The 115,343-nt window shown below is 60.4% G+C and carries 103 protein-coding genes and 4 pseudogenes (2 of these 107 cut by a window edge); 50 read left to right on the forward strand and 57 right to left on the reverse strand.

Translation table 11 applies throughout. From position 1 onward, the window contains the following. The 3 genes and pseudogenes from KGB21_RS29505 to KGB21_RS02030 all read right to left on the reverse strand — a co-directional run. Position 1 (reverse strand): annotated as a pseudogene (locus tag KGB21_RS29505) (cache domain-containing protein) (its annotated part extends 1,073 nt beyond the left edge of the window); the annotation flags it as partial. 100 nt (positions 2-101) lie between these two features. Next, complete coding sequence (locus KGB21_RS02025) at positions 102-404, reverse strand: cell division protein ZapA (RefSeq protein WP_034148672.1); 303 nt, start codon at positions 402-404, stop codon at positions 102-104. Further along, a complete protein-coding gene (locus tag KGB21_RS02030) occupies positions 401-631 on the reverse strand; it encodes a hypothetical protein (protein WP_034148751.1) in 231 nt (76 codons plus the stop codon). Before KGB21_RS02030 ends, KGB21_RS02025 begins: the two co-directional genes overlap by 4 nt. A gap of 290 nt (positions 632-921) precedes the next feature. Here KGB21_RS02030 and KGB21_RS29510 point away from each other — a divergent pair. The 5 genes and pseudogenes from KGB21_RS29510 to selO form a co-directional block, all read left to right on the forward strand. Further along, positions 922-1,677: pseudogene (locus tag KGB21_RS29510) on the forward strand (MCP four helix bundle domain-containing protein); the annotation flags it as partial. Further along, positions 1,669-2,532, forward strand: coding sequence for a methyl-accepting chemotaxis protein (locus KGB21_RS29515; protein ID WP_411741308.1), 864 nt, complete (start codon positions 1,669-1,671; stop codon positions 2,530-2,532). The pseudogene KGB21_RS29510 and the gene KGB21_RS29515, both read left to right, overlap by 9 nt. 268 nt (positions 2,533-2,800) lie before the next feature. Further along, positions 2,801-4,543 (forward strand): potassium/proton antiporter, encoded by a 1,743-nt coding sequence (locus KGB21_RS02040; protein WP_034148670.1) that lies wholly within the window; start codon positions 2,801-2,803, stop codon positions 4,541-4,543. A gap of 34 nt (positions 4,544-4,577) precedes the next feature. Beyond that, a complete protein-coding gene (gene mscK / locus KGB21_RS02045) occupies positions 4,578-7,928 on the forward strand; it encodes a mechanosensitive channel MscK (protein WP_223503334.1) in 3,351 nt (1,116 codons plus the stop codon). 48 nt (positions 7,929-7,976) lie between these two features. Further along, entirely contained in the window at positions 7,977-9,440 is a 1,464-nt protein-coding gene (gene selO / locus KGB21_RS02050) for a protein adenylyltransferase SelO (RefSeq protein WP_223503336.1), read from the forward strand. 7 nt (positions 9,441-9,447) lie between these two features. On the opposite strand, the gene KGB21_RS02055 is transcribed toward selO, so the two are convergent. Together KGB21_RS02055 and KGB21_RS02060 are read right to left on the reverse strand one after the other, a co-directional pair. Continuing rightward, positions 9,448-9,849 (reverse strand): type II toxin-antitoxin system HigA family antitoxin, encoded by a 402-nt coding sequence (locus KGB21_RS02055; protein ID WP_223503338.1) that lies wholly within the window; start codon positions 9,847-9,849, stop codon positions 9,448-9,450. Continuing rightward, complete coding sequence (locus tag KGB21_RS02060; protein WP_223503340.1) at positions 9,846-10,142, reverse strand: type II toxin-antitoxin system HigB family toxin; 297 nt, start codon at positions 10,140-10,142, stop codon at positions 9,846-9,848. Before KGB21_RS02060 ends, KGB21_RS02055 begins: the two co-directional genes overlap by 4 nt. 194 nt (positions 10,143-10,336) lie before the next feature. Here KGB21_RS02060 and trxC point away from each other — a divergent pair, with 194 nt between their 5' ends. Then, on the forward strand, positions 10,337-10,771 hold the full coding sequence (gene trxC / locus KGB21_RS02065) for a thioredoxin TrxC (protein ID WP_168757114.1): 435 nt from the start codon (positions 10,337-10,339) through the stop codon (positions 10,769-10,771). A 130-nt stretch (positions 10,772-10,901) separates the two neighbouring features. On the opposite strand, the gene KGB21_RS02070 is transcribed toward trxC, so the two are convergent. Further along, complete coding sequence (locus tag KGB21_RS02070) at positions 10,902-11,672, reverse strand: ParA family protein (RefSeq protein ID WP_034148651.1); 771 nt, start codon at positions 11,670-11,672, stop codon at positions 10,902-10,904. A 342-nt stretch (positions 11,673-12,014) separates the two neighbouring features. Here KGB21_RS02070 and KGB21_RS02075 point away from each other — a divergent pair, with 342 nt between their 5' ends. The 19 genes from KGB21_RS02075 to KGB21_RS02165 all read left to right on the forward strand — a co-directional run bounded on the left by KGB21_RS02075 (position 12,015) and on the right by KGB21_RS02165 (position 29,539). Further along, entirely contained in the window at positions 12,015-12,740 is a 726-nt protein-coding gene (locus KGB21_RS02075) for a beta-ketoacyl synthase chain length factor (RefSeq protein WP_223503342.1), read from the forward strand. Next, positions 12,716-13,525, forward strand: a complete 810-nt coding sequence (locus KGB21_RS02080; protein WP_034148649.1) for a lysophospholipid acyltransferase family protein — start codon at positions 12,716-12,718, stop codon at positions 13,523-13,525. Before KGB21_RS02075 ends, KGB21_RS02080 begins: the two co-directional genes overlap by 25 nt. Continuing rightward, on the forward strand, positions 13,506-13,766 hold the full coding sequence (locus tag KGB21_RS02085; protein WP_034148648.1) for a phosphopantetheine-binding protein: 261 nt from the start codon (positions 13,506-13,508) through the stop codon (positions 13,764-13,766). The genes KGB21_RS02080 and KGB21_RS02085 overlap by 20 nt, the downstream gene beginning before the upstream one ends. Before the next feature lie 9 nt (positions 13,767-13,775). Then, positions 13,776-14,030, forward strand: a complete 255-nt coding sequence (locus tag KGB21_RS02090; protein ID WP_008025124.1) for an acyl carrier protein — start codon at positions 13,776-13,778, stop codon at positions 14,028-14,030. After that, entirely contained in the window at positions 14,027-14,572 is a 546-nt protein-coding gene (locus tag KGB21_RS02095; RefSeq protein WP_223503344.1) for a hypothetical protein, read from the forward strand. The genes KGB21_RS02090 and KGB21_RS02095 overlap by 4 nt, the downstream gene beginning before the upstream one ends. Beyond that, positions 14,569-16,248 carry an acyl-CoA synthetase family protein gene (locus tag KGB21_RS02100; protein WP_223503345.1) on the forward strand — a complete coding sequence of 560 codons (1,680 nt, stop codon included), beginning with the start codon at positions 14,569-14,571 and terminating at the stop codon, positions 16,246-16,248. Before KGB21_RS02095 ends, KGB21_RS02100 begins: the two co-directional genes overlap by 4 nt. Positions 16,249-16,385: 137 nt before the next feature. Next, positions 16,386-17,120: a glycosyltransferase family 2 protein gene (locus tag KGB21_RS02105; RefSeq protein WP_034148645.1), complete on the forward strand. Its 735-nt coding sequence runs from the start codon at positions 16,386-16,388 to the stop codon at positions 17,118-17,120. Then, entirely contained in the window at positions 17,117-18,058 is a 942-nt protein-coding gene (locus KGB21_RS02110) for a glycosyl transferase (RefSeq protein ID WP_034148644.1), read from the forward strand. Before KGB21_RS02105 ends, KGB21_RS02110 begins: the two co-directional genes overlap by 4 nt. Next, on the forward strand, positions 18,039-19,583 hold the full coding sequence (gene hutH / locus KGB21_RS02115) for a histidine ammonia-lyase (protein ID WP_034148643.1): 1,545 nt from the start codon (positions 18,039-18,041) through the stop codon (positions 19,581-19,583). Before KGB21_RS02110 ends, hutH (KGB21_RS02115) begins: the two co-directional genes overlap by 20 nt. Next, complete coding sequence (locus KGB21_RS02120; RefSeq protein ID WP_034148642.1) at positions 19,576-20,001, forward strand: acyl-CoA thioesterase; 426 nt, start codon at positions 19,576-19,578, stop codon at positions 19,999-20,001. Before hutH (KGB21_RS02115) ends, KGB21_RS02120 begins: the two co-directional genes overlap by 8 nt. Next, on the forward strand, positions 19,998-20,723 hold the full coding sequence (locus KGB21_RS02125) for an outer membrane lipoprotein carrier protein LolA (RefSeq protein ID WP_223503347.1): 726 nt from the start codon (positions 19,998-20,000) through the stop codon (positions 20,721-20,723). The genes KGB21_RS02120 and KGB21_RS02125 overlap by 4 nt, the downstream gene beginning before the upstream one ends. Continuing rightward, positions 20,707-23,046: an MMPL family transporter gene (locus tag KGB21_RS02130; protein ID WP_223503349.1), complete on the forward strand. Its 2,340-nt coding sequence runs from the start codon at positions 20,707-20,709 to the stop codon at positions 23,044-23,046. The genes KGB21_RS02125 and KGB21_RS02130 overlap by 17 nt, the downstream gene beginning before the upstream one ends. Then, positions 23,046-24,203 (forward strand): hypothetical protein, encoded by a 1,158-nt coding sequence (locus KGB21_RS02135; RefSeq protein WP_034148640.1) that lies wholly within the window; start codon positions 23,046-23,048, stop codon positions 24,201-24,203. The genes KGB21_RS02130 and KGB21_RS02135 overlap by 1 nt, the downstream gene beginning before the upstream one ends. Then, positions 24,190-25,437 carry an NAD(P)/FAD-dependent oxidoreductase gene (locus KGB21_RS02140; protein WP_223503351.1) on the forward strand — a complete coding sequence of 416 codons (1,248 nt, stop codon included), beginning with the start codon at positions 24,190-24,192 and terminating at the stop codon, positions 25,435-25,437. The genes KGB21_RS02135 and KGB21_RS02140 overlap by 14 nt, the downstream gene beginning before the upstream one ends. Continuing rightward, positions 25,434-25,937: a hypothetical protein gene (locus tag KGB21_RS02145; protein ID WP_034148638.1), complete on the forward strand. Its 504-nt coding sequence runs from the start codon at positions 25,434-25,436 to the stop codon at positions 25,935-25,937. The genes KGB21_RS02140 and KGB21_RS02145 overlap by 4 nt, the downstream gene beginning before the upstream one ends. Further along, on the forward strand, positions 25,934-27,130 hold the full coding sequence (locus KGB21_RS02150) for a beta-ketoacyl-[acyl-carrier-protein] synthase family protein (RefSeq protein ID WP_223503353.1): 1,197 nt from the start codon (positions 25,934-25,936) through the stop codon (positions 27,128-27,130). The genes KGB21_RS02145 and KGB21_RS02150 overlap by 4 nt, the downstream gene beginning before the upstream one ends. Next, the gene (locus KGB21_RS02155) at positions 27,127-27,585 is read left to right on the forward strand and encodes a hotdog family protein (RefSeq protein WP_223503355.1); all 459 of its coding nucleotides are present in this window, start codon (positions 27,127-27,129) and stop codon (positions 27,583-27,585) included. The genes KGB21_RS02150 and KGB21_RS02155 overlap by 4 nt, the downstream gene beginning before the upstream one ends. After that, positions 27,585-28,313, forward strand: coding sequence for a 3-oxoacyl-ACP reductase FabG (fabG, locus tag KGB21_RS02160; RefSeq protein ID WP_034148635.1), 729 nt, complete (start codon positions 27,585-27,587; stop codon positions 28,311-28,313). Before KGB21_RS02155 ends, fabG begins: the two co-directional genes overlap by 1 nt. Next, complete coding sequence (locus KGB21_RS02165; RefSeq protein ID WP_223503357.1) at positions 28,313-29,539, forward strand: beta-ketoacyl-ACP synthase; 1,227 nt, start codon at positions 28,313-28,315, stop codon at positions 29,537-29,539. The genes fabG and KGB21_RS02165 overlap by 1 nt, the downstream gene beginning before the upstream one ends. A gap of 102 nt (positions 29,540-29,641) precedes the next feature. On the opposite strand, the gene KGB21_RS02170 is transcribed toward KGB21_RS02165, so the two are convergent. Beyond that, a complete protein-coding gene (locus tag KGB21_RS02170) occupies positions 29,642-30,544 on the reverse strand; it encodes a LysR family transcriptional regulator (RefSeq protein ID WP_034148633.1) in 903 nt (300 codons plus the stop codon). A gap of 119 nt (positions 30,545-30,663) precedes the next feature. Here KGB21_RS02170 and KGB21_RS02175 point away from each other — a divergent pair, with 119 nt between their 5' ends. Further along, positions 30,664-31,944, forward strand: coding sequence for an MFS transporter (locus KGB21_RS02175; RefSeq protein ID WP_223503358.1), 1,281 nt, complete (start codon positions 30,664-30,666; stop codon positions 31,942-31,944). Here the strand turns inward: KGB21_RS02175 and gspM are convergent. The 24 genes from gspM to KGB21_RS02295 form a co-directional block, all read right to left on the reverse strand. Then, entirely contained in the window at positions 31,937-32,368 is a 432-nt protein-coding gene (gene gspM / locus KGB21_RS02180; protein WP_223503560.1) for a type II secretion system protein GspM, read from the reverse strand. The genes KGB21_RS02175 and gspM overlap by 8 nt on opposite strands. Before the next feature lie 23 nt (positions 32,369-32,391). Further along, the gene (gene gspL / locus KGB21_RS02185) at positions 32,392-33,492 is read right to left on the reverse strand and encodes a type II secretion system protein GspL (RefSeq protein ID WP_223503360.1); all 1,101 of its coding nucleotides are present in this window, start codon (positions 33,490-33,492) and stop codon (positions 32,392-32,394) included. Then, a complete protein-coding gene (locus KGB21_RS02190) occupies positions 33,489-34,319 on the reverse strand; it encodes a general secretion pathway protein GspK (protein ID WP_223503362.1) in 831 nt (276 codons plus the stop codon). Before KGB21_RS02190 ends, gspL begins: the two co-directional genes overlap by 4 nt. Continuing rightward, positions 34,316-34,846 (reverse strand): type II secretion system protein GspJ, encoded by a 531-nt coding sequence (locus KGB21_RS02195; protein WP_223503364.1) that lies wholly within the window; start codon positions 34,844-34,846, stop codon positions 34,316-34,318. The genes KGB21_RS02190 and KGB21_RS02195 overlap by 4 nt, the downstream gene beginning before the upstream one ends. Continuing rightward, positions 34,839-35,222 carry a type II secretion system minor pseudopilin GspI gene (gene gspI / locus KGB21_RS02200; RefSeq protein ID WP_034148628.1) on the reverse strand — a complete coding sequence of 128 codons (384 nt, stop codon included), beginning with the start codon at positions 35,220-35,222 and terminating at the stop codon, positions 34,839-34,841. The genes KGB21_RS02195 and gspI overlap by 8 nt, the downstream gene beginning before the upstream one ends. Next, positions 35,215-35,682 (reverse strand): type II secretion system minor pseudopilin GspH, encoded by a 468-nt coding sequence (gspH, locus tag KGB21_RS02205; protein ID WP_034148627.1) that lies wholly within the window; start codon positions 35,680-35,682, stop codon positions 35,215-35,217. Before gspH ends, gspI begins: the two co-directional genes overlap by 8 nt. A gap of 3 nt (positions 35,683-35,685) precedes the next feature. After that, positions 35,686-36,120, reverse strand: a complete 435-nt coding sequence (gene gspG, locus KGB21_RS02210) for a type II secretion system major pseudopilin GspG (RefSeq protein ID WP_223503366.1) — start codon at positions 36,118-36,120, stop codon at positions 35,686-35,688. A gap of 165 nt (positions 36,121-36,285) precedes the next feature. Continuing rightward, positions 36,286-37,491: a type II secretion system inner membrane protein GspF gene (gene gspF / locus KGB21_RS02215; RefSeq protein ID WP_034148625.1), complete on the reverse strand. Its 1,206-nt coding sequence runs from the start codon at positions 37,489-37,491 to the stop codon at positions 36,286-36,288. A gap of 3 nt (positions 37,492-37,494) precedes the next feature. Next, a complete protein-coding gene (gene gspE / locus KGB21_RS02220) occupies positions 37,495-38,976 on the reverse strand; it encodes a type II secretion system ATPase GspE (protein ID WP_223503367.1) in 1,482 nt (493 codons plus the stop codon). Beyond that, entirely contained in the window at positions 38,973-40,892 is a 1,920-nt protein-coding gene (gene gspD / locus KGB21_RS02225; protein ID WP_223503369.1) for a type II secretion system secretin GspD, read from the reverse strand. The genes gspE and gspD overlap by 4 nt, the downstream gene beginning before the upstream one ends. Positions 40,893-40,900: 8 nt before the next feature. Further along, the gene (locus KGB21_RS02230) at positions 40,901-41,440 is read right to left on the reverse strand and encodes a type II secretion system protein N (RefSeq protein ID WP_223503371.1); all 540 of its coding nucleotides are present in this window, start codon (positions 41,438-41,440) and stop codon (positions 40,901-40,903) included. 7 nt (positions 41,441-41,447) lie between these two features. Continuing rightward, positions 41,448-42,014: a cytochrome b gene (locus KGB21_RS02235; RefSeq protein ID WP_317846700.1), complete on the reverse strand. Its 567-nt coding sequence runs from the start codon at positions 42,012-42,014 to the stop codon at positions 41,448-41,450. A 54-nt stretch (positions 42,015-42,068) separates the two neighbouring features. Further along, a complete protein-coding gene (gene gbpA / locus KGB21_RS02240; RefSeq protein WP_034148622.1) occupies positions 42,069-43,535 on the reverse strand; it encodes an N-acetylglucosamine-binding protein GbpA in 1,467 nt (488 codons plus the stop codon). Between the two features lie 296 nt (positions 43,536-43,831). Then, a complete protein-coding gene (gene hemE, locus KGB21_RS02245; RefSeq protein WP_034148621.1) occupies positions 43,832-44,899 on the reverse strand; it encodes a uroporphyrinogen decarboxylase in 1,068 nt (355 codons plus the stop codon). Positions 44,900-45,147: 248 nt separating this feature from the next. After that, positions 45,148-46,566, reverse strand: coding sequence for an FAD-dependent oxidoreductase (locus KGB21_RS02250; protein WP_034148620.1), 1,419 nt, complete (start codon positions 46,564-46,566; stop codon positions 45,148-45,150). A gap of 33 nt (positions 46,567-46,599) precedes the next feature. Continuing rightward, positions 46,600-51,045 (reverse strand): glutamate synthase large subunit, encoded by a 4,446-nt coding sequence (gltB, locus tag KGB21_RS02255; protein ID WP_223503373.1) that lies wholly within the window; start codon positions 51,043-51,045, stop codon positions 46,600-46,602. A gap of 350 nt (positions 51,046-51,395) precedes the next feature. Further along, positions 51,396-52,985 (reverse strand): AAA family ATPase, encoded by a 1,590-nt coding sequence (locus KGB21_RS02260; protein WP_034148618.1) that lies wholly within the window; start codon positions 52,983-52,985, stop codon positions 51,396-51,398. A 10-nt stretch (positions 52,986-52,995) separates the two neighbouring features. Beyond that, a complete protein-coding gene (aroB, locus tag KGB21_RS02265; RefSeq protein ID WP_223503375.1) occupies positions 52,996-54,096 on the reverse strand; it encodes a 3-dehydroquinate synthase in 1,101 nt (366 codons plus the stop codon). A gap of 151 nt (positions 54,097-54,247) precedes the next feature. Continuing rightward, positions 54,248-54,766 carry a shikimate kinase AroK gene (aroK, locus tag KGB21_RS02270; protein ID WP_223503377.1) on the reverse strand — a complete coding sequence of 173 codons (519 nt, stop codon included), beginning with the start codon at positions 54,764-54,766 and terminating at the stop codon, positions 54,248-54,250. A 4-nt stretch (positions 54,767-54,770) separates the two neighbouring features. Next, positions 54,771-56,840 carry a type IV pilus secretin PilQ gene (pilQ, locus tag KGB21_RS02275; RefSeq protein ID WP_223503379.1) on the reverse strand — a complete coding sequence of 690 codons (2,070 nt, stop codon included), beginning with the start codon at positions 56,838-56,840 and terminating at the stop codon, positions 54,771-54,773. Between the two features lie 13 nt (positions 56,841-56,853). Next, positions 56,854-57,378, reverse strand: a complete 525-nt coding sequence (locus tag KGB21_RS02280) for a pilus assembly protein PilP (RefSeq protein WP_223503381.1) — start codon at positions 57,376-57,378, stop codon at positions 56,854-56,856. After that, complete coding sequence (gene pilO / locus KGB21_RS02285) at positions 57,375-57,998, reverse strand: type 4a pilus biogenesis protein PilO (protein WP_034148613.1); 624 nt, start codon at positions 57,996-57,998, stop codon at positions 57,375-57,377. Before pilO ends, KGB21_RS02280 begins: the two co-directional genes overlap by 4 nt. Continuing rightward, positions 57,995-58,561 carry a PilN domain-containing protein gene (locus KGB21_RS02290; protein ID WP_223503383.1) on the reverse strand — a complete coding sequence of 189 codons (567 nt, stop codon included), beginning with the start codon at positions 58,559-58,561 and terminating at the stop codon, positions 57,995-57,997. The genes pilO and KGB21_RS02290 overlap by 4 nt, the downstream gene beginning before the upstream one ends. Then, on the reverse strand, positions 58,561-59,622 hold the full coding sequence (locus tag KGB21_RS02295; protein ID WP_223503385.1) for a pilus assembly protein PilM: 1,062 nt from the start codon (positions 59,620-59,622) through the stop codon (positions 58,561-58,563). The genes KGB21_RS02290 and KGB21_RS02295 overlap by 1 nt, the downstream gene beginning before the upstream one ends. A 216-nt stretch (positions 59,623-59,838) precedes the next feature. Between KGB21_RS02295 and KGB21_RS02300 the strand changes: the two genes are divergently transcribed. Beyond that, positions 59,839-62,277 (forward strand): penicillin-binding protein 1A, encoded by a 2,439-nt coding sequence (locus KGB21_RS02300; RefSeq protein ID WP_411741309.1) that lies wholly within the window; start codon positions 59,839-59,841, stop codon positions 62,275-62,277. A gap of 203 nt (positions 62,278-62,480) precedes the next feature. On the opposite strand, the gene KGB21_RS02305 is transcribed toward KGB21_RS02300, so the two are convergent. The 3 genes from KGB21_RS02305 to rpmE all read right to left on the reverse strand — a co-directional run bounded on the left by KGB21_RS02305 (position 62,481) and on the right by rpmE (position 64,974). Continuing rightward, positions 62,481-63,749, reverse strand: a complete 1,269-nt coding sequence (locus tag KGB21_RS02305) for a malic enzyme-like NAD(P)-binding protein (RefSeq protein ID WP_034148609.1) — start codon at positions 63,747-63,749, stop codon at positions 62,481-62,483. Positions 63,750-63,931: 182 nt separating this feature from the next. After that, positions 63,932-64,720, reverse strand: a complete 789-nt coding sequence (locus tag KGB21_RS02310; RefSeq protein ID WP_223503389.1) for a thermonuclease family protein — start codon at positions 64,718-64,720, stop codon at positions 63,932-63,934. Positions 64,721-64,755: 35 nt separating this feature from the next. Continuing rightward, positions 64,756-64,974 carry a 50S ribosomal protein L31 gene (gene rpmE / locus KGB21_RS02315; protein ID WP_008047849.1) on the reverse strand — a complete coding sequence of 73 codons (219 nt, stop codon included), beginning with the start codon at positions 64,972-64,974 and terminating at the stop codon, positions 64,756-64,758. A gap of 302 nt (positions 64,975-65,276) precedes the next feature. Here rpmE and KGB21_RS02320 point away from each other — a divergent pair, with 302 nt between their 5' ends. The 10 genes from KGB21_RS02320 to KGB21_RS02365 all read left to right on the forward strand — a co-directional run bounded on the left by KGB21_RS02320 (position 65,277) and on the right by KGB21_RS02365 (position 78,371). Continuing rightward, positions 65,277-67,496, forward strand: coding sequence for a primosomal protein N' (locus KGB21_RS02320; protein WP_223503391.1), 2,220 nt, complete (start codon positions 65,277-65,279; stop codon positions 67,494-67,496). 235 nt (positions 67,497-67,731) lie between these two features. After that, positions 67,732-69,468 (forward strand): arginine--tRNA ligase, encoded by a 1,737-nt coding sequence (gene argS, locus KGB21_RS02325; RefSeq protein ID WP_034148606.1) that lies wholly within the window; start codon positions 67,732-67,734, stop codon positions 69,466-69,468. Between the two features lies 1 nt (position 69,469). Next, entirely contained in the window at positions 69,470-70,180 is a 711-nt protein-coding gene (locus KGB21_RS02330) for an SPOR domain-containing protein (protein WP_034148605.1), read from the forward strand. Between the two features lie 271 nt (positions 70,181-70,451). Continuing rightward, complete coding sequence (gene hslV / locus KGB21_RS02335) at positions 70,452-70,982, forward strand: ATP-dependent protease subunit HslV (RefSeq protein ID WP_007975582.1); 531 nt, start codon at positions 70,452-70,454, stop codon at positions 70,980-70,982. A gap of 54 nt (positions 70,983-71,036) precedes the next feature. Then, positions 71,037-72,374 (forward strand): HslU--HslV peptidase ATPase subunit, encoded by a 1,338-nt coding sequence (hslU, locus tag KGB21_RS02340; protein WP_034148604.1) that lies wholly within the window; start codon positions 71,037-71,039, stop codon positions 72,372-72,374. A gap of 205 nt (positions 72,375-72,579) precedes the next feature. Beyond that, on the forward strand, positions 72,580-72,960 hold the full coding sequence (locus KGB21_RS02345; RefSeq protein WP_034148603.1) for a gamma-butyrobetaine hydroxylase-like domain-containing protein: 381 nt from the start codon (positions 72,580-72,582) through the stop codon (positions 72,958-72,960). 260 nt (positions 72,961-73,220) lie between these two features. Further along, complete coding sequence (gene phaC / locus KGB21_RS02350) at positions 73,221-74,900, forward strand: class II poly(R)-hydroxyalkanoic acid synthase (RefSeq protein ID WP_223503393.1); 1,680 nt, start codon at positions 73,221-73,223, stop codon at positions 74,898-74,900. 140 nt (positions 74,901-75,040) lie between these two features. After that, complete coding sequence (gene phaZ / locus KGB21_RS02355) at positions 75,041-75,895, forward strand: poly(3-hydroxyalkanoate) depolymerase (protein WP_223503395.1); 855 nt, start codon at positions 75,041-75,043, stop codon at positions 75,893-75,895. Positions 75,896-76,008: 113 nt separating this feature from the next. Then, positions 76,009-77,691, forward strand: a complete 1,683-nt coding sequence (gene phaC / locus KGB21_RS02360) for a class II poly(R)-hydroxyalkanoic acid synthase (protein ID WP_034148600.1) — start codon at positions 76,009-76,011, stop codon at positions 77,689-77,691. A gap of 59 nt (positions 77,692-77,750) precedes the next feature. Then, positions 77,751-78,371, forward strand: a complete 621-nt coding sequence (locus KGB21_RS02365; protein ID WP_034148599.1) for a TetR/AcrR family transcriptional regulator — start codon at positions 77,751-77,753, stop codon at positions 78,369-78,371. Between the two features lie 171 nt (positions 78,372-78,542). Here the strand turns inward: KGB21_RS02365 and KGB21_RS02370 are convergent, their stop codons facing one another. From KGB21_RS02370 to KGB21_RS02380, 3 genes are all read right to left on the reverse strand, one after another. Next, positions 78,543-79,418, reverse strand: coding sequence for a phasin family protein (locus KGB21_RS02370; RefSeq protein ID WP_223503396.1), 876 nt, complete (start codon positions 79,416-79,418; stop codon positions 78,543-78,545). A 10-nt stretch (positions 79,419-79,428) separates the two neighbouring features. Further along, a complete protein-coding gene (locus KGB21_RS02375) occupies positions 79,429-79,851 on the reverse strand; it encodes a phasin family protein (RefSeq protein WP_223503398.1) in 423 nt (140 codons plus the stop codon). A 228-nt stretch (positions 79,852-80,079) separates the two neighbouring features. Next, the gene (locus tag KGB21_RS02380) at positions 80,080-80,355 is read right to left on the reverse strand and encodes a polyhydroxyalkanoic acid system family protein (protein ID WP_223503400.1); all 276 of its coding nucleotides are present in this window, start codon (positions 80,353-80,355) and stop codon (positions 80,080-80,082) included. A 153-nt stretch (positions 80,356-80,508) separates the two neighbouring features. Here KGB21_RS02380 and ubiE point away from each other — a divergent pair, with 153 nt between their 5' ends. The 11 genes and pseudogenes from ubiE (at position 80,509) to KGB21_RS29525 (ending at position 88,818) form a co-directional block, all read left to right on the forward strand. Beyond that, positions 80,509-81,279, forward strand: a complete 771-nt coding sequence (gene ubiE / locus KGB21_RS02385) for a bifunctional demethylmenaquinone methyltransferase/2-methoxy-6-polyprenyl-1,4-benzoquinol methylase UbiE (RefSeq protein ID WP_033045331.1) — start codon at positions 80,509-80,511, stop codon at positions 81,277-81,279. Beyond that, positions 81,279-81,902 carry an SCP2 domain-containing protein gene (locus tag KGB21_RS02390; RefSeq protein WP_223503402.1) on the forward strand — a complete coding sequence of 208 codons (624 nt, stop codon included), beginning with the start codon at positions 81,279-81,281 and terminating at the stop codon, positions 81,900-81,902. The genes ubiE and KGB21_RS02390 overlap by 1 nt, the downstream gene beginning before the upstream one ends. Next, complete coding sequence (ubiB, locus tag KGB21_RS02395; RefSeq protein WP_034148594.1) at positions 81,899-83,503, forward strand: ubiquinone biosynthesis regulatory protein kinase UbiB; 1,605 nt, start codon at positions 81,899-81,901, stop codon at positions 83,501-83,503. The genes KGB21_RS02390 and ubiB overlap by 4 nt, the downstream gene beginning before the upstream one ends. 168 nt (positions 83,504-83,671) lie before the next feature. Continuing rightward, a complete protein-coding gene (gene hisI, locus KGB21_RS02400; RefSeq protein WP_007989281.1) occupies positions 83,672-84,073 on the forward strand; it encodes a phosphoribosyl-AMP cyclohydrolase in 402 nt (133 codons plus the stop codon). After that, positions 84,066-84,398, forward strand: coding sequence for a phosphoribosyl-ATP diphosphatase (locus KGB21_RS02405; protein ID WP_034148593.1), 333 nt, complete (start codon positions 84,066-84,068; stop codon positions 84,396-84,398). Before hisI ends, KGB21_RS02405 begins: the two co-directional genes overlap by 8 nt. A 25-nt stretch (positions 84,399-84,423) precedes the next feature. Beyond that, positions 84,424-84,702, forward strand: coding sequence for a twin-arginine translocase TatA/TatE family subunit (locus tag KGB21_RS02410; RefSeq protein WP_034148592.1), 279 nt, complete (start codon positions 84,424-84,426; stop codon positions 84,700-84,702). Between the two features lie 10 nt (positions 84,703-84,712). After that, positions 84,713-85,156, forward strand: a complete 444-nt coding sequence (tatB, locus tag KGB21_RS02415; RefSeq protein ID WP_034148591.1) for a Sec-independent protein translocase protein TatB — start codon at positions 84,713-84,715, stop codon at positions 85,154-85,156. Then, positions 85,153-85,947 carry a twin-arginine translocase subunit TatC gene (tatC, locus tag KGB21_RS02420; protein WP_034148590.1) on the forward strand — a complete coding sequence of 265 codons (795 nt, stop codon included), beginning with the start codon at positions 85,153-85,155 and terminating at the stop codon, positions 85,945-85,947. Before tatB ends, tatC begins: the two co-directional genes overlap by 4 nt. Further along, entirely contained in the window at positions 85,944-86,651 is a 708-nt protein-coding gene (locus KGB21_RS02425; protein WP_034148589.1) for a 16S rRNA (uracil(1498)-N(3))-methyltransferase, read from the forward strand. The genes tatC and KGB21_RS02425 overlap by 4 nt, the downstream gene beginning before the upstream one ends. A 250-nt stretch (positions 86,652-86,901) precedes the next feature. Continuing rightward, positions 86,902-87,963: pseudogene (locus KGB21_RS29520) on the forward strand (methyl-accepting chemotaxis protein); the annotation flags it as partial. Between the two features lie 141 nt (positions 87,964-88,104). After that, positions 88,105-88,818, forward strand: coding sequence for a methyl-accepting chemotaxis protein (locus KGB21_RS29525; protein ID WP_411741310.1), 714 nt, complete (start codon positions 88,105-88,107; stop codon positions 88,816-88,818). Between the two features lie 155 nt (positions 88,819-88,973). Here the strand turns inward: KGB21_RS29525 and KGB21_RS02435 are convergent, their stop codons facing one another. The 18 genes from KGB21_RS02435 to hutC all read right to left on the reverse strand — a co-directional run bounded on the left by KGB21_RS02435 (position 88,974) and on the right by hutC (position 111,601). After that, positions 88,974-89,708, reverse strand: coding sequence for an amino acid ABC transporter ATP-binding protein (locus KGB21_RS02435; protein WP_034148587.1), 735 nt, complete (start codon positions 89,706-89,708; stop codon positions 88,974-88,976). Next, positions 89,701-90,660, reverse strand: coding sequence for an amino acid ABC transporter permease (locus tag KGB21_RS02440; protein ID WP_223503406.1), 960 nt, complete (start codon positions 90,658-90,660; stop codon positions 89,701-89,703). The genes KGB21_RS02435 and KGB21_RS02440 overlap by 8 nt, the downstream gene beginning before the upstream one ends. 182 nt (positions 90,661-90,842) lie before the next feature. Next, a complete protein-coding gene (locus tag KGB21_RS02445) occupies positions 90,843-91,640 on the reverse strand; it encodes a transporter substrate-binding domain-containing protein (RefSeq protein WP_223503407.1) in 798 nt (265 codons plus the stop codon). Positions 91,641-91,919: 279 nt separating this feature from the next. Beyond that, positions 91,920-94,490: a glucans biosynthesis glucosyltransferase MdoH gene (gene mdoH, locus KGB21_RS02450; protein WP_223503409.1), complete on the reverse strand. Its 2,571-nt coding sequence runs from the start codon at positions 94,488-94,490 to the stop codon at positions 91,920-91,922. Then, complete coding sequence (locus tag KGB21_RS02455) at positions 94,483-96,267, reverse strand: glucan biosynthesis protein G (RefSeq protein WP_172668671.1); 1,785 nt, start codon at positions 96,265-96,267, stop codon at positions 94,483-94,485. Before KGB21_RS02455 ends, mdoH begins: the two co-directional genes overlap by 8 nt. 351 nt (positions 96,268-96,618) lie before the next feature. Beyond that, entirely contained in the window at positions 96,619-97,056 is a 438-nt protein-coding gene (dtd, locus tag KGB21_RS02460; RefSeq protein WP_034148582.1) for a D-aminoacyl-tRNA deacylase, read from the reverse strand. Beyond that, complete coding sequence (pip, locus tag KGB21_RS02465; RefSeq protein ID WP_223503411.1) at positions 97,053-98,024, reverse strand: prolyl aminopeptidase; 972 nt, start codon at positions 98,022-98,024, stop codon at positions 97,053-97,055. Before pip ends, dtd begins: the two co-directional genes overlap by 4 nt. A 195-nt stretch (positions 98,025-98,219) precedes the next feature. Further along, positions 98,220-99,023, reverse strand: coding sequence for an N-formylglutamate deformylase (gene hutG, locus KGB21_RS02470; RefSeq protein WP_223503413.1), 804 nt, complete (start codon positions 99,021-99,023; stop codon positions 98,220-98,222). A 10-nt stretch (positions 99,024-99,033) separates the two neighbouring features. Beyond that, positions 99,034-100,239, reverse strand: a complete 1,206-nt coding sequence (gene hutI / locus KGB21_RS02475) for an imidazolonepropionase (protein WP_223503415.1) — start codon at positions 100,237-100,239, stop codon at positions 99,034-99,036. Positions 100,240-100,365: 126 nt separating this feature from the next. Beyond that, positions 100,366-101,904 (reverse strand): histidine ammonia-lyase, encoded by a 1,539-nt coding sequence (hutH, locus tag KGB21_RS02480; protein ID WP_223503417.1) that lies wholly within the window; start codon positions 101,902-101,904, stop codon positions 100,366-100,368. A gap of 110 nt (positions 101,905-102,014) precedes the next feature. Continuing rightward, on the reverse strand, positions 102,015-103,538 hold the full coding sequence (gene hutH, locus KGB21_RS02485) for a histidine ammonia-lyase (protein WP_223503419.1): 1,524 nt from the start codon (positions 103,536-103,538) through the stop codon (positions 102,015-102,017). A 153-nt stretch (positions 103,539-103,691) separates the two neighbouring features. Further along, positions 103,692-104,522, reverse strand: coding sequence for a glycine betaine/L-proline ABC transporter ATP-binding protein (locus tag KGB21_RS02490; RefSeq protein ID WP_223503421.1), 831 nt, complete (start codon positions 104,520-104,522; stop codon positions 103,692-103,694). Then, positions 104,519-105,370, reverse strand: coding sequence for an ABC transporter permease (locus KGB21_RS02495; protein ID WP_034148578.1), 852 nt, complete (start codon positions 105,368-105,370; stop codon positions 104,519-104,521). Before KGB21_RS02495 ends, KGB21_RS02490 begins: the two co-directional genes overlap by 4 nt. A 191-nt stretch (positions 105,371-105,561) precedes the next feature. After that, positions 105,562-106,530, reverse strand: coding sequence for an ABC transporter substrate-binding protein (locus KGB21_RS02500; RefSeq protein ID WP_034148577.1), 969 nt, complete (start codon positions 106,528-106,530; stop codon positions 105,562-105,564). A 69-nt stretch (positions 106,531-106,599) separates the two neighbouring features. Continuing rightward, a complete protein-coding gene (locus KGB21_RS02505) occupies positions 106,600-108,072 on the reverse strand; it encodes a purine-cytosine permease family protein (protein ID WP_034148576.1) in 1,473 nt (490 codons plus the stop codon). Between the two features lie 140 nt (positions 108,073-108,212). After that, the gene (gene hutU / locus KGB21_RS02510; RefSeq protein WP_223503422.1) at positions 108,213-109,895 is read right to left on the reverse strand and encodes a urocanate hydratase; all 1,683 of its coding nucleotides are present in this window, start codon (positions 109,893-109,895) and stop codon (positions 108,213-108,215) included. A 471-nt stretch (positions 109,896-110,366) separates the two neighbouring features. Beyond that, positions 110,367-110,936: a HutD family protein gene (locus tag KGB21_RS02515; RefSeq protein ID WP_223503424.1), complete on the reverse strand. Its 570-nt coding sequence runs from the start codon at positions 110,934-110,936 to the stop codon at positions 110,367-110,369. Further along, positions 110,933-111,601: a histidine utilization repressor gene (gene hutC / locus KGB21_RS02520; RefSeq protein ID WP_263386106.1), complete on the reverse strand. Its 669-nt coding sequence runs from the start codon at positions 111,599-111,601 to the stop codon at positions 110,933-110,935. Before hutC ends, KGB21_RS02515 begins: the two co-directional genes overlap by 4 nt. Positions 111,602-111,789: 188 nt before the next feature. On the opposite strand from hutC, the gene KGB21_RS02525 reads away from it, so the two are divergent. Next, complete coding sequence (locus KGB21_RS02525) at positions 111,790-113,154, forward strand: formimidoylglutamate deiminase (protein WP_034148572.1); 1,365 nt, start codon at positions 111,790-111,792, stop codon at positions 113,152-113,154. A gap of 102 nt (positions 113,155-113,256) precedes the next feature. Here KGB21_RS02525 and KGB21_RS02530 read toward each other — a convergent pair whose 3' ends face one another. Then, entirely contained in the window at positions 113,257-113,826 is a 570-nt protein-coding gene (locus tag KGB21_RS02530; RefSeq protein WP_034148571.1) for a lipocalin family protein, read from the reverse strand. 30 nt (positions 113,827-113,856) lie between these two features. Beyond that, positions 113,857-114,111, reverse strand: coding sequence for a lipoprotein (locus KGB21_RS02535; protein WP_034148570.1), 255 nt, complete (start codon positions 114,109-114,111; stop codon positions 113,857-113,859). Positions 114,112-114,404: 293 nt separating this feature from the next. On the opposite strand from KGB21_RS02535, the pseudogene KGB21_RS29530 reads away from it, so the two are divergent. Next, positions 114,405-115,343, forward strand: a pseudogene (locus KGB21_RS29530) (cache domain-containing protein) (its annotated part continues 84 nt past the right edge of the window); the annotation flags it as partial.

A 115,343-nucleotide genomic window follows, 5' to 3' on the forward strand; every position in this document is an offset into this window, starting at 1 on the left:
TGGAGCACCCCCAAAGAATAAGAGGCTGAAACACTGCAACAGCCGTGCCGATTGTATACAACGCAACCGACAATTTATTCTTTGGTTGTGCGCAAAGCCGATCAGGCCTGATTGATCGTCTTGGAGATCACTTCAACCGTGGCGCTGACTTGCTCTTGGTAACGGTCGAGTTCGAGCTTGTGTTGCTTCTGCATTTCGATCTGCTGGGAGCACAGATTCATCGCGGCCAGTACCAGCAGGCGATCACCGATCAGCGTCGGGTACTTCCGTTTGGTGTCGGCCAGGGCAGCTTTCAACATTAATGCAGCGTCCAGCAGGGTTTGTTCTTCCCCGGCCGGCGCCTTGATCGAATAGTCCTCTCCGAGGATCGAGACGACTTTTACCCCTGCGGCGTTGTAACTCATGCGCTGACAGGGCCAGCGCTGACGCGCTCAACCAGGGCCTGAATGCGTGCGGCGGTAGCGCCTTGCTTCTCTTCCTGTTCCATCAGGCTCAGTTGCAGGCTTTCGTTTTCATCCTTGGCCTGGGCCAGTTCGGCGCTCAGGGTCTGGTTGGTGCTGACCAAAGTCTGGTTCTGTTGCACCAGGTCGCTGACCAGTTGTTCCAATTGGCTTAGGGATGTTTCCAACATTTTGATTTTCCAGGCATTTTCAAAGGGCGCGTACGATAAAGAAAAGTCACCACGGATGCCAGGGTTATCCAGGCGCAAAGCCTTGATTTTCCTGAGGGGTGACCTCCCTCGCGAACTTTAAAGACTGTGATTGGCGATTCTGGTTCCTGCACTTCGTCGCCACAGTGTTTGTGCGGCAAAACCGCGCAGGGGCTCAAGACTTTAGTCGTACGACCGATAAGGCATTCATACGTCAGCCTCGGCACCGCTCAGGTGCGCTCTTTTCGGTAATCCCAATGTCCCTTCGTAATATGAATATCGCCCCGCGAGCGTTCCTCGGCTTTGCCCTGATTGGCGGCTTGATGCTGCTGCTGGGCGTGTTTGCCCTGAACCAGATGAGCAAGATCCGCGACGCCGCTGAAGACATCACCGTGACCAGCGTGCCGAGCATCAAGAGCCTCGACGAGTTCACCCAACTGACCCTGCGTTTGCGAGTGCTGTCCTACCGCTTGCTGGTGAATCGCGAACCAGACGTGCAGCAGAAAACCATGGAGCTGCTGGATATGCGCAACCAGCAGATTCGCAGCGCCCAGGCCACCTACGAAAAACTGATCAGCAGCCCGCAGGAACGCGCGGCCTACGACCAATACGTGCAGTTGCTCGGGCAGTACCGCCAAATCGAAGACCGCATGAAGACCCTGTCGCGCAACAATCAGGTCGACGAACTGCGCAGCCTGCTCAACGCCGATCTGCTGAGCAACTCCGAAGCGGTCAACGCGGTATTGAACAAGCTGCTGGAGATCAACACCCAGCAGACCCTCGACACCAACCAGCAAGCCGCCGACCAATATGAATCGGCCTTTAACCTGGTAATCACCCTGCTGGTCATCGCCACCGGCCTGACCATGCTGTTCGCCTGGTTGCTGACCAACAGCATCACCAAGCCCATCGCCAACGCCCTGGACGCCGCTGAACAGATCGCCGAAGGCAACCTGACGCGTCCGATCACCGTCGATGGCGAAGACGAGGCCGGTCGCCTGTTGCTGGCGATGTCGAAGATGCAGGAAAAACTGCGTGACACCCTGCAACGAATTTCCGGCTCGGCCACGCAACTGGCGTCGGCTGCGGAAGAGCTCAACAGCGTCACCGACGAAAGCGCCCGTGGCCTGACCCAGCAGAACAACGAAATCGAGCAAGCCGCCACTGCGGTCAATGAAATGACCAGCGCCGTGGAAGAAGTCGCGCGCAACGCCGTCAGCACGTCCGAAGCGTCGAAAAACGCCACCACTTCCGCCGGTGACGGTCGCGATCTGGTGCAGGAAACCGTCAGCGCCATCGAACGCATGAGCGCTGATGTGCAGAGCACTGCGTCCTTGATTGGCGACCTGGCCAATGAGTCCCGCGATATCGGCAAGGTACTGGATGTGATTCGTGGCCTGGCCGATCAGACCAACCTGCTGGCCTTGAACGCGGCCATTGAAGCGGCGCGGGCCGGTGAAGCCGGGCGCGGCTTTGCCGTGGTGGCGGACGAGGTTCGCGCGTTGGCGCATCGCACCCAGCAGTCGACCAGCGAAATCGAACGCATGATCGGCAGCATCCAGAGCGGTACCGAGCACGCCGTGGATTCGATGCGCAACAGCACCGAGCGCGCCGAGTCGACGCTGAACATCGCCCGTGGCGCCGGGATGTCGCTGGACACGATCAACAGTGCGATTGTCGAAATCAACGAACGCAACCTGGTGATCGCCAGCGCCGCCGAAGAACAGGCGCAAGTGGCCCGGGAAGTGGACCGCAATCTGGTGAACATTCGTGATTTGTCGGTGCAATCGGCGACCGGTGCCAACCAGACGAGTGCGGCGAGTAGCGAGTTGTCGCGTCTGGCGGTGGACCTGAACACGATGGTTGGCCGGTTTAGCCTGTAACTGGACCCCACAACCCCTGTGGCGAGGGAGCTTGCTCCCGCTCGACTGCGCAGCAGTCGCAATCGATCTTGCAAAATCTGTCTGAAACAACTCGGGGGGTCGCTACGCGGCCCAACGGGAGCAAGCTCCCTCGCCACAGGTTTCGCGCGCGGCGCGTCAAACCGTCAAAAGCTTTTTGACAGCATCACATTTCAACAGGTTAGAATCGCTGGCACGCAGACTGCATGGTCAGTTTGTGCCCGCCTTTCAGCTTTCTGGAGTACTGCCTTTGAATGCGACGACCATCAACAGCCTGTTCTTGATCGGCGCGTTGCTGGTAGGTGCGAGCATTCTGGTGAGTTCACTATCGTCCCGCCTCGGTATCCCGATTCTGGTGATTATCCTGGCCGTGGGCATGGCCGCTGGCGTCGACGGCGGCGGCATTATCTTCGACAACTACCCCACGGCTTATCTGGTCGGCAACCTTGCATTGGCGGTGATCCTGCTCGATGGCGGGTTGCGCACCCGGGTGTCGAGTTTCCGTGTCGCATTATGGCCCGCGCTGTCGCTGGCGACGGTCGGGGTGCTGATTACCACCGGGCTGACCGGCATGGCCGCCGCCTGGCTGTTCGACCTCAATATGATTCAAGGCCTGCTGATCGGCGCCATCGTCGGTTCCACCGATGCCGCGGCAGTATTCTCGCTGCTGGGCGGCAAAGGCCTGAACGAACGGGTGACCGCCAGCCTCGAAATCGAATCCGGCAGCAACGACCCGATGGCGGTGTTTCTCACCGTGACCCTCATCGATATGCTCGCCAGCGGCCAGACCGGCCTGCACTGGAGCCTTCTGACGCACCTGCTGCGCGAGTTCGGCATCGGTGGTGTGATTGGTCTGGGCGGCGGCTGGCTGATGTTGCAACTGGTCAACCGCATCAACCTGGCCACCGGCCTCTATCCAATCCTGGTCATCGCCGGCGGTCTGGTGGTGTTCGCGCTGACCAACGCCCTGCACGGCAGCGGTTTCCTGGCGGTTTACTTGTGCGGTCTGGTGATCGGCAACCGCCCGGTGCGCAGCCGCCACGGCATTCTGCACATGCTCGACGGCATGGCCTGGCTGGCACAGATCGGCATGTTCCTGGTGCTGGGCCTGCTCGTCACGCCCCACGACTTGCTGCCGATTGCCCTGCCGGCCCTCGCCCTAGCGCTGTGGATGATCCTGTTCGCCCGGCCGCTGTCGGTGGTGGTCGGACTGTTACCGTTCAAGGCGTTCCACGGACGCGAAAAGGCCTTCATTTCCTGGGTCGGCTTGCGTGGCGCGGTCCCGATCATTCTGGCGGTGTTCCCGCTGATGGCTGGCCTGCCGAACGCCCAACTCTACTTCAACCTCGCCTTCTTTATCGTGCTGGTGTCGCTGCTGGTGCAGGGCACGAGCCTGCCGTGGGTGGCGAAGCTTTTGAAAGTGACCGTTCCGCCAGAGCCTGCGCCGATCTCTCGTTCCGCCCTTGAAGTACATGTCACCAGCGAGTGGGAGTTGTTCGTTTATCGCCTCGGCGCCGAAAAATGGTGCATCGGCTCCCCCCTGCGCGAGCTGAAAATGCCCGAAGGCACCCGCATCGCGGCGCTGTTTCGTGGCCAGCAACTGCTCCATCCGTCGGGTAGTACGGTGCTGGAAGTCGATGATTTACTGTGTGTAATCGGCCATGAACACAACCTTGCAGCCCTCGGAAAACTCTTCAGCCAGGCGCCGCAACGGGGCCTCGATTTGCGCTTCTTCGGCGACTTCGTACTCGAAGGAGACGCCCAGCTGGCCGCGGTTGCTGCCCTGTACGGGTTGAAGGTCGAAGGCATCGATCCGGAGATGTCCCTGGGCAAGTTCATTGCCCAGAAAGTGGGCGGTGCGCCAGTAGTTGGCGACCAGGTGGAATGGAACAACACCATCTGGACCGTCGCGGTCATGGACGGGAACAGAATCGGCAAAGTGGGCGTCAGATTCCCCGAAGGAAGTCGCCCGGGTCCGGGCTTGTTCCTCTAAACTCCACTCTTCGCCTCGTATTTGATCGGTCTCTATGTCAAGCCTGCGCACCTTTTTCGTCATGGTCCTTTTGGGCCTGAGTCTCTCTGTCGGTACGTTACAAGCCGCCGAACCACCCACCCGCGAATCCGTGCAGGCGAGCCTGGACAAGATCGCCGACCGCAAACTGCCGGAGGCCGATCAAAAGGCCCTGCAATCGGTCCTGCAAAGCACGCTGACTCAGCTCAGCAACCAGAGCGATTACGAGCAGAAACTGGTCGCCCTCAAGCAACAACTGGCGACTGCGCCCAAACAGACCATCGAAAACCAGCGTGAGCTGACCCGTCTCAAGGCCAGCAGCGTAGTACCGGTGGCGCAACGCTTTGCCAAGGAGTCGATTCAGCAGCTCGAGCAAATGCTCACCGAGCGTTCGACCCAGCAAAGCGATCTGCAAAAGGCCTTGGGCGACGCCAATAGCTTGATCATTACCGCCCAGACTCGCCCCGAACGCGCCCAGGCGGAAATTTCCGCCAGCCAGACGCGCATCCAACAGATCAACAACATCCTCAAGGCCGGCAAAGACGCCGGCAAGACCTTGAGTGCCGAGCAACGCGACCAGCTGAATGCCGAGCTCATGGCCCTGAACGCCCTGATCCCGCTGCGCCGCCAGGAATTGGCCGGCAACAACCAGCTGCAAGACCTGGGCAACAGCCAGCATGACCTGCTATCGGAAAAGTCCGATCGCCTGGATCAGGAAATTCAAGAGCTGCAAAACCTGATCAATGAGAAGCGCCTCGCGCAGTCTCAAGAAACGGTGACCCAGCAATCGATCGAAGCGCAGAAGGCCGGCGGCAGCAGCCTGTTGGCTACCGAAAGCACGGCCAACCTGAAGCTTTCGGATTACTTGCTCAAAAGTACCGACCGCCTCAACGTGGTCACCCAGAAAAACCTGCAAACCAAGCAACAACTGGACAGCCTGACCCAGAGCGATTCCGCCCTGGATGAACAGATCAACGTCCTCAAGGGCAGCCTGCTGCTCTCCAAGATTCTCTACAAGCAGAAACAGGCCTTGCCGCGACTGCGGGTCGACCGCGACCTGGCGGACCAGATCGCCGACATTCGTCTGTATCAATTCGAAGTCAGCCAGCAACGCGAACTGCTCAGCAACCCGGCCACCTACGTCGACAACCTGCTGGCGGCTCAACCGCCGGAACAGGTCACCCCGCAGCTGCGCAAAAGCCTGCTGGAACTGGCCACGACCCGCGCCGATCTGCTGGAACGCCTGAACCGCGAACTAAGCGCGGTACTCAACGAATCCATCACCCTGCAACTGAACCAGAAGCAACTGCTCAGCACTGCGCAAAGCCTGCGGGCGACCCTCGATGAGCAGATGTTCTGGATTCCCAGCAACAAGCCACTGGATCTGGAGTGGATGCATGCGGTGCCGGAACGCCTGAAACGTCAGGTCGATACCCTGCCCTGGGCCTCGAGCCTGAGTGAATTGGTCGACGGCCTGACCCAGCGCCCCCTGTTGTTCCTGCCGCTGGCATTACTGATTGGCGCACTGTTGTGGCGACGCAAGCAGCTGTATGCGCGCCTGAACAAGGTTCACCAGGACATCGGCCACTTCAAGCGTGACAGCCAGTTGCACACACCGCAGGCCATTTTGATCAACATTCTGCTGGCGATGCCGGTGTCGCTGGGCCTCGCCCTATGTGCCCTGGCCCTGCAAATCGACGCCCGCGGGCAAAACGCGAGCATGGGTGCAGCATTGCTGCAAATGGCCGGGGCCTGGCTGGTGTTCTACACCGCGTACCGGATTCTGGCGCCGGGCGGCGTGGCGGAATTGCATTTCCGCTGGGAAAAACCCCAGGTCGAATTCCTCCGCGGCTGGGTCCGTCGCCTTGGCATGGTGGTGATGGCTCTGGTTACCGTGGTGGCGGTTGCGGAACTGCAACCGGCGGCACTGGCCGATGACGTGCTCGGCATGCCCGTGGTGCTGATCTGCTACGCCTTGATGACCTGGTTGCTCAGCCGCTTGCTGATCAGCAGCCCGACCCACGAAAACGCCTCGCTGTTCCGCAAGGTTCTGGGCATTCTGTTCACCGCGCTGCCCATCGCGTTGTTCGTGGCCGTGTGCTTCGGCTACTACTACACCGCGCTCAAACTCAGCGACCGGTTGATTAACACCCTTTACCTGCTGATGTTCTGGCTGGTGATCGAAGCGACTTTCGTGCGCGGCCTGAGCGTCGCGGCACGGCGCCTGGCTTACCAACGCGCCCTGGCCAAACGTCAGGCGGCGAAAGAGGCCGGCGACGGCGAAGCGGTCATCGAAGAACCGACGCTGGACATCGAGAAGGTTAACGAGCAATCCCTGCGCCTGATCCGCCTGGCGCTGCTGGGCGGCTTCATCGCCGCGCTGTACTGGGTCTGGTCGGACTTGATTTCGGTGTTCTCGTACCTGGACAACATCACCCTCTACGAATACACCAGCGGCACCGGCGCCAACATGAGCATGGTGCCGATCAGCATCGGCGACATGCTCGGCGCGCTGATCATCATCGGCATCACCTTTGCCCTGGCGCGCAACCTGCCCGGTCTGCTGGAAGTGTTCGTGCTGTCAAAGCTGAACCTCGCCCAAGGCAGCGCCTATGCCACCACCACGTTGCTGTCGTATGTGATCGCCGGCATCGGTTTTGTCTCGACCTTATCCACGCTCGGCGTGAGTTGGGACAAGCTGCAATGGCTGGTCGCAGCGCTCTCGGTCGGCCTCGGCTTCGGCATGCAGGAGATCTTCGCCAACTTCATCTCCGGCATCATGATCCTGTTCGAACGCCCGGTGCGGATCGGCGACACCATCACCATCGGCAACCTGTCGGGCACGGTGAGCAAGATCCGCATCCGCGCAACGACCATCACCGACTTCGACCGCAAGGACATCATCGTCCCGAACAAGACGTTCATTACCGGGCAACTGATCAACTGGTCCCTGACCGACACCATCACACGGGTGACGCTCAAGCTCGGGGTCGATTACGGCTCGGACCTGGACCTGGTGAAAGAACTGCTGCTGAAAGCTGCGCGGGAAAACCCACGGGTACTCAAAGAACCCGAGCCGCACGTGTATTTCCTGAATTTTGGCGAAAGCACCCTCGACCACGAGTTGCGCATGCACGTGCGCGACCTCGGCGACCGAAACCCGGTGCTCGATGAGGTCAACCGCTTCATCAATCGCGAGTTCAAGAAGCAGCACATCAACATCTCGTTCCGGCAGATGGAGGTCTACCTCAAGAATCTCCACGGCCAGGAATACAAGATGGTGCCGATCGAGCCGGAAGCGAAAACCATCGTGCCGCTGGTCGACGGCAAGCCGGTGCAAGAGCCGCCGCCCGCCAAACTCGACTAACCGGTCTTTCCCCAGCAGAATGCTCGGACATTCTGCTGGAGCCGGCCCTTGAAAGCCCTCGACGAACTGACCTTCGATAATCGCTTCGACCGCCTGGGCGATGCGTTTTCCGCCCACGTGCTGCCCGAGCCCATCGACAACCCGCGCCTCGTAGTCGCCAGCCCCGCCGCCATGGCGTTGCTGGATCTCGACCCGACTGTGGCCGAAACGCCGGAGTTCGCCGAGTTATTCAGCGGCCACAAGCTCTGGGCCGATGCGATTCCCCGGGCGATGGTCTATTCCGGCCATCAGTTCGGCTCGTACAACCCGCAACTGGGCGACGGTCGCGGCCTGTTGCTGGGCGAGGTGTACAACGAGGCGGGCGAGCACTGGGACCTGCACCTCAAGGGCGCCGGCCAGACACCGTTTTCACGCATGGGCGATGGCCGCGCGGTGTTGCGCTCGTCGATCCGCGAATTCCTCGCCTCCGAAGCGCTGCATGCCCTGAACATCCCGACCACCCGGGCGCTGTGCGTGATCGGTTCCGACACGCCGGTGTGGCGCGAGAAACAGGAACGCGCAGCCATGGTGCTGCGCCTGGCGCCGAGCCACGTGCGCTTCGGGCATTTCGAATATTTCTACTACACCAAACGCCCGGAGAAGCAGAAAGAACTGGGCGAACACGTGCTGGCCATGCACTTTCCCGAGTGCCTGGAGCAACCAGAACCGTATCTGGCGATGTTCCGCGAAATCGTCGAGCGCAACGCCGAACTGATTGCCAAGTGGCAAGCCTACGGCTTCTGCCACGGCGTGATGAACACCGACAACATGTCGATCCTCGGCATCACCTTCGACTTCGGCCCGTTCGCCTTCCTCGACGATTTTGACGCCAACTTCATCTGCAACCACTCCGACGATCAGGGCCGCTATTCCTTCAGCAACCAAGTGCCCATCGGTCAGTGGAACCTCAGCGCATTGGCTCAAGCGCTGACACCGTTCATCAGCGTCGAGGCCCTGCGCGAGACCCTCGGCCTATACCTGCCGCTGTTCCAGGCCCATTACCTGGACCTGATGCGCCGCCGCCTCGGCCTCACCACCGCCGAAGACGACGATCAAAAGCTTCTGGAACAACTGCTGCGACTGATGCAAAACAGCGGCGTCGATTACAGCCTGTTCTTCCGTCGCCTGGGTGAAGAATCACCGGCAGCAGCCGTCACCCGCTTGCGCAACGATTTCGTCGACCTCAAGGGCTTCGATGCCTGGGGTGAGCTGTACGTTGCCCGAGTTGCCCGGGAAGGCGAACTGGATCAGGAACAACGCCGCCAACGCATGCACACGGTCAACCCGCTGTACATCCTGCGTAATTACCTGGCGCAAAAAGCGATCGATGCGGCGGAAAATGGCGACTATTCGGAAGTTCGACGACTGCACGCCGTGCTGAGCAAGCCGTTCGAGGAGCAACCGGGGATGGAAAGCTATGCCGAACGGCCGCCGGAGTGGGGCAAGCATTTGGAGATCAGTTGTTCTTCCTGAACCCCCATCAGATAAAGGTTTCCACCGACACACCAAAGCGCTCGGCCAACCAGCGGATCTGCCGCAGGTTGAGCTGACGCTTGCCACTCAGAATCTCGGATACGACCGATTGGGTGCCGACACCTGGCAGGTCACTCTGCGTGAGGCCGTGTTCGCGCATCAAGTAGCCGAGGACGTCGGCACCGCTAGGCTTCGGCATTGGGTGATGCTTGTTATCCCATTCCTCAATCCAGTCACCGATGATATCCACCAGGCTCATCAGCGGATGGGTCTCATCATCGCCAGTCATCTCGAGCAACTCGTCGAGCGCCCGTACCAGCATGTCATAGTCGTCTTCGTTTTTTGGTTTGCGCAACACAGGGGCGACGAACTCCCAATGTTCGGCCGCTCTTTTGATCAGAACACTCATACTCTTCCCTCCTTCCATTTGCCGCGGTCGTATTCGCGGTGATCCAGCAAATGCTTGATATAAAGCTTTTGGGACCGATACCTGACGAAAGCGATCAGTCGCAATTTGTTGCCACCGATATCGAAAACGTGAAATTCGCCCACCTTGTCGATAGCAGGGAATAAGGCCTTCATCGTCGCGAAATCCGCCGGCGTACTTCCTTTAGCCAATTGATACCAGTGATCCAAAGCGTTGGCTGCCTGTGGCCATTTTTCCTTTGCTTCACGTATTCGTTTTTCGGTGATGACATGCATGCAACATCCTTATCGCATTCTGCTATGGGGAGTTAATCACAGATCAAAAATATCGCAATATGCGATAATCCCAAACAGACCAATGGTCTCGCCAGGTACGTTTCAGCCTAGTTTTATCGACTGGCATCGCACGATTGAAAATATGAGCAAACGTCTCCAAATAGGAGTGATCGGCTTCTTAACAGGATCAACCCATGACCGACCCTCTCCTCATCCCCTGCCCCCACTGCAACGGCCTCAACCGCATCCCCGCCGAGCGCCTGGGAGACCATCCCAAATGCGGCCGCTGCAAGGCTGAGGTTTTGCTGAACAAGCCTTTTGAATTGAAGCAAGGCGATTACGCCAGCCAGATCAAGGGCGACCTGCCGCTACTGGTAGATGTGTGGGCGGACTGGTGCGGGCCGTGCAAGTCGTTTGCGCCGGTGTTCGAGCAGGCGGCGGGGCAATTGGCGGGCAAGTGTCGGCTGGCCAAGTTGGACAGCGAGGCGAACCAGCAGTTGTCGGCGCAGTTGGGGATTCGCTCGATTCCAAGCCTGATTCTGTTCAAGAACGGTCGGGAGGTTGCGCGCCAGAGCGGGGCGCTCCCGTTGCCGCAGCTGATGAGCTGGTTGCGTAGTCAGGGAATCTGAAGATACACGGAACCAATGTGGGAGCGAGCCTGCTCGCGATGGCGGCGGATCAGTCAACAGAGATGTTGAATGTAAAGCCCTCATCGCGAGCAGGCTCGCTCCCACAGTGTTTATGTGCGATTAGCAAAGATCAGCTTTTTTCCAGCAAGTTATGTAACTCGACAAACTGCTGTGTCAGCTTGTGCCGCGGATCGAGATGGATCAGCGGTGTGTTGGCCTGATGGGATTCGCGCATGCGCACCGAACTGCCCAAATACACCGGCAGTACCGGCAAGCCCTCGGCAATCAGCTCGTCAAGGATCTGCTGGGGCAGACTGGCACGTGCCTGGAACTGGTTGACCACGATGCCTTCGACCTCCAACCCTTCGTTGTGATCATCTTTCAGTTCTTCTATTTCCGCCAATAACCCGTAAAGCGCCTGACGCGAAAAACTGTCGCAATCGAAGGGAATCAGCACACGATCAGCGGCGATCAACGCTGATACTGCGTAGAAATTTAGCGCTGGCGGCGTATCCAGATAGATCCGGTCGTAATCCTCATCAAGCTCTTCGAGCAACTTACGCAGCTTGTTGATCTTGTGCTTGGCCTCAAGCTTGGGCTGCAGGTCGGCCAGCTCGGCGGTGGCGGTGATGACGTGAAGGTTGTCGAACGGGGTTTCGTAGATATCGACCTGGTTTTTCTTGGAGAAAGGCCCGGAAGACAAGGTCTGCTTGAAGAAATCGGCAATCCCCATCGGAATGTCGTTACCGGTGAGTCCCGTCAGGTACTGAGTGGAATTGGCCTGGGCATCGAGATCCACCAACAAGGTGCGATAACCCTCGCTGGCGCTGACCGCCGCCAGATTGCAGGCAATACTGGACTTGCCCACGCCACCTTTCTGATTGAACACCACGCGCCGCATGTCAAAACCTCCGTGTATCAAAGAATGACCGAGTGTAGTGGCCCTCGGTGTTGCTTATCTACCTCCCCGGCAGAAGGACTGCTCGGTCATTGGTCATCTCAAGTAAAAAAAGCACCATGGCCCGAGTCTGAACCGACAAACGGGCGCGTAGTAACCAGAATAATTGTCAAATATTCAGTTTTTTTGAACCATTCGGGACATAACACTGAGCAAAATGTAACCACTATTTGCTACACGTCCGCCGCACCCGGATAATGCGCGCCACTCGGCGCAATCGCCACGTAGGTGAGTCGTGGTTGTCGGCCACTCATCGCGTCAACGATGCCTGCAAGGGCGGGATGAATGTCTGTGATCAATTTCAACATCGCCCAGTGGCGCGCATGGGCCCCAGGGCTCGAAAGCGTGGACGATTGGCAAGCCTGGAGCCGACAACCGGTTGTGCTGCCGGGCAGCGATGCCGCCCCGGATGTCTCGTTTCTGCCGGCCATGCAGCGCCGGCGACTCAGCCGTCTGGCGCGGATGGCGTTCTGCGTCGGCTGGCCATTGGCCGAGGGTCGCCAGGACTTGCCGTTGGTCTTCGTATCCCGTCACGGCGAAACCCCGCGCACGTTCGACATTCTCAGCGAACTGGCGGTTGATCAGCCGCTGTCGCCCACCCAGTTCAGCCTCTCGGTGCACAACGCGATCATCGGCCTCTGGTCGATCCTGCGCGGCGAAACCAGCGAAATGACTGCCCTCGCGGCGGCCGGCGATGGTCTGGAACACGGCATGCTGGAGGCTGCAGCCCTGTTGAACGAAGGCGCGCCCGCGGTATTGCTTGTGGTCACTGAAGAACAACCGCCCGAGGCTTACTCGACCTGGATCGACGATGTGCCGTTCCCCTATGCCGTCGGTCTGTTGATAACCCCCGGCAATGACTGGCAGCTGTCCCTGAACAGCCCCACGGATGCGTTGTCCAAATCCCGCTGGCCCCACGCGCTGAATCTGTTGCAAATCCTGCTAGGCCAGCAAACCACCTGCCAACATGCCTGGAAAAATCGTGTATGGACCTGGCAACGCAACCCATGACTGAAAAGCACCGCGACGCCTATTACTGGCGCCTGCTGGCCACTGCCGCGAGCTTCGCACTGTTCGGGTTGGGCGGTCTGTGCCTGCGTCTGTTGGTTTTCCCGTTGCTGAGCTGCCTGCCGGGCGATGCCCAGACGCACCGGTTACGCGCGCGGCACACGGTCAGTCGCTGTTTCTGGTTTTTCATCCGTTTCATGGCCCGCGCCGGGGTACTGACCTACGACATCCAGGGCGCAGAAAAACTCGGGAGACCGGGGCAGATGATCATGGCCAATCACCCGTCGTTGATCGACGTGGTGTTCCTGATCGGCCTGGTGCGCCACGCCAATTGCGTGGTCAAGCAAAGCCTCTGGGAAAACCCCTTCACCCGCAGTCCGCTGCGCCGCACCGAATACATCAGTAACGACGGCAGCATGGACATGCTCGATGCCGCCGCCGACGCGCTGAAAAACGGCCAGACCCTGATCATCTTTCCCGAAGGCACCCGCACCCAACCGGGCCAGGCGCCGGCCTTTCATCGGGGGGGTGCGGCGATTGCCCTGCGGGGTGCGAAAATCCTGACTCCGGTGATCATCAAGGTCAGCCCGACCACATTGTCCAAGGCCGAGCCCTGGTATCGGATCCCAAAGCGCCGCGTGCACTTCAGTTTCCGGGTCGGGGCCGATATAGATCCACAGGCCTTCGCCGCGCTGGGCCCTGCGCCGCAGGCTTCGCGCAAGCTCAACGATTATCTACATTCTTACTTTATTAAGGAGCTCGCCGAAGATGAGCGATCTGCACCGTGATATCAAAATGCTTATCATCGATGCCCTCGGCCTCGAAGACATCAGCGCCGAAGACATCGGCGACGACCAGACTTTGTTCGGCGAAGGCCTGGGCCTGGACTCGGTAGACGCCCTGGAACTCGGCCTGGCCATCCAGAAAAAATACGGCATCAAAATCGACGCCGACGCCAAGGACACGCGCAATCACTTCAGTAACGTGGCGAGCCTTGCGGCGTTCGTCACTGCAAAACAGGCAGCTTGAGACCGGACCATGCAAACTCGTGACGACATTTTCAACACCTTGCGCGATGCCTTGGTCGAGCTGTTCGAACTGGACCCCGAGCGCGTGAGCCTCGATTCGAACCTGTACCAGGACCTGGAAATCGACAGCATCGATGCGGTCGACCTGATCGATCACATCAAACGTCAGACCGGCAAGAAAATCGCGGCCGAGGAATTCAAATCGGTGCGTACCGTCAGCGACGTGGTCGAGGCGGTCTACCGTCTGGTTCAACCGGCCGCATGAGCCGACTGATCGGCCTCGGCCTGCTGCTGGCGGGCTTGCTGTACCCCTTTGCGGTTTATTTCGGCATGCAGCATTTCGCGCCGTGGCAGTTCGGCCTGCTGCTGGGCAGCCTGTGGCTGGCCCGCGCACTGACCGGCAAGCGCCGTCCAGGCAGCCTGTGGATGGCCATTGTGGCCATCGTCTTCTGCCTTTTACTGGCGCTGTTCGACAGCCCGGTGCTGTTGCGCTGGTATCCGGTACTGATCAGCGGATTCATGCTGGGCCTGTTCGGACTGAGCCTGGTTTACGGCCCGCCAATGGTCGAACGCCTGGCCCGTCTGCGTGAACCGCACCTGCCGGCCAAGGGCATTCGCTATACCCGCCAGGTGACCATCGCCTGGAGCGTATTTTTTCTTTGCAACGGTTTGTGCGCCGCCGCCCTGACGCTGTGGGCGCCGCTGAGCTGGTGGATGTTGTACACCGGCCTGATTTCCTACGGATTGATAGGCCTGATGTTTGCCATTGAATGGCTGATACGACAACGGGTACGAGGCCACCCATGAATTGGATAAAACTTGAGCACCTGCTGCTCAAGGCGCAAGCGGCACGTGCCGTAACGGCCGAACCGCTGCTCAACCACGCACAACTGTACGAACAGGCCCTGAGCCTGGCCGCCGGCCTGCAAGCCCAAGGTGTGCAGCGCATCGCCGTGCATCTTGAAGACGCTGCCGACCTGGCGATTGCCTTGCTCGGTGCCTGGCGTGCCGGGGTCAGCGTGTTGCTGCCGGCCGACCTGCAACCCCAGACCCGCCAACGCTGGTCAGGCGAAGTGGATTTGTGGCTGACCGATCAGGCCGATGACGCGCACCTGCGCGATTTCAACCATCCGCCACTCAGCGCTGCGGCACTCGACCTGGATCGCTGTTCGCTGAGCCTGTGCACCTCCGGGTCCAGCGGTGAACCCAAGCGCATCGACAAAACCCTGCGCCAATTGGTCAATGAAGTCGAAGCCCTGGAACAACTGTGGGGCGCCGAACTGGGCCCGGCATGCATCATCGGCAGCGTCGCGACCCAACACATTTATGGCCTGCTGTTCCGCGTGCTGTGGCCGCTGTGCGCCGGTCGCCCGTTCGTGCGCAAGCAACTGGCCTTCCCGGAAGATTTGCAGCGCGCCAGCCGCGAACATCCGGCGTTCGCCTGGGTTGCCAGCCCGGCGCTGCTCAAGCGTATGGGTGATAACCTCGATTGGCCGGCGCTGAGTGCGGTGCGTCGGGTGTTTTCTTCCGGTGGCGCGCTGCCGGCCGAAGCTGCGCAAAGTCTGCATCATCGTCTGCAGCAATGGCCGACGGAAATCTTCGGCAGCTCCGAAACCGGTGGCATTGCCTGGCGTCAGGGTCATGACCTGTGGCAGCCCTTCGCCGATGTAGCACTGAGCCAGGACGATGACGGCGCGCTGCTGATCGCCTCGCCCTACTTGCCGGCCGGCCATGTCGAACACACCGCCGATGCTGCGCGAATCGCCGCCGATGGCCGATTCGAACTGCTCGGGCGGCTGGACCGGATCGTCAAACTGGAAGAAAAACGTATCTCGCTGCCGATGCTTGAAAAGGCGCTGATGGCCCATGAGTGGGTCGCCGAAGCGCGCCTCGGCGTCGTTCAGGAAAACCGTGCATCGCTCGGGGCTTTGCTGGTGCTGACCGAAGCGGGATTGCACGCCTTGCGCAACCAGGGTCGACGCACCCTGACCGAAGAACTGCGCCAACACCTGAGCCAGCATTGCGAAGCCCTGGCCTTGCCACGGCGCTGGCGTTTGCTGCGACAACTGCCGCTGAACACTCAGGGCAAACTGCCCCAGGCCGACGTCGAAGCCCTGCTGCTGGCCCCACGCCCCAAGGCGCCGGAAGTGCTGGAGCAAGTCGTAGTCGACGGCGAATGGAGCCTGCAACTGGCGGTGCCGCCGGATCTGGCCTACTTCAGCGGCCATTTTCCTCGGGCACCGGTGTTGCCCGGTGTGGTGCAAGTGGAGTGGGCGCTGAACCTGGGTCAGCAACTGATGAACCTGCCGGAAAAGTTCGCTGGCATGGAAGTGCTGAAATTCCAGCAGCTGGTGCGTCCGGGCGATGAAGTTCAGTTACACCTGCGCTTCGATCCGGCACGCGGCAAGCTGTATTTCGCCTACCGCAACGAAACCGCCACCTGTTCCAGCGGACGGATTTTGCTGGAGGCGGCGCATGCGTAACCAACGGAGCTTCCTGACTCAGGACTACCCTTTGTGGCGAGGGAGCTTGCTCCCGCTGGGCTGCGAAGCGGCCCCGATTTTGGCGAGCGCTTCGCACTCGAGCGGGAGCAGGCTCCCTCGCCACAAGGTTTGCGGTCATGCATAACCCCTGCGCAGTCATCCCGGTCTACAACCACGAAACCGCCATCACCACGGTCGTCGAGGCGCTGCTCGCCAGCGATCTACCGTGCATTCTGGTAGACGACGCGAGCAGTCCATCGTGCGCAAAAGTGCTCGATCAACTGGCCCGGCGTGACAACATTCACCTGATCCGCCTCGCCGCCAATCAGGGCAAGGGCGCAGCGGTAATGACCGGTCTGCGTGAAGCCTCACGCCTGGGTTTCAGCCACGCTTTGCAGGTAGATGCCGACGGCCAGCACGACCTGCAAGACGTCAAACGTTTCATAGAGCACTCTCGCGCCCATCCCGAGGCGGTGATCTGCGGCTATCCGCAATATGACGACAGCGTGCCAAAGGGGCGTTTGTACGCGCGCTACCTGACCCACGTCATGGTCTGGATCAACACTTTGTCGTTGCAGATACGCGATTCCATGTGCGGCTTTCGGGTCTACCCATTGCCACCGACGCTGACGCTGATCGACTCGGCGAAGATCGGCAAACGCATGGATTTCGACTCGGACATTCTGGTGCGCCTGGCCTGGCGCAATCAGCCGATGCAATGGCTGCAAACCCGAGTCCATTACCCGCTGGACGGTGTTTCGCATTTCCGCATGTTCCACGACAACGTACTGATTTCGAGCATGCACACCCGGCTGTTCTTCGGCATGTTGTTGCGCTCGCCCGTGATCCTCTGGCGACGGTGGCGAGCATGAGCACTGAAAAACAACACTGGGCCGACCGCGAAGAGCGCGGCAGTTTCTGGCTGATGAAATTCACTGCGGTCGCCGCCAAAGTACTTGGCCGTCGACTGCTGAGCCCGTTGCTGTACGGCATCGTCCTGTATTTTTTCCTGTTCGGTCGCAGCGCCCGTCACAGCGCCTGGCAATATCAGCAACGCCTGGCCGACTGGAGCGGTCGTGACGACTTGCGCCCGAGCCATTGGCGGGTGTTTGGCCAGTTCATGGCCTTCGCCGATTCCATGCTCGACAAGCTCGACGTGTGGAATGGCAAGCTGAGCATCGAGCAGATCGAAATCATCGACCCGGCACTGTTGCGCAACCAATTGCGCGGAACTCGCGGGCAGATGCTGGTGGGCGCGCATCTGGGTAATCTCGAAGTGTGCCGCGCCCTCGCGGAGATCGGCGAAAGGGTCACCATGAACGTGCTGGTGCACACCAAACACGCCGAGCAGTTCAACCGCTTGCTCGGCGAGGCCGGCGCGACCAATTTGCGCCTGATTCAGGTCAGCGAGCTGGACCCGGTGATCATGCTGCAACTGCACGAGCGCCTGGAGCGTGGCGAGTGGCTGGCGATTGCCGGTGACCGCGTACCGCTGCATGGCGGGCGCAGCGTAACCGTGGACTTCCTCGGCCACCCGGCGAAATTCCCGCAAGGGCCGTGGTTGTTGGCCGGGTTGCTGAAATGCCCGATCAACCTGTTGATGTGCCTGAAGAAGCCCGACGGCGATTATCGGCTGACGATCGAGCCGTTCGCCGAAGCGATCATCTGGAAGCGCAGCGACCGCGAGCAGGTCATTCATCAGTGGGCCTCCCGCTATGCCGCGCGCCTGAGTCACTATTGCCTCGACGCGCCTCAACAATGGTTCAACTTTTACCCTTTCTGGAAGACCGATGACGACGCCAACGCTTGAGCCGGTAACTTTCGGCGAACTCCCTTTGCGCATCGAAGACGTGCTGGCCCTGGCCAACCGTCAGGCGCCGACGCAGTTGCAAGGCGATTCCGAGTTTCGCCGGCGCATCGCCAAGGGCGCGCAGTTCCTCGATTCCCTGCTGGACAAGGAAGGCGTGATCTACGGCGTGACCACCGGTTACGGCGATTCCTGCGTGGTGGCGGTGCCGCTGCATCACGTCGAGGCGCTGCCGCGTCATCTGTATACCTTCCATGGCTGCGGACTGGGCAAGCTGCTCGACGCCCAAGCCACCCGCGCAGTGCTGGCGGCGCGTTTGCAGTCCCTGTGCCACGGTGTATCCGGGGTGCGCGTGGAACTGCTGGAGCGCCTGCAAGCGTTTCTCGAACACGACATCCTGCCGCTGATTCCGGAAGAAGGCTCGGTGGGCGCCAGCGGTGATTTGACGCCGCTGTCCTATGTCGCGGCGACCCTGTCCGGCGAGCGCGAAGTGATGTTCCGCGGCGAACGCCGTCAGGCCGCCGATGTGCATCGCGAACTCGGTTGGCAGCCACTGGTGCTGCGCCCGAAAGAGGCGCTGGCGTTGATGAACGGCACCGCCGTCATGACCGGCCTCGCTTGCCTGGCCTACGCCCGCGCCGATTACCTGCTGCAACTGGCGACGCGTATCACCGCGCTGAACGTGGTCGCGCTGCAAGGCAACCCCGAGCATTTCGACGAGCGCCTGTTCGCCGCCAAGCCGCATCCGGGGCAGATGCAGGTGGCCGCATGGCTGCGCAAAGACCTGGCGATCGACGCGCCGACCGCGCCGCTTCATCGCCTGCAAGACCGCTATTCCCTGCGTTGCGCGCCCCACGTCCTCGGCGTATTGGCCGACAGCCTGAATTGGCTGCGTTCGTTCATAGAAATCGAGCTCAACAGCGCCAACGACAACCCGATCATCGACGCCGAAGCCGAGCGCGTACTGCACGGCGGACACTTCTACGGCGGCCACATCGCGTTCGCCATGGACAGTCTGAAAAACCTCGTGGCCAACGTCGCCGACTTGTTGGATCGGCAACTCGCGCTGCTGGTGGACGAACGCTACAACCACGGTTTGCCAAGCAACCTGTCCGGCGCCAGCGCCGAGCGCGCCATGCTCAATCACGGCTTCAAGGCCGTGCAGATCGGCACCAGCGCATGGACCGCCGAAGCGCTGAAAAACACCATGCCGGCCAGCGTGTTCTCGCGTTCCACCGAATGCCATAACCAGGACAAGGTGAGCATGGGCACCATCGCCGCCCGCGATGCGATTCGTGTGCTGGAGCTGACCGAACAGGTCGCCGCCGCCACTCTGCTCGCCGCCAATCAGGGCGTGTGGCTGCGCGGTCAGGCCGAAGATGCGCGGCCATTGCCGCCATCCCTCGCCGCCATGCACGAAGAACTGGCCAAGGACTTCCCACCGGTCATCGAAGACCGCGCATTGGAAGGCGAATTGCGCCTGTGCCTGCAACGTATCGCTGAACAACACTGGAGGCTGCATGCGTAGCAAGGGAGTGCTTCACACCGATACGGAAATCCTCGTGCCGTTCTTTGACGTCGACAGCATGCACGTCGTCTGGCACGGCCATTACATCAAGTACCTGGAAGTCGCCCGTTGCGCGTTGCTGGACAAGATTGGCCACAACTACAGCGCCATGTCCGAATCGGGCTACGCCTGGCCAGTGATCGACCTGCAACTGCGCTACGTACGCGCTGCGGTGTTCGGTCAGAAGCTGAATGTGCGGGCCAACCTGGTGGAATGGGAGAACCGTCTGAAGATCAACTACCTGATCAGCGATGTGGAAACCGGCGAACGCCTGACCCGCGCCGTTTCCGTGCAGGTCGCCGTCGACATGAACAACCGCGAAATGCAGCTGGCCTCGCCAAAGGTGTTCACCGATGCTGTCGAAAGGATGCTGGCATGAACCCACAAATCGATGGCCGCCGAACTCCTTGTGGCGAGCGAGCTTGCTCGCGCTTGAGTGCGCAGCACTCACACCTGCCGTATTGGGGCCGCTTCGCAGCCCAGCGCGAGCAAGCTCGCTCGCCACGTGTGTTCCAGTGCCTTGCTGCGCTGGTGCTTCTTGGTTTGTCGTCGCTCACTCACGCCTTCGATCTGCAACAACTGAGCGATCAACTGGCCAAACCCGACGTGATCCACGGCAGCTTCATCCAGGAAAAACACCTGCGCGCCCTGCCCCAGCCGCTGACCAGCAAAGGCACGTTCGTCCTGGCAAAAAACCACGGTTTGCTGTGGTTGCTGAAAACACCGTTGCAGCAGGATTACCGCATCACCGCCAAAGGCATTGCCCGGCGCGACGCCAATGGTTGGCAGATGTTGCCGGGCAAGAGCGCCGGGGCCGAGCAGAACCGCTTGTTCCTCGCCGTGTTGCAAGGCGACAGCAGCGGTCTGCAACGGGATTTCGAGCTATCGCTGAATGGCGATGCGCAGAACTGGAAGCTGACACTGCTGCCGCGTTCGATGCTGCTCAAGCAAGTGTTCAACCAGATCAACATCACCGGCGGCGAGCTGGTGCACAGCATCGAACTGCTGGAAACCCAGGGCGACAGCACTTTGCTGCGCATGCAAGACAGCACCAGCACCCAACCGTTGAGCGACGCGGAGCAACATGACTTTGCCGAGTGAACGCATGCTGCCACGGCTGTTCCTGATCCTGCTGCTGGCGGTGCTCGCGCTCGCCGGTTGGCAATGGCGTGACGGCGCCCCGCTATCGGCCAACCTGATGGAACTGGTGCCCGGCACCGCGCCGGATGCCCTGGAACTGCGCGCTGAACAACGCATGCAAGAACCGTTGAACCGCGAAATGCTGGTGCTGGTCGGTCACGCTGATCGCCAGCAAGCCGTCGCCATGGCACAAAAACTCGGCGATCAGTGGCAAGCCAGCGGCCTGTTCGAAAAGGTCCAGTGGAACCTGCAAGCCGACTTGCCCGCCCTGCGCACGCAACTGCTGCAAGGCCGATTGGCGATGCTTTCGGCGGACGATCGCCAGCAGTTGATCGAACACCCCGACGCCTTTATCCAGCAACGGGTGCAGGCGTTGTTCGATCCCTTCACCGGCTTCAGCCTGGTACCGAGCCAGGACGACTGGCTGGGCCTGACCGGGCGTATCCAGAACAGCCAGCCGCAACACGGTTCGGTGCAACTGGACATCGGCAGCGGCGCCTTGATCGCTGACGCCGACGGCAAAAGCTGGGTGCTGCTGCGCGCACGAACCACGGGCAATGCCTTCGACATGAACCTGCCGCTGCAAGTGGCAGACCTGCTCCAGCACAGCCGCGAACAAGCCGCCCAGTCCGACGTGCAATTGCTCGCCGCCAGCGGCTTGCTGTACGCGGCCAACGGTCAACGGCAAGCCACCCGCGAGATGACCTGGGTTGGCGGCGGCGCCACGGTGGGGATTTTGCTCCTCTTGCTGCTGGCCTTCCGCCGCTGGCGCGTGTTGCTGGCCTTCGTTCCGGTGTTGGTGGGCATGCTGTTCGGTGCAGTGACTTGCGTGGCGCTGTTCGGCCACATGCACGTGATGACGCTGGTGCTCGGTTCGAGCCTGATCGGCGTCGCCGTCGATTACCCGCTGCATTACCTGTCCAAGAGCTGGAGCCTGAAACCCTGGCACAGCTGGCCGGCCCTGCGCCTGACGTTGCCGGGGCTGACGCTGAGCCTGATCACCAGCGCCATCGGCTACCTCGCCTTGGCCTGGACGCCCTTCCCGGCGCTGACCCAGATCGCGGTGTTCTCCGCCGCCGGTTTGCTCGGTGCTTACCTGTCTGCCGTGTGCCTGCTGCCGGCGTTGCTCAAGGGTGTGGATTTGCGACCTGCGAAGTGGCCGTTGCGGGTTTCCGAGTTTTTGCTGGGTCGCCGCGAAGCGCTGCTCAAACACCTGAGCACGCCGGTGTTGCTGGCGCTGCTGATTGCGTTTTGCGCCGGTGGCCTGTTGCAGCTCCAGGCTAAAAATGACATCCGCCAGTGGGTCGGCGCACCGCAGCAATTGACCGATGAAGCGCAGACCATCGCGCGGATTACCGGCTATCAACCCACCAGCCAGTTCTTCCTGGTGCAGGCGGCCGATCAACAACAATTGCTCGAACGCCTGAGCGCCCTGAGCGACCGCTTGGATCAACTGGTCAACCTGGAAAAACTCCAAGGCTACCTGTCGCTCAATCAACTGGTCAGCCCGCCCAGCGAACAGCAGCAAGCGCGTGAAGCGTTGAGCAAACTGCCGCAGTTCTGGCAACCGTTGCTCGATGTCGGTGTGCCGGTCGAGGCGCTGCAAACCGAGTTGGCGAAGTTGCAAGCGTTGCCCGCCGAAGACATCGACGCGGCGCTGACCGGCCCCTTGTCCGAGCCTTACCGGACGCTGTGGCTTGGGCCGACCGAGAATGGCGTAGCGGCGATGGTCAGCCTGCAAGGCTTGAACAATCCGTCCCTGTTGCGGGTCCAGGCCGAGGACTTGCAGGGCGTAGTGCTGGTGGATCGCTTGGGTGAGTTGAACGAGGTCTTCGCCGCCACGCAGATCAGCGCCGCCGAATTGAAACTCGCCTCATGCGTGCTGATCGTTTTGGTATTGATCCTGCCGTTCGGTTTCGGTGGTGCGCTGCGCATCGTGTCCCTGCCACTGCTCGCGGCGCTGTGCAGCCTCGCAAGCCTCGGTTGGCTGGGCCAGCCGTTGACTCTGTTCAGCCTGTTCGGCCTGCTGCTGGTGACGGCGATCAGCGTCGACTACGCGATCCTCATGCGCGAACAGGTCGGCGGCGCCGCCGTCAGCCTGTTGGGCACCTTGCTGGCGGCGTTGACCACCTGGCTATCGTTCGGTCTGCTGGCGGTGTCGAGCACACCGGCGGTGAGCAACTTCGGGCTGTCAGTCAGCCTGGGCCTGATCTTCAGTTTCATGCTCGCGCCCTGGGCGGGGCGACATCTGCATGCAGCCCACGTCGCGGAGCCAGCAGCGTGATGGTCGTGCTGTTTTGGGCGATGGCCCTGGCGCTGTTTGCCGTGGCGACTCGCGCCGGGCGCCACCTTGGCTTGATCCCGATCGTCAGTCAGTTACTGTTCGCAACGGTCGGCCTTCCGCTGTTGATGTACTTCTGGATCGAACCCCATTGGCAATTGAGCGGCGCCGCGCTGGTGTCGCCGATCTGGCTGAAAAACCTCTACAGCCTGAGTTTCGCGCTGCTGCTCGGTTACATCCTCAGCGATGTGATCGACCTGCAACTGGATCGCCAGAGCCTGAAAATTGCCCTGCCGAGCTTCTGCGTTCCGTTCACCTGTGGCATTGCCACGGCGATCTGGCTGTTGCCGCCGCAACCGTGGATCAGTTCGCTGGCAATCGGGCTGTTGTTCGCCATTACCGCGATTCCGGTGTTGTACCTGTACCTGCGACACATCGACTACCCGCCCGCCGCTACCCGGCGACTGGTGCAAACCGCCATCCTCATCGACCTGACGTGCTGGACCCTGTTCGCCATCGCCCAAGGCACGCTGCACCTGAGCAGTCTGCTACTACCGCTGGCCGGCGCCTGCCTGCCGGTGCTGTTGCGTTTGCTGGGTCTGCGTCAGGCGTGGCTGTACAGCGGCTGTTTTTTCGCGCTACTGGTGGTCGCCGAACATTACAAACTGAACGCGCTGATTTTCGGCATCGGTTATCTGTTGCTCATGGCCGCGTTGAAAGCGCCGCTGATATTGCCGTTCCCGGTGCGCTGGATGATTCGCTTGCAAACGTACATCGCTATCCCGCTGATCCTCACGTTCGGCATCGTGCAGATCAACGTGCACAGCGCGATGGACAGCCTCGGCTGGGTGCAACTTGCGGCGCTGCTACTGTTACCGATAATCAGCAAACTGCTGGGCAACTGGCTCGGCCTCGGCTGGGCCGGCGCCTCGTTCCACGGCGCCAGCCGCTGGCGGGAAAGTGTGCTGTTGAACATTCGTGGCTTGAGCGAGATCGTCTTTCTCAACCTGCTGCTGCAACAACAACTCATCAGCCCGCCGCTGTACTTTGCGCTGATGCTGATGGGCTTGATCGCCACACTGCTGCCGGCACTGGCCGGTATGCACCGGATTCCCCTGAAAGCTGCCGCCCCGGCAAGGAGCCCCCATGCCAACCGTTGAAATCGAACGTCGTCAGATCGTGGTTATTGGTGCAGGCCCGTCAGGCGCCATCGCCGCTGCACTACTCAAGCGCAAGGGTCACGACGTATTGGTGATCGAGCGACAGCATTTCCCACGGTTCTCCATCGGCGAAAGCCTGCTGTCGCACTGCCTGGATTTCGTCGAAGAAGCGGGCATGCTCGATGCCGTCAACGCCGCCGGTTTCCAGTTGAAAACCGGCGCCGCGTTCGCATGGGGTGAGCGCTATAGCGCTTTTGATTTCGGTGACACGTTCACCCACGGCAAGCCGACGACATTCCAGGTGCAACGGGCCGATTTCGACAAGCTGCTGGCCGATCAGGCCGCGTTGCAAGGCGTGGAAATCCGCTACGGCGAAACCATCGTCAGCGTTGATATCAATCAGTCCAAACCGCAGCTTGGCGTACGCCGTGAGGATGGCAGCGAGTACCGCATCGAGGCCGGGTTCATGCTCGACGCCAGCGGTTACGGCCGAGTCCTGCCGCGCTTGCTCGACCTTGAGGCACCGTCGAATTTCCCGGTGCGCCAAGCCGTGTTCACCCACGTCGAAGATCACATCGATCACCCGGATTTCGACCGTACCAAGATCCTCATCACCACTCATCCGACGAAGCGTGATGTGTGGTTCTGGACCATCCCGTTCAGCAACGGGCGCTGCTCGATCGGCGTGGTCGCCGCACAGGAACATTTCGACGGTCGCACCGACAATCTGGACGATTGCCTGCGTGGGTTCATCCATGAAACCCCGAGCCTGGCCGGTGTGCTGGGCAACGCCGTGTGGGACACCCCGGCGCGTACCATCGGCGGTTACTCGGCTAACGTCAAAACCCTGCACGGGCCGGGCTTCGCCTTGCTCGGCAATGCCGCGGAATTCCTCGACCCGGTATTTTCCTCCGGCGTGACCATCGCCATGCGCTCGGCGAGCATGGCCGCCGCCGTGCTGCACCGCCAGTTGCAAGGCGAACCGGTCGACTGGCAGAGCGAGTTTGCCGCACCGCTCAAACGCGGGGTCGACACGTTCCGCTGCTACGTCGAAGGTTGGTACAACGGGACCTTCCAGGACGTGATTTACCATGAAGGCGGCTCACCGGAGATCCGCCGCATGATCAGCTCGATTCTTGCCGGCTATGCCTGGGACGAACGCAACCCGTTCGTCAGCGAAGCCAAGCGCCGTCTGAAAATGATTTCGGAACTCTGCGCAAAGGATGGAACATGAGCCACCTGAGCAACACCTGCGCTCGTTTCCTGCTGCTTGGTTGCATCCTGCTGCTGAGTGCTTGCGCCAGCCAGGCACCGCTGCCCGAGAAAACCCCGGACCTGCCGTTGCCGATGCAGCTGCACATCCAGCGTCTGCAAGCGGAACAACGTCAGGACTGGGTGCTGGTGATCCAGCGTGAAGGCCCGGCCATACGCTGGTCCATGATGGACCTGCTGGGCATTCCGCAGGCACGCCAGAAACTGGCTGACGGATCGTGGCACGCCGATGGCTTGCTGCCGCCCAACCCGGAAGCCCGGGAGTTGTTCGCGGCGCTGCTGTTTGCGCTGACCCCGAAAGATGAGTTGCAGGGCAACTATCCCGGCGCTTGGCAACATGGCGCACAACGCTCCTTGCCGGAGCGCTGGGATGTCCGTTATTCACAACCGATGAGCTTTGAATTGAACCTGCCCAAAGGCCCGAAATATCTAGTCACGCCCTTGAGTGGTGATGCGCCATGACGGCCTATCTGAACGCCCTCGGGGTGATCTGCTCCCTGGGCCGCAACAAGGACGAAGTTGCCCGCCATCTGTTTGCCGGCGATTGCTCTGGCATGCGCAGCGAAGCTGGCTGGGTGCCGGAGCGCTCGTTGCCGGTGGGCGCGGTCCGTGGCGAACTGGTGGCAATTCCCGCTGAGCTGGCCCGTCAACACACACGCAACAATCAACTGCTGCTGGAAGCCGCGCTGCAAATTCGCCAGGACATCGATCAAGCGATCCAGACCTACGGTCGCGACCGCATCGGTATCGTGCTGGGCACCAGCACTTCGGGCATCGAAGAAGCCAGCCAGGGCCTGACCCATTACATCCGCGAGCAACAGTTCCCGCCGCAATACGACTATCAGCAACAGGAACTCGGTGCGCCGGCGACTTTTCTCGCCGACTGGCTGCAATTGAGCGGGCCGGCCTATGTGATTTCAACGGCTTGCACGTCCAGCGCCCGCGCGCTGATGAGCGCCCAGCGTCTGCTGGATCTGGGTGTTTGCGACGCGGTGCTGTGCGGCGGCGTCGACAGTCTGTGCAAGCTGACCCTCAACGGTTTTTCGGCGCTGGAAGCGGTATCCGAACAGCGCTGCAATCCGTTCTCGGTCAACCGTAACGGCATCAACATCGGCGAAGCGGCGGCACTGTTCCTGATGACTAAACGTGCAGGAGAAAAACCGTCGGTTGCCCTGCTCGGCAGCGGCGCCAGTTCCGATGCGCACCATATTTCAGCCCCGGAACCCAGCGGCCGTGGCGCCCTGCAAGCCATGCGCAAGGCCCTGAGCCGGGCGAGCCTGCAACCGCAACAAATCGCCTACCTGAACCTGCACGGCACCGCCACGCAACACAACGACGCCATGGAAAGCCAGGCCGTAGCGACACTGTTCCCGGCCGGCGTGCCCTGCTCGTCGACCAAACCCATGACCGGCCACACCCTCGGCGCGGCCGGCGCGCTGGAAGCAGCGTTCTGCTGGCTGAGCCTGAACACGGACAATCGCGAGCATGCCCTGCCGCCGCATGTCTGGGATGGCCAACCGGATCCCGATCTGCCTGCCCTGAAATGGGTGACCCCGGCCGATCGCCTGGCGTCCACTGGTCCCCGCTACTTGATGAGCAATTCCTTTGCCTTCGGTGGCAACAACGTCAGCCTGATTATCGGAGACGCCCCATGATTGACTGGCCGCTCGCCGAACTGCTGCCCCACGCTGGCGACATGATCCTCATCGAACAGATCCTCGCGTTCGATGAAGAACAGATTCACACACGCCTCACCGTCAAGCCCGATGGCCTGTTCAACCTTCCTGACGGCAGCTTGCCGGCCTGGGTCGGTATCGAGTTGATGGCGCAGAGCGTGGCGGCCTACGCCGGTTGCCATGCGCGCCAGCGCGGCGATGCGGTGGCACTCGGCTTCCTGCTCGGCAGCCGTAAGTTCGAATGCAATGTCGAAAGTTTTCCGGCCGGCACCGAGTTGACCATCCACGGCCTCCGCTCGCTGGAAGACGATAACGGCATGGGCGTATTCGAATGCCACATCAATGCGCCCGGCATTCACGCCACCGCGCGGTTGAATGTGTATCGCCCGCCCCAGCCCACTCAATATCTCCATGAACCCGAAGGAGTCCAGTAATGACTGAATCCGTACTGGTCACCGGTTCCAGCCGTGGTATCGGCCGCGCCATCGCCCTGCGCCTGGCCCAGGCCGGGCATGACATCGTGTTGCATTGCCGCAGCGGCCTGGCCGATGCGCAGGCAGTGCTGGCCGAAATCGAAGCCTTGGGGCGCAACGCGCGCATCCTGCAATTCGACGTATCTGACCGCGCCAGTTGCAAAGCCATTCTCGAAGCCGACGTGGAAACCCATGGTGCCTATTACGGCGTGGTGCTCAACGCCGGCCTGACGCGTGACGGTGCTTTTCCGGCGCTGAGCGAGGATGATTGGGATGTAGTGATGCGCACCAACCTCGACGGCTTCTACAACGTGCTGCACCCGGTGATGATGCCGATGATTCGTCGTCGCGCCGCTGGGCGGATTGTCTGCATCACCTCGGTGTCCGGGTTGATCGGTAACCGTGGCCAGGTCAACTACAGTGCCTCGAAGGCTGGGTTGATCGGCGCGGCGAAGGCGTTGGCGATCGAGCTGGGCAAGCGCAAAATCACCGTCAACTGTGTCGCACCCGGCCTGATCGACACCGCCATGCTCGACGAGAATGTGCCCGTGGAAGAACTGATGAAAATGATCCCCGCACAACGCATGGGCACCCCGGAAGATGTGGCCGGCGCGGTGAATTTCCTGATGTCGGCGGAAGCGTCGTACATCACCCGGCAGGTTCTGGCCGTCAATGGAGGCCTGTGCTGATGAAACGCGTGGTTGTCACCGGCATGGCCGGCATTACTTCCCTGGGCAACGATTGGGACACCATCGCCGGCCACTTCGCGGCCAACCGCAGCGGCATCCGGCGGATGGACGAGTGGGATCGCTTCACCGAACTCAACACTCGCCTGGCCGGACCGATTGATGACTTCAAGGTGCCGAGCCACTGGACCCGCAAGCAACTGCGCAGCATGGGCCGGGTTTCGCGGCTTGCCGTGGGTGCGGCGGAGATGGCGTTGGCCGACGCCGGGTTGCTGGGCGATGAATCGATCAAGGACGGACGCATGGGCGTCGCCTGCGGCTCGTCTACCGGTAGCACCGACGAGATCAAGGCGTTCGGCAACATGCTGCTCAACTCGGTGGCCGAGGGCCTGAACGCCAATTCCTACGTGCGCATGATGCCGCACACCACGGCGGCGAACATCAGCATCTTCTTCGGCCTCACTGGCCGCCTGATCCCGACCTCCAGCGCCTGCACCAGCGGCAGCCAGGGCATCGGCTACGCCTACGAGGCCATCAAGTTCGGTCGCCTGCCGCTGATGCTCGCCGGCGGCGCCGAAGAACTGTGCCCGACCGAAGCCATGGTCTTCGATGCGCTGTACGCCACCAGCCTGAAAAACAACGCCCCGCAATCCACCCCACGCCCGTACGACAAGGGCCGCGACGGTCTGGTGATCGGTGAAGGCGGCGGCATGCTGGTGCTGGAAGAGCTGGAACACGCGCTCGCTCGCGGTGCGCACATCCACGCCGAGATCGTCGGTTTCGGCAGCAACGCCGACGGCCAGCACACCACTCGCCCCGAGCAAGTCACCATGCGTCGAGCCATGGAACTGGCGCTGGAAGATGCCGGGCTCAAACCGTCGGACATCGGCTACGTCAACGGCCACGGCACCGCGACCGAACAGGGCGACATCGCCGAAACCATGGCCACCAGCAGCTTGTTCGGCGAACACATGCCCATCAGCTCGCAAAAGAGCTTCCTCGGCCACACCCTCGGCGCCTGCGGTGCACTGGAGTCCTGGTTCAGCATCGAAATGATGAACCGCGACCTCTACGCCCACACCTTCAACCTCGACGACGTTGACCCGCATTGCGGCAAGCTGGATTACCTGCGCGGCGAGTTTCGGCAGATGAGCAACCGGTACGTGATGAACAACAATTTCGCGTTTGGCGGGGTGAATACTTCGTTGATTTTCAAGCGTTGGGCGTAAGCAAAATCCTGTAGGAGCCGGCTTGCTGGCGATAGCGGCGGGTGTGTCGACATCAATGTTGCCTGACAGACCGCCATCGCCAGCAAGCCGACTCCTACAGTGTCACGATTGCAGGGGCTCGACCTTGCGCGTCAACAACTCCACGAACGCCCTCGCCATCGGCGATTTCTGATCTTTGCGCTGCACCAGCCACACGGCGGATATGGCCGCTGGATCGAGCAATGGCCGATAGACCACGCCATCAATGCGCATCCGCTGATAAGACGCGGGCAACACCGAAACCCCCAACCCCGCAGCGACCAACCCGATGATGGTCATCGCCTCACCCGCCTCCTGGGCAAAGTGCGGACTGAAGCCGGCATCCCGAGCCAGGCTGAGCAATTGCGCGTACAGACCACTGCCGTAGCTGCGTGGAAAAAAGACGAAGGGTTCGAGGGCCAATGCCGACAGGAACAAGCCCTCTTCACTGTCCTTGACCAACGGGTGCTTGGAGCTGAGCACGGCGACCAGTGGCTCGCGCATCAACTCAACCACGCTGAGCGAGTCGGGTAGCCCGAGCGGACGCATGATCCCGACCTCGATCGACTCGTCCACCAACGCATCGGCCACTTGAGTGCTGCTCATTTCCCGCAAATTCAGGTGCACCGCCGGGAAGCGCTGGCGAAACGAGAATATCGCTTGGGGGATGGTCGAGTTGAACGGTGCTGATGAGGTGAAGCCGATCTTCAGCTCACCCAATTCACCCAATTGCGCCCGCCGGGCCACATCCGCCGCTTTGTCGACCTGCGCCAACACCAGTCGCGCCTCTTCGAGGAACAGCCGACCGGCCTCGCTTAGCTCCACCCGACGATTGGTACGTTCGAACAACCGCGCGCCGACCTCCTGCTCCAGCGCCTGAATCTGCTGGCTCAGCGGCGGCTGCGAGATGCCCAGCACCTGTGCGGCGCGGCCGAAGTGCAGTTCTTCGGCGACGGCGATGAAGTAGCGCAGATGACGCAATTCCATGTGATTTCCATTAGGTCGTAAAAGCTATCAAACAGGTCGAACAATATATTGGATTGAATCATTAGCCAGCTATATGCTTTTTTCATTGCCTGACCGGCTGCACCCTTTTGAGGTTCAACGTGAAAACTGCTGTCGCTCCACTTGCCCATGAAGTTCCACCTGCCGTGCAGGACGATGTCGTCGCTGAACTCAAGGAGATCTACATCGAAAAAGGCACGCCGGCGTTCATGCGTACGGTGCTGGCGCTGTTCTGCGGCGGCTTCGCGACCTTCGCCCTGCTCTATTGCGTGCAGCCGATGATGCCGCTGTTGTCCCACGAATATTCGATCAACGCGGCACAGAGCAGCCTTATCCTCTCGGTGGCTACCGGGATGCTCGCCATCGGCCTGCTGATCACCGGCCCGATCTCAGATCGCGTCGGGCGCAAACCGGTAATGGTCGCGGCGCTGTTTGCCGCCGCACTGTGCACCATGGCCAGCGCGATGATGCCGAGCTGGCAGGGGGTGCTGGTGATGCGCGCGCTGATCGGCTTGTCGCTGAGTGGTCTGGCCGCGGTCGCCATGACTTATTTGAGCGAAGAAATTCATCCGCAACACATCGGCCTGGCGATGGGCCTGTACATCGGCGGCAACGCCATCGGCGGGATGAGCGGGCGGTTGATTACCGGGGTGTTGATCGACTTCGTCAGCTGGCACACGGCAATGCTGGTGATCGGCGGCCTGGCCCTGATTGCAGCGGCGGTGTTCTGGAAAATCCTCCCCGAATCGCGCAACTTCCGCGCCCGCTCGCTGCACCCGCGCAGCCTGATCGACGGTTTCACCATGCACTTTCGCGATGCCGGTCTGCCGTTGTTGTTCCTCGAAGCCTTTGTGCTGATGGGCGCGTTCGTCACCCTGTTCAACTACATCGGCTATCGCTTGCTGGCCGAGCCGTACCACATGGAGCAGGCCTTCGTCGGCTTGCTGTCGGTGGTGTACCTGTCGGGCATCTACAGCTCGGCAAAAATCGGCTCGCTGGCCGACAAGCTCGGTCGGCGCAAAGTGCTTTGGAGCACCATCGTGTTGATGCTCGGCGGTCTGGCCCTGACGATGTTTACCCCGCTGCCGCTGGTGATCATCGGCATGCTGATCTTCACCTTCGGCTTCTTTGGTGCCCACTCGGTAGCCAGCAGCTGGATCGGTCGCCGCGCCACCAAGGCCAAGGGCCAGGCATCGTCGCTGTACCTGTTCAGTTACTACGCCGGCTCGAGCATCGCCGGCACCGCGGGCGGTGTGTTCTGGCACGTGGGTGGCTGGAACGGCATCGGTTTGTTCATCGGTGCGCTGCTGGTGATCGCGCTGCTGATCGCGTTGAAGCTGGCGAAGTTGCCGCCGTTGCCGGGCAGCGGCGCAACTATCTGAGCACCATCCGCGCCTCCAGCACGGCATCACGTTTTTCCAGCGTCAGCGATTGCAACGCAACACCGTCGCGCTCGATGCGATCCAGCCAGGGCAGCAATGCCATGGCGTCGCCGCTGAGGGTCAGGCGCAACAGTTCGTTGTCGCTGTCCATCTGATGCAGCTCAAGCCCGGCCGCGGAGGCGCTTTCGCTGATACGCAAGGACAGGGGTTGATCGACGGATTGGGGAACATGACTGCGGGGGCGCGCCTGTTGCAGCTGCGCCGCCAGCGCCAGTTGTTGCTGATACTGACGCTCCGCTGCTGCAAGCCGCTGTTGCGTCGGTTGCCACACCAGACTGAATGCCGCGACACTCAGGACAAACACGCTCAGCCCGAATATCAGGCGTTGTTCGCACAGGGACAGACGCTGCCAGCGCTGCAACATCAGCGTTCTAAACTGTTTTGGATTCATGCCTCTTGCTCCACGGTCAACGTCGCTTGCACCCGGTCGCGGTCCTTGCTCGCACTGTCGATCCGCACCGGCAAGCCTTGTTGTCGCCCACGTTCGCGCAGCAACTCCAGCTCGGCAAAGCTGTTGGCGGTCAGCTGGATTTTCCAGCCATCGCCCTCGCGAAACTCGATGCGCTGCACTTCGACATTGCTCGCGCCGATCACTTGCTCGACCATTTCGACAAGGCCGGTGGTTCGACTGGCTTTTGGTTGGGCACCCTGGTTTTGCAGGGCTTTGAGCTGCGCCGCGAGGTCGACGATGCGAGTCTGCTCCGGATACAGCGTTTTGAACTGTTGCTCGCTGCGGCTGTAGAGCTCGCGGCTTTCGTTTTCGAGATGGTGGATTCGCGCCTCACTAGCGCCCCAATTCAGTAGCAACAACATCAATATTGCCAAACCGCCGAGACGCCAAGGCAGACGCTTTTCACCCAGCGCGAAATCACCGTGCAGCAGGTTGATCGCCTGCCCATGACCGCCGCTCAACCACTGATCAACATTCTCCCGGCGCTCGTCGCGCCATTGAATATCCGAGGGCAAGACCGGCCTGAGCAGCGCCAAACCTTCATCCGCCAACGTCATGCGAGCCGGCAGCCCGCCGCCCAGTATCCAGCGCCCGAACCACCACACACCCAGCGGCTGATCTTGTGGCAACAGATCGGCATCGACGAAAACCGAGCGTACTTCAACGCCCATTTCAGCCAACAACGCGAGCACGGCGGCAAGGCGTTCCCGATCGATCACCATCACCGGATAACGCCCTTGCGAATCGCGAGTGCCGACGCTCAGGTGCAGTTTCTCCAGCGACTCACTCAGCTGTTCTTCAACGGCGAAGGCAATGGCTTGTGCGTCGGGCCGGCGCCTGGAGGGCCACGGATCACTGCGCAACCAACTGCACAATTCCATCGGCAACATCAGATCGACTGCCTGCCCTTTGAGAATCTGCGCCGCCTGATTCAAAGGCATGAGCTGTCGTTGACCGGCCGACGACCACACGCAGCACGGCCAGTCGACCGACGGCGAGGCCAACCCCTCCGCTGTCAGGTAAAGCCAGGATTTCATTGGGTTATCTCATGGGTATTGGACGGCAGAATTCGCCGTTGCAGGATTTTCAGTTGTCGCGTCTTGGGCTCGCGTTCGACATCGGTGGCCAGGCGCAAACGGCTCTGCCCTTGATTCACCTCAACCGTGATCCGGTACCAGCGGCTTTCGATGCCCAGGCCGTGACTGCTCAAGCCCAACCCGTCGAGCAGCGGATCCTGCGTGAACGCCTGAACGCTCGGCCATGGCGCCGTGGAGCGCTGGCTCAACAGCGCATCCGCCTGCGTGGCGTCGATGCCATTGAGTGTGCGTAGCACCAGCTCCGGGGCGGTGTTGATGTTCAATGCAGCGTCCGTGTGCAACAGGGCAACCCAAGGCTCAAGTTGACGCAAGAGCTCGCCGTCGACACCCGGTAACAGGCGTAGCTGACTCAACTCTCGTAACGCGCCTACTTGCTCCAGTTGCAAAGCAGGCAGTTGCAGCAACTCCAGCAATCGCGCCCAACGATTGAGCGTGACCTGATCAATCTGCCCCTGAATCAACAGGGCATTGAGATTGAAGCGCCCGGCCAGGTCTTCGATGTCTACGCGGATCTGAGCGTCTTCAATATCAAAAACGGTTGCCGGGTCAGGGAGAACATCACTGTTCTTTTGCTGAGCCTGGAGCTGCGCCACCGCCCAGGTTTCCCCGGCCAAACCGAGCTGGCGCAAGTGCATCTGCTGCAACTGCTGAGCGCTGCTTTGCAACAACAAACGATGACTGCGCAGCACGCTACCGATGATCAACAACGCCAGGCTCATCACCAGCAAAACGCTAATCAACGCCACGCCACGTTGATGTGCCTTCATGGCAATGCAGCCGGTAATGACAGCACGCGACGTATCGTCTCGAAACGCCCCGCCGACACCTGCATCTCAAGCGCCAGCGGCGCCTTGCTGCTCTGATCATTGCGCCAGCCTGTCTGGCCATCAAACAGTCGCCAGCTCAGGTGCCGAACGTCATCGAGCAGTTTCTGTTGTTGCACAATCAACGTGCCTTCGCCTTGGCTGTCGCGCCACAGCGCCCCGTTGTCGAGACGGTAGGTCAGCGCCTGGCGTTCGCTGCGCGGTTGGTCCAGCGGATTGCGCCAGTTGCTGCGCTGCAACTGCAGCCGGGCTTGCTCAAGCACGATGGGTTGCTCAGTGATGTGCAAGAGATCGCGTTCGATCACGGCCACAGCGCGTTGCAAACTTCTGAATTCACGCTCGTGGGCCGTGGTGGCCTGCTGAACGCGTACGACACCGTCGAACAGCGTCCAACTGGCCAGCCCCAGCAGCGCGAAGATCGCCAGGGCGATCACCAGCTCAAGCAAGGTGAACCCGGCCTGCTTATTCATGGCGATTGGCAATCGAGCTGCTGACGCGGTGCAAAATCTGGTCGCGACCGACAAGGCCGACCTCGATGTCGACCGTGAACAGCCGTGAGTCGCTCGCGGTTTGAATGCGCTGACGCACGACCCAGTCGCGGCGGTCCATGCGCACCAACCCTTGCGACTGCCCGATAGCGAGGCCAGGTTGCAGGCGCAGTTCGTTCAATCGGTTATCAGCCACCCACGCTGCCAGCAGACGTTGTTCGACGGCAGCCGCTTGCTTGAGCACATATTGGCTGGCGGACAACACGGCCGTCGCCAGCGTCGCGAAAATCGCCAGGGCAACCATGATTTCCAGCAGGGTGAACCCGTCCGCGCGCGATATGATCGACGGCCTAGCCATCAATCACCACCTCGCCGACGCCATCGCTGGACAGGCTAAACCAGCTCCGGTTTTTGGTCTCGAATGTCAGCGTGAACGGGCTGGTTTCGTCGCTGCTGAGCATCAGCAATTGCGGCGGACCTTCGTCTGCGCCCAGGTTCACGGAGTAACCATAGTGCGTCAGGCGCAGGCGCAAATTGTCGGGCCAGAAAAAAAGCGCCGATACCGGTTCCCAGCCTCGAAGACCTAGCCGCATCGCACGGTAGCCGCCGACACTCAACCGCACACCGTACTCCCGACTTTCGAGCACCGCCCGTTCGCGCAAATGGCGAATTACGCCTGCCAGCCCATCAGCCTCTTGCCTGGCCAGGCGCGCCGGATCGACGACGGTGGCAAAACTCACCACGCCCACCAACACACCGATCAACACGATCACGATCATCAGTTCCAACAAGGTAAACCCCCGAGAGCGACGCAGCATGAATCAACCACCCCAGTTGCCAATGTCGGCCGCATGACCTTCGCCACCCACCGCCCCATTGGAACCAAGGGAGTACAGGTCATAGGTGCCATCGACCGATTTCACGCCAGGATTGAGGTATTGATAAGGCGTGCCCCACGGGTCAACGGGCAGCGACTTCAGATAACCCTGAGGGTTCCAGTTGCGCGCCGCCGGCAGCCCGGAAGGACGTTTGTTCAAGGCTTCCAGACCCTGTTGCGTCGAGGGGTACTGGAGGTTGTCGAGGCGATACATTTCCAGGGCGGTAGAGATGGCCTGGATATCGGTTTTGGCGGCCGTGACTTTGGCTTGATCGGGTCGGCTCATGAACTGCGGCACCACAATGGCTCCGAGAATGCCGATGATGACCACCACCACCATGATTTCGATCAGGGTAAAGCCGCGCTGGAAACGCGACACTGAACCCGTGGCGAGGGAGCTTGCTCCCGCTGGACTGCGCAGCAGTCCCCCTCTATCGGGTGATGAGGGTCCGCTTCGCGGCCCAGCGGGAGCAAGCTCCCTCGCCACAGGACTTTGTTCATCTTGAGAGTGCTTAACGTCATCGCTGCGTAGGGATTGCATGGATCAATTCACCAATTGGTTGAGGCTCAGAATAGGGAGCAGGATGGCCAGGACGATCAGCAGCACGACGCCGCCCATCAGCACGAGCATGGCCGGTTCGAACAGGCTCACCACCAGGGCAATGCGCGCGGCCAGGCTGCTTTCCTGCTGCTCGGCGGCGCGGGCCAGCATGCGGTCGAGTTCACCGGCGCGTTCGCCGCTGGCGATCATGTGCAGCATCATCGGCGGGATGTCGCCGCTCAGTTCCAGGCCACGGGTCAAGGTGCCGCCTTCGCGCACTGAGCGGGCGACATCGGCCATGCGGGTTCGAATGGTCAGGTTGCCGATCACGGCGGCGGCGATTTCCAGTGCATCCACCAAGGGCACCGCACTTTTGCCGAGGATCGCCAGGGTGCTGGCGAAGCGCGCCGCTTCCATCGCCCGCAGCACTTCGCCAATGACCGGCAGATTCAACGCCAGGCGATGCCAACGCAGTCGCCATATCGGCTGGCGCAGGCTCCAGCGCCAAAGAGCGATCAGCGTTGCTAAACCGCCAATCAACAGCAGGCCATGGTTGCGCAGCCCGTCACTGGTGCTGATCAACGCGCGGGTCAGTAAGGGCAGCGCCTGACCGCTGTCGACGAAAATTTTCACCACATCCGGCACCACGAAACCGAGCAGAAAACCGACGATCACCACGCTGACCAGCATCAGGATCAACGGATACACCAACGCCATCTGGATTTTCTGCCGCGAGGCCTGGCGGGCTTGGGTGTACGCCGCCAGTTGCTCCAGCACATGGCCCAGATGCCCGGAGCGTTCACCGGCGGCCACGGTGGCGCGGAACAATTCAGGGAAGGCCTTGGGGAACTGACCCAACGCCGTGGCCAGCGCATGGCCTTCCATCACCCGGCTTCTGACCGCCGACAACAGACCGGCGACCCGGCGTTTGGCACTCTGCTTTGCAACGGCGTCGAGGGCTTCTTCCAACGGCAGACCGGCCTGCACCAGCGTGGACAATTGCAACGTCAACAACGCCAGATCCGCAGCACTCAACCTCCCTGCACCACGCGGCGTATGCGAACCCGCTACCTGGATCTCGCTCACGGCGTGCGGCCACATGCCGCGCTCACGCAACAGTTGCCGCGCATGACGCGGGTTGTCCGCCTCCAGCCGTCCCTTGCAGCGCTGGCCCTTGGTGTCGTCGGCGCGGTAATCGAAAGTCGGCATGCCTCAGTCCTCCCGCGTCACGCGCAATAGTTCGTCAAGGCTGGTCAGGCCATTGATGACCCGTTGTCGGCCATCCTGAAACAGGCTGTGCGAAGCCTTGCGCGTCTCGTCGGACAAGGCCTGCTCGCTGGCGCCTTGGTGGATAAGGGTCGACAGGGCAGGCGTCACACTGATCAGTTCGTAGATGCCGATGCGCCCGCGATAACCGTGTTGACACTGCGCACAGCCGACGGCTCTGAACAGCTGCAATGGGGCCGCACCGTCAAGCCCCAAGCGTTGGCAGGCCGTCGCATCAGCGCTATACGGCGCCTTGCAATGCGGGCACAGCGTGCGCAACAAGCGCTGGGCCAGAACGCCCACCAGCGACGACGCCAGCAGGTAAGCATCGACGCCCATGTCCACCAGCCGTGTCACCGCGCCGACCGCGCTGTTGGTGTGCAATGTCGACAACACCAGATGCCCGGTCAACGAAGCCTGGACGGCGATTTCAGCCGTCTCGCGGTCGCGGATTTCGCCGACCATCACCACGTCCGGGTCCTGGCGCAGGATTGCCCGCAAACCTCGGGCAAAGGTCATGTCGACTTTCGGATTGACCGGCATTTGCCCGACACCCGGCAGGTGATATTCGATGGGGTCTTCGACGGTGAGGATGTTGCGGGTCTGGTCGTTCAGACTGCTCAGTGCGGCATACAGGCTGGTGGTTTTTCCGGAGCCCGTCGGCCCCGTTACCAGCAGGATGCCGTGGGGTTTGCCGAGCAACTGGCGCAGGGCTGCGAGGGTGTCGCCGGGCATGCCCAAGCGCTGCAACTCAAGGCGTCCGGCCTGTTTGTCGAGCAGGCGCAACACCACTCGCTCGCCGTGGGCCGAGGGCAAGGTCGAGACGCGCACATCGACTTCATGCCCGGCCAGCCGCAGGGCCATGCGACCATCCTGGGGCACACGTTTTTCCGCGATATCGAGTCGCGCCATAACCTTGATCCGCGAGACCAGCAGCGTCGCCAGTTCACGCTTGGGCCGGAGCATTTCGCGCAATTGCCCGTCGACGCGCATACGCACCGACAGGTACTGCTCGAAGGTTTCCAGATGCACATCCGAAGCCTGCTCGCGCACCGCTTCGCTGAGCAGCGCGTTGATCAAACGGATGATCGGCGCATCGCCCTGCTGTTCCAGCAAGTCGGCAGTTTGCGGCACCTGATCCACCAGGCTGAGCAGGTCCAGTTCTTCATCCAGACCTTGGGCGACCTGCTCTGCAGCGCTTTGCCCTTCGCGGTAAGCAGCGGCCAGGCGTGTTGCAAACACCTCCGGTGGCAGCAATCGCAGCGGCAGCTCACGACCACAAACACGGCGCGCTTCCGCCAAAGCGGTAAGTGGCGTATCAGCACGTATGGCCAGGCTGCATTCAGCGCCTTCACGTTCCAGCAACACACCGAAACGCCGGGCGAAACCGAAGGGCAACGCCTCGCAAAAACCGGAAGCGCGGCTCATGGAGCGGACTTGCGCAGATCGAACACCGGCGCCTCGGAATCGGGCTCGAACAATTGCCGCGCATCCGCCGGTAGCAGCAACGAGTTGTTCTGCCCCGCGCCCCGCTGGCTCAAATCGTGGAGCGCGTTGTAGCGCTGGCGGCTGACCTCGACCAGATCTTCCTTGCTGCGCACGATGGTGGGCCGCAGAAACACCATCAGATTGCTCTTGGTCTGGGTGTCTCGGTTCCAGCGAAACAGTGCGCCGAGGTAAGGAATGTCACGCAGCAGCGGCACACCGCTTTTCTGCGTGCGCACGCTGTCGCGGATCAGCCCACCGATCACAATGATTTCGCCGTCGTCGGCCAGAATGGTGCTTTTGAGCGCGCGTTTGTTGGTGATCAGATCCGAAGAGTCGATGCCCGACACTGAGGGCGCGATGTCCGAGACTTCCTGCGCGACTTCCAGGCGCAGAGTCGAGCCTTCGTTGATGTAAGGCTTGATCTTCAGGCTGATGCCGACGTCTTTGCGTTCGACCGTGGTGAACGGATTGTCCGCGCCGCTGCTGTTGGTGGCGTAGGAACCGGTTTTGAACGGCACGTTCTGGCCGACGATGATTTCCGCTTCCTGATTGTCCAGCGTCAGCAGGCTCGGCGTGGACAACAAGTTGCTCCGCGTATTGCTGGCCAACGCCGAAATCAATGCACCGAAGCGGTCGCTGCCGAGACGCAGAATCGCGCCTTCGGGCGCCGATTTTTTTTCGTCGAACGTCAGGCCACCAACGATCGGGATGTCGGTGCCGGGGAAGTTGATGAAGCCTTTCGCATCACCTGTATTGATGCCCCACTGCACGCCTACCGCTTCGGCGATGTCTCCGGAAATCTCGACGATGGCGGCATGGATCAGCACTTGCGCCCGCGGCTGATCCAGCTGGCGCACGATACTTTCGATGGTCCTGACCTGCGCCGGCTCGGCGATCAGCACCAGCGCATTCTGGCTTTCGTCGGCCTTGATCATGAACGTCGAGCCGGTCGCAGTTTCCTTGCCACCACCCACGATCGGCAGCGCTTTTCGGCCCTGCCCCATGGTTTCCAGTATCTCGGCCAGTTGTTTGGCATCGCTGTGGCGCAAGCGGATCACCCGCGCGTTATCAGGCAGTGCCGTGGCGGGGATATCCAAGCTGCGCGCCAGATCGGCCAAGCGTTGGCGAACGGCGGGCGGGCCAATGAGGATCAGGCGATTGGTACGGGGATCGGCCAGCACCTGGATCGTAGTATCGGCATTGCGCTTGCCCAAAGCGGCTTCCATCATCGGCGCCACGTCGCTGGCCTGGGCGTGACGCAGCTGAACCACCGCGTGCAGGGTGCCCTGCCCCGAGTCGAGTTGCCGGACCACCTGGGCAATTCGTTGGGCATTGGCTGCTGTGTCGGTCACCACCAACGCATTGGCCGACACCGATGGCCCGACGTATCCATTGACCGACACCAAGGGCCGGACCAGCCCGGCAATGTCGGCGGCGCTGCTGGTGTTGAGCTCGATGACCCGGGTGACAAACTGCGAGGCCGTGGCGTTTTTTGCGGCTCCGCTGCCAGCGCGGGTTTTCGCCTCGGTCACGGGGGTAATCAGAATCCGGTCGCCCTCGTCGATCACCGTGAAGTTATGGGCATCCAGCACCGAGTAAAACAACCGGCGCACGCCCTCACGATCAAGGGCCTGATGGGACATCACCGTGATGCGCCCGGTGACTCTGGGATCCAGCACCACGGTGGTCCCGAGGATGGACGAGATTTCTTCGACGATGTCGCGCAACTCGGCGTTGTTCATCGCCAACTGCCATTGTTCTTCCGCGGCTTGCAGCGCGTGCGGCAAGGTGGCCGTCGTCAAAGCGACAAGAAAAAGCAGGGAGCGCAAGGCATGCGCGCCGTTGAAACTGTTCATGGGTTTGTTCACTCTGACGGCCCGGAAAGCGGGCGTAGATAACGCGTAGAAACGGCGGGGGTTTGTGTGTCGGCTGGCGACTCAAGCCGGCGCAGGAAACGCTCGGCAGACGGCTGCAGCGTTAATCGCTCTTCGCGACCCTTGTTCCACAGCACCACTTGATTGGCCTCGACGCGTCGCAGAACACTGCCACCCGGCAAACGCTCGCCGACTTGATACATGCGTGGGCCTTGCGCATCGGCCAGCAGCGCTTTGGACACACCGTTGCTGACGACGAAGCTCGCCTGTAGCGTCAGCGGTTCGGCACTGGCAAGCAGCGTGGATGGCGTGGCCAAGCCAAGCACCGTTGCCACTGCCGAGGCATTCAGCGGCACAAGCGCAGGCGTCGGGATTGGCGTGGCCACCGTCGATGACGGGCGAGCCAGATGCTCGCGAAATTGCCACTCCTGCCATACCGCAAAAACGCCGTAACCCACCGGCGAGGCGAGCAGGCAAACAGTGCCCGCACGCAAACCGAAGCGCGCCACAAACTTCAGTGAAAGCTTCATGAGCGGCTCACTCGAGCTGCTCATTCGAACGCTTTTCGCACAGACGCAAAGACATTCGCCGCAAGATCCGATGGCCGCACAACTCGTGCACCAGCACTGCGCCAACATGCAGAGCAATCAACCCCGAGAGAACCACGCACGCCCATACGTGAATCTTGACGAACAGTGCAACAAGCACCGGATCACTGAGCGGTTGCGCAATTTTGATTACCCCGAATACGTCGATGGGCCGATCCATCATCAACACGCCGGTCACCAGCACGACACTCACCATGAGGTAGATCAGCGCGTGAGCGAGCCACACCAACTTTTCCTCAATCGATAACAGGCTCACGCGCATGCAACGGGCGTGAGCCATAAAAAAACAGAACCGCCAGACAAAAAAGGGAATGAACACCGTGGTCAGCGACACATTGAAAAATGCGACCCAGTGTTTCGTTTTTTCGGACACATCATTACCGGCGACATAAAACCCGGATATCAAAGTCCACACGATGACTGCCGCTGAGATCCAGTGCAGTAGCACGCGTTTTTTGCAGTAACCCGAAACCGTCATTTCCAGCTCAACTTTCAACAAAAGGCTGCCTTCAGGCGACCCTTTACAGGTCGCCTGAAGAACTACGGGGACTTAGAGCTTGTTCCAGGCCATGTGCCAGTGCCCACCGACGCCAGGCTCAAAGCCGTTGGCGGTCGGGCTGTATTGCTTGCAATAGCCCGACTCGGGGAACGGCTTGCATTCAAAGACTTCGTTGGTCTTTGGCTGCAGCACTTTGGTACCGGCCTTGTACTCGCTGATGCCTTCGGGGAATACGAACTCATAGTCGGCACCGGCGCCCTCACCGGTCACGTTGACCGATTGGGTGTCCTGACGAGTGGTCCGGCCATCCAGGGTGGTGCCGACCAGTGTCAGGGTATGTGCCCCTGGATTGCTGCGGATATCAATGGCCAGCCACGCGGAACCACTGTCCACCTGTGCCGAGGTAGAACCGACCGGCTTGTTGCTCTCGTCGAACAAGGTGGCTTCAACGTTCATTTTGCGATTGGAAATGATGCTGAAATCGACCTTGGCCTGGCCCTTTTCCAGCACGTATTGCTCTTGCTTCGCAGCGACCGAGAGACGTGCTGCCGCATCTTCCTGCATGTTCAGCTGGACTTCGTAACGGGTGACGCCGCTTTCTTTTTGCGCATACAGGCTGTTGCTGCCCTTGACCGGCTCAATCGCGCCGTTTTCATCGCGAAGGCCCGCACGGATCAATGTATGAGCCTTGTTGATGGCTTCTGCGAGCTTGAACGACCAATTCTGCGGCGAACCTTCCTCTGCAGTATCGATGGAAATTTCGACGCTGTAATTCGGGCTCTCGCCATTGGCGGAAAATGCTCGAGCCTTGACCTTGTCGCCGATCAGCAACTGGGCTGAAGGGGCGATGCTGCCCACGGAGGACCAACCGCCTGGCAACTCTGGCTCCGCAAGGATGTTCACGTCTGCCGCGTTGTAAAACGCCGCATCCGTATCACCTACCGTCCAGATGGCCAGGACCACGTGCTGACCGGTTTTGTCCGTCGGGATGGTGCAGTTGTGTTTGTCGCTGTTGGACGGTCTCTGATTGCCGCCATCAACCGTGCAGAACGGCGTGCTTTCGAAGGTCGCGCGTTTCAGCGATTCGTTCGGATTCCAGCCGTTGCGGGTAATGAAATACTCATGCTTGGTGGCCGGGTGCACGGCCGTGTAGGTCCATTGGAAATCGATGTTGCGATCCTTGATTTCCGTCAGGTGCCAACGGGTAGCCGACTGGGCATCCATGGCGGAGAACAACGCGTGACCGCCACTCGCGATCTTGCCGTCCACCGGACCCTGCATCGGTGCACCACCGACGCCGGCCGGAAAGCCTTTGAAGGTTTCACCGACACTTTGTGGCTCGTATTGCGCGCCACCACAGTTGGTGTTCAGCCCTTGCTTGCAAGCCAGTGCTCGCGAAGGTGGCACTTCCAGATAGCCGTGAGCGGAAGCACTTTGAGACGCCAGCATTGCCGATAACAGGATCATTGAGGAAGTGCAGGCGGCTAACGCACTTCCTTTGTAAGAAGTATTTTTCATCTAATGAATTCCAGACTACTTATCGAAGATTAACGCGCGCAGGACGCGCGCCGTTGTTTGCGATATTGCTCAGCGTTGGGCTGAGCAAGGGTCCGAAACCTTACTTGGACAAAACCGTTTTCTATGTAGGGAAAGTCTCTGATCAAAGCAGGATCAGTCTCTCTAATCACTTTTCTGACAAAGGACGAAAAATTTCTTACATGTAGTAACACCCCAACCAAAACATGAAGTTTAAAGACATAAAAAAACCTGTCTGGCGCCAGGCCGGACAGGCTTTTTAACAACTTCCAAATGAGTTATTCGTGATACTGCGCCGACAACTCATGCACCGCGCGCAGGAAGGCGCCGGCGTGTTCCGGGTCGACTTCCGGCGTGATGCCGTGACCCAGGTTGAACACGTGACCACTGCCCTTGCCGTAACTGGCGAGAATACGGCCGACTTCGGTGCGGATCGCTTCCGGTTTTGCATACAGCACGGTCGGGTCCATGTTGCCTTGCAGCGCGACTTTGCTGCCGACACGCTCACGGGCGTTGCCGATGTCGCAGGTCCAGTCCAGACCCAGCGCGTCGGCGCCAGCGTCGGCGATGCTTTCCAGCCAAAGGCCGCCGTTCTTGGTGAACAGGATCACCGGCACCTTGCGACCTTCGTGCTCGCGGATCAGGCCGCTGACGATTTTCTTCATGTAGGCCAGGGAGAATTCCTGATACGCCGCCGCCGACAGGTTGCCACCCCAGGTGTCGAAGATCTGCACCGCTTGAGCACCGGCCATGATCTGGCCATTGAGGTAGCTGGTGACCGACTGCGCGAGCTTGTCCAGCAGCAGGTGCATGGCTTGCGGATTGTCGTAGAGCATGGCTTTGGTCTTGCGGAAGTCTTTCGACGAGCCGCCTTCGACCATGTAAGTTGCGAGGGTCCATGGGCTGCCGGAGAAACCGATCAGCGGCACGCGGCCGTTCAGTTCACGGCGGATGGTGCTGACCGCGTCCATCACGTAGCCCAGGTCTTTCTGCGGATCAGGAATCGGCAGGGCTTCGATATCGGCCAGGGTGCTGACGACTTTCTTGAAGCGCGGACCTTCACCGGTTTCGAAGTAAAGGCCTTGGCCCATGGCATCGGGGATGGTCAGGATGTCGGAAAAGAGGATCGCCGCGTCTAGTTGTGGATAGCGGTCGAGCGGCTGCATCGTGACTTCGCAAGCGAATTCCGGATTCATGCACAGGCTCATGAAATCGCCGGCCTTGGCACGGCTGGCGCGGTATTCCGGCAGGTAGCGACCGGCCTGACGCATCATCCATACGGGCGTGACGTCTACGGGTTGCTTGAGCAGGGCGCGGAGGAAACGGTCGTTCTTCAGGGCAGTCATGTCGGCATCCGGAAAAAAAGTGCGGGCATTTTCTCAGAGCGCGACGCAAAAGGCACGGCAAGCGCCGCACCTTTTGTCTATCGGGTCAATTTGTCGCAATGAATACAGGTTTGCTAACACCACAAAACACTGTGGGAGCTGGCTTGCCAGCGATGCAGGCACCTCGGTTCGTCAGATAGACCGAGGTGATTGCTATCGCTGGCAAGCCAGCTCCCACAGGTATTGCATTTCAATCTGTTGAAAAGTGATCAGACGCCCAGGTAATCCAGAATCCCTTCAGCCGCATTGCGGCCTTCGAAGATCGCCGTCACCACCAGGTCGGAACCGCGCACCATGTCGCCACCGGCAAAGATTTTCGGATTGCTGGTCTGGTGCTTGTACTGACCTTGCTCAGGCGCAACGACGCGGCCCTGGCTGTCGGTCTGGATCTCGAACTGTTCGAACCACGGCGCCGGGCTTGGGCGGAAACCGAAGGCGATGACCACGGCGTCGGCCGGGATGATCTCTTCGGAGCCCGGAATCGGCTCGGGGCTGCGACGGCCACGGGCGTCCGGCTCGCCGAGACGGGTCTCGACCACTTTCACGCCTTCGACCTTGTCTTCACCGACAATGGCAATCGGCTGGCGGTTGTAGAGGAATTTCACGCCTTCTTCCTTGGCGTTCTTCACCTCTTTGCGCGAGCCCGGCATGTTCGCTTCGTCACGACGATAAGCACAGGTCACCGACTTGGCACCCTGGCGGATCGACGTACGGTTGCAGTCCATCGCCGTGTCACCACCACCGAGCACCACGACCTTCTTGCCTTTCATGTCGACGAAATCTTCCGGCGACTTTTCAAAGCCCAGGTTGCGGTTGACGTTGGCAATCAGGAAGTCCAGCGCGTCATACACGCCTGGCAGGTCCTCACCGGCAAAGCCGCCCTTCATGTAGGTGTAGGTGCCCATGCCCATGAATACTGCATCGTATTCTTCGAGCAGTTGCTCCATGGTCACGTCCTTGCCCACCTCGGTGTTGAGGCGGAACTGGATGCCCATGCCGCTGAAGACTTCGCGGCGATTGCTCAGCACGGTCTTTTCCAGCTTGAACTCAGGGATACCGAAGGTCAGCAGACCGCCGATTTCCGGGTTCTTGTCGAACACCACCGGGGTCACGCCACCGCGCACCAGCACGTCGGCACAGCCCAGGCCCGCCGGGCCCGCGCCGATGATCGCGACACGCTTGCCGGTCGGCTTGACCTTGGACATGTCCGGGCGCCACCCCATGGCGAACGCGGTGTCGGTGATGTACTTCTCCACCGAACCGATGGTCACCGCGCCGAAGCCGTCGTTGAGGGTGCAGGCACCCTCGCACAGACGATCCTGCGGGCACACCCGGCCGCAGACTTCCGGCAGGGTGTTGGTCTGGTGCGACAGCTCGGCGGCCTGGAGGATGTTGCCCTCCGCCACCAGCTTCAGCCAGTTTGGAATGAAGTTGTGCACCGGGCACTTCCATTCGCAATACGGGTTACCGCAACCCAGGCAGCGGTGGGCCTGGTCGGCCGACTGCTGGGGTTTGAACGGTTCGTAGATTTCCACGAACTCTTTCTTGCGTTGACGCAACAGTTTCTTCTTCGGATCCTTGCGCCCGACCTCGATGAACTGGAAGTCATTATTCAGACGTTCAGCCATTGTTAAAACCTCATCAAACTCTTCAGGCGCATATCACTGCGGGTTGGCACGGGTGCTGGAAAGCAACGACTTCAGGTTGGCAGCCTTGGGCTTGACCAGCCAGAAACGACGCACGTAATCATCGAGGTTTTCGGCGAGTTCACGACCCCACTCGCTGTCGGTTTCCTCGACGTACTCATTCAGCACGCGTTGCAAATGGCTACGGTAGGCTTCCATCGCCTCGCCGCTGATCCGCTGGATTTCCACCAGTTCGTGATTGACCCGGTCAACGAAGGTGTTGTCCTGGTCGAGCACGTAGGCGAAACCGCCGGTCATGCCAGAGCCGAAGTTGTAACCGGTCTTGCCCAGTACGCAGACGAAACCACCGGTCATGTACTCGCAGCAGTGATCGCCAGTGCCTTCCACGACGGTGTGGGCACCGGAGTTACGCACGGCGAAACGCTCGCCTGCAGTGCCGGCGGCGAACAACTTGCCGCCAGTGGCGCCGTACAGGCAGGTGTTGCCGATGATGGCACTGTCCTGAGTCTTGTAGACGCTGCCCTTCGGCGGAACGATGACCAGTTTGCCGCCAGTCATGCCTTTGCCGACGTAGTCGTTGGCGTCGCCTTCCAGGTACATGTTCAGGCCGCCGGCGTTCCACACGCCGAAGCTCTGACCAGCCGTGCCCTTGAAGCGGAAGGTGATTGGCGCGTTGGCCATGCCCTGGTTGCCATGCTTACGGGCGATTTCACCGGAGATCCGCGCGCCGATCGAACGGTCGCAGTTGCAGATATCCAGGGCGAAATCGGCCCCGCTCTTGTCGTTGATCGCCGAGGCGGCCATGTCGACCATTTTCTCGGCCAGCAGGCCTTTGTCGAACGGCGGGTTGCGTTCCACACCGCAGAACTGTGGCTTGTCCGCCGGCACGTGGTCGCTGCCCAGCAGCGGGGTCAGGTCCAGGTGATGCTGCTTAGCGGTCTGGCCTTCGAGAACTTCCAGCAGATCGGTACGGCCGATCAGCTCTTCGAGGGAGCGTACGCCCAGCTTGGCCAGCCACTCACGGGTTTCTTCGGCGACGTAGGTGAAGAAATTCACCACCATGTCGACGGTACCGATGTAGTGATCCTTGCGCAGCTTCTCGTTCTGAGTCGCCACGCCGGTGGCGCAGTTGTTCAGGTGGCAGATACGCAGGTATTTGCAACCCAGGGCGATCATTGGCGCGGTGCCGAAGCCGAAGCTTTCAGCGCCGAGGATGGCCGCCTTGATCACGTCGAGGCCGGTTTTCAGACCGCCGTCGGTCTGTACCCGGACTTTGCCGCGCAGGTCGTTGCCGCGCAGGGTCTGGTGGGTTTCGGCCAGGCCGAGTTCCCACGGAGCGCCCGCGTATTTGATCGAGGTCAGCGGCGATGCGCCGGTACCGCCGTCGTAGCCGGAGATGGTGATCAAGTCCGCATAGGCCTTGGCCACACCGGCGGCGATGGTGCCGACGCCTGCTTCTGCTACCAGCTTCACCGAGACCAGCGCTTTCGGGTTGACTTGTTTCAGGTCGAAAATCAGCTGCGACAAGTCTTCGATCGAGTAGATGTCGTGGTGCGGCGGTGGCGAAATCAGGGTCACACCCGGCACCGCGTAACGCAGCTTGGCGATCAGACCGTTGACCTTGCCCCCTGGCAGCTGACCACCCTCGCCCGGCTTGGCGCCTTGGGCAACCTTGATCTGCAGCACTTCAGCGTTGACCAGGTATTCCGGAGTAACACCGAAACGGCCAGTCGCCACTTGCTTGATTTTCGAGCTCTTGATCGTGCCGTAACGTGCCGGGTCTTCGCCGCCTTCACCGGAGTTGGAACGCGCACCGAGGCGGTTCATGGCTTCGGCCAGGGCTTCGTGAGCTTCCGGCGACAAGGCGCCCAGGGAGATGCCGGCGGAGTCGAAGCGCTTGAGCACCGATTCCAGTGGTTCGATCTCGCTGATGTCCAGCGGCGTGTCGAGGGTTTTGACTTTCAGCAGGTCGCGGATCATCGACACCGGGCGGTTGTCCACCAGCGACGTGTATTCCTTGAACTTGCTGTAGTCGCCCTGCTGCACGGCGGCTTGCAGGGTGTTGACCACGTCCGGGTTGTACGCGTGATATTCGCCACCGTGGACAAACTTCAACAGGCCGCCTTGCTGGATCGGCTTGCGCGGGCTCCAGGCTTCGGTAGCGAGTGCTTTCTGTTCGGCTTCGATGTCGACGAAACGCGCACCTTTGATACGGCTTGGAACGCCACGGAAGCTCAGGTTGCAGACTTCCTCGGACAGGCCGATGGCTTCGAACAACTGCGCACCACGGTACGAAGTAATGGTCGAGATACCCATCTTCGACAGGATCTTGAGCAGGCCTTTGGTGATGCCTTTACGGTAGTTCTTGAACACCTCATAGAGGTCGCCCAGCACTTCACCGGTACGGATCAGGTCGCCCAGCACTTCGTAAGCCAGGAACGGATAAACGGCAGAGGCGCCGAAACCGATCAACACGGCGAAGTGGTGCGGATCGCGAGCGGTCGCGGTTTCCACCAGGATGTTGGAGTCGCAACGCAGGCCTTTTTCGGTCAGGCGGTGATGCACCGCGCCGGTAGCCAGGGAAGCGTGGATCGGCAGCTTGCCCGGAGCGATATGACGGTCACTCAGCACGACCTGGGTACGACCGGCGCGCACGGCTTCTTCAGCCTGATCAGCGACGTTGCGGATCGCCGCTTCGAGGCCGACGCTTTCGTCGTAGTTGAGGTCGATGATCGCGCGCTCGAAGCCCGGACGATCGAGGTTCATCAGCGAACGCCACTTGGCCGGGGAAATGACCGGCGAGCTGAGGATCACGCGCGAGGCGTGTTCCGGCGATTCCTGGAAGATGTTGCGCTCGGCACCGAGGCAGATCTCCAGCGACATGACGATGGCTTCACGCAGCGGGTCGATCGGCGGGTTGGTGACCTGCGCGAACTGCTGGCGGAAATAGTCGTACGGCGTGCGCACACGCTGGGACAGCACGGCCATCGGCGTATCGTCGCCCATCGAGCCCACGGCTTCGTAGCCCTGTTCGCCGAGCGGACGCAGCACCTGGTCGCGCTCTTCGAACGTGACCTGGTACATCTTCATGTATTGCTTGAGTTGATCGACGTCGTAGAACGCCGAGCCATGGTCGTTATCTTCCATGGTCGCCTGGATGCGCAGGGCATTCTTGCGCAGCCATTGCTTGTACGGATGACGGGACTTCAGACGGTTGTCGATGGCGTCGGTGTCGAGGATCTGACCGGTTTCGGTGTCCACGGCAAAAATCTGGCCCGGGCCAACGCGACCCTTGGCGAGCACGTCTTCAGGCTGGTAGTTCCAGACACCGATTTCGGACGCCAGGGTGATGAAGCCGTTCTTGGTGGTGACCCAACGCGCCGGACGCAGACCGTTACGGTCGAGCAGGCACACCGCGTAGCGACCGTCGGTCATAACCACGCCGGCCGGGCCGTCCCACGGTTCCATGTGCATCGAATTGTATTCGTAGAACGCACGCAGGTCCGGGTCCATGGTTTCGACGTTCTGCCACGCAGGCGGAATGATCATCCGCACGCCACGGAACAGGTCGATGCCACCGGTGACCATCAGCTCCAGCATGTTGTCCATGCTTGAGGAGTCGGAACCCACGCGGTTGACCAGCGGGCCGAGCTCCTCCAGGTCCATCAGATCGTTGGTGAACTTGGTGCGACGGGCCACAGCCCAGTTGCGGTTGCCGGTTATGGTGTTGATCTCGCCGTTGTGCGCCAGGAAGCGGAACGGTTGAGCCAGCGGCCATTTCGGCAGGGTGTTGGTGGAGAAGCGCTGGTGGAACACGCAAATCGAGGTTTGCAGGCGCTCATCGCTCAGGTCTGGATAGAAGGCGGTCAAATCCGCCGGCATCATCAGGCCTTTATAAATGATGGTTTTGTGCGAAAAGCTGCAGACGTAGTGGTCGGTGTCGGCGGCGTTGGCCACGGACGAGCGACGACGGGAGGTGAACAGCTTGACGGCCATGTCCTGATCGCTCAGGCCTTCACCGCCGATGAACACTTGCTCGATCTGCGGCAGACGCTCAAGGGCCAGACGGCCGAGGACGCTGGTATCGATCGGCACTTTGCGCCAGCCGACCAGTTGCAGGCCGGCGGCCATGATCTCGCGGTTCATGTTCTCGCGAGCGGCTTCGGCTTTGACCGGGTCCTGGTTGAAGAAGACCATGCCCACGGCATATTGCTTGGACAGTTCGACGCCGAACGTTTCCTGGGCGATGGCTCGCAGGAACACGTCCGGCTTTTGAATCAGCAGACCGCAACCGTCACCGGTCTTGCCGTCGGCATTAATCCCACCGCGGTGGGTCATGCAGGTCAGGGCCTCGATGGCCGTTTGCAAAAGGGTATGACTGGGCTCGCCCTGCATATGGGCTATCAGGCCGAAACCGCAGTTATCCTTGAATTCATCTGGTTGGTACAGACCTGCTTTCATAGACACTTTCTCACCAGGCTGCCTCTTGTCGAGGCAAATTTCTTTTCAATTCAACCACTTACCAACCGCGCCGAACGTACGCCAGCTTTGCGGGGGCAAAAGGGAGGTCATTGTACACACCGACACAGAGGCTCACAAATTTGACGACGAGATGTCGCAAATCTATGTCGCATTTGTGAAAGGTTTAAAGCGATATGCTGTGCTAGTCAAAACTTTTTTAATTCTGACCGCAACGACTCAAAGACTACTGTGACGCAGACACCACAAGGCACGCGGTCTGTAGAGACGGCGCGCACTTGCAGAAATTTTGAGGTGCTTGGAGAGGCGGCCTGGGTAAGGCCGCCGAATCTTCAGCGAGCTGTTGCCAGTTCCTGTTGGACGCTGGCGACAGAGCGTGGCCAAGGTTTACCAGCCTGAACCTTCGCTGGCAAGGCCTTGATGGCGGAAACGGCTGCATCGCGGTTGCTGAAACTGCCGTAGGTGATGACGTAAAGCGGCTTGCCGTTCAGTACTTTCTTGAAATAACGGTATTCGCCACCCTGCTCCTTGACGAAGTTCTGGGCGGTCGCTTCGGAGCTGGTGCCGAGAATTTGCACCACGTAGTTACCCGGTGCCTGACCGGCGTACCAGGTGCCGCCAGCAGCCTTGGCCACGGTAGCTGGCTTCTCGGCCGGCTTGGCTGCTGGGGCTGCTTTAGCCACCGAAGCAGGTGCTGGCGCCGGTTTGGCGGCCGGAGCAGGGGCTGGCTTGGCGGTAGCAACTTGAGTTGGCGCTGGAGTTGGTTTGGCCGCCGTAGTCGGCGCCGGACCGGCTTCAACGCCCGTAGGTGGTGCGATCGTGGTCACGGTCGGTGGCGTAGCGCTGGAACCTTCGACTGGCACGCCATCGTCGCCCTCGGTGATGCCACCGGCGGCTTCGGCCAGCGGGCCACGCATGACCGGCTGAGAATTACCGACCAACGGCAACGGCATCGGCTGCGTATTGCCAGCGAATTCGACGGACGGAGCCCCGCCAGATTGTGGCTGTCCCTGACCGAGCGGAAGTTGCGCCTGCTCGTTGGCCGGTGCACCTGTAGTCGGTGCTTTGCTGCGACCCGGCATCAACCAGGCGGCGGCTACCGCGACCACAACGACGGCGGAAATCGCCAATACGTGTTTCTTCGGCATATTGAACCCCATACTTGGACGCTTGACCGCTGAGCGGCTGGCAATCATGGCTTCGATCATTGCATCGCGGGCGACCTGGTTGATGGTGCCAGGCCAGCCGTCGGAGCTTTCGTGAATATCAGAGATCTGATCCGCGGTGAAAAGTTCGATACCCCGGCCGGCCCCTTCGAGGCGCTGTTCGAGATATTCGCGGGTTTCCTCTTCGGTGTAAGGCTGCAATTCGATGACGTGGAAGCGCTCTTCCTCGAGGTGCAAAGCCTCAAGCTGAGCAATCAGCGACGACTCGCCGAACAGGAATACATGCGGGCGACCTTCCGGTGCACCGGCTGCCAGCCCCATCAAGGCTTCAAGCGCGGACTCGTCGAGTTGCTCGGCGTCATCCACCAGCAAATAGACTTCCTGCCCGGTGAGCGCCAGTTGCACAACCTGAGCCAGAATTGCACCGATCTCGGCCTGAGCAACGTCCAGCGCCTGAGCGACTTGACGCAAGATGCCAGCCGAATCGCCGGCGCCACGGGCGGAAACCACCACGCTCTGCACCGACTGCTTGTTGGTGCTGGCCACAAGTGCCTGACGCAACAGAGTCTTGCCACTGCCATGGGGGCCTGTGACCACCAACAGCAATTGGCTATAGCGCGCCAGGTGATGCAGCTGCCCCAGCACGGGTTTGCGCTGGGCCGGGAAAAACTTGAAGCCAGGTACCCGTGGAGCAAAAGGGTCATGACTCAACTGGTAATGGCCGAGGAAAGCCTCGTCGGCATGCAAACTAGTCATCGCGATCTTATTAACCTTTAAGCTGAGCCAGAGCGCGGTAATCCGCTCCCAGCGTGGCCTGTAAAACCTCTTTCGGATAATCGTCGGTCACCACTGCTTCGCCCATGTGGCGCAGCAGCACCAGGCGCAAACGACCGTCGATCACTTTTTTATCTATTGCCATGTGTTCAAGGAAATCGGCTTCGGTCATCTCTTCAGGAGGGATAACCGGCAGGCCAGCGCGCTGGAACAGACGAATGCCGCGATCACGTTCCTGTTCGCTGATCCAGCCCAGGCGCGCGGACATTTCCAGAGCCATTACGGTGCCGGCAGCGACCGCCTCGCCATGTAGCCAGACACCATACCCCATGTGGGTTTCGATGGCGTGACCGAAGGTATGCCCCAGGTTGAGCGTGGCACGCACACCGGTCTCTTTTTCGTCGGCACCGACCACCGCAGCCTTGGCCGCGCAGGAGCGTTCGATGGCGTAGGTCAGCGCTTGCTGATCCAGATTACGCAGGCGATCAACGTTGTCTTCGAGCCAGGTCAGGAACGGCTCGTCGCAGATCAACCCGTACTTGATGACTTCAGCCAGTCCGGCGGACAACTCGCGGGCCGGCAGGGTATTGAGGGAGGCAGTGTCGATCAGCACGACGTTCGGCTGATAGAAGGCGCCGACCATATTCTTGCCCAGCGGGTGATTGATCCCGGTCTTGCCGCCCACAGACGAGTCGACTTGCGACAGCAGCGTGGTCGGCACCTGGATGAAATCCACGCCGCGCTGGTAGCAGGCGGCAGCAAAACCGGCCATGTCACCAATCACACCGCCGCCGAGAGCGATTACGGTCGTGCGGCGGTCGTGCCGCGCAGTCAGCAGACCGTCGAAAATCAGTTGCAAGGTTTCCCAGGTCTTGAAGGCTTCGCCGTCAGGCAGCACCACGGAAATCACCGAGAACTGCTCGAGGCTGCGGGTCAGACGTTCGAGATAGAGCGGCGCAACGGTCTCGTTGGAGATAATCGCCACTTGCCGTCCGCGAATATGCGGGGCCAGCAGCTCAGGCTGATCCAACAAACCTTCGCCAATATGAATCGGGTAGCTGCGCTCGCCTAGATCGACCTTGAGTGTCTGCATGTGTCCCCACAGTGAAGATGGAATCAGGCGTCCTGCCTTGAGTTAACGAATGTCCACGGCGTTTGCTGGTGTGACGCCGTTCGGTAGCCGCTCGCCACAACCTTGGGCGGTCGTGGCAGGACGCCGAGGATAGCGCATTTCGCGCTGCGCATTAACGGGGAGGCAGTTGCTGCAAGCGTTCGAGAATATCGAGCACAACCATTCGCGGCGGCCGCTCATCGGTTTCGACCACCAGATCGGCGATTTCCCGATAAAGCGGATCGCGAATCGTCAGCAGATCCCGAAGGGTCTTGGCCGGATCGGCGGTACGCAACAAGGGACGATTGCGGTCGCGGGACGTACGGCCGACCTGCTGCTCGACGGAAGCATGCAGATAAACCACGCGCCCGCCGGCATGCAATGCCCGACGGTTGGCTTCGCGCATGACCGCGCCGCCACCGGTCGCCAGCACCACGCCGTCGTAATCGCACAGCTCGGCAATCATTGCTTGCTCGCGATCACGAAAGCCTGGTTCGCCTTCTTTATCGAAGATCCATGGGATATTGGCGCCCGTGCGTAATTCAATTTCCTTATCGGAATCTTTGAATGGCAAGCGCAGCTCTTTGGCCAGCAACCGGCCGATGGTGCTTTTTCCAGCCCCCATCGGTCCTACAAGAATCAAATTTCGCACAGAATCAACGACTCACAGCAATCGCCTGGTTATTCATGATACGCGGAGTGAGAAACACCAACAGCTCGGATTTTTTCTCCGAAACCACGTCACGCCGGAAAAGGCGGCCAAGATACGGCACATCGCCAAGAAATGGCACCTTATCTACAACCTTGCTTTGAGTATTTGAGAAAACACCGCCAATGACGATGGTCTCGCCATCGTTGACCAGGACCTTGGCATTGACCTCGTTTTTCTTGATGGGCGGCACGTCCTGGACCTTGTTCAGGTAGTCCGGTTCGTCCTTGGTGACCTTCACCTCCATGATGATCCGGTTGTCCGGGGTGATCTGCGGTGTCACTTCCAGCGAAAGCGAGGCCTCCTTGAAAGACACCGATGTAGCGCCGCTGGAGCTGGCTTCCTGATACGGAATCTCGGTGCCCTTGAGGATTTTTGCGGTCTCTTTGTCGGACGTAACGACCTTGGGCTGAGAGACGATTTCGCCGTTGCCGGTCTTCTCCATGGCAGTCAATTCCAGATCGAGCAAAACGTTATCGGTGATGAACGCGATGCCGATTCCGGAGGTGTTGTTGACAGCCCCTAAGTCGACGAACGGCGCGTTGGTACTGGTGCTTCCCGGCGTGCCGATGGTCGATGACGCATTGGCGCCATTGCTGACCCCGGAAGTATTCCAGTTGCCCTTGTTCTGGATCGAGCCGCCCCAGCGCACCCCGAGACTCTTGTCATAATCCACATTGGCTTCGACGATTCGTGCCTCGATCATCACCTGCCGCACCGGTATATCCAGCTGCGCCACGATTCGCCGCAACTCGTCGAGTCGATCCTGAGTCTGGTAGGCAATGATGTTGTTGGTGCGCTCATCGACGGTGATCGAGCCCCGTTCGTCGACTTTCGTCTCGGCACTGGTTACCGACTGGAACAGCTTGGCGATGTCAGCAGCTTTGGCGTAGTTGACCTGCAACAGCTCCCGCCGCAGCGGCGCCAGATCGGCGATCTGCTTCTGCGATTCCAGCTCCTGACGCTCTCGGGCGGCAATTTCATCGGCCGGCGCCACCAGCAGGACGTTACCGATCTTGCGCTTGTCCAGCCCTTTGGTTTTCAACACCAAGTCCAACGCCTGATCCCACGGAACATTCTGCAAGCGCAGGGTGATGCCGCCCTGCACCGTGTCGCTGGCCACCAGGTTGAGATTGGTGAAATCGGCGATCAATTGCAGTACCGAGCGCACATCGATGTCCTGGAAGTTCAGCGAAAGCTTTTCACCGCTGTAGGCGTACCGATCCGCATTGCGTTTCTGCAAGTCGTCGACGGTCATCGGGCGCACGCTGACGGTCAGCTTGTTGTCGGTCTGGTAGGTCGAATAATCGAAAGTGCCGCTAGGCTCGATGCTGATCGTAGCCCGATCACCGGTGGCGCTGGCATTGACGAACTGCACTGGCGTGGCGAAATCCTTGACGTCCAGGCGTACGCGCAACGGTTCCGGCAATTGGGTCCTGGCAAAAGCGACAATGATCTTGCCGTCGCGCTCCTGAATGTCCGGCGCAATGGACGGATCCGACAGATCGATCACCACATTGCCTTCGCCCTGGGTACCACGCTGGAAATCCACGCCGCGAATGGCCTTGATCGACGCTGCACGCGCACGCGCCGGGGCTGGTTTTGCGACAGCGGCCGGGCTGGATGCCGGGCTTTCGGCTGCCTGCCCGACCACAACAAACAGGTTGTTGCCTTCGACCCGCGTGTCATAGGGACTCAACTGGGTCAGATTGATGATCAGCCGCGTACGGTCCTTGGCCTCAACCACCGTGGCACTGCGGGCGTTACCGCTCCCGAGATCGCGACTCTTGCTCGCCAGTTGACTGACCACGCCGGGCAAATCCAGCGCGATACGTGCAGGCGATTCCGTGGTGTAACCGTTGGGCGACGGCGGTGGTTCATCGAACGCCAACTTCAACTCGACGCGATCTCCCGGCAACGCTGCGACATCCAGCGCCTTGAGGTTGGCCGCTTGTACCATCGGCGACAGCAGCGCTATCCATAGCGACACTCCGAGGGTGGAGAAAATCCTGTTCATTTTTCGAGTTCCACTATGAGTGCTCTTTCAAAGGAATGGTCCTTGGCCGTTCCAGCCAGGCGCCCTGACCATCGGGGACGATTTCGACCACATCGACTTGCGAGCCGCTGATGGCGACGATTCGCCCGTCGTTACGCCCCAGGTAATCACCGACCTTCAGCCGATGCACCCCGCCAGCTCCCCGCAACAGCGCAAAGGAGCCCGCTGCATTGGAGATCGTGCCAACCATTTCAAACTGCTCGATATTGAAACCCTCGAGGTATTGCTTGACCCGATTGGGGTCGGGCTTGACGTTGCGTGAGCCGTGTTTCTGCCCCGTCAGGTCGATCCTGACCTGCGGGGAAAACGGGCTTCGAAGGTTGGCGGCGTTGTAGGTGAATGTCGGGTAAGACCGGAATGTCGGCGTTGGTTCAATTTTGCCCGGTGCCCGCAGGCGCATTTCGTTCATGTAAGCGTCCAGGTCACTGAAGTCATCGCCGCCACAGCCGGACAGCGCGGTCACTATCACAACCATCGAAAAACAACGTAGCGGGCTCATTGATGCAGCCCCTTGTCGTTGTAGCGATAAGTCTTGGCGAGGATGCTCATGCGCAGCTTCGCGCCACCTTCGGGGTCGGCGGGTGCCAGGTCGAAATCATGCAGGGTGACGATGCGCGGCAGGCCTGCCACACCACTGACGAAGGTGGCGAGGTCGTGATAAGCACCGGTTACGGTGATCTGGATCGGCAGTTCGATGTAGAACGGTTGGGTGACTTCGGGTAGCAGCTTGATCTCTTCAAACTCCAGGCCGCTGCCCAATCCTGTGCGGGTAATGTCTTCGAGCAGGCCCGGCACCTCGGTATCACTCGGCAGTTGCCGCAACAGCACGCCAAAGGAGTTCTCCATTTCCTTCATTTGCTGGGTGTAGAGCTCCAGATTCGCCGCCATGTGGGACTTGGTCGCGAATTGCTCCTTGAGGGTCGACTCTTCCTCTCGCTTGAGTTCGAGCTGGCTTTCAAGCTCGCTTGTGGAAAAGCTGTAGCCCAGCGAAAGAACCAGGATCATGACCAGCACACCCACCAAAACCTTGATAGCGGGCGGCCAGGAACCAATGTTGTTGGTATCCAGATCGTTGATGTCGATCTTGCGCAGGTTTTCAAACCATTCGGACGGAGTCATTTCCCGTCCTCCACGGCAACAGGCTGGGTCTGACGAACGGTCAACTGAAAGACATTCGCCTGGTCCACCTGGCCGGCGGTGGTGGCTTTGACTTCTGTCAGGCTCGGCGCATCGAACCAGTCTGATGCATCAAGATTGCGCATCAGGTCGGAAACGCGATTGTTGGATTCTGCTGCACCGGAAATGGACAAGGTCTTGCCGTCCATTTTGACCTCGGTGAAATACACCCCGTCAGGCAGCGTCCGCGCCAGCTGATCGAAAATTCGCCCGCTGATCGGCCGGTTGCCTTGCAGGTCCTGGATGATGCGCATGCGCTCCACCAGTTGCTGGCGCCGGGCCTTGAGATCGCTGATCTGTTTGATCCGCTCGTCGACGACCACGATCTGTTTGCCGATGTAATCGTTGCGCGCGACCTGTCGCTCGATAGCAGCGTTAATGACCTGATTCGCGATCAGCACCGCGCCAGTCGAACCCACCAGCACGCCGACCAGAATCAACAAGAAACGCTTGCGACGCTCTTCGCGCCGTTCTTCGCGCCAGGGTAAAAGATTGATCCGCGCCATCAGTCGAAACTCCTGAGGGCCAGCCCGCAAGCGATCATCATCGCCGGCGCATCGCTGGCCAGCACGGCGGCGTTGACCTTGCTACTGAGGGTCATGTCGGCAAACGGGTTGGCCACCTGGGTCGGAGTGCCGAGCTTCAGTTCAATCAATCGATCCAGCCCGGAGATCGACGCAGTCCCGCCAGCCAGCAAAATGTGATCGACCGAGTGGTACTGGCCCGAGGCAAAGAAAAACTGCAACGAACGCGACACCTGCTGCACCAGTGCCTCGCGAAACGGCTGCAACACTTCACTGACGTAATCGTCCGGCAAACCGCCCTGCTTTTTCGCCAAGCCTGCCTGCTCGATTGTCAGGCCGTATCGACGCTGGATTTCTTCCGTCAGCTGACGTCCGCCGAACAATTGTTCGCGGGTGTAGATGATCCGCCCGTTGTGCAGCACGCTCAGGGTGGTCATGGTTGCGCCGATATCAACCACGGCGACCAGATGCTCCCTGGAGGTCGCCAACTGATTGGCCAGCAAACCAAAGGATCGCTCCAGCGCGTAGGCCTCGACATCGACCACGCGGGCGGTGAGGCCCGCCAGAGTCAGCGCGGCTTCGCGAACTTCGACGTTTTCCTTGCGACACGCCGCGAGCAGCACGTTGACTCGCTCAGGGTTGCGCGTGGAAGCGCCCTGGACTTCAAAGTCGATCGCGACTTCGTCCAATGGATAGGGGATGTACTGATCAGCCTCGATCTTCAGCTGGTTTTCCATCTCGTCGTCGGAAAGACCGGCATCCATTTCGATGGTCTTGGTGATGACCGCTGAACCGGCCACCGCAACGGCCGCGTTTTTCAGACTGGTCCTGGCTTTGATCAGCACACGCGAAAGAGCCTGGCCCACACCTTCGGGCTCGGCGATATTCTTTTCGATTACAGCGTTGGCGGGCAGCGGTTCAACTGCGTAGGCCTCGACCCGATAACCGTTGCCCTGGCGGCTGAGTTCCAGAAGCTTCACCGACGTGGAGCTGATGTCGATGCCTAAAAGCGTATTGGCCTTTTTGTTGAAGAGTCCTAGCACTACCAATTCCCTATGACTATCCGTGAGTTACGGACTCTGCAATGTCCATTGCGTTCAATCCACCCGTCTTGACAGCAGCGCAAATGACGCCCTCGACGGAAAAATGCTTATAATGCCCCTCGTTTTTTTCCGCTTTTTCGCAAGCGCGGGTCGTTCTCCTTTAGCCTGAACCCTGATGCCTAATTCATTTTTTGCCCTGGATATCCAAAAGCCTTGATTCGTCTGCTGAAGTTTTTCGGTTGGTCCATCGTCGCGATTTTCTGCGGACTGCTTTTGGGTCTGAGCGGGGCGTTTCTTTACCTTAGTCCCGGATTGCCGTCCGTGGAGGCGCTACGAAGCATCCAGTTGCAGATTCCTTTGCGGGTCTACAGCAGCGACAACAAGTTGATCGCAGAATTTGGCGAAATGCGCCGTACCCCGATCCGTTTCGCCGACATTCCCCCCAATTTCATTAATGCGTTACTAAGTGCTGAAGACGACAACTTCGCCAATCACTACGGCGTCGACCCTAGCAGCCTGATGCGTGCCGCCACCCAATTGGTAAAAAGCGGACACATCCAGTCCGGCGGCAGCACCATCACCATGCAGGTGGCGAAGAACTTCTTCCTGACCAGCGAACGCAGCTTCTCGCGCAAAACCACGGAAATCCTGCTGGCCCTGCAAATCGAACGGCAACTGACCAAGGACGAGATCCTTGAGCTGTACGTCAACAAGATCTATCTGGGTAACCGCGCCTACGGCATCGAGGCGGCGGCGCAGGTTTATTACGGCAAATCGATTCGTGACGTCAGCCTGGCGCAGATGGCGATGATTGCCGGCCTGCCGAAAGCTCCGTCGCGCTTCAACCCGCTGGCCAACCCGGCCCGCAGCAAGGAGCGTCGCGACTGGATCCTGGGGCGCATGTACAAGCTGGGCAAAATTACCGAAGCCGACTACACCGCCGCCATCAACGAACCGCTGAACGCCAGCTATCACGTACCGACACCGGAAGTGAACGCGCCGTACATCGCCGAGATGGCCCGCGCGGAAATGGTCGGCCGTTATGGCAGCGACGCGTACACCGAAGGTTTTCGCGTCACCACCACAGTACCGAGCAATCTCCAGGAAATGGCCAACACGGCCCTCCACGAAGGCTTGATGACCTACGACCAGCGTCACGGCTATCGTGGCCCCGAGTCGCGCCTGCCAGGCAAGACGCGCGAAGCCTGGGCGACTGAACTGACCAAGCAACGCACCATCAGCAGCCTTGAACCAGCCATCGTCACCCAGGTCGACAAGGGCGGGTTGCAAGTGCTGACGCGCACCGGTAGCGAGCAAGTGAGCTGGGACAGCATGAAATGGGCTCGCCCGTTCCTGAACACCAACAGCATGGGCGCCAACCCCAAGCAGCCGTCGGACGTGGCTCAGGTCGGTGACCTGATTCGCGTGCAGCGTCAGCCGGACAACTCGCTGAAATTCAGCCAGATCCCGCAGGCTCAGGGCGCGCTGGTTTCCCTTGATCCGCAGAATGGCGCCATTCGTTCGCTGGTCGGCGGTTTCGCCTTTGAGCAGAGCAATTACAACCGCGCCCTTCAGGCCAAGCGCCAGCCGGGTTCGAGCTTCAAGCCGTTCGTCTACAGCGCCGCGCTGGATAGCGGCTACACCGCCTCCAGCCTGGTGAACGATGCGCCGATCGTGTTCGTCGACGAGTACCTGGACAAGGTCTGGCGCCCGAAAAACGATACCAACACCTTCCTCGGCCCGATCCGCCTGCGTGAGGCGCTCTACAAGTCGCGCAACCTGGTGTCGATCCGCCTGCTGCAAGCGATGGGCGTTGGCAAAACCATCGACTACATCACCCGCTTTGGCTTCAACAAGCAGGATCTGCCGCCGAACCTGTCCCTGGCGCTGGGCACCGCGACCCTGACGCCGATGGAAATCGCCACCGGCTGGAGCACCTTCGCCAACGGCGGCTACAAGATCACCCCTTACATCATCGACAAGATCGAAAGTCGCAATGGCGATACGCTATTCGTCGCCAACCCGCCGAGCGTTCCGAAGGGTGGCGCTGCTACCGACGGCATCGCCGCGCCCGCCGCCGAGACCTTCACAGTCAACGCTTCGCCAGAAGCAGCACTGAGTGCCCAACCGGCGACACAAGCGCCGGCCGTGGCGGAGCGCATCGTCGATGGCCGTACCACTTACATCCTCAACAGCATGCTCCAGGACGTGATCAAGCTTGGCACCGGCCGTCGCGCACTGGCCTTGGGCCGCAGCGACATCGCCGGCAAAACCGGTACTACCAACGAGTCCAAGGACGCCTGGTTCTCCGGCTACAACGCCGATTATGTCACCACCGTCTGGACCGGCTTCGACCAGCCTGAAAGCCTGGGTCGCAAGGAGTTCGGCGGCACCGTCGCGCTGCCGATATGGATGAACTACATGGGCGCCGCGCTCAAAGGCCTGCCACCTCATACGCAGCCTGAGCCGGAAGGCATTCTTAGCCTTCGCGTGGACCCGATCAGCGGCCGTGCGGCCACGCCGGGCACGCCTGGGGCCTACTTCGAGCTGTTCAAGGCCGAAGACACGCCGCCATCGGTGAATGAACTGGGCAACGGCAATGCGCCGGGCAGCCCGTTGCCGGCGGATGAAGCGGCGCCGATCGATTTGTTCTGATTGTGAAACGCAACCCAAAAGCCCCGCCTTCGAGAGAAGAGCGGGGCTTTTTATTGCAAGGCAAGATCAAGAGATCGCAGCCTTCGGCAGCTCCTACAGGGAGAATGCGTTCCCCCTCTAGGAGCTGCCGAAGGTTGCGATCTCTTGATCGTCCGCCCATAAAAAAACCCGGCCAATGGCCGGGTTTTTTATAACGTAGCTACTTAGCCGTTGAACACGTCATCCACGCTTTTCAGCGGGTAGTTCTTCGGATACGGCAGGGTCGCAACACCGGTCTCGATGGCGGCTTTAGCCACGGCATCGGAGATCAGGGTGATCAGGCGGGCGTCCATTGGCTTCGGAATGATGTACTCACGACCAAATTCCAGCTTGATGCCGCCGTAGGCGTCGCACACTTCCTGAGGCACTGGCAGTTTGGCCAGTTCGCGCAGGGCGTTGGCTGCGGCCACTTTCATTTCCTCGTTGATGCGCTTGGCGCGAACGTCCAGGGCGCCACGGAAGATGAACGGGAAACCCAGTACGTTGTTGACCTGGTTCGGGTAGTCCGAACGGCCGGTGGCCATGATCACGTCGTTACGGGTGGCGTGCGCCAGCTCCGGGGAGATTTCCGGATCAGGGTTCGAGCACGCGAACACGATCGGGTTAGGCGCCATGGACAGCAGGCCTTCAGCGCTCAGCAGGTTCGGACCGGACAGGCCGACGAACACGTCAGCACCTTGCAGAGCGTCTGCCAGGGTACGTTTTTCGGTCGCGTGAGCGAAAACAGCCTTGTACTGGTTCAGGTCGTCACGGCCGGAGTGGATCACGCCGGTACGGTCGATCATGTAGATGTTTTCGATGTTGGCGCCCATGCTCACCAGCAATTTCATGCAGGAGATGGCGGCAGCACCGGCACCCAGGCAGACGATCTTGGCTTCTGGCAGGGTTTTGCCAGCGATTTCCAGGGCGTTGATCATGCCGGCGGCGGTAACGATGGCGGTGCCGTGCTGGTCATCGTGGAATACCGGGATGTCGCACTGCTCGATCAGAGCGCGCTCGATCTCAAAGCACTCAGGTGCCTTGATGTCTTCCAGGTTGATGCCACCGAAGGTGATGGAGATGCGCTTGACGGTGTCGATGAAGGCTTGCGGGCTTTCGGAATCGACTTCGATGTCGAAAACGTCGATGCCGGCGAAGCGCTTGAACAGCACGCCTTTACCTTCCATCACTGGCTTGGAAGCCAATGGGCCGAGGTTACCCAGGCCGAGAATCGCGGTGCCATCAGAAATGACTGCAACCAGGTTGCCTTTGCCGGTGTATTTGTACGCCAGCTCAGGATCGCGGGCGATTTCGCGTACTGGTTCGGCTACGCCGGGGCTGTAGGCCAGCGACAGGTCGCGGGCGGTAGCGGTGGCCTTGGTGAGCTCGACACTCAGCTTACCTGGACGAGGATGGGCGTGATATTCGAGAGCGGCAGTTTTCAAATCAGACATGGGGGCATTCCGCTTTTACTGTTGGACAGACTGGTCAGCGAGGATACGCGCCTCACAAAATCCCCACAAGACTGACCGGTCACCCCTGTCAAGCGCCCTGCCCTACGACTTTGGCCCAAGAGTCGCGGAACATAAGGGATAGACTGTTCACAATCGACAGAAAAAATGTCTACAATTTTTTCTTACTTAGCCACCTGAACCATGGCCGGGTCCGTCAATGGCAACATCCAGCGCGGTTGCCCTTCCTTGAGTCCGCCACGGCGCGATCGATCCAGCACCCAACCGCGAGCCTCTACTTCTCTGCCTTTGAGGCTTTCAAGGGAACCGACGTCAAAGTGGCCCAATAAATTGGGCGCAACGCGCAATACAACTGAATCCTGCAATTCAATCCAAACCCCGCCCCGATTGCGTTGAACCTTGATCACACGACCGCTGAGCACAGCAAAACCAGACGCACTGATCTGCTCCGCTTTCAGTACAGGTGACTGGCGCCATACGCCGAGCCCGGCTTGGCGCGCACTCTGTTCGGCAGCCTGCTGACACGCGACCAGATCGACATTGGGTGCGACCGCCACCTGAAAACCAAGGCCTTCTGCGAGCATTTGCGCTTCGAGGTTGGCGCCATCGGCACCGTAGACATGAGCCAGGGTACGGCCATAGTGATCTTTGCTTTCTTTGCCGGGCAGCAAACCGACACGCCCATCACTCGCGGCAACCAGGGCTTCGAGGTGCTTATGCGCCGCCACGGCGAAAGGCTCGTCGGAGCGACCTTTCTTGCCCAGCTCCGGCGTATTCAGGCCGATCATGCGCACACTGCGGCCATCACTCAGGCGCAGTGTGTCGCCATCCACCACCCGCTGCACCGCGACGGAAGTCAGCCCGGCAGGCGTCGGGCAGAAGGCCTGGGCGCCGGAGAGCCAAATCGCGGACACAAAAAAGGCGCCCGCAAGGGACGCCTTTTTCATCAGCATGGAAAAACCGGAACGGCTTCCCAAGTTGAGTGGCCTTAGGCCTTTTTCGCGCCGAAAGCACCGAAACGGTCTGCGAAGCGCTGAACGCGGCCGCCAGTGTCCAGAGTCTTTTGCTTACCGGTGTAGAACGGGTGGCATTCGTTGCAAACGTCGATCGCCAAGGCTTTGCCGAAGGTCGAACGGGTTTCGAACTTGTTGCCGCAGCTGCAGGTAACAGCAACTGCTGGGTATTCTGGATGGATATCAGCTTTCATGGTGTCTTCCTCAGGCTAGCGTGCCGCCACCCAACACTATTGTTGAATACCGCACGTAATTAGGCCGCGGATTCTACCAGACAATGCCAATCACGCAAGCTGTCGCTCAAACCGGTCGTCTGCTAGGCTCCCGACCCAAACGCTGATCATCTGCAAACAAACCTGTGGGAGCGGGCTTGCCCGCGAAAGCGTCCTGTCAGCCGATGAAGATGCCGCCTGAAAAGGCCTCTTCGCGGGCAAGCCCGCTCCCACAGGGGTCGCGCTCAGCCTTTCTTTCTGCCCGCTTAAAGAGATCCCCCCGCGTGCCCGACGCCATTCTGCGCCTCGCCTTGCCTTCACCGCTGCGCCGCCTGTTCGACTATCGCGCGCCGGCCGGTGTATTGCGCGCCCAGTTGCACCCCGGCATGCGCCTGCGGGTACCGTTCGGCCGACGCGAGATGATCGGGATTCTGGTGGAAATCGCCGACACCAGCGAAGTCCCGGCGGAAAAACTCAAACCCGCCCTGGCCCTGCTCGATGCCACGCCGCCATTGCCACCCGCACTGTTCAAGCTGTGCCTGTGGACTTCCCAGTATTACCAGCACAGCCTCGGCGACACCTTGAGCTGGGCGTTGCCGGTACTGCTGCGCCAAGGCGAACTGGCGGAAGCGCGCCAGGAACGCTTCTGGTCCGCCGCCCCCGGCGCCAGCCTCGATGACCCGCGCATCGCCCGCGCACCGCGTCAGCGTGAAGCGTTGGCGACATTGGCCCAGCATCCCCATGGTGTCGCCCATCAGTTGCTGAGTAAATTGATGCTGAGCAAGGACAGCCTCGATCTGTTGCTGGCCAAGGATCTGGTGCAGGTCGAGATCCGCAAGCACGCCCCCGGCGCGCGCCACGAACACTGGCTGGCGCAACCGGAGCTGCCACTCAACCCGGAGCAGCGGGCGGCTTACGAAGCAATTCGCGCCGGGTTCGATAGCTATCACGCATTCCTGCTGGCCGGCGTCACCGGCAGCGGCAAGACCGAAGTCTATTTGCAACTGATCCGCGAAACCCTTGAGGCCGGCAAACAAGCCCTGGTGCTGATCCCGGAAATCAACCTCGGTCCGCAGACCCTGGCGCGCTTCGAGCAGCGTTTCAATGCGCGCATCGCGCTGATCCACTCCGCGGTCAATGATCGCGAACGCCTCGAAGCCTGGCTCGCCGCCCGCGATGGCGAGGCCGACATTATTATCGGCACCCGCTCGGCGCTGTTCACTCCGATGAAGAACCCTGGCCTGATCATCATCGACGAAGAGCACGACGGCTCCTATAAACAGCAGGAAGGCCTGCGCTATCACGCCCGCGACCTGGCCCTGGTGCGCGCCCGGCAGGAAAACATTCCGATTGTGCTCGGCTCCGCCACGCCTTCACTGGAAAGCCTGCACAACGCCTACACCGGACGTTATGGCCTCCTACGCTTGAACGAGCGTGCCGGTGGCGCCAAGCAACCCCGCTTCCTGCGCCTGGATGTAAAAAGTCGTCCGCTGGACAGCGGTATTTCCGGGCCGATGCAGCAAGCCATCGGGCAGACGCTCGCGGCCGGGCAACAAGTGTTGGTATTTCTCAATCGCCGTGGTTTCGCGCCGACGCTGCTTTGTCACGACTGCGGCTGGATGTCCGAATGCCAGCGCTGCGATGCTCGGATGACCGTGCACCAGCGCTATGGCGAACTGCGTTGCCACCACTGCGGCTATGTTGAACGCGTGCCGCGCCAGTGCCCGAAGTGCAACAAGGTCGATCTGCGCCCGGTGGGGGCCGGCACTGAACGGGCCGAAGAGCGCCTGCAGATTCTGTTCCCGGATTTCCCGGTGTTGCGGGTCGACCGCGACAGCACGTCACGCAAAGACGCGATGAATCAATTATTCGCGACCATTCAAAAGGGTCAGCCGTGCATCCTGATCGGCACGCAAATGCTTGCCAAAGGACATCACTTTCCACGGGTGACACTGGTATCGATTCTCGATGCCGACGGCGGGCTGTTCTCCGGCGACTTCCGCGCCAGCGAGCGCATGGCGCAGTTGATTGTCCAGGTCGCCGGGCGCGCGGGGCGTGCGGAAGAACCGGGCAAAGTGATCATCCAGACGCACCTGGCCGACCATCCGCTGCTGGTGCAATTGACCGAACAGGGCTACTTCGCGTTTGCCGAACAGGCCTTGAGTGAGCGTCGCGCAGCGGGCCTGCCGCCGTTCGCGCATCTGGCGTTGCTGCGGGCCGAAGCGCACAAACCGGGGCAGGCAGAAGGATTTCTTGATGAAGCGTGCAGCGAGGCTGAGCGTTTGCTGATTGAACAAAATCTGACCGGCATTGAACTGCTGGGTCCGGTGCCAGCGCCGATGGAGCGCAGGGCCGGACGTTATCGGGCGCAGTTGTTATTGCAGGCGACCGCCCGGGCGCCGCTGCATCGGTTGCTTGCCAGCTGGTTGCTGGTGCTGGAGCAGATGCCGAGCGGGCGGGCGGTGCGATGGTCTTTGGATGTGGACCCGGTCGATTTGTATTGATAGTGGGGCCGCCATCGCTGGCAAGCCAGCTCCCACAGGGTTTTTTGAAGGGCACATAATTGTGAACACCCAGGATCCCTGTGGGAGCGGGCTTGCCCGCGATAGCGGTTGATTTGTCACCACACATCCACAACCTGCCTGCTAAGGTTGGCAAGCCCGCTCTGGGAACGGATAATGCCCAGTTTTTCCACCAGCGCATGATGCGCCGCCGCGCCTGCGGTCGAAAGAGAAGACCATGAAAGACACCATTCGCCAGCTGATCCAACAAGCCATCACCCAACTCGTCAACGAAGGTGTGTTGCCTGAAGGCCTGTCGCCGGCGATCCAGGTGGAAAACTCCCGCGACAAGAAGAACGGCGACTTCGCCAGCAACATTGCCATGATGCTGGCCAAGCCTGCGGGCATGAAGCCGCGCGATCTAGCGGAAAAAATCATCGCCGCGCTGCCGGCTGACGAAAATGTCAGCAAGGCCGAAATCGCCGGCCCTGGCTTCCTCAACTTCTTCCAGAACACCCAAGCCCTGGCTACGCGCCTGGACGCTGCGTTGGCTGACGAGCATATCGGCGTACGCAAGGCCGGTCCGGCGCAGCGCACCGTGGTCGACCTCTCGGCCCCGAACCTGGCCAAAGAGATGCACGTCGGCCACTTGCGCTCGACCATCATCGGCGACGGCGTGGCCCGCGTGCTGGAGTTCCTCGGCGACGAAGTGATCCGTCAGAACCATGTCGGCGACTGGGGTACCCAGTTCGGCATGCTGATGGCCTACTTGCAGGAAAACCCGATCACCAGCGACGAGCTGTCGGACCTGGAAAACTTCTACCGTGCCGCCAAAGGGCGCTTCGACGAATCCGAAGAGTTCGCCGACCGCGCTCGCGGGCTGGTGGTCAAGCTGCAAGCCGGCGACCCGGACTGCCTGGCGCTGTGGACCAAGTTCAAGGACATCTCGCTGTCGCACTGCCAGAAAATCTACGAACTGCTCAACGTCAAACTGACCATGGCCGACGTGATGGGTGAAAGCGCTTACAACGACGACTTGATCAACGTGGTCAACGATCTGAAAGCGGCAGGCATGCTGGTCGAGAGCAACGGCGCCCAGTGCGTGTTCCTCGACGAATTCAAGAATGCCGATGGCGACCCGCTGCCAGTGATCATCGTCAAGGCTGACGGTGGCTACCTCTACGCCACCACCGACCTGGCGGCCGTGCGTTACCGCAGCGGCAAGCTCAAGGCTGACCGCGCGCTGTACTTCGTCGACCAGCGTCAGGCCCTGCACTTCCAGCAAGTGTTCGCCGTGGCGCGCAAGGCCGGTTTCGTGACCCATCCGATGGAAATGGAACACATGGGCTTCGGCACCATGAACGGCGCTGACGGCCGTCCGTTCAAGACTCGTGATGGCGGCACCGTGAAGCTGATCGACCTGCTGACCGAAGCCCAGGAACGTGCCTATAACCTGGTCAAAGAGAAAAACCCGGAGCTGGCCGAGGACGAGTTGCGCAACATCGCCAAGGTCGTTGGCATCGGCGCAGTAAAATACGCCGACCTGTCCAAACACCGCACCAGCGACTACAGCTTCAACTTCGACCTGATGCTGAACTTCGAAGGCAACACCGCGCCGTACCTGCTGTACGCCTACACCCGTGTGGCCGGTGTGTTCCGCAAACTCGGCAAGGACTTCAGCGAAGTCGAAGGCCAGATCGTGTTGGAAGCCGCGCATGAACACGAGCTGGCGGCGAAACTCGCACAGTTCGGCGAGATCCTGAACAACGTGTCCGAGAAAGGCACGCCGCACATTCTCTGCACCTACCTGTACGACGTCGCCGGCCTGTTCTCCAGCTTCTACGAGAACTGCCCGATCCTCGCCGCCGAGACCCCGGCACAAATGCAGAGCCGCCTGCGCCTCGCCGCGCTGACCGGACGTACTCTCAAGCAAGGCCTGGAACTCTTGGGCCTGGAAACACTGGAGCGCATGTAAGTTGGCTGCCAAGAAAAAACCTGCACCCAAGCGTGGCGCCAGCCGTTACCAAGCTCCAGCGAAGCAGCCGATCCCGGGTTGGCTGTGGATGGCCATCGGCCTGACGGTCGGCGCGTTCATCGTGTTCCTGATGAAACTGGAACCGGGCAAGGGCAGCGACACGGTCAAGCGCGAGAAGATCGAGCAACAGCAGAAAGCTACCAAGATCGCCGAGGCCAACAAAACCCCGCCGAGCCCGACTCAACCGGTGAAGCCGAAGTACGACTTCTACACGTTGCTGCCGGAATCGGAAGTCATCGTGCCGCCGGATGCCGTGCCGGAAAAAACCCTGCCGACGCCGCAAGTGCCGGCCATTCCGACCACGCCGGTGACCCCGGCCGAAGCGGCGAAGATCGACACCGCTCGCGCTCAGGCAGCTCTGGCCGGAATTACGCCGCCGCCAGCGCCGCCCGTGACCAAGGCCGCGCCGGTGACCAAGTTCTTCCTGCAGGCCGGTTCGTTCCGCAAGGAGGCTGATGCGGACAAGGTGCGGGCGCAGATCATCCTGCTGGGCCAGGCCGTGGCGGTTGAATCCGGCACGGTGAAGGACGAAACCTGGTATCGCGTTCTCGTCGGACCGTTCAGCAACCGCGAACAACTGACCACCGCGCAGAAACAACTGGCTGGCGCCGGATTCAGCAACCTGTTGTTACAACAACGCCAAAGCCGCTGACCGCCTTGTGGCGAGGGAGCTTGCTCCCGCTGGAGTGCGCAGCACTCCCAAAACCTGTAACTGCGGTCCATCAGACAGACCGATCAGACCGGGTTTGTGGCTGCTTCGTAGCCAAGCGGGAGCAAGCTCCCTCGCCACAATTGTTTCAGCGTCGATCACCATTGCCTCGCACCGCTCGTCCCCCGCCGCATCCCACAGTTGAAATCCACTCCACCACCCCCATATGAATGGGCATAAGGCATTTTCGCCCCGCTGCGTGGAGACTCTTCCCTTGACCACCATCGTTTCAGTTCGCCGCCACGGCAAAGTCGTCATGGGCGGCGACGGCCAGGTTTCCCTTGGCAATACCGTGATGAAAGGCAACGCGAAAAAAGTTCGCCGCCTGTACCACGGTCAGGTCATTGCCGGTTTTGCCGGCGCCACCGCTGACGCCTTTACCCTCTTCGAACGCTTCGAAGGCCAGCTTGAAAAGCATCAGGGCCATCTGGTTCGCGCCGCCGTCGAACTCGCCAAAGAATGGCGTACTGATCGCTCCCTGAGCCGCCTCGAAGCCATGCTCGCCGTCGCCAACAAAGACGCTTCCCTGATCATCACCGGCAACGGTGACGTGGTTGAGCCGGAAGACGGCTTGATCGCCATGGGCTCCGGTGGCGCCTATGCCCAGGCTGCCGCCAGCGCCCTGCTGAAGAAAACCGACCTGTCGGCCCGCGAAATCGTCGAAACCGCCCTTGGTATCGCCGGCGACATCTGTGTATTCACCAACCACACCCAGACCATTGAGGAGCAGGACTGCGCCGAGTAAGCCTGATTCGGCCCCGTGCCACGGCTCATTCTTGCTTGAGGTCCTTTAAATACTATGTCCATGACTCCCCGTGAAATCGTCCACGAACTCAATCGCCATATCATCGGCCAGGACGATGCCAAGCGCGCCGTCGCCATCGCCCTGCGCAATCGCTGGCGCCGCATGCAGCTACCTGAAGAGCTGCGCGTTGAAGTAACGCCAAAGAACATCCTGATGATCGGCCCGACCGGTGTCGGTAAAACCGAGATCGCCCGTCGCCTGGCCAAACTGGCCAATGCGCCGTTCATCAAGGTCGAAGCGACCAAGTTCACTGAAGTCGGCTACGTTGGCCGCGATGTTGAATCGATCATTCGTGACCTGGCCGATGCCGCGATCAAGCTGCTGCGCGAACAGGAAATCGTCAAGGTTCGCCACCGCGCCGAAGACGCCGCCGAAGAGCGCATCCTCGACGCGCTGCTGCCACCGCCGCGCATGGGTTTCAGCAACGACGACACCCCGACCGCGGACTCCAACACCCGTCAGCTGTTCCGCAAGCGCCTGCGCGAAGGTCAGCTGGATGACAAGGAGATTGAAATCGAAGTCGCCGAAATGGCCGGCGTCGATATCTCCGCGCCACCGGGCATGGAAGAAATGACTAACCAGCTGCAAAGCCTTTTCGCCAACATGGGCAAGGGCAAAAAGAAAGCTCGCAAGCTCAAGGTCAAGGAAGCGCTGAAACTGGTGCGCGATGAAGAAGCCGGCCGCCTGGTCAACGATGAAGAGTTGAAGGCCAAGGCCCTGGAAGCCGTCGAGCAACACGGCATCGTGTTCATCGACGAAATCGACAAGGTCGCCAAGCGCGGTAATTCCGGTGGCGTCGATGTATCCCGCGAAGGCGTGCAGCGCGACTTGCTGCCACTGATCGAAGGCTGCACCGTCAACACCAAACTGGGCATGGTCAAGACCGACCACATTCTGTTCATTGCTTCCGGTGCGTTCCACTTGAGCAAGCCGAGCGACCTGGTGCCGGAGCTGCAAGGTCGCCTACCGATTCGTGTTGAGCTCAAAGCGCTGTCGCCGGAAGACTTCGAACGCATCCTCAGCGAGCCGCATGCATCGCTCACCGAGCAATATTGCGCACTGCTGAAAACCGAAGGCCTGGGCATCGAGTTCCAGCCGAGCGGCATCAAGCGCATCGCCGAGATCGCCTGGCAGGTCAACGAAAAAACCGAGAACATCGGCGCCCGTCGTCTGCACACCCTGCTTGAGCGCCTGCTGGAAGAGGTGTCGTTCAGTGCCGGCGACCTGGCCAGCAGCCATGACGGCAAGGTCATCCAGATCGACGCCGACTACGTCAACAGCCACCTCGGCGAATTGGCGCAGAACGAAGACCTGTCCCGTTATATCCTGTAGGTCACATTCTGTGTGAGCGGGCTTCCGTGGCGAGGGAGCTTGCTCCCGCTGGGTCGCGAAGCGGCCCCGAAACCGGCGAATGCGGTTCATCAAACAGACCGCATTCTCCGGCTTTACGACTGCTGCGCAGCCGAGCGGGAGCAAGCTCCCTCGCCACAGGATCACCCGCCGACACAGGGCCTCCATACGACGGAAGATCGGCCCCATGACGACCCAAATCCCCACCGACATCAAGCTGCACAAAGCCTCGAAAACCCTGTCGCTGAAATACGCGTCCGGTGAGGAATACACCCTGCCCGCCGAATTCCTGCGCGTGCATTCTCCTTCCGCCGAGGTCCAGGGCCACGGCAAACCTATCCTGCAATTTGGCAAGATCAACGTAGGACTGACCAAGATAGAACCGGCCGGTCAGTACGCACTGAAACTGACCTTCGACGACGGCCACGACAGCGGCCTGTTCACCTGGGAATACCTCTACGAGCTGGGGCGACGTTATGACGCACTCTGGGAGGATTATCTTGCCGAGCTCAAAGCGGCCGGAAAAACCCGCGACCCGAACGAATCCGTCGTCAAGCTAATGCTCTAGCCTGAGCCTCTTGCTCTTTAGAAGGCATTTTCTAATTTCATCTGTTTGAATGCTTGGCCGCGAGGTCAGTCATTGGCCTGCTTGCGAAAAAAATTAAACTCGGGTAACCAATGGAGCTGGCAAGTTCCCTGCAGTGCTCTCTGCGAACGAAAAAGCAGCGATGCAGAATTAACGGTCACCCGAGCAGTAGTACCTGGCATTGGCTGTGTGACTGCACAGCAGGACCCCGGTACTCGTCTCAGGACAATGGAGCGTCGTAGATGAGTAACAAGAATAACGATGACTTGAAGTATCAGGCCTCGGAAAACACCTTGGGACTGAATCCTGTCGTTGGGCTGCGTGGAAAGGATCTACTGGCTTCTGCTCGCATGGTTCTCAGGCAGGCCATCAAACAACCGGTGCACAGCGCCAAGCATGTCGCGCATTTCGGCCTTGAGCTCAAGAACGTTTTGTTCGGCAAATCAGCCCTGCAACCGACCAGTGATGATCGACGTTTTGCCGATCCGGCCTGGAGCCAGAACCCGCTCTACAAACGTTATCTGCAAACTTACCTGGCGTGGCGCAAGGAACTCCACGACTGGATCGACCACAGCAACCTCACACCCAATGACGCGGCTCGCGGCCACTTCGTGATCAACCTCATGACCGAAGCCATGGCCCCGACCAACAGCGCGGCCAACCCGGCGGCAGTCAAACGCTTTTTCGAAACCGGCGGCAAGAGCCTGCTCGACGGCCTCTCGCATCTGGCCAAGGACATGGTGCACAACGGCGGCATGCCGAGCCAGGTCAACATGGGCGCCTTCGAAGTCGGCAAGAGCCTGGGCGTGACCGAAGGCGCGGTGGTGTTCCGCAACGATGTGCTGGAGCTGATCCAGTACAAGCCGATCACCGAGCAGGTCCACGAGCGTCCACTGCTGGTGGTACCGCCGCAGATCAACAAGTTCTATGTTTTCGACCTCAGCCCGGACAAGAGCCTGGCACGGTTCTGCCTGCGCAATAACGTGCAGACCTTCATCGTCAGCTGGCGCAACCCGACCAAGGAGCAGCGCGAGTGGGGCCTGTCGACTTACATCGAGGCGCTCAAGGAAGCGGTCGACGTGGTCACTGCGATCACCGGCAGCAAAGACGTGAACATGCTCGGCGCCTGCTCAGGCGGCATCACTTGCACCGCCCTGCTGGGCCACTACGCCGCGACCGGCGAGAACAAGGTCAACGCCCTGACCCTGCTGGTGAGCGTGCTCGATACCACCCTGGACAGCGACGTCGCCCTGTTCGTCAACGAACAAACGCTGGAAGCCGCCAAGCGTCACTCGTACCAGGCTGGCGTGCTGGAAGGTCGCGACATGGCGAAAGTCTTCGCCTGGATGCGTCCCAACGATCTGATCTGGAACTATTGGGTCAACAATTACCTGTTGGGCAACGAGCCACCGGTTTTCGACATCCTGTTCTGGAACAACGACACCACACGGTTGCCCGCAGCGTTCCACGGCGACCTGATCGAACTGTTCAAAAACAACCCACTGATTCGCCCGAATGCACTGGAAGTGTGCGGCACCGCCATCGACCTCAAGCAAGTGACAGCCGACATCTTTTCCCTGGCGGGCACCAACGACCACATCACCCCGTGGAGGTCTTGCTACAAGTCGTCGCAACTGTTCGGCGGCAACGTTGAATTCGTGCTGTCCAGCAGCGGCCATATCCAAAGCATTCTGAACCCGCCGGGCAATCCGAAGTCCCGTTACATGACCAGCACCGAAAAGGCGTCGAATGCCGATGAGTGGCAAGAAAACGCCACCAAGCACACCGACTCCTGGTGGCTGCACTGGCAGGCCTGGCAGGCTCAACGTTCAGGCGAACTGAAAAAGGCCCCGGCGAAACTGGGCAACAAGGCCTACCCGGCAGGCGAGGCGGCGCCAGGCACTTACGTACACGAGCGCTAGACCCACAGACCTGTAGGAGCCGGCTTGCTGGCGATTGCATCACCACTTGAAACTGGAAAACGGTGTTGCACGCATCGCCAGCAAGCCGGCTCCTACAGGATGTGTGTCAGGAACCACGATCCACCCACAGGGCCAGAAGCATGCCGCAACCGTTCATATTCCGTACCGTCGACCTGGATGGCCAGACCCTCCGCACGGCGGTACGCCCCGGCAAGCCTCACTTGACGCCCTTGCTGATTTTCAACGGCATTGGCGCCAACCTGGAGCTGGTGTTTCCGTTCGTCGCGGCGCTGGACCCGGACCTGGAAGTCATCGCTTTCGACGTCCCCGGTGTCGGCGGTTCGTCGACGCCGAGCCGGCCGTATCGCTTTCCCGGCCTGGCCAAACTGACGGCGCGGATGCTCGATTATCTCGACTACGGGAAGGTCAACGTGATCGGTGTGTCTTGGGGTGGCGCCCTCGCCCAGCAGTTCGCTTTTGACTATCCGGAGCGCTGCAAGAAACTGGTGCTCGCGGCGACGGCAGCGGGCGCGGTGATGGTCCCGGGCAAACCAAAGGTGCTGTGGATGATGGCCAGCCCGCGGCGCTACATCCAGCCGTCCCACGTGATTCGCATTGCACCGATGATCTACGGCGGCTCATTCCGTCGCGACCCGACCCTGGCTGCAAACCACGCGGCGAAAGTGCGTTCGGCGGGCAAGCTCGGTTACTACTGGCAGCTGTTCGCCGGTTTTGGCTGGACCAGCATCCACTGGCTGCACAAGATCAATCAGCCAACCCTGGTACTGGCCGGCGACGACGATCCGCTGATCCCGTTGATCAACATGCGTTTGCTGGCCTGGCGAATTCCCAACGCTCAACTGCACATCATCGATGACGGTCATCTGTTCCTGATTACCCGTGCCGAAGCGGTGGCACCGATCATCATGAAATTCCTCGAAGAGGAGCGACAACGCGCCGTGATGCATCCGCATCCGGCACCACTGGGCGGTTAACCGACTCATTGTCGGTCGGCAGGATGCCGCGCCGCGCAACAACCCGTTACAGCGTCTATGGTGTTCTGGTTCGGTTGTTTGTTTTTGGCCTGAAGACGAAGGAGTGTTGACTCATGCGTGACAAACCAGCGAGGGAATCTGTGCCCACTCCCGCCGCGTTCATCAACGCACAGAGTGCGATTACCGGCCTGCGCGGCCGCGATCTGATTTCGACCCTGCGCAGCGTTGCTGCCCATGGCTTGCGCAACCCGGTGCACAGCGCCCGACATGCGCTGAAACTGGGCGGGCAACTCGGCCGCATTTTGCTGGGTGAAACCCTGCACCCGACCAATCCCCAGGACAGTCGTTTTGCCGACCCGTCATGGAGCCTCAACCCTTTTTATCGGCGCAGCTTGCAGGCCTACCTGAGCTGGCAGAAACAGGTCAAAAGCTGGATCGACGAAAGCAACATGAGCCCGGACGACCGCGCCCGCGCGCACTTCGCTTTTTCCTTGCTCAACGATGCCGTATCGCCGTCCAACAGCCTGCTCAACCCCCTGGCGATCAAAGAGATTTTCAACTCCGGCGGCAATAGCCTGGTGCGCGGGATCGGCCACCTGTTCGATGACTTCCTGCACAATGACGGCCTGCCCCGGCAAGTCACCAAACACGCCTTCGAAGTCGGCAAGACCGTCGCCACCACCACCGGCTCCGTGGTGTTTCGCAACGAGCTGCTGGAGTTGATCCAGTACAAGCCGATGAGCGAAAAACAGTATTCCAAACCGCTGCTGGTGGTGCCGCCGCAGATCAACAAGTTCTACATTTTCGACCTCAGCCCGCAAAATAGCTTCGTTCAGTACGCGCTCAAGAACGGCCTGCAAACCTTCATGATCAGTTGGCGCAATCCGGATGTGCGTCATCGTGAATGGGGCCTGTCGACTTACGTCGAGGCGGTCGAGGAAGCCATGAATGTGTGCCGGGCGATCACTGGCGCGCGTGAAGTCAATCTGATGGGCGCCTGCGCCGGCGGGCTGACGATTGCCGCGTTGCAAGGTCACCTGCAAGCCAAGCGACAGCTGCGGCGGGTCTCCAGCGCGACGTACCTGGTGAGCCTGCTCGACAGCTCCCTGGACTCGCCAGCCACCCTGTTTGCCGACGAACAAACCCTGGAAGCCGCCAAGCGCCGCTCCTATCAGAAAGGCGTGCTCGACGGCCGGGACATGGCCAAGGTCTTCGCCTGGATGCGCCCCAACGATTTGATCTGGAGCTATTTCGTCAACAACTACCTGCTGGGCAAGGAGCCGCCGGCGTTCGACATCCTCTACTGGAACAACGACAACACGCGCCTGCCCGCAGCCCTGCATGGCGACTTGCTGGATTTCTTCAAGCACAACCCGCTGAGCCATCCCGGTGGCCTCGAAGTGTGCGGCACGCCGATCGATTTGCAAAAGGTCACGGTCGACAGCTTCAGCGTCGCCGGCATCAACGACCACATCACGCCGTGGGACGCGGTGTATCGCTCGACCCTGCTGCTGGGGGGCGAGCGTCGCTTCGTATTGTCCAACAGCGGCCACATACAAAGCATTCTCAACCCGCCGAACAATCCGAAAGCCAACTACATCGAGAATGGCAAACTGAGCAGTGACCCACGGGCTTGGTATTACGATGGCAAGCACGTGGACGGCAGCTGGTGGACCCAGTGGCTGAGCTGGATTCAGGAACGCTCGGGCGCGCAAAAAGAAACCCACATGGCCCTCGGCAACCAGAACTATCCACCGATGGAGGCGGCACCCGGCACCTACGTGCGCGTGCGCTGACGTTCAACGACCCACGGCCGAAGCCGGCCGTGGCATGACCCGATCACTAAGAAGACTGGATGAAAACCCGCGACCGCATCCTCGAATGTGCCCTGCAGTTGTTCAATCAGAAGGGCGAACCGAACGTCTCCACCATGGAAGTTGCCAATGAAATGGGCATCAGCCCGGGCAACCTCTACTACCACTTCCACGGCAAGGAGCCATTGATTCTCGGGCTGTTCGAACGCTTCCAGAGCGAACTCGCGCCGCTGCTCGACCCGCCGTCCGATGTCGAGTTGTCCCCGGATGATTACTGGCTGTTTTTGCACCTGATCGTCGAGCGCCTGGCCCACTACCGCTTCCTCTTTCAGGACCTGTCGAACCTGGCCGGGCGCCTGCCGAAACTGGCCAAGGGCATCCGCAATCTGCTCAATGCACTCAAACGCACGCTGGCTTCGCTGCTGGCGCGATTGAAGGCGCAAGGACAGTTGGTCAGCGATACTCAGGCGTTGGGGCAACTGGTGGAACAGATCACCATGACGTTGCTGTTCTCGCTGGACTACCAGCGGATACTCGATCGTGAAGGTGAAGTGCGATTGGTGGTTTACCAGATCATGATGCTGGTGGCACCGCATCTGTTGCCGCCAATCAAAGTGGCGACGGAGCAACTGGCCCTTCAATACTTGGAAGTACACGAGTAACAGCTGTAGGAGCAAGCTTGCTCGCGATACAGGCACCTCGGTATTTCAATCACACCGTGCTGATGCCATCGCGAGCAAGCTTGCTCCTACAAGGGAAAGCCGTCACAAGACCGTACACAAACAAAAACGCCCGACCTTGGCAGGCCGGGCGTTTTTTTGAGCCCTGAAAAATCAGGACTGACTGGTTGGCGTCGATGGAGCTGGCGCGACAGTCGGGGTTACAGCAGGGGTCGGCGCGGTAGCGGAGTTCGATGCGCTGACCGGGGCTGCCGGAGTTGCCGGTTTGGCAGCAGCCACTGCTGGCTTCGGCGCGGCGGCTTTTGGAGCTGCCGGCTTTTTCACTGCTGGCTTCTTCGCGGCGGCAGGTTTTGCCGCTGGTTTGGCTGCAGGTTTTGCTGCTGCGGTTTTAGCGGCAGGCTTGGCTGCCGGTTTGGCAACTGGCTTGGCAGCGGCTTTCGCGGCAACCGGTTTAGCGGCTGGCTTGGCCGCAGCAGGTTTAGCTGCGGCAGTTTTGGCAGCTGGCTTGGCAGCAGGTTTAGCCGCCGCTTTAGCCAGTGGCTTGGCAGCGGTTTTGGCTGCTGGTTTAGCCGCGGCCGGTTTGGCTGCCGCGGTTTTTGCCGCAACAGGCGCAACCTTGGCACCGGTGAGTTTTTCGATTTGCTTGGTCAGGGTATCGACCTTGCTGTGCAACGCTTTGACTTCGTTGCGGCTCGGTACACCCAGACGCGAAATGGCGCTGTTCAGACGCTTGTCGAAAGCGCCTTCCAGTTCATCCCACTTGCCCAGTGCACGGTCTTTCACACCGCTGATGCGCGACTTGGCAGAAGTAGCGGAGTCCTTGGCGGCATCGACAGTTTTGCCAACAGCGCTCTTGGTCAGCTTCTCGGCTTTCTCGCCGTCTTTAACCAATGCATCGAAGAGTTTGCTGCCGTCAGTGTCGATCTTCGAGTACACGCCTAAACCAGCCAGCCAGATTTTACGGGAGTAATCTTCTACCTTCCCGATCCACGAGCTGCCTTCTTTTTCGGTGTTCTTTTTACCAGCCATCCCGTTCTCCTTAAGATTTACGCGCGACGCGTTCGAGCAATGCCGTCAGCTCATCGAGCTTAGCAGAGAGTGTCTCAACGTCATGTTTAGACGGAATGCCGATACGATTCAAGGCACTTGCGACACGCGAGTCAAAAGCCTTCTCGACTTTGTCGAGTTGAACTTCGACCTTGCCTTTGAAAGAGCTCACTTCAGTCTTGGCTTCAACAATCTCGGCATTCGCTGCTTCGAGTTTCTCGGCAACTACTTTTTTGCCTTTGGTTTCAACAGTTTGACCAGCCTTGATCAACTCTTGAAAGTAATCGCTGCCCTCTTGGCCGACCTTGGTGTAGGCACCCAGGCCTGCCAGCCAGATCTTGCGGGCATAGGATTTGACGTCGCCCAGAGCAGTAGTCGATGCGTCGATTTTTTTCTTCAAAATAACTTTGGCCATGGTGCACCTCACGCGCAGAAGGTTTGAGGAACTGCCCGCGATAGCGTCGGGCTCAGGCACAAAGTAGGGAGAAAAATTAGAAACGGCACCCTAACAACTGACATAAACAGGTGGTCGCCTCACCATTCCTGTAGGAGCAAGCTTGCTCGCGATGCAGGCACCTCGGTATTGCGGTTACACCGAGTAGATGCCATCGCGAGCAAGCTTGCTCCCACAAGATCGCGTGTCTTATGCCAACGCTTTATCCAGTGCCTTTTCGATTTCCGCTTTGATCATGCCGCTCATGGCCGACATCATCAGGCCCAACTCCACATCGACCTTGATCGAATCGTCACTGACATGCACCGCGCCCTTCACGCCGGAGCGCTTGAGATTCAAGGTATCGCCCGACCACTGCGGCTCCAGGCCATATTGATCGGAAAGTTTCTGCGCCAGCTTGTTGGCCTTCTCGCGCGCCGCTTCCTTACCCAGGCCGTGGGCACGTTCAACACTAATATGGGCCATCAAATGACTCCTGCTTTATGGATGCTTTCACAAGGCATCTTGACCTCTGCTGCGTCAAAACGTCCCGATGGTTGCCCATCTTACCTTCAGCCTTGCCAAGACAAAGCATGCCTTGGGGATTAGAATGTCGCGCATTCTCTTTTGGTGAGCGATATGACTGATCAGCGCAAAGGCAACGATGCCGAACCCACCACTCACTTCGGCTTCAAAAACGTTCCGGAAAGCCAGAAAGCGGAAAAAGTCGCTGAGGTTTTCCACTCGGTAGCCGCCAAGTACGACCTGATGAACGACCTCCTGTCGGGCGGCATGCACCGGCTGTGGAAGCGTTTCGCGATCGAACTGTCCGGCGTGCGCACCGGCAACCGCGTGCTGGACATCGCTGGCGGTACTGGCGACCTGACCCGCAAGTTCTCGCACCTCGTTGGCCCGACTGGCCAGGTGGTTCTGGCCGACATCAACGAGTCCATGCTCAAGGTCGGTCGTGACCGCCTGCTGGACCTGGGTGTGGCCGGCAACGTCGAGTTCGTCCAGGCCGACGCGGAAAAACTGCCGTTCCCGGACAACCATTTCGACTGCGTGACCATCGCCTTCGGTCTGCGCAACGTTACGCACAAGGAAGATGCCCTGCGCTCGATGCTGCGCGTGCTCAAGCCTGGCGGCCGCTTGCTGGTGCTGGAGTTCTCCAAACCGACCAACGCGCTGATGTCCAAGGCGTACGACGCCTACTCGTTCGCCTTCATGCCGTTGATGGGCAAGCTGATCACCAACGACTCGGAAAGCTATCGCTACCTGGCCGAATCGATCCGCATGCACCCGAATCAGGAAACCCTGAAGTCGATGATGGTCGAGGCCGGTTTTGACCGCGTGACCTATCACAACATGACTGCAGGCATTGTCGCCCTGCACCGCGGCATCAAGCCCTGATGTTGCTCGCCGGGCTGCTCGCCAGCGTTGAACTCGGCCTGAACCGGGTGCTGCGTCTCGACAGCACGGCGCTGCCACGGCTCGCGCATTTGACCGGCAAAGTGATTGCCGTCGATTGCCGCAGCCCGGCGCTGCAAGTGTTCATCCTGCCCAGCGATGAAGGCCTGATGCTCGCTTCCCAGTGGGAAACCGGCGCCGATTGCACCTTGCGTGCACCGGCCTCAAGCCTGTTGAAACTGGCGATGAGCAAGGACAAGACCGCTGTCCTGCACGCCCCTGAAGTGGAACTCGACGGCGACAGCGGCGTACTGCTGGAACTGGCCGCGATCCTTCAGGACCTGGAGCTGGACTGGGAGTACGAACTCTCGCGCTGGCTCGGCCCGGTCGCCACGCAACTGGTCGGCGGTCACCTGCGCAGCCGCGCCCGCTGGTATCAGCAAGGCTTTGCCAGCCTCGGCCAGAACCTGGGCGAATACCTGGCCGAAGAATCGCGCACCCTCGTCGGTCAGCGCGAAGCCGAAGCCCGATTCAGTGAACTGGACCAGATCAAGCTCGATCTGGAACGTCTCGAGGCGCGTTTCGAGCGCCTTTCCCGATCCCTCGACCCAAGCGATAACGCATGAAGCTGCTTGCCGTCCGCCGTCTGTTGCGCATCCAGCGCGTCGTGATCCGCTACCGCCTCGATGACCTGCTGTTCGCCCTGCCGCTGCCCTGGTTCCTGCGGGCGCTGCGTTATGCCTTGCCGTGGCGCTGGTTCCCGCGCAAGACCCTGGACCTGAGCCGTGGTGCGCGTTTGCGCCTGGCGTTGCAGGACCTCGGGCCGATTTTCATCAAGTTCGGGCAAATCCTGTCCACCCGCCGCGACCTGCTACCGGAAGACATCGCCGATGAATTGATGATGTTGCAGGACCGCGTGCCGCCGTTCGACTCGCAAGTGTCGGTCAAGCTGATCGAAGAGCAGCTCGGCAAGAAAATCAGCGAAGTGTTCAGCCGTTTCGATGTCGAACCGCTCGCCTCGGCTTCGGTGGCGCAGGTGCACGCCGCGCAACTGAAAACCGGCGAAGAAGTCGTGGTCAAAGTGATCCGTCCGGGCCTCAAGCCGGTGATTGCCCAGGACCTGGCGTGGTTGTTCATCCTTGCCCGCGCCGCCGAAAAACTCTCGGCCGATGCCCGCCTGTTGCACCCGGTGGACGTGGTTCAAGACTACGAAAAAACCATCTACGACGAACTCGACCTGCTGCGCGAGGCGGCCAACGCCAGCCAGTTGAAGCGCAATTTCGAAGGTTCGCCGCTGCTCTACGTGCCACAAGTCTATTGGGACTGGTGCCGCCCGAAAGTGCTGGTAATGGAGCGCATCTACGGCATTCAGGTCACCGATCTGGCGACCCTGGCCGATCAGCGCACCGACATGAAAATGCTCGCCGAACGCGGTGTGGAGATCTTCTTCACGCAGGTGTTCCGCGACAGCTTCTTCCACGCCGACATGCACCCCGGCAACATTTTCGTCAGCACCGTGAGCCCATGGAGCCCGCAATACATCGCGATCGACTGCGGCATCGTCGGCAGCCTGACGCCGGAAGACCAGGATTACCTGGCACGCAACCTGTTCGCGTTTTTCAAGCGTGATTACCGGCGTGTGGCGCAGTTGCACATCGATTCGGGCTGGGTGCCGGCGGAGACCAAACTCAACGAATTCGAAGCGGCAATCCGTACGGTTTGCGAGCCGATCTTCGAAAAACCGTTAAAAGATATTTCCTTCGGTCAGGTGCTGATGCGCCTGTTCCAGACCGCGCGTCGCTTCAACATGGAAGTGCAGCCGCAGCTGGTGTTGTTACAGAAAACCCTGCTGAACATCGAAGGTCTGGGCCGCCAGTTGTACCCGGATCTCGACCTGTGGAACACCGCGCAGCCATTCCTGGAGCGCTGGATGCGCGAGCGGGTCAGTCCCAAGGCCCTGCTCGGCAACGTGCAGAGCCAGTTCGAACAACTGCCGCACCTGGCCAACATGGCCCGCGACCTGCTCGAACGCATGTCCCAGCCCCACGCCTACGACCCGCCGCCACCGTGGCACCGACGCCGTGACGACTGGTTCCTGCGCCTGCTCGGCACCGCACATCTGGCTGGCGGCGCGATACTCGCCGCCGGCGGGCCGTTGAATCAGTTGGCTTACTGGCCAGCAGGAATCATGATGGCCGTCGGTTTGTATCTGGTCGTGCGTCGATAGCACGAATCGGCTGCAAGTTATAAGCTGCAAGCTTCAAGCGATGTTATTAGCACTCATGTTTAATTCACGCCGGTAGCCAGGCGTTGCACAATACGAAAGACCGAAACGCACTGGCTTTTACTTGCGGCTTGAAGCTCGAAGCTTGTAGCTGCTTTTCAGGAACCGAAGATGAAAAACTGGCTGGACGAGATCAAGTGGGACGCAGATGGCCTAGTGCCGGCGATTGCCCAGGATCACAAGACCGGGCGCGTCCTGATGATGGCCTGGATGAACCGCGAAGCGCTGGAACTGACCGCTGCCGAGAACCGCGCCATTTACTGGTCGCGCTCCCGTGGCAAGCTGTGGCGCAAGGGTGAAGAGTCCGGTCACGTGCAGACCCTGCATGAGATGCGCCTGGACTGTGACGCCGACGTGATCATCCTGATGGTCGAGCAGATCGGCGACATCGCCTGCCACACCGGTCGCCAGAGCTGCTTCTACCGCGTCTACGAGAACGGCGACTGGACAACTGTCGACCCGGTCCTGAAAGATCCGCACGCCATCTATTCCGCAGGACACAAACATGAGTGACACTCTCACCCGCCTCGCCGAGGTACTGGAAGAGCGCAAAGGCGCCGCTGCCGACAGCTCGTATGTCGCCAGCCTGTACCACAAGGGTTTGAACAAGATTCTGGAAAAAGTCGGCGAAGAGTCGGTCGAAACCATCATCGCCGCCAAGGACGCCGCCATCAGCGGTGACTGCAGCGATGTGATCTACGAAACCGCCGATCTGTGGTTCCACAGCATGGTCATGCTTGCCCAACTGGGGCAGCATCCACAGTCTGTACTCGATGAACTGGACCGTCGCTTCGGTCTGTCCGGACACGCCGAGAAAGCCTCGCGCCCGTCCGCCTGAATAACGATTAGAGAGGAGCAGCAACATGGGCATTTTTGACTGGAAACACTGGATCGTCATCCTGGTTGTTGTCGTGCTGGTGTTCGGCACCAAGAAACTGAAAAACCTCGGCACCGACGTCGGCGAGTCGATCAAGGGCTTCCGCAAAGCGATGAACGACGACGAGAAACCGGCCGATCCGACAGTGACCCCGGCCCAACCGGTGCCACCTGCTCAGCCACAGACCACCCAGTCCGTGAACCAGCCGCACACCATTGACGTGCAGGCGCAGAAAGTCGAAGAGCCGATCCGCAAAGACGTGTGAGCACTGACTAATGTTTGGTATCAGCTTCTCTGAACTGCTGCTCGTCGGCCTCGTCGCCCTGCTGGTGCTGGGCCCCGAGCGTCTGCCGGGCGCTGCGCGCACCGCCGGCCTGTGGGTCGGGCGCCTGAAGCGCAGCTTCAACGCGATCAAACAGGAAGTTGAGCGTGAAATCGGTGCCGACGAGATTCGTCGGCAACTGCACAACGAACATATCCTGTCGCTTGAGCAGGAGGCGCGGAAGATTTTCACGCCGACCCAGCAGGAGCCAGCTCCGGTTGAGCATGTGGGAGAGCAGACGATTCACGCGCCCGCCGCTGCAACGCCTGCACCCGCCGTAGCGACTGCCGATACCGCGCCCGTTGTTGCAGCGCCCGTGGTCGAACCCGTTGCTCCAGTCGCCGCGCCAGTCGCGCCGGCTCCTCATGACCCAACACTGCCGCCGCGAGCCCCATGAGCGATCTCCCTGAAAACGACCAGCACATGCCGCTGGTTTCGCACCTCACCGAACTGCGTACCCGCCTGCTGCGCTGCGTAGCGGCGATCTTCATCATCTTCGCCGGGTTGTTCGCCTTCACCCAGCAGATCTACACCTTCGTCTCCACGCCGCTGCGCGCCTACCTGCCGGCGGGCGCGACGATGATCGCCACCGACGTGTCGTCGCCGTTCCTCACGCCGCTGAAACTGACGATGATGGTCTCGCTGTTCCTGGCGATCCCGGTGATCCTGCATCAGATCTGGGGTTTCATCGCACCGGGCCTGTACAAGCATGAAAAACGCATCGCCGTGCCCTTGCTGGTATCGAGCATCATCCTGTTCTACGCCGGCATGGCCTTCGCCTATTTCCTGGTGTTCCCACTGATCTTCAAATTCTTCGCCGCGGCCACTCCGGCCGGCGTGGAAATGATGACCGACATCACCAGTTACCTCGATTTCGTCATGACGCTGTTCTTCGCCTTTGGCGTGGCGTTCGAAATCCCGGTGGCCGTGGTGCTGCTGGTGTGGATCGGTGTGGTCGACGTCAAATACCTGAAGAAAATCCGCCCCTACGTGATCATCGGCTGCTTCGTGGTCGGCATGATCCTGACGCCGCCGGACATCTTCTCGCAGACGCTGCTGGCCGTGCCGATGTGGATGCTGTTCGAGGTCGGCATCCTGTTTAGCGGCCTGATCAGCAAACGTGGCGAGCATCCGGACGATCAACCGGTCGACGATCACAACGACCAGCCGCCAGCGACCCAGCCGTGAACCTGCTGCTCCTCGAAGAGGCCGATTTCATTGCGGCCGACCGGGCGATCCTGCGTGATCGCCGGCTGACCCACATGCAGGAAGTTCACCGCTGCGAGGTGGGCGACAGCATGCGCGTCGGGCGCATCGGCGGGTTGATGGGCTCTGCCGAAGTGCTGCGCCTGGACGCCGATGAAGCCGAGTTGCGCATTACTCTCGATCAACCACCACCGGCCAAGCTGCCGCTGACCCTGGTGCTGGCCCTGCCACGCCCCAAAATGCTGCGCAGGGTGTTCCAGACCGTGGCGGCCATGGGTGTGCCGCGCATCGTGCTGGTGAACAGCTATCGCGTCGAGAAGAGCTTCTGGCAGACGCCGTTCCTGGAGCCTGAAGCGATTCGCGAGCAGTTGATCCTCGGCCTCGAACAGGCCCGAGACACTGTGTTGCCAGAGATCGTCATCGAGAAGCGCTTCAAGCCGTTTGTCGAAGACCGCCTCCCGGCAATCACCGAGGGCACCCTCGGCCTGGTCGGTCATCCCGGCAACTACCCGCCCTGCCCTCGCGCACTGAGCGAACCGGTGACCCTGGCGATCGGCCCGGAAGGCGGCTGGATTCCTTACGAAATCGATTTGCTCAGCAAGTCCGGCCTGCAGCCGGTTCAACTGGGCGAGCGCATCCTGCGCGTCGAAACCGCCGTTACTGCCCTGCTGGCACGTCTCTTCTAACACTGCGTAGTCTTCTGTGGCGAGGGAGCTTGCTCCCGCTTGGGCGCGAAGCGACCATCGCTTAGACCGCATCGCCCGGTTTTACGCCCCATGTAGGAGCTGCCGCAGGCTGCGATCTTTTGATCTTAAAAAAAACAAAATCAAAAGATCGTCCGAACGCGGCCCGAGCCTTCGGCAGCTCCTACAGCTTTAGGCAGTCCTGCCGATAAAGCTTCCATAAAACCAATGTTTGGTTCGAGGGAGTAGCAGCATGTACCAATGGGCGGCCGATAAGCTGGGAAACGTAGGCGTTAATCGCAAACTGGGCGTCGGCTTCGGTCTGGTGCTGCTGCTGACGCTGCTGATTACCGTCACAGGCTGGAACGGCCTGAGCGGCGTCATGAGCCGTGGCGACACGCTGGGGTTCATCTCTGATATCAACGGCATGACCAAAGACCTGCGAATCGCCCGCCTGGACTACGAGATGCGTCGCGGCGAACAAGGTCCTGGCGCCGTCCATGATCTGCTGGGCAAGCTGGATACCGGCCTGCAAGCGGCTCGCCAGATGATCGAGCAGCCCGCCGACATCGCCATGATCGACCAGCAACTGGCTGCCGTCAGCCAGTACAAGCAAGCCTTCGCCGCCATGACCCAGGCTGGCGCCAACCGCGAAGACGCCCGCAGCAAGCTCGGTGCTACCGCCGACAACGCCGTGGCCAAAGTCGCAGAAGTCGAAAAATCCATGCTTCAAGGCGACAGCGTTGTTCAATTCAACAGCGTGATCGACCTGAGCAAGCTGCTTCAGCAAGCACGCTTCCAGGTGCGCGGCTACACCTACAGCGGCAAAACCGAGGCGGAACAACCGGCGCTGGACGCCATCGACAATGCCCTGAAGTACCTGGAAAGCCTGCCGTCCAAACTCCCCGAAGAACACATCGCCAACCTGCAACAAGCCACCGATTCGCTCAAAGCCTACCGGGCTGCGGTCAGTCAGTTCCGCGATTCCCAAGTGGCCAGCGCCGACGCACTCAAGCACATGGCCGCCCAGGGCGAGATCCTGCTCGACGTCAGCACCAAGCTGACGATTTCGCAAACCGTGGTGCGTGATACCGATGTGGCGCACGCCAAGAACATGTTGCTGCTGGCCACCGCGCTGGCGCTGGTCTTCGGTATTTTTGCCGCCTGGGCCATCACTCGCCAGATCGTGATTCCGTTGAATCAAACCCTGAAGGTGGCCGAGCGCATCGCTGCCGGCGATCTGACGCAGAACCTGGTCTCCCAGCGCCGCGATGAACTCGGTCAGCTGCAACGCGCGATTCAAAGCATGACCCAAGGCCTGCGCGAACTGATCGGCGGTATCAGCGACGGCGTCACGCAAATCGCCAGCGCCGCCGAAGAGCTGTCAGCGGTCACCGAGCAGACCAGCGCCGGGGTCAATAGCCAGAAGGTCGAGACCGACCAGGTTGCCACCGCCATGAACGAAATGACCGCCACCGTGCAGGAAGTCGCGCGCAACGCCGAGGAAGCTTCCGAAGCCGCCGTCGCCGCTGACCAGCAGGCCCGCGAGGGTGACAAGGTGGTTGGCGAAGCCATCGCCCAGATCGAACGCCTGGCTCTTGAAGTCGGCAACTCGACAGTCGCCATGGGTGACCTCAAGCGCGAAAGCGACAAGATCGGCAGCGTGCTCGACGTGATCAAGTCCGTGGCCCAGCAAACCAACTTGCTCGCCCTCAACGCCGCCATCGAGGCCGCCCGCGCCGGTGAAGCCGGACGCGGCTTTGCCGTGGTCGCCGACGAAGTGCGCAGCCTGGCGCAACGCACCCAGAAGTCCACCGAAGAGATCGAAGAGCTGATCGTCGGCCTGCAAAACGGCACACAGCAAGTGGCGACCATCATGGACAACAGCCGCGCCCTGACTGACAGCAGCGTTGAACTGACCCGTCGTGCGGGTGGTTCGCTGGAAAGCATCACTCGTACGGTGTCGGCGATTCAGGCGATGAACCAGCAGATCGCTGCCGCCGCCGAGCAGCAAAGCGCCGTAGCCGAAGAGATCAACCGTAGCGTGCTGAACGTGCGTGATGTGTCGGATCAGACGTCGGCGGCGAGTGAAGAGACTGCGGCGTCCAGCGTTGAGCTGGCGCGGTTGGGGACGCATTTGCAGATGCTGGTGGGGCGGTTCAAGGTCTGAGGTGATTTATTGGCCTCGGTTCGCTCTATACCGGGGTGATGCTATCGCTGGCAAGCCACCTCCCACAGGTTTGCAGGCGATCACAAAGTTTGTGTTCAACCCCATTCACTGTAGGAGCTGGCTTGCCAGCGATGGCGTCCGAGAGGACGCCGCAGTTACAGGACTTGTCGCAAAAACGCCTGTGCCCGCGGATCCTTCGGCGCATCGAAGAACTCCGCCGGCGAGGCGTCTTCCAGCAACTTGCCGTGATCGAAGAACAACACCCGATCTGCCACTTCCCGAGCGAAGCCCATTTCGTGGGTGACGCAGACCATGGTCATGCCTTCGACGGCCAGGTTTTTCATTACGTCCAGCACTTCGCCGACCATTTCCGGGTCCAGCGCCGAGGTTGGCTCATCGAACAGCATGACCTTCGGTTCCATCGCCAGCGCGCGGGCGATCGCCACGCGTTGTTGCTGGCCGCCGGACAGGCGTGACGGAAACTCGTTGGCCTTCTGCGCAATACCGACCTTTTCCAGCAGCGCCATGGCCTTGGCCTCGCGCTCTTTCTTGCCGCGCTTGCGCACGACTTTTTGCGCCAGGCAGAGGTTTTCCAGCACGGTCATGTGCGGGAACAGGTTGAAGTGCTGGAACACCATGCCGACTTCGCGGCGGTAGGCGTTTACATCGGTTTTCGGGTCGGCCAGTTGCAGACCGTCGATGCTCACCGAGCCGGAGTCGAACTCTTCAAGGCCATTGAGGCAACGCAGGAAGGTCGATTTTCCGGAGCCGGACGGACCGATGACGACCAGCACTTCGCCCTTGGCGACATTCGTGCTGACGTTATCCACCGCGCGTACCACCTGGCCACGGGTGTCGAAGACTTTTACCAGATCGCGGACTTCAATCACTTTGCGCGAGCCTCCGCTCAAGCCGACTGGCGATTTTCGACAGCGGCAGGTTGATCAACAGGTACAGACCGGCGACGCAGAACAGGATTTCGAACGGTGAGAACGAAGTGGTGATGACTTCACGACCACTTTTCAGCAGCTCGGTAATCGCGATCACCGACACCAACGAAGTGTCTTTCACCAGGCTGATGAACTGCCCGGCCAACGGTGGCAGTACGCGCTTGAACGCTTGCGGCAGCACCACGTGACGCATCGACTGGCCAGCGCTCAAACCCAGGGAGCGTGCGGCTTCGTTCTGGCCACGGGCGATCGACTGCACACCGGAGCGGATGATCTCCGCCACGTAGGCGCCGGTGAACAGCGACAGCGCGGCAATCCCGGCGAATTCCCGAGACAGGTTCATCACCGTGCCGATGAAGAAGTAGAAAATGAAGATCTGCACCAGCAGCGGCGTGCCGCGTACCAGTTCGACATAAATCGTCGAAAGGTCGCGCAGGGTCGGGTTGTTCGATAGCCGACACAGACCGGTGGCGAGACCGATCAACAGGCCAAGCACGCCGGAAACAACGGACAGCCATAAGGTGGTCCAGAGGCCCCACATCAGCGGCCCTGCGGCCCAATGACGGGTGACGCCGATCACGTCGCCCTCAGCCACATCATCGCCCTGGGCAACTTGCAGACTGTTTTCATCGACGGTCAGGTGCTGCTCATCGCCAGCGTCATTGCGCAGGGTGACTTCAGCCTTGTCGCCCTTGCGCACCAGTTCACTGACGGTCGAGATGTCGGCGGCGCGCTGGGACTCTTCCGCGTGGTAGGCGAAGTATTGCGGCACGCGGTTCCAGCGCCATTCGTAGGACATCAGCGAGGTGGCGTAATACAAGGCACTGGCCAGGCCGATCAGCACCACCACGGTCAGCACGTGCCAGGGCCATTGGGCTTTTTTCTGTTTCATTTAAGGATAAATCCATAACGATCAGGGTGCTCGCTCCCTCTGTGGCGAGGGAGCTTGCTCCCGCTGGGGTGCGAAGCAGCCCTGAAATCAGCTACCGCGCAACGTCGGGTAGAACGAGTCATCCGGTTTGCGACTGCTTCGCAGCCGAGCGGGAGCAAGCTCCCTCGCCACAGAGACAGGCCTTATTCCATGTCCTTGAGCCACTCGGTGCTCTTGAACCACTTGTCATGGATGCGATCGTAGGTGCCGTCTTCGTGGATCTGGTGCAGGAAGTTGTTGATGAAGTTGATGCTGTCGTAATCACCCTTCTTCAGGCCGAAGGCCAGGGGCTCGTAGGTGAACGGCTTGTCGAGGAACACCAGTTTGCCGTTGCCGACCTTGTTCACCGCCACGACGTTGTAAGGCGCATCGTAGATGAAGGCGTCGGCCTTGCCGTTGACCACGTCGAGCACGGCTTCCTGCTCGTTGTCGTAGCCGTGGTACTTGGCTTTGGAGATCAGCTTCTTGGCCACCATTTCACCGGTAGTGCCGAGCTTGGAGGTGATGCGGTAGTCGGCGGTGTTCAGGTCTTTGTAGGACTTGATGGTGCCTTCCAGCTCCTTGCGGATCAGCAGGGTCTGGCCGACCACGATGAACGGTTCGCTGAAGTTCAGGCGCAGGTTGCGTTCCTGGGTCAGCGTCATGCCGCTGCCGATCATGTCGAACTTGTCAGTGAGCAGGGCCGGGATGATGCCGTCGTAACCGGTCGAAACCAGCTCCAGTTTGACGCCCATGGCCTTCGACATGGCTTTGAGGATGTCGACTTCGAAACCGATGATCTCGCCGCGTTTGTTGGTCATTTCGAACGGCATGTAGGTCGGGTCCATGCCGACTTTCAAGGTGCCGCGCTTGACCGCGTCATCAATCGCACCAGCCTGCGCCGTGTTGATTGCAACCAATGCCGTGACGCCGACCAGCAGCATCGACAGATACTTCTTCATCTTCAAGTCCCCAAAACCATTGCGTTTGCGGCGCGAAATCGACAGTTTTCCAGTGAAAACAGGCAGATACGGACAAAAAAAGGTCCGGGCGCACCAATTCGGGGACGGATGCTATCGCACTCGCTCGATTGCACAAGGGTTTAGGCGGGAATTGTTGGTAGGCGGGGGATCTTGAAAGCAAAAGATCGCAGCCTCCGGCAGCGCCTACAGGGGCCGGGTTGAACCACATTTTTGTGGTCAACCGGATCACCGTAGGAGCAGCCGAAGGCTGCGATCTTTTTACGCCAACTGAGGCTGAACGCTCAGCGGCTTGAGCGGCAGCAACGGTGCATGGGGATCGGCCTTGACCGACTTGCGCCATGCGCCCAGCCACTCGGGGTGACCTTCGTTCCACACCTGCTCATGCAGGCGAGCCAAAGCGACCGGGTCGCTCAGCAGTTGCACCTTCTCGTTGTTGGTCAGGCCTTCAGGCCCAACCTTCATCGCGTGCCGCACACGTTCGATCCGCAGCCATTCGATCGGCTCAGCCTTATTGTGTCGGGAAGTTGCCAGCGAGCACGCCAGGGCGTTCTGCTGCGGGTCGACCACCGAACGGACGAAGCCGTCGTTGAGCGCATGCCAGCGGTTTTCGTGGGTGTATTGGTCGGTGGCGAGCAACGCTTGTGGCGGATTGTATTCCTCAGGGATCAGGAACAGGCTCTCGTCACGGGATTTGAGGCCCAGGCCAACACGGCTGGAGATCACGGAAACCGGGATCGACAGCATCAACGAACCGACGATCGGCACCAGCCACCAGAGGAAGCTCGGGTTCAGCCAGATCACCAGCAAGGCCCATAAGAAGCCGAGCAAGGTTTGCGGACCGTGGCGTTTTACCGCTTCGCTCCACGGCGTGGAGTCGTCGTCACGCTGCGGCGAGTTCCAGGTCGCGGCCCAGCCGAGGAATGCGGCCAGTACGAAACGGGTGTGGAAAATCATCCGCACCGGCGCCAGCAGCATGGAGAACAGCATCTCCAGCAGCATCGACAGGGTCACCTTGAACTTGCCACCGAACTCCTTCGCGCCCTTGGCCCAGATCAGGATGATGCTCAACAGCTTCGGCAGGAACAGCAGCACGATAGTGGTCGAGAACAACGCAATTGCCTTGTCCGGGTGCCATTGTGGCCACAGCGGATAGAGCTGGCGCGGTTCGAGGAAGTACTGCGGCTCCATCAGCGTGTTGACCGCCAGCAGCGCCGTCGACAGCACGAGGAAGAAGAACCACAACGGTGCCGACAGGTAAGACATCACGCCGGTCAGGAATACCGCACGGTGTACCGGGTGCATGCCTTTTACCAGGAACAGGCGGAAGTTCATCAGGTTACCGTGGCACCAGCGACGGTCACGCTTGAGTTCATCCAGCAGGTTCGGCGGCAGTTCTTCGTAGCTGCCCGGCAAGTCGTAGGCAATCCACACACCCCAACCGGCACGGCGCATCAGCGCGGCTTCAACGAAGTCGTGGGACAGGATCGCACCGGCGAACGCGCCTTTACCAGGCAACGGCGCCAGGGCGCAGTGCTCGATGAACGGCTTCATGCGGATGATCGCGTTGTGGCCCCAGTAGTGCGATTCGCCCAACTGCCAGAAGTGCAGGCCGGCGGTGAACAACGGGCCATACACGCGGGTCGCAAATTGCTGCATGCGCGCATAAAGGGTGTCCATGCCCGACGCCCGCGGCGCGGTCTGGATGATCCCGGCGTCGGGGGTGGCTTCCATCAAGCGCACCAGACTGGTCAGGCACTCACCGCTCATGACCGAGTCGGCGTCGAGAACGACCATGTATTTGTAGTCACCGCCCCAGCGACGGCAGAAGTCATCGAGGTTGCCGCTTTTACGTTTTACGCGACGGCGACGGCGGCGGTAGAAGATCTTGCCGAAGCCACCCGCCTCGCGGCAGACGTCCAGCCAGGCCTGCTGCTCGGCAACACAGATGTCGGCGTCGTTACTGTCGCTGAGGACGAAGAAGTCGAAACGATCCAGGTCACCCGTGGCCGCGACCGACTCGAACGTCGCGCGCAGACCGGCGAATACCCGCGGCACGTCTTCGTTGCAGATCGGCATCACCAGCGCGGTGCGTGCGTCCTTCGGGATCGGCTCGTTGCCGGCGCTTTTGCCGGAAATGCGGTATTTATCGTGACCGGTGAGCAACTCAAGGAAGCCCATCAACGCGGTCCAGAAACCGGCGGAGACCCAGCAAAACAGAATTCCGAAAAGGATCAGGATGCTGGTCTGCAACGCATAGGGCAGTACTTGTGTGGCGGTCTGCAGCAACGGTTGGTGCAGGACTTCTTCGAGGTCGACAAACGACCAGCCCTGGTATGGCATGAGGCCTTTCATGAACCAGCCGGCGACGATGGTCTGACCGATCATCAGTACCAACAGAATGTAGCGGCGGATCGAACCGACAGTGCGCCAGCGCGCCGCCGGCAGAACGTTCTCATCCTTCGGCGGCTTCGGCGGGTTGGTGCGACCGGTCAGACGCCTCCAGCCACGCACCAGGATATTGGTACGCCAGGGCTCCGGCACGACCTTGGTCCGACGAATCGGCGGGGTCGCCTTGAGGACGACCCGACCACTGGCGTCGAGCGCCAGCATTTCGGCGTCCTGCAATTCTTCGGCGGTGCTCAGGGTAAGGCGCTTGCCGACCGATGCCTGGGCGGCCTCGGTCGGGGCGTCGAATGTCGAAGACGACAGACGTTCGTGCAACTCGCTGAAAGACTTGCAACCCGCGAGTTCCGCGCGCTGCTGGTCGGTCATCGGCAGGTGAGCCAGGTACTCGGAAAGCGACTCTGGCTGTACTTGGGAATTACTCATCGGCAGGCAACTGATAGCTCCAGGTCTCGGTCAGGACTTCTTCAGTCGGTGCCGATTCCGGTGTGGCTGGGACCGCGTCGGCAGCTGCAGGCTGCTTGGCGTCGGTGTTGGCCTTTTCCTTGGCATCTGCAACTGGCTTGGCGTCGGCCTGCTTGGCCTCGGCGGCCTTGGCTTCCTTGTCGGCTTTTTCCGCCTGCTTGGCGGCAACCTTGTCAGCCTTGGCAACGGACGAAGTGGACGCCGGAACGGAAGACTTCGCGAGATCGGCAGGCACGATGTTCTGGACCAGTGCGGCGCGCATCTCGGTGGCCTTGCTCGGGTCCTTGATCTTCATGCGCAGGGTCAGGCGCCAGCCCTTGGTTTCAGGGTTATAACGCACGCTGTTCTCTACCAGCTCGGCGTTATCGCCGACGCTGACCTGGCTGCGAACATCCGTTTCCGGAGGCAGTGCCGCCAGGGACGGACCTTCGAAGTCCACCAGATACGCAACGCTACCGTCCGGCTGACGAATCAGGTTGGACTGTTTAACGTCGCCGGTAGAACGCAGGGTCTGCTTGACCCAGGCGCTGTCCGGGGCATGGATCGCTGCTTCGTCCATGGTCCAGTGCATACGATATGCGACATCGAGCGGCTGGCCAGGTTCAGGCAACTTTTCCGGGCTCCAGAAGGCCACGATATTGTCGTTGGTCTCGTCGGCGGTCGGAATCTCTACCAGATCGACGGAGCCTTTGCCCCAATCGCCTTTCGGTTCGATCCAGGCGCTTGGGCGCTTGTCATAACGGTCGTCGAGGTCTTCGTAGTGGCTGAAGTCGCGGCCACGTTGCAGCAAGCCGAAACCGCGCGGGTTCTCGACCGAGAAGTTGCTGACGGCCAGGTGTTTCGGATTGTTCAACGGACGCCAGATCCACTCGCCGTTGCCGGCATGGATCGACAGACCGCTGGAGTCATGCAGTTCGCGACGATAGTTCAGCACTTTCGAAGGCTGGTTGGCGCCGAACAGGTACATGCTGGTCAGCGGCGCAACGCCAAGCTTGGTGACTTTGTCACGCAGGAACATCTGTGCCTTGACGTCGACAATGGTGTCGCTGCCCGGACGCAGGGTCAGGCGATAGGCACCGGTCGCGCGAGGCGAATCCAGCAACGCGAAGATCACCAGGTGCTTGTCGCCCGGCTTCGGTTGTTGAATCCAGAACTCGCGGAAACGCGGGAATTCTTCGCCGGACGGCAATGCGGTGTCGATCGCCATGCCGCGAGCAGACAAGCCATAAACGTGACCCTTGCCGACAACGCGGAAGTAACTCGCGCCGAGCATGGTCATGATTTCGTCTTGTTTGTCGGCCTTGTTGATCGGGTACAGCACACGGAAACCGGCGTAGCCCAGTTGTTCGGTGGCTTTTGGATCGAATTTCACATCGCCGAAATCGAAACGACTTGGGTCGTATTTGATCTCTTCGACGGTGTTAGCCGTGATTTCGTTGATTTTCACCGGCGTATCGAAGTGCATGCCCTGGTGATAGAACGACAGCTTGAACGGGGTCTTCTGGTCCGCCCACTCAGCCTTTTCAGTCAGGAAACGAATTTTCTGATAGTCCGCGAATTTCATTTCACGGAATTCAGTCGGCAGGTTACTGCGCGGAGCTTCGTACTTCTGCCCGGCCAGCTCTTTTGCCTTGACCGACACATCATCCAGATTGAATGCCCAAAGCTGACCGGCGCTGAGCAGGCAGAGCAGTGCAGAGCCCGCTACCAGAGCGCTACGTAACCGTTTGGCAGACATTTTTGGTGCGTTACAGGGACTAACAATCACGAGCAACCCTCGCCGAAAACAGATCAAAAAACCAACGGCCAGTTAAAGGATCCGCACGGTGTCCGGTAGAAAAAAACCGGCCTTGCAGACCACTCTTGCCAAGTTGGCGAGCATTGTTCCGACTCCGCTGGGTCAAAATGATTCCCCAATCGGATCCGGACAAGTCTCTACCTAAGTCAAAATGGACCAACGAACGCTGATCCCCGTAGCGCGCGATTATCTAGTAGGCCGCGTTACAACGCATCAGGGGTAACAAAGTATTTATCGGTAAAAACGCCTGTTTTCAGTCGAAAAGCGCTTAAAAAGATGTTTCAAGCGCTTTCAGGTCTGTAACAGAAAGGTGACAGGGCCATCATTGACCAGGTGCACCTGCATATCCGCGCCGAATCTACCTGATGCCACAGTGCCATGCACCTGTTTCGCTTTGCCTAATAGATAGTCGAAAAGCTCCTCGCCCAGGGCCGGAGGCGCCGCGGTAGAGAAACTCGGGCGCAACCCGCTCTTTGTGTCGGCGGCCAGGGTGAACTGCGAGACCAGCAGCAACCCGCCGCCCACATCCGCCAAGGACAGATTCATCTTGCCCTCGGCGTCGCTGAACACTCGATAGTTAAGCAGCTTATTGAGAAGTTTGTCGGCGCTGGCCCGAGTGTCCTCGGGCTCGACCGCCACCAGCACCAGCAACCCCTGATCGACTGCGCCCACCACCTCGCCCGCTACCTCGACTCGCGCGCCACGCACGCGCTGCAACAGGCCCTTCATGCTTCGTCGGGGGCCAGGTCGAGCAGGCGTCGGGCCATCCGATCGGCAGCGCGCACCAAGGCATCGGTAATCCCCGGTTCGGCGGCCGCATGGCCGGCGTCACGGATAATTTGCAGCTCGCTGTTCGGCCAGGCTTGATGCAATTCCCAGGCGTTATCCAGCGGACAGATCACGTCGTAGCGGCCATGGATGATCACGCCGGGCAAATGGGCGATCTTGCCCATGTCGCGGATCAACTGGTTCGGCTCAAGGAAGGCATTGTTTGTGAAGTAGTGGCACTCGATGCGGGCGATGGACAGCGCACGTTGCGGCTCGGAGAAACGGTCGACCACCAGCGGGTTCGGGCGCAGGGTCGCGGTCCGGCCTTCCCAGGTGGACCAGGCTTTGGCCGCGTGCATTTGGGCGATCTGATCGTTGCCGGTCAGGCGCTTGTGGAAAGCCGTGAGCAAGTCGCCGCGCTCATCCAGTGGAATCGGCGCGATGTAGTCCTGCCAGTAATCGGGGAACAGACGGCTGGCGCCGGCCTGATAGAACCACTCGATTTCCTGCGGACGGCAGAGAAAAATCCCGCGCAGGATCAGACCGTGCACACGCTCCGGATGGGTTTGCGCGTAAGCCAGCGCCAGGGTCGAACCCCAGGAACCGCCGAACAGCACCCATTTGTCGATGCCCAGGTGTTTACGGATGCGCTCAAGGTCGGCAACCAGATCCCAGGTGGTGTTGTTTTCCAGGCTGGCGTGCGGCGTGGAGCGACCGCAACCACGCTGGTCGAAGGTAACAATGCGATACAGATTGGGATCGAAGTAGCACCGACTCTGGGCATCACACCCGGCACCCGGGCCACCGTGAATGAACACCACCGGCAAACCTTCCGGCGATCCGCTTTCGTCAACATACAGCGTGTGGGTTTCGTCGACGGCCAGATCGTGCCGGGCGTGGGGTTTGATCTGCGGGTACAAAGTCTGCATTGCGCGCTCCGTAAGGGGTCGAGGTCATCCCTGGGGGGACTTCTATTATTCTGCCGTTGGGCATCATAAACCCGAATTACGCCAATGAGCATGTCCCCTGTAGGAGCTGCCGCAGGCTGCGATCTTTTGATCTTGAAAATCAGAATCAAAAGATCGCAGCCTGCGGCAGCTCCTACAAGGGAATCGCGTTGGGATTCAGCGTTTGTAGAGTTCCTTACCCCACGTGAGCAAACCTTGTAACAACTCTTTCAATACCACCCGAGTCGGCTCGGCCAGATCCGGCCGATAACGGAACGGCTCGAACTCTTCCATATACGTGCACTGCCCCAACTCCAGTTGCACGGCATGGATGTTTTCCGCCGGGTTGCCGTAATGCCGGGTGATGTGGCCACCCTTGAAGCGCCCGTTGAGCACATGGCTGTAGTCCGGGTGCCCGGCGCAGATCGCTTCCAGTTGCGTCGCCAGCTGTGGATCGCAACTTGCGCCATTGAAGGTGCCGAGGTTGAAGTCCGGCAGTTTGCCGTCAAACAGGTGCGGAATGATCGAGCGGATCGAGTGCGCGTCGAACAGCAATGCGTAGCCGAACTCGGCTTTCAGTCGCGCCAGCTCGTTCTGCAAGGTGCCGTGATACGGCGTCCAGATCTGTTCCAGGTAGGTCGCGCGTTCTTCTTTCGAAGGCTCCATTCCTTCACGGAACAAAGGAATGCCGTCGAACAATGTCGCCGGATACAGACCGGTGGTAGCGCCGACATATAAAGGCTTGTCGTCGGACGGACGGTTCAGGTCAATGACGAACCGCGAGTACTCGGCGGCCAGGGTGCTGGCGCCCAGTTCGGCGGCGAAATCGTAAAGCTGCGGGATGTGCCAGTCGGTGTCCGGCAGGCTTTTCGCGTCGGGGATCAGCCCGGCCTCGACTGCCGGCGTCAGGCGCACACCGGCGTGGGGCATGCTGATCAGCAGCGGTACGCGGCCTTGTTTGAAGTTCAGAACCTTATCCACAACTGTTCTCCTAAACGCTCGTTTCGACGCCGTGACGCACGACGCGTTTTTCCAGATCGCCGCCCAGCCAGTACGACAGGTCGGCCGGACGATCGATTTGCCAGGCAACAAAATCCGCGACCTTGCCGGCCTCAAGGGAACCGTGAGTGTCGGCCATGCCCAACGCGGTGGCAGCATGGATCGTCGCGCCGGCCAAGGCTTCTTCCGGGGTCATGCGAAAACAGGTGCAGGCCATGTTCAGCATCAGGCGCAGCGACAATCCCGGCGAGGTGCCCGGGTTGAGGTCGCTGGCGATGGCGATTTTCACGCCGTGCTTGCGCAGGGCTTCCATCGGCGGCAGCTGGGTTTCGCGCAGAAAATAGAACGCGCCGGGCAGCAAAACCGCGACGGTGCCGGACTGGGCCATGGCGATGGCGTCGTCTTCGGTCATGAATTCCAGATGATCGGCGGACAGTGCGTGGTAACGCGCCGCCAGTGTCGAGCCGTGCAGGGACGACAACTGTTCAGCGTGCAGCTTTACCGGCAGGCCCAGTTCTTGCGCGGTGATGAACACGCGTTCGACCTGCGCTGGCGAAAACGCCAGGTATTCGCAGAACGCATCGACCGCATCCACCAACCCTTCGGTGGCCAGGGCCGGGAGCATTTCAGCGCAAATGTGATCGATATAATCGTCAGCGCGATCCTTGTATTCCGGGGGCAAGGCGTGAGCGGCCAGGCAAGTGGCGCGCACGCTGACCGGCAGTTCGGCGCCGAGGCGACGGGCTACACGCAGCATCTTGCGCTCGTTGGCCAGGTCGAGGCCGTAACCGGATTTGATCTCGATGCTGGTCACGCCGTCGCGCATCAGGCTTTTCAAGCGCTTGGCGGCGCTGGCGAACAGCTCGTCTTCGCTGGCCGCGCGCGTGGCGCGCACGGTGCTGGCGATGCCGCCGCCGCTTGCGGCGATTTCCGCGTAGCTGACGCCTTGCAGACGCTGCTCGAATTCGCCGCTGCGGTTACCGCCGAACACCGTGTGGGTGTGGCAATCGATCAGGCCCGGCGTGACCCAGGCCCCTTTCAAGTCGTTGACGGCCGGGTACTCGCCCGCCGGCAGTTCAGCGCGCGGGCCAACCCATTCAATGAGCGCACCGGACGTCACGATGGCCGCGTCCTCGATGATCGAGTAGACGCCTTGCGCCATGGTTGCGACGTGGCAGTGTTGCCAGAGGGTTTTCATCCCGGGTTCCTCGTCTTGTTCAAAATCGAATCGCTGGCAAGCCAGCTCCCACAGTGACCCGGGTGTCTGTAATTTTTGTGTTCACACCAGATCCCTGTGGGAGCGGGCTTGCCCGCGATGGGGCCCTTAGAGGCTAGGAAGCAACTTGGCCGAAACCAGCTCGTTCAAGCACCGCGACGCCAGCAGCTCGCTCGCCGCATTGATGTCCGGCGCAAAGAACCGGTCCTTCTCATAAAACGGCACTTCGTTGCGCAGAATCGCCCGCGCCTTTTCCAGTTTCGGCGAGGTCTTCAGGCCGTTGCGCAAGTCCAGACCCTGAACCGCCGCCAACCATTCCACCGCCAGAATCCCGCGAGTGTTCTCGGCCATTTCCCACAGACGCTTGCCCGCCGCCGGAGCCATGGACACGTGGTCTTCCTGGTTGGCGGAGGTTGGCAGGCTGTCCACCGAATGCGGATGGGACAGCGCCTTGTTCTCGCTGGCCAGTGCGGCAGCGGTCACTTGGGCGATCATGAAGCCGGAGTTCACGCCACCGTTGGCCACCAGGAACGGCGGCAGTTGCGACATGTGCTTGTCCATCATCAACGAGATGCGGCGCTCGCTCAGGGAGCCGATTTCAGCGATGGCCAGGGCCATGTTGTCAGCGGCCATGGCCACTGGCTCGGCGTGGAAGTTGCCGCCGGAGATCACGTCGCCTTCAGCCGCGAAAACCAACGGGTTGTCGGAGACCGCGTTGGCCTCGACGGCCAGCACTTCGGCCGCCTGACGGAATTGAGTCAGGCAGGCGCCCATAACTTGCGGCTGGCAGCGCAGGGAGTACGGGTCCTGCACTTTTTCGCAGTTTTCGTGGGAGTCAGAGACTTCACTGCGCTCACCCAGCAGATCGCGATACGCGGCAGCGGCGTCGATCTGGCCTTTCTGGCCACGAGCCGCGTGGATGCGGGCGTCGAATGGCGAGCGCGAGCCGAGTACGGCTTCAACGGTCAAGCCACCGAGCGCCAGGGCTCCGGCGAACAGGTCTTCACCTTCGAACAGGCCACGCAGGGCAAATGCGGTGGACACCTGAGTACCGTTAAGCAGCGCCAGGCCTTCTTTTGCGGCCAGGGTCAGCGGCGTCAGTCCGGCGACTTTCAGCGCTTCGGTGGCTTCCATCCACTCGCCTTTGTAGCGCGCCTTGCCTTCACCCAACAGCACCAGCGACATGTGAGCCAGAGGCGCCAGGTCGCCGGATGCACCAACCGAGCCTTTCAGCGGAATGTGTGGGTAAACCTCGGCGTTGATCAGGGCGATCAGCGCGTCGATCACAACGCGGCGGATGCCGGAAAAACCACGGCTCAGGCTGTTGACCTTGAGCACCATGATCAAGCGCACCAGATCGTCGCTGATCGGCTGGCCGACACCGGCGGCGTGGGACAGCACCAGCGAGCGTTGCAGGTTTTCCAGGTCTTCGCTGGCGATACGGGTAGAGGCCAGCAGGCCGAAACCGGTGTTGATGCCGTAGGCGGTGCGGTTCTCGGCGAGGATCTGTTCCACGCAGGCGACACTGGCTTCGATCTGGGCCGAGGCGCTGTTGTCGAGGGTCAGTTTCACCGGTTGCTGATACACCTCACGCAGTTGGGCGAGGGTCAGTTGGCCAGGGATCAAATTAAGCGCAGTCACATTCATTCTCCTTTTGAGAGTTTTATTAACTAACCAGACGCTCCGGAGATGTCCGTTGTCCGTCGCTTCCCACCTTTTGGGGGGCTGGCGCCTTGGCACGCTGGCTTATGTAGAAATCAGTTCAGGTTCGGCAAAGCCTTGTGCAGCAAATTCGCTTCTTTCAAGACACCGGCAGCGGCAGCGATGTCCGGCGCCAACCAGCGGTCCTGATCGTAGGCCGGGACGCGCTCACGCAGCAGTCGCCACGCCGCATCGGTGCCGGCACCGAAACGTTGCTCCTTGAGGAATTCGAACGCCTGGGCCGCCAGCAAGTACTCGATGGCGAGGATCTGCGTGCAGTTTTCCAGGGCGCGATGCAGCTTCAGCGCGGCGTTGGTGCCCAGGCTCAGGTGATCTTCCTGCAGGCCCGAAGTGACGTAGTTGTCGAGCACCGCCGGTTGCGCCAATTGGCGGTTTTCCGCGCACAGCGACGCGGCGACGTATTGCACGATCATCATCCCGGAATTCACACCCGGGTTGGCTACCAGGAACGCTGGCAGGCCGCTGACGTGCGGGTTGATCAACCGATCCAGGCGACGCTCGGCGATGGAGCCGATTTCCGCCATGGCAATCGCCAGCAGATCCGCGGCCATTGCGACGGACTGGCCGTGGGGGTTGGCTTGGGAAACCACGCGGTAGTTGTCCGCGGTGCCCAACACCAGCGGGTTGTCGGTGGCGCTGTTGAGTTCGGTTTCAATTTGCTTGGTCGCATGCAGCAGTTGGTCGCGAGCGGCGCCGTGTACCTGCGGGATCGAGCGAATGCTCAAGGCGTCCTGGGTGCGAATGCCTTTGCTGCTGGCGATCACTTCACTGCCATCAAGCAATGCGCGTAAGTTGATGCCGACCTGCTGCATGCCCGGGTGCGGTTTGAGCGCGATGATTTCGGCATCGAAGGCGTCGATCTGCCCGCGCTGCGCTTCAAAACTCATGGCACCGATCACGTCGGCCCATTCCAGCAGATGCGCGGCGTCAGCAATGGCCAGGCAGCTCAGGCCCGTCATGCATGGCGTGCCGTTGACCAGGCACAGTCCATCTTTGGCACCCAGCTTGACCGGTTGCAGGCCTTCTTCCGCCAACGCCTGCTGCGCGGAAACGATCTGCCCGCGATAGCTGACATTGCCGACGCCCAGCAGCGCGATGCCGATGTGCGCCATGTGGGTCAGGTAACCCACGGAACCCTGGGACGGCACTTGCGGGGTGATGCCGCGATTGAGCAGCGCCAGCAGTGCTTCGACCACTTGGCGATGCAGGCCGGATTTGCCATGGCTGTAGTTGACGACGGCAGCGCACATGATCGAGCGGGTTTGCTCGTTGGTCAGCGGTGCACCTACGCCACAGGCGTGGCTGAGCAAGGTGTTGCGCGACAACTGACTGAGTTGTTCGTCCTGCAGCGAGACGTTGCACAGCGCACCCAGGCCGGTGTTGATGCCGTAGGCGCGTTCGCCGCTGGTGACGATGCGCTGGACGATCGCCTGCGCGTTTTCGATGCGTGCCCAGATCTGGGGGGACAGCTCAAGCTGTGCGCCATGACGGGCGACGGCGACCACGTCCTGCCAAGTGACCTGCGCTTCGGTGATAACGATTTTTTCAGCCTGGGACATCTGGAGCCTCATACAAAATTCATGGACATGTGACACCTGTGGCGAGGGAGCTTGCTCCCGCTGGGCTGCGTAGCGGCCCCAAAATTTTGCGACCGCTTCGCGCTCGAGCGGGAGCAAGCTCCCTCGCCACAAAAGCGGTCCCGCCACCCACTTTTAAACCACCGCAGCCCGACGCTGCACGAACCGGTCGACATACTCATCCGCCGGCGAATGCAGGATCTCCCTTGGCGTGCCGACCTGGATCAGGCGGCCGTCCTTGAGGATCGCGATGCGGTTGCCGATGCGCACGGCCTCGTCGAGGTCGTGGGTGATGAAGACGATGGTTTTGTGCAGGGTCTTTTGCAGTTCCAGCAACTGGTCCTGCATCTCCGCGCGGATCAGCGGATCAAGGGCACTGAAGGCTTCGTCCATCAGAATGATGTCGGTGTCCGCCGCCAGTGCGCGGGCCAGGCCGACACGCTGACGCATGCCGCCCGAGAGCTGGTGCGGGTATTTGTTTTCGTAGCCCTTGAGGCCCACGGTGTTGATCCAGTGCAGCGCGCGCTCAGCGCACATTTGCTTGCTCTCGCCACGGATCTTCAGGCCATAGGCGACGTTTTCCAGCACGCTCTTGTGCGGCAGCAGGCCGAAACTCTGGAACACCATGCTGATCTTGCGCCGGCGAAATTCGCGCAGGGCTTCCATGTCGTATTGCAGGATGTCCACGCCGTCCACCAGGATCGCGCCGCTGGTCGGGTCGATCAGGCGGTTGAAGTGACGCACCAGGGTGGATTTGCCGGAGCCGGACAGGCCCATGATCACGAAGATCTCGCCGCTGCCGATGCTCAGGGACAAATCGTTCACGCCGACCACACAGCCGGTTTCGGACAGCACCTGATCTTTGGTCTTGCCTTGGCCGATCATGGCCAGCGCCTCCTTGGAACGGTTGCCGAAAATCTTGAAGACGTTTTTGACTTCGATCTTGCTCACGGTTGCGTTGTTCATTTGCTCACCTCATGCCGTGCACGACCGTACGCCTGTGTAATGCGGTCGATCACTACGGCCAGAATCACGATCGCCAGGCCGGCTTCCAGCCCACGTCCGACGTTGAGGGTCTGAATCCCCACCAGCACGTCTTCACCCAGGCCACGGGCACCGATCATCGAGGCGATCACCACCATCGACAGGGCCATCATGGTGGTCTGGTTGATACCCGCCATGATGCTCGGCAGGGCCAGCGGCAGTTGCACGCCGAACAGTTGCTGCCAGCGGTTGGCACCGAAGGCGTTGATCGCTTCCATCACTTCGCCGTCGACCTGGCGAATACCCAGATCGGTCAGACGGATCAGCGGCGGTGCGGCGTAGATCACGGTGGCGAAAATCGCCGGGACCTTGCCCAGGCCGAACAGCATCAGCACCGGGATCAGGTACACGAAACTCGGCATGGTCTGCATGATGTCCAGCAGCGGCATCAGCACCGAACGCAGACGATTGCTGCGTGCCGAGAGAATGCCCAGCGGAATGCCGATCAGCACCGAAATGATCGTCGCCACCATCATCAGCGCGAGGGTTTGCATCAGCTTGTCCCAGAGGCCGACCGCACCCACCAGGAACAGCAGACCGACGATAACCGCCGTGGTCACGACTTTACGGGTCGCATGCCAGGCCACGCCGGCGACGATCGCCAGCATCAGCCACCAGGGCGCCGCACGCAGCAGCCCTTCAAGATTGACGATGGCCCACAACAGGGTGTCGGAGATGTGGCGGAACACGTCGCCGTAGTTGGTGACCAGCGAATCGACCCAACCGTTGACCCAGTCGGCGATGGAAAAGGTAAAGCTTTCGGGAAACATAAGAGACTCTCAATCAAGGGCTTTTAAGCACCGCAAGCGGTGCTTAAAAGCTTGCCCTTATAGACAAGCTGTTTGAAAACGTAGCGAGCGAAGGCAAGACAAGGCGAAAGCAGGCGAGAAAGCGGAGTTGACTTTAGTCAATGAGCATTTCGAGTCTGCTTTCAACGCAGTATTGCCGAGCGCAGTAGTTTTCAAAGCGCTGCGTCGATTTTCTTGGCTGCGTCTTCGCTCACCCATGCGTGCCAGACTTCAGGATGTTCCTTCAGGAAGATCTTGGCCAGTTTTGGCGACTCGATGCGCTCTTTGGTCATGCGACCCAGGTTCTGGTTCAGCAGGTCGATTGGAATGTTGACCTTTTCCAGCACGCTCACCAGTTCCGGTGCTTCTTCGTGGAAAGTCTTGGACAGGCCGACCTTGATATCCACGGTCTTGTTCACACCGGGTTTCTCTTCGAGTTTCACCACGTCGATCTGGCCCATCAGCGGGGTTGGCGACCAGTAGTAGAACAGGATCGGCTCGCCACGCTTGTAGCTCGACAGCACCGCGGCATCCAGCGCCGGGCCGGTGCCTGGGCGGAAGTTGGTGTAGGTGCTTTCCAGGCCGTAGCTTTTCAGCATTTCGCTGTTGTCGAGCTCACAGGTCCAACCGGCCGGGCAGTTGTAGAAACGGCCCTTGGCAGGCTCTTCAGCGTCCTTGAACACGGCGGAGTATTTGGCCAGGTCGGCGATGTTTTTCAGGTCCGGCGCCTTGGCCTCCAGCTTACGCTTGGCGTCGCCTTCGATCACGTAACGCGGCACGTACCAGCCTTCGATGGCACCGACCACCGGCGCGCCGACACCGACGACTTTGCCGGCCTTCTCGGCCTTGTTCCAGACTTCACTGCGGCCGACCCATTCTTCAGCAAACACCTGGATGTCGTTGCTGCTCAAGGCGTTTTCCATGGTGATGGAGTTGCCCGGCAGGCTGTCGGTCTTGCAGTCGTAGCCTTTCTCCAGCACGACTTGCATCACGTCGGTCAGGAGCATGGCGCTTTCCCAGTTCAGGCCGGCGAATTTCACCGGTTTGCCCGACTCGCACCAACCCGCCGCCTGAGTGGCGCCAGCGCTGGCCAGCAGGCCCATGGAAAGCAAAGTGGTCAGCAGGGTCTTGTTCGATTTCATTGTGTGACGCTCCTAATCATGAATTGGCTTACGGCAGTCAAGAGGCATCCAGCCCTGTCCACGTCCAAATCAGGCCTGCGCCGCAGCGCGACCGGCCCCGCTTGTTTTAGGTTGTACAACGCTGTCCTGCTCGACCGGCAGAATCATTTGATCGGGCACGCTGCCGTGCCATTTTTTTGCACACACGTAATACAGGGCTGCGGGAATCACCAGACCGATGATCCAGGAAATATCCACGTCACCCAGCGCAGCCACCAGCGGGCCGGTGTAGAACTTGGTGGAGATGAACGGCAGCTGCACCAGCACACCGAAAACATAGACGCTGATACCGAGGGCGTTCCAACGGCCGTAGCGACCATTCGGATCGGCCAGCGCCGGCACGTCATAGCGCTCGCGGGTGATGCAGTAGTAGTCCACCAAGTTGATCGCGCTCCATGGCGTGAAGAACGCCAGCAAGAACAGGATGAAGGACTTGAACGCACCGAGGAACGAGTGCTGGCCGAGCAATGCCATCAGGGTCGCTGCACCGACAATCACCAGCACGAAGGCCAGACGCTGCAAGCGCGTGACTTTCAGCTCACCACGGAAGCCGCTGATGATGGTCGCTATGCACATGAAGCTGCCATAGGAGTTCAGCGTGGAGATGGTGACCTTGCCAAACGCGATGCTGAAGTACAGCAGCGCAGCGGTGGCACCGGTACCGCCCAGACCGACGATGTAGGCTACTTCGTGACCGGCGAATTGGCCGTTGGCCGAAGCGGCGGCAAACACGCCGAGGATCATCGCCACTTGCGCGCCAATGACCGAACCCGCACCCGCAGCGAAAAAGGTTTTCACCGAGGAAACGGTGCTCGGCAGGTAGCGTGAGTAGTCAGCCACGTAGGGGCCGAAAGCGATCTGCCAGGACGCCGCGAGCGACACCGCCAGCAGGAAGCTGCTCCAGCTGAAGTGACGGATTTGCAGGAGTGCGCCAACGTCCACCTGGGTCATCAGGCGGCTGAACAGATACACAAAGGCAATCACGCCAATGACACTGGCGACACGGCCGATCCAATGGATCACCCGATAGCCCAGCACCGTGACCAGCACGATGACACTGGCAAAAATGAGGATACCGACGCTGTCGCTGACACCAAACAACTGACCCAGCGCCTGGCCGGAAAGGACCGTGCCCGTTGCGGTAAAGCCCAGGTACATCAGGCACACCAGCACAATCGGGATGGCCGCACCGTAGACGCCGAACTGCACCCGGCTGGAGATCATCTGCGGCAAGCCAAGCTTGGGCCCTTGCGCGGCATGCAGCGCCATCACGCCGCCGCCGAGCAGTTGGCCGATCAACAGACCGATCAACGACCAGAACACATCACCGCCCAGCACCACGGCCAAAGCCCCGGTGACAATCGCGGTGATCTGCAGGTTGGCACCCATCCACAAGGTGAACTGGCTGAACAGACGACCGTGTCTTTCCGCTTCCGGGATGTAGTCGATCGAGCGTTTCTCGATCAACGGTTTGCTGCCTGCACGCTCGCTGTTAACAGCCATGGTTCAACCTCTGTGGATTGTTATTCGGTGTTGGTGTGATCCCCTGTAGGAGCCGGCTTGCTGGCGATCCATGCGGCGCGGTGTAACTGGTGCACCGCACAGATGCTATCGCCAGCAAGCCGGCTCCTACAGGGCAAGCATTACTTGCCAGTAATCATCGGCAGGTTCAGCCCTTGTTCCTTGGCGCAGTCGATGGCGATCTGGTAACCGGCATCGGCGTGACGCATAACGCCAGTGGCCGGGTCGTTGTGCAGCACGCGAGCGATACGCTCGGCCGCTTCGTCAGTACCGTCGCAGACGATCACCATGCCCGAGTGCTGGGAGAAGCCCATGCCGACGCCGCCGCCGTGGTGCAGGGAAACCCAAGTCGCGCCGCTCGCGGTGTTCAGCAGAGCGTTGAGCAATGGCCAATCGGACACAGCGTCGGAACCGTCCTGCATCGATTCGGTTTCGCGGTTCGGGCTCGATACCGAACCGGAGTCCAGGTGGTCGCGACCGATGACGATTGGCGCGGACAGCTCGCCGCTGCGAACCATTTCGTTGAATGCCAGGCCCAGCTTGGCGCGCAGGCCCAGGCCAACCCAGCAGATACGCGCCGGCAGACCCTGGAAGCTGATGCGCTCGCGGGCCATGTCCAGCCAGTTGTGCAGGTGCGCGTCGTCCGGGATCAGTTCTTTGACCTTGGCGTCGGTCTTGTAGATGTCTTCAGCGTTGCCCGACAGTGCAGCCCAACGGAACGGGCCGATACCACGGCAGAACAGCGGACGGATGTAAGCCGGTACGAAACCCGGGAAGTCGAATGCGTTTTCCACGCCTTCTTCCTGCGCCATTTGACGGATGTTGTTGCCGTAGTCGAAGGTCGGCACGCCCATTTTCTGGAAGTCCAGCATCGCTTTAACGTGCACGGCCATCGATTGCTTGGCGGCTTTGATTACAGCGGCCGGCTCGGTCTTGGCGCGAGCGCGGTACTGGTCCCAGGTCCAGCCGGCAGGCAGGTAACCGTTAAGCGGGTCGTGGGCGCTGGTCTGGTCGGTGACCATGTCCGGGCGTACGCCGCGCTTGACCAGTTCAGGCAGGATTTCTGCCGCGTTGCCCAGCAGAGCGATGGAGATCGCCTTGCCTTCCTTGGTGTATTTTTCGATGCGAGCCAGCGCGTCGTCGAGGTCAGTGGCTTGCTCGTCGACATAGCGGCTTTTCAGACGGAAATCGATGCTCACCTGTTGGCATTCGATGTTCAGCGAGCAAGCGCCGGCCAAGGTTGCGGCCAGTGGCTGAGCCCCACCCATGCCGCCCAGGCCAGCGGTCAGTACCCACTTGCCTTTCAGGTCATCGTTGTAATGTTGGCGGCCGGCTTCGACGAAGGTTTCGTAGGTACCCTGGACGATGCCCTGGCTGCCGATGTAGATCCAGCTGCCGGCGGTCATCTGGCCGTACATGGCCAGGCCTTTGGCGTCCAGTTCGTTGAAGTGCTCCCAGCTCGCCCAGTGCGGAACCAGGTTGGAGTTGGCGATCAGCACGCGTGGAGCATTGGTGTGAGTCTTGAACACGCCGACCGGCTTGCCGGATTGCACCAGCAGGGTCTCGTCGTCGTTCAGGTTGGTCAGGCTCTCGACGATCTTGTCGTAGCATTCCCAGTTACGTGCCGCACGACCGATACCGCCGTAAACCACCAGTTCTTTAGGGTTCTCGGCGACTTCCGGGTCGAGGTTGTTCATCAGCATGCGCAGCGGCGCTTCGGTCAGCCAGCTCTTGGCGGTCAGCTTGTTACCGCGGGCAGCGCGGATTTCAACGTCACGAAACTTCGTAGGTTTATTGTCAGTCACGAAAAAGACTCCTCAGCGATCAATCCAAACCAACCCTGGCGGTGGGTAAGCCAGCCTGTGCGCGTCAAAGCGCAGCAAGCGAATCAGTGGACGTTGCGGGGAGTCTCGAATCGACTCATACGCATACGTCTTTACTTGTACATACAAGCATATGCAATCAAGCGGCCAACTTGTTGGATGGGTGTTCAAGAATAATTCTGGAGCGGCTGGAGAGCGCCTGGATCAAGGGTTCTGGCGAAGATGAAATTTTTTGCGGGGATTTTTTTGAGGAGGTGTTAATTGTTACTTGAGCGTGGTTTTGCGCCACGCTGGGGCGTTCGGTAACAAAGTGGTGCGCTTTTAGGAACGTTTAAATAGCAAAAGATCGCAGCCTTCGGCAGCTCCTACAGGGATCATGTGCACCACACAATTTGTGGACAACATCGATCCTGTAGGAGCTGCCGAAGGCTGCGATCTTTTAAGGGTTTTGAATCAGCGTGCGATCAGCTCGATCACGCAGCACGGACCATTACTGGAGACTTCCAGCAAGCCGTTGTTACCGTCGAATTGCAGGCAATCATGGCGACCCAGTTGCTGGACGCTGTTACCAACGCTCACTCCCAGCGTGTCACTGACACTGAAAACCAGCACTGTGCCGGCCTCGCTGAAAAACCGCTGCTCACCATCCAGCCACTGCAACCTTGCGCTGTAACGCTGCGGCGCATAGATCAGGTTGAAATCGCGGATCGGTCCACCGAGCAAAGTGCAGGAGACTTTGCTTTCGCCACTGAAGGCAAACGGATCGATCGGTAACAACGACCGCGTGACTTGACCGTCCACCGACAAGGTCATGCCGTCACCCTGCAATACGGTGATGATCCGCTCGTAACCGGCGAACGTCGAAAACCCGCCCGACTCACCAATGTCGGCAATCGACAGGCGCCAGCCGAAACCATCCAGGCCAGTCCCGGCATCGCGGGTGATTTCCTCGGTGCTGCCGCCGCCGTTCTTCCACGGCATGCGCGGGTAATCTTTGGCGCGTAGAACTTTCAAACTGCTCATTTATGAAAGCGACCTTCCAGACGATGACGGGAACCGGGGTGTATCAAACGGGCGGCGGTCACGGGCTGACGGCCGGACCAGGTGCGGCGACGAATCAACAGGCACGGCTCGCCTTTTTCAATCTGCAGCAACTTGCATTCGGACGACTCGGCCAGAATCGCCTCGACCACGTGCTCGCCTTCGGTCAGCGGCGCGACCTGGTTCAAATAGGCGTAAGGCGTTTGCAGGGTGAAGTCCTGCTTGAGGTAGTCCGGCGCGACCAGTGCGTTGACGAAACGGTCTTCGATTTGCACCGGAATATCGTTTTCGAAATGCACGATCAGCGAGTGGAAAACTTTCTGGCCTTCGCGCATGTCCAGGGCCAGCGCGCGCTCGGAACCGGCAGCCTCTTCTTCAAGGGTGATGACCTTGCAGGTGTGGCGATGGCCACGGGAGGCGATTTCGTCGGCGATGTTGTGCACTTCAAACAATGCGGACTGGCTTTTTGGCTCGGCGACGAACGTGCCAACGCCTTGCATGCGCACCAACAGACCGTCGGCGGTCATCTCGCGCAGGGCTCGGTTGATGGTCATGCGGCTGAAGCCTAGCTGACTGACCAGCTCGCTTTCGGACGGCACGCGGTAGTGCGGCGGCCAGTTTCCACTGTCAATTTGCTGGGTGATCATTTGTTTGACGCGAGCGTACAAGGGCGCCGGACTGTCGCCCAAATTGGCACTCAGCGGCGATGTGGCAGGCGGAGTCGGCACGGTTAATCCTTGTTCATTTGTCGAGGGTTACTAGATTGCCGGAGTTTACCGAGCAGGCAAACGTCTGTATATGTATATACAAATAACACACGATGGGGTGCTGAACCATGTCCGCCTTCTTTGCCGAACGCGCGCTGCTGCCTAGTGGATGGGCCAACAATGTACGTCTTGAGGTCAGCGCCGACGGCGTATTGACCCATATCCAGGCCGATTCCCACGCAGATGGCGCCGAAAAGCTGAGCGGTCCGCTGCTGCCGGGCATGCCGAATCTGCACTCCCATGCGTTCCAGCGCGCCATGGCGGGTCTTGCGGAAGTGGCCGGCAATCCGAACGACAGTTTCTGGACCTGGCGCGATCTGATGTACCGCCTCGTCGGAAAAATCAGCCCGGAGCAACTGGGCGTTATCGCCCGTCAGCTGTACATCGAAATGCTCAAGGCCGGTTACACCTCGGTGGCGGAATTTCATTACGTGCATCACGACAACAACGGCCAGCCTTACGCTGATCCGGCGGAATTGGCGCTGCGCATCAGCCAGGCCGCCCGTTCTGCCGGTATCGGCTTGACCTTGCTGCCGGTACTCTACAGCCACTCCGGGTTCGGTGGCCAAACGCCGAACGAAGGCCAGCGCCGCTTTATCAACAGCACCGAAAATTACCTCAAACTGCAATCGCGCCTGCAACCGATCCTGGCACAGCAACCGGCGCAGTCCCTTGGTTTGTGTTTCCACTCGTTGCGCGCGGTCACGCCGCAGCAGATCAGCGAAGTCCTGGCCGCCAGCGACAAGCAGTGCCCGGTGCACATTCACATCGCCGAACAGCAGAAAGAAGTTGACGACTGCCTGAGCTGGAGCGGCCGTCGTCCGCTGCAATGGCTGTATGAGAATACCGAGGTCGACCAACGCTGGTGCCTGGTCCACGCGACCCACGCCAACCCGGAAGAAGTTACGCTGATGGCCAAGAGTCGCGCCATCGCCGGGCTGTGCCTGACCACCGAAGCCAACCTCGGCGACGGGATTTTCCCGGCGGTGGACTTCCTCGCCCAGGGCGGGCGCATGGGCATTGGTTCCGACAGCCATGTGTCGTTGAGCGTGGTGGAAGAGTTGCGTTGGCTGGAATATGGCCAGCGTCTGCGCGATCAGCGCCGCAACCGTTTGTATGGCGCGGATCAGCCGATGGTTGGCCGCACGTTGTTTGATGCCGCGCTGGAGGGTGGCGCCCAAGCGTTGGGGCAGCCGATTGGCGCATTGGAAGTCGGCAAGCGTGCGGATTGGCTGGTGCTGGATGGCAACGATCCGTACCTGGCGACGGCGAGCGGTGACGGGATTTTGAATCGCTGGTTGTTTGCCGGTGGCGATCGGCAGGTGCGGGATGTGCTGGTGAACGGCCAGTGGGTCGTGCGTGATGGGCGGCATGCCGGGGAAGAGGAAAGCAATCGCGCCTTCACCCAGGTGTTGCGCGACCTCTTGGGCTAAGGCCCGCCCTTTGTAGGAGCCGGCTTGCTGGCGATTGCGATTTGCCTGACACACCGGGGTGTCTGAATCGCCAGCAAGCCGGCTCCTACAGGGTTTATTGGATCAGTTTGAAGTCTTGGCCATCTGCGTATCCGACGCCCGCCAAATCAACCGCGTAGTGTCGTAACCCTGCTGACGCGCCTTGCTCAGCAACTCTTCACGCACCACACCATTGACCTTCGGTGTGCGTGACAACAGCCACAAATATTTGCGACTCGAGTCACCGACGATAGCCGTCTTGTAGTCATCGCTGACGTAAAGAACCCAGTACTCGCCCTTCGCAACGCCTGGAATCAGCCTCGAAAACCAGGTATCGAACTCGACCCACAATTTGTCGAACTTGCCCGGCACCTGCGGATAAGCCGTACCCTTGACCTCTTCCCACTGCCATTGCGCCGTCAGGCAGCGGTTCAATACCGCTACGTTGCCGTCAGGCTTGAGCGTGTAATGGGCTTCGGATTGCGCGCAGTCGCGCTGGAAGTACATCGGCAGTCGGGCCAACTCATACCAGGTGCCCTGGTAACGCTTGAGGTTGACGCTGCTGGCCGTCTTGGGTGCCAACGTATCCTGGCCAGAAGTGGCACAGCCGGCCAATAGCAGGCCGGCAAAAAGCATCATCAATAACCGCTTCATTGTTTTTCTCCGTGGGCGCATCGCCCCGGTTTACTTCAGGCCTTGGCCGGAAAACATCAGCACTTTGTCACCGGCAAACTGCACGCTGATAAAGCTGTTCTTGTCGCCCCAGGTGCAACTGGACATGCCGAGCGCGCCCGAACAATCGGTCGGTTTGCCGAGCAAGGTTTCAACCTCGGCCTTGGCCATACCGGACGAGAGTTTCGAGTAATTTTCCTGATTGACCTTGCTGCACGCAGCCAACAACACGCAGAACGAAAGCAGGGCGATGGAACGCAGCGACATGGTGAAACTCCGAGGACGAAGGGATTGGCATGGCTGCCAAGCTGAACCTTAGAAGAGAAAACCTCTATCTGGTTCCCTGGCCGACCGGCTATTTATCAGGCCACTCGTCTGCCTTCTGATGGAAAATCAGCCACTTTGTTCGGCTACCGGGCATTTCGTCGGTTTTCGCCAAAAGCGCCTAATCTTTGGCGCCGCCCAGTCGACATAAATGGCAGCGCAATGCCCACGTCCGTGGCGATTGCCACCCTATGTCGTCCAGTCTTCCCGCGGTAGCTCATTTAATGACCAGAAACATGAAGTTCAGCCACAAGATCTTGTTGGCTGCTGCCCTCGTGGTGGCCGTTGCATTCGCTTGTTTCATCTTGTTCAACGACTATCGCCAGCGTCAGACGTTGCGCACCAGCACCGAAGCCTCGATGCAGGAACTCGGCAGCCTGACCACCAGCAACATCCAGACCTGGCTGGAAAGCCGCATGCAGTTACTGCAATCGATGGCCCAACAGGTCAGTGCCGACGGCAACGCTATCGCCAGCTTGAAGCGAGTCATCGACCTGCCCGCCTACACCGGCAATTTCCAGTTGAGCTACTTTGGTGGCGCCGATGGTGTGATGTTCTCGGTCCCGGCGGGCAACCGCGCGGCGGACTACGACCCACGTGCCCGTGGCTGGTACAAAGCGGCAAACAGCGCGCAACAAACCATCGTTACGGAACCGTACATCGCCGCCTCATCCGGCAAACTGGTCATCACCGTGGCCACTCCGGTGCAGCGCCAGGGCCAAATGATCGGCGTCGCCGGGGCCGACATCGACCTGTCCAGCGTCAGTGCGATCATCAACTCGCTGAACTTCGGCGGCCACGGTCACGCCTTCATCGTCAGCGCCGACGGCAAAATCCTGATTCACCCGGACAGCAAACTGGTGCTGAAAAACCTGGCAGACGCCTACCCCAATGGCGCACCAAAAGTCAGCCCGGGCATGAAAGAAGTCGAGTTCGACGGCAAGCGCCAGTTCATCTCCTTCACCCACGTCAACGGCGTGCCTTCGGCGGATTGGTATGTGGCGCTGGTGCTCGACCAGGACACCGCCTTCTCGATGCTCAGCGAATTCCGCACCTCCGCGGTCATCGCCATGTTCATTGCGGTGGTGATCATCATTGCGTTGCTGGGCATGCTCATCAGCTTCCTGATGCAGCCATTGCTGACCATGGGTCGCGCCATGCACGACATCGCCGAA

This window comes from Pseudomonas sp. GL-RE-29 (genome assembly GCF_019947275.1).
GTDB classification, from domain to species: domain Bacteria; phylum Pseudomonadota; class Gammaproteobacteria; order Pseudomonadales; family Pseudomonadaceae; genus Aquipseudomonas; species Aquipseudomonas fluorescens_A.

Bases quoted from the DNA above. Each gene is read 5' to 3' on its own strand.
- KGB21_RS02025 (WP_034148672.1), bottom strand. From the start codon at position 404: ATGAGTTACAACGCCGCAGGGGTAAAAGTCGTCTCGATCCTCGGAGAG.
- KGB21_RS02030 (WP_034148751.1), bottom strand. From the start codon at position 631: ATGTTGGAAACATCCCTAAGCCAATTGGAACAACTGGTCAGCGACCTG.
- KGB21_RS29515 (WP_411741308.1), top strand. From the start codon at position 1,669: ATGCAGGAAAAACTGCGTGACACCCTGCAACGAATTTCCGGCTCGGCC.
- mscK (WP_223503334.1), top strand. From the start codon at position 4,578: ATGTCAAGCCTGCGCACCTTTTTCGTCATGGTCCTTTTGGGCCTGAGT.
- KGB21_RS02055 (WP_223503338.1), bottom strand. From the start codon at position 9,849: ATGAGTGTTCTGATCAAAAGAGCGGCCGAACATTGGGAGTTCGTCGCC.
- KGB21_RS02060 (WP_223503340.1), bottom strand. From the start codon at position 10,142: ATGCATGTCATCACCGAAAAACGAATACGTGAAGCAAAGGAAAAATGG.
- trxC (WP_168757114.1), top strand. From the start codon at position 10,337: ATGACCGACCCTCTCCTCATCCCCTGCCCCCACTGCAACGGCCTCAAC.
- KGB21_RS02070 (WP_034148651.1), bottom strand. From the start codon at position 11,672: ATGCGGCGCGTGGTGTTCAATCAGAAAGGTGGCGTGGGCAAGTCCAGT.
- KGB21_RS02075 (WP_223503342.1), top strand. From the start codon at position 12,015: ATGTCTGTGATCAATTTCAACATCGCCCAGTGGCGCGCATGGGCCCCA.
- KGB21_RS02080 (WP_034148649.1), top strand. From the start codon at position 12,716: ATGGACCTGGCAACGCAACCCATGACTGAAAAGCACCGCGACGCCTAT.
- KGB21_RS02085 (WP_034148648.1), top strand. From the start codon at position 13,506: ATGAGCGATCTGCACCGTGATATCAAAATGCTTATCATCGATGCCCTC.
- KGB21_RS02090 (WP_008025124.1), top strand. From the start codon at position 13,776: ATGCAAACTCGTGACGACATTTTCAACACCTTGCGCGATGCCTTGGTC.
- KGB21_RS02095 (WP_223503344.1), top strand. From the start codon at position 14,027: ATGAGCCGACTGATCGGCCTCGGCCTGCTGCTGGCGGGCTTGCTGTAC.
- KGB21_RS02100 (WP_223503345.1), top strand. From the start codon at position 14,569: ATGAATTGGATAAAACTTGAGCACCTGCTGCTCAAGGCGCAAGCGGCA.
- KGB21_RS02105 (WP_034148645.1), top strand. From the start codon at position 16,386: ATGCATAACCCCTGCGCAGTCATCCCGGTCTACAACCACGAAACCGCC.
- KGB21_RS02110 (WP_034148644.1), top strand. From the start codon at position 17,117: ATGAGCACTGAAAAACAACACTGGGCCGACCGCGAAGAGCGCGGCAGT.
- hutH (WP_034148643.1), top strand. From the start codon at position 18,039: ATGACGACGCCAACGCTTGAGCCGGTAACTTTCGGCGAACTCCCTTTG.
- KGB21_RS02120 (WP_034148642.1), top strand. From the start codon at position 19,576: ATGCGTAGCAAGGGAGTGCTTCACACCGATACGGAAATCCTCGTGCCG.
- KGB21_RS02125 (WP_223503347.1), top strand. From the start codon at position 19,998: ATGAACCCACAAATCGATGGCCGCCGAACTCCTTGTGGCGAGCGAGCT.
- KGB21_RS02130 (WP_223503349.1), top strand. From the start codon at position 20,707: ATGACTTTGCCGAGTGAACGCATGCTGCCACGGCTGTTCCTGATCCTG.
- KGB21_RS02135 (WP_034148640.1), top strand. From the start codon at position 23,046: ATGGTCGTGCTGTTTTGGGCGATGGCCCTGGCGCTGTTTGCCGTGGCG.
- KGB21_RS02140 (WP_223503351.1), top strand. From the start codon at position 24,190: ATGCCAACCGTTGAAATCGAACGTCGTCAGATCGTGGTTATTGGTGCA.
- KGB21_RS02145 (WP_034148638.1), top strand. From the start codon at position 25,434: ATGAGCCACCTGAGCAACACCTGCGCTCGTTTCCTGCTGCTTGGTTGC.
- KGB21_RS02150 (WP_223503353.1), top strand. From the start codon at position 25,934: ATGACGGCCTATCTGAACGCCCTCGGGGTGATCTGCTCCCTGGGCCGC.
- KGB21_RS02155 (WP_223503355.1), top strand. From the start codon at position 27,127: ATGATTGACTGGCCGCTCGCCGAACTGCTGCCCCACGCTGGCGACATG.
- fabG (WP_034148635.1), top strand. From the start codon at position 27,585: ATGACTGAATCCGTACTGGTCACCGGTTCCAGCCGTGGTATCGGCCGC.
- KGB21_RS02165 (WP_223503357.1), top strand. From the start codon at position 28,313: ATGAAACGCGTGGTTGTCACCGGCATGGCCGGCATTACTTCCCTGGGC.
- KGB21_RS02170 (WP_034148633.1), bottom strand. From the start codon at position 30,544: ATGGAATTGCGTCATCTGCGCTACTTCATCGCCGTCGCCGAAGAACTG.
- gspM (WP_223503560.1), bottom strand. From the start codon at position 32,368: ATGTTGCAGCGCTGGCAGCGTCTGTCCCTGTGCGAACAACGCCTGATA.
- gspL (WP_223503360.1), bottom strand. From the start codon at position 33,492: ATGAAATCCTGGCTTTACCTGACAGCGGAGGGGTTGGCCTCGCCGTCG.
- KGB21_RS02190 (WP_223503362.1), bottom strand. From the start codon at position 34,319: ATGAAGGCACATCAACGTGGCGTGGCGTTGATTAGCGTTTTGCTGGTG.
- KGB21_RS02195 (WP_223503364.1), bottom strand. From the start codon at position 34,846: ATGAATAAGCAGGCCGGGTTCACCTTGCTTGAGCTGGTGATCGCCCTG.
- gspI (WP_034148628.1), bottom strand. From the start codon at position 35,222: ATGGCTAGGCCGTCGATCATATCGCGCGCGGACGGGTTCACCCTGCTG.
- gspH (WP_034148627.1), bottom strand. From the start codon at position 35,682: ATGCTGCGTCGCTCTCGGGGGTTTACCTTGTTGGAACTGATGATCGTG.
- gspF (WP_034148625.1), bottom strand. From the start codon at position 37,491: ATGCCGACTTTCGATTACCGCGCCGACGACACCAAGGGCCAGCGCTGC.
- gspE (WP_223503367.1), bottom strand. From the start codon at position 38,976: ATGAGCCGCGCTTCCGGTTTTTGCGAGGCGTTGCCCTTCGGTTTCGCC.
- gspD (WP_223503369.1), bottom strand. From the start codon at position 40,892: ATGAACAGTTTCAACGGCGCGCATGCCTTGCGCTCCCTGCTTTTTCTT.
- KGB21_RS02230 (WP_223503371.1), bottom strand. From the start codon at position 41,440: ATGAAGCTTTCACTGAAGTTTGTGGCGCGCTTCGGTTTGCGTGCGGGC.
- gbpA (WP_034148622.1), bottom strand. From the start codon at position 43,535: ATGAAAAATACTTCTTACAAAGGAAGTGCGTTAGCCGCCTGCACTTCC.
- hemE (WP_034148621.1), bottom strand. From the start codon at position 44,899: ATGACTGCCCTGAAGAACGACCGTTTCCTCCGCGCCCTGCTCAAGCAA.
- KGB21_RS02250 (WP_034148620.1), bottom strand. From the start codon at position 46,566: ATGGCTGAACGTCTGAATAATGACTTCCAGTTCATCGAGGTCGGGCGC.
- gltB (WP_223503373.1), bottom strand. From the start codon at position 51,045: ATGAAAGCAGGTCTGTACCAACCAGATGAATTCAAGGATAACTGCGGT.
- KGB21_RS02260 (WP_034148618.1), bottom strand. From the start codon at position 52,985: ATGACTAGTTTGCATGCCGACGAGGCTTTCCTCGGCCATTACCAGTTG.
- aroB (WP_223503375.1), bottom strand. From the start codon at position 54,096: ATGCAGACACTCAAGGTCGATCTAGGCGAGCGCAGCTACCCGATTCAT.
- pilQ (WP_223503379.1), bottom strand. From the start codon at position 56,840: ATGAACAGGATTTTCTCCACCCTCGGAGTGTCGCTATGGATAGCGCTG.
- KGB21_RS02280 (WP_223503381.1), bottom strand. From the start codon at position 57,378: ATGAGCCCGCTACGTTGTTTTTCGATGGTTGTGATAGTGACCGCGCTG.
- pilO (WP_034148613.1), bottom strand. From the start codon at position 57,998: ATGACTCCGTCCGAATGGTTTGAAAACCTGCGCAAGATCGACATCAAC.
- KGB21_RS02290 (WP_223503383.1), bottom strand. From the start codon at position 58,561: ATGGCGCGGATCAATCTTTTACCCTGGCGCGAAGAACGGCGCGAAGAG.
- KGB21_RS02305 (WP_034148609.1), bottom strand. From the start codon at position 63,749: ATGTCTGATTTGAAAACTGCCGCTCTCGAATATCACGCCCATCCTCGT.
- KGB21_RS02310 (WP_223503389.1), bottom strand. From the start codon at position 64,720: ATGCTGATGAAAAAGGCGTCCCTTGCGGGCGCCTTTTTTGTGTCCGCG.
- rpmE (WP_008047849.1), bottom strand. From the start codon at position 64,974: ATGAAAGCTGATATCCATCCAGAATACCCAGCAGTTGCTGTTACCTGC.
- argS (WP_034148606.1), top strand. From the start codon at position 67,732: ATGAAAGACACCATTCGCCAGCTGATCCAACAAGCCATCACCCAACTC.
- hslU (WP_034148604.1), top strand. From the start codon at position 71,037: ATGTCCATGACTCCCCGTGAAATCGTCCACGAACTCAATCGCCATATC.
- KGB21_RS02345 (WP_034148603.1), top strand. From the start codon at position 72,580: ATGACGACCCAAATCCCCACCGACATCAAGCTGCACAAAGCCTCGAAA.
- phaC (WP_223503393.1), top strand. From the start codon at position 73,221: ATGAGTAACAAGAATAACGATGACTTGAAGTATCAGGCCTCGGAAAAC.
- phaZ (WP_223503395.1), top strand. From the start codon at position 75,041: ATGCCGCAACCGTTCATATTCCGTACCGTCGACCTGGATGGCCAGACC.
- phaC (WP_034148600.1), top strand. From the start codon at position 76,009: ATGCGTGACAAACCAGCGAGGGAATCTGTGCCCACTCCCGCCGCGTTC.
- KGB21_RS02365 (WP_034148599.1), top strand. From the start codon at position 77,751: ATGAAAACCCGCGACCGCATCCTCGAATGTGCCCTGCAGTTGTTCAAT.
- KGB21_RS02370 (WP_223503396.1), bottom strand. From the start codon at position 79,418: ATGGCTGGTAAAAAGAACACCGAAAAAGAAGGCAGCTCGTGGATCGGG.
- KGB21_RS02375 (WP_223503398.1), bottom strand. From the start codon at position 79,851: ATGGCCAAAGTTATTTTGAAGAAAAAAATCGACGCATCGACTACTGCT.
- KGB21_RS02380 (WP_223503400.1), bottom strand. From the start codon at position 80,355: ATGGCCCATATTAGTGTTGAACGTGCCCACGGCCTGGGTAAGGAAGCG.
- ubiE (WP_033045331.1), top strand. From the start codon at position 80,509: ATGACTGATCAGCGCAAAGGCAACGATGCCGAACCCACCACTCACTTC.
- KGB21_RS02390 (WP_223503402.1), top strand. From the start codon at position 81,279: ATGTTGCTCGCCGGGCTGCTCGCCAGCGTTGAACTCGGCCTGAACCGG.
- ubiB (WP_034148594.1), top strand. From the start codon at position 81,899: ATGAAGCTGCTTGCCGTCCGCCGTCTGTTGCGCATCCAGCGCGTCGTG.
- hisI (WP_007989281.1), top strand. From the start codon at position 83,672: ATGAAAAACTGGCTGGACGAGATCAAGTGGGACGCAGATGGCCTAGTG.
- KGB21_RS02405 (WP_034148593.1), top strand. From the start codon at position 84,066: ATGAGTGACACTCTCACCCGCCTCGCCGAGGTACTGGAAGAGCGCAAA.
- KGB21_RS02410 (WP_034148592.1), top strand. From the start codon at position 84,424: ATGGGCATTTTTGACTGGAAACACTGGATCGTCATCCTGGTTGTTGTC.
- tatB (WP_034148591.1), top strand. From the start codon at position 84,713: ATGTTTGGTATCAGCTTCTCTGAACTGCTGCTCGTCGGCCTCGTCGCC.
- tatC (WP_034148590.1), top strand. From the start codon at position 85,153: ATGAGCGATCTCCCTGAAAACGACCAGCACATGCCGCTGGTTTCGCAC.
- KGB21_RS29525 (WP_411741310.1), top strand. From the start codon at position 88,105: ATGAACGAAATGACCGCCACCGTGCAGGAAGTCGCGCGCAACGCCGAG.
- KGB21_RS02440 (WP_223503406.1), bottom strand. From the start codon at position 90,660: ATGAAACAGAAAAAAGCCCAATGGCCCTGGCACGTGCTGACCGTGGTG.
- KGB21_RS02445 (WP_223503407.1), bottom strand. From the start codon at position 91,640: ATGAAGAAGTATCTGTCGATGCTGCTGGTCGGCGTCACGGCATTGGTT.
- mdoH (WP_223503409.1), bottom strand. From the start codon at position 94,490: ATGAGTAATTCCCAAGTACAGCCAGAGTCGCTTTCCGAGTACCTGGCT.
- KGB21_RS02455 (WP_172668671.1), bottom strand. From the start codon at position 96,267: ATGTCTGCCAAACGGTTACGTAGCGCTCTGGTAGCGGGCTCTGCACTG.
- dtd (WP_034148582.1), bottom strand. From the start codon at position 97,056: ATGAAGGGCCTGTTGCAGCGCGTGCGTGGCGCGCGAGTCGAGGTAGCG.
- pip (WP_223503411.1), bottom strand. From the start codon at position 98,024: ATGCAGACTTTGTACCCGCAGATCAAACCCCACGCCCGGCACGATCTG.
- hutI (WP_223503415.1), bottom strand. From the start codon at position 100,239: ATGAAAACCCTCTGGCAACACTGCCACGTCGCAACCATGGCGCAAGGC.
- hutH (WP_223503417.1), bottom strand. From the start codon at position 101,904: ATGAATGTGACTGCGCTTAATTTGATCCCTGGCCAACTGACCCTCGCC.
- hutH (WP_223503419.1), bottom strand. From the start codon at position 103,538: ATGTCCCAGGCTGAAAAAATCGTTATCACCGAAGCGCAGGTCACTTGG.
- KGB21_RS02490 (WP_223503421.1), bottom strand. From the start codon at position 104,522: ATGAACAACGCAACCGTGAGCAAGATCGAAGTCAAAAACGTCTTCAAG.
- KGB21_RS02495 (WP_034148578.1), bottom strand. From the start codon at position 105,370: ATGTTTCCCGAAAGCTTTACCTTTTCCATCGCCGACTGGGTCAACGGT.
- KGB21_RS02500 (WP_034148577.1), bottom strand. From the start codon at position 106,530: ATGAAATCGAACAAGACCCTGCTGACCACTTTGCTTTCCATGGGCCTG.
- KGB21_RS02505 (WP_034148576.1), bottom strand. From the start codon at position 108,072: ATGGCTGTTAACAGCGAGCGTGCAGGCAGCAAACCGTTGATCGAGAAA.
- KGB21_RS02515 (WP_223503424.1), bottom strand. From the start codon at position 110,936: ATGAGCAGTTTGAAAGTTCTACGCGCCAAAGATTACCCGCGCATGCCG.
- hutC (WP_263386106.1), bottom strand. From the start codon at position 111,601: ATGATCACCCAGCAAATTGACAGTGGAAACTGGCCGCCGCACTACCGC.
- KGB21_RS02525 (WP_034148572.1), top strand. From the start codon at position 111,790: ATGTCCGCCTTCTTTGCCGAACGCGCGCTGCTGCCTAGTGGATGGGCC.
- KGB21_RS02530 (WP_034148571.1), bottom strand. From the start codon at position 113,826: ATGAAGCGGTTATTGATGATGCTTTTTGCCGGCCTGCTATTGGCCGGC.
- KGB21_RS02535 (WP_034148570.1), bottom strand. From the start codon at position 114,111: ATGTCGCTGCGTTCCATCGCCCTGCTTTCGTTCTGCGTGTTGTTGGCT.